General features: G+C 43.7%; 93 protein-coding genes and 1 tRNA gene (1 of these 94 running past the window's edge). 60 read left to right on the top strand and 34 right to left on the bottom strand.

Features of this window, described 5'->3' with window-relative positions:
* On the bottom strand, positions 1-1,544 hold the 5' portion of the coding sequence (gene groL, locus DQQ10_RS10080) for a chaperonin GroEL (RefSeq protein WP_112746739.1). It extends 85 nt beyond the left edge of the window; the window shows 1,544 of its 1,629 coding nt (coding positions 1-1,544); it begins with the start codon at positions 1,542-1,544; the stop codon falls past the left edge of the window.
* A 30-nt stretch (positions 1,545-1,574) separates the two neighbouring features.
* Positions 1,575-1,853: a co-chaperone GroES gene (locus tag DQQ10_RS10075; RefSeq protein WP_112746738.1), complete on the bottom strand. Its 279-nt coding sequence runs from the start codon at positions 1,851-1,853 to the stop codon at positions 1,575-1,577.
* A gap of 310 nt (positions 1,854-2,163) precedes the next feature.
* Between DQQ10_RS10075 and DQQ10_RS10070 the strand changes: the two genes are divergently transcribed.
* A complete protein-coding gene (locus DQQ10_RS10070) occupies positions 2,164-2,877 on the top strand; it encodes a hypothetical protein (RefSeq protein WP_112746737.1) in 714 nt (237 codons plus the stop codon).
* 173 nt (positions 2,878-3,050) lie between these two features.
* On the opposite strand, the gene secG is transcribed toward DQQ10_RS10070, so the two are convergent.
* From secG to miaB, 6 genes are read right to left on the bottom strand one after another with little or no spacing between them, the layout of a single operon-like run.
* Positions 3,051-3,389 (bottom strand): preprotein translocase subunit SecG, encoded by a 339-nt coding sequence (gene secG, locus DQQ10_RS10065; RefSeq protein ID WP_112746736.1) that lies wholly within the window; start codon positions 3,387-3,389, stop codon positions 3,051-3,053.
* An 11-nt stretch (positions 3,390-3,400) separates the two neighbouring features.
* Entirely contained in the window at positions 3,401-4,339 is a 939-nt protein-coding gene (locus DQQ10_RS10060; RefSeq protein WP_112746735.1) for a hypothetical protein, read from the bottom strand.
* Between the two features lie 37 nt (positions 4,340-4,376).
* Complete coding sequence (gene lptE / locus DQQ10_RS10055; RefSeq protein WP_112746734.1) at positions 4,377-4,961, bottom strand: LPS assembly lipoprotein LptE; 585 nt, start codon at positions 4,959-4,961, stop codon at positions 4,377-4,379.
* Complete coding sequence (gene lptE / locus DQQ10_RS10050) at positions 4,939-5,502, bottom strand: LPS assembly lipoprotein LptE (protein WP_245970357.1); 564 nt, start codon at positions 5,500-5,502, stop codon at positions 4,939-4,941. The genes lptE (DQQ10_RS10055) and lptE (DQQ10_RS10050) overlap by 23 nt, the downstream gene beginning before the upstream one ends.
* Positions 5,492-6,751 carry a sigma-54 interaction domain-containing protein gene (locus tag DQQ10_RS10045; protein ID WP_112746733.1) on the bottom strand — a complete coding sequence of 420 codons (1,260 nt, stop codon included), beginning with the start codon at positions 6,749-6,751 and terminating at the stop codon, positions 5,492-5,494. The genes lptE (DQQ10_RS10050) and DQQ10_RS10045 overlap by 11 nt, the downstream gene beginning before the upstream one ends.
* Positions 6,752-6,763: 12 nt before the next feature.
* Positions 6,764-8,230, bottom strand: coding sequence for a tRNA (N6-isopentenyl adenosine(37)-C2)-methylthiotransferase MiaB (gene miaB / locus DQQ10_RS10040; protein WP_112746732.1), 1,467 nt, complete (start codon positions 8,228-8,230; stop codon positions 6,764-6,766).
* Positions 8,231-9,500: 1,270 nt separating this feature from the next.
* Here miaB and DQQ10_RS10035 point away from each other — a divergent pair.
* The 8 genes from DQQ10_RS10035 (at position 9,501) to DQQ10_RS10000 (ending at position 16,526) form a co-directional block, all read left to right on the top strand.
* Positions 9,501-10,445: a hypothetical protein gene (locus DQQ10_RS10035; RefSeq protein WP_112746731.1), complete on the top strand. Its 945-nt coding sequence runs from the start codon at positions 9,501-9,503 to the stop codon at positions 10,443-10,445.
* Between the two features lie 550 nt (positions 10,446-10,995).
* On the top strand, positions 10,996-11,466 hold the full coding sequence (locus tag DQQ10_RS10030; protein ID WP_112746730.1) for a macro domain-containing protein: 471 nt from the start codon (positions 10,996-10,998) through the stop codon (positions 11,464-11,466).
* A 389-nt stretch (positions 11,467-11,855) separates the two neighbouring features.
* The gene (locus tag DQQ10_RS10025; RefSeq protein ID WP_133259602.1) at positions 11,856-12,209 is read left to right on the top strand and encodes a hypothetical protein; all 354 of its coding nucleotides are present in this window, start codon (positions 11,856-11,858) and stop codon (positions 12,207-12,209) included.
* 36 nt (positions 12,210-12,245) lie between these two features.
* On the top strand, positions 12,246-12,722 hold the full coding sequence (locus DQQ10_RS10020) for a hypothetical protein (RefSeq protein ID WP_112746728.1): 477 nt from the start codon (positions 12,246-12,248) through the stop codon (positions 12,720-12,722).
* 95 nt (positions 12,723-12,817) lie between these two features.
* Entirely contained in the window at positions 12,818-13,345 is a 528-nt protein-coding gene (locus DQQ10_RS10015; RefSeq protein WP_112746727.1) for a hypothetical protein, read from the top strand.
* A 347-nt stretch (positions 13,346-13,692) separates the two neighbouring features.
* Positions 13,693-14,478, top strand: a complete 786-nt coding sequence (locus DQQ10_RS10010; RefSeq protein WP_112746726.1) for an RDD family protein — start codon at positions 13,693-13,695, stop codon at positions 14,476-14,478.
* 195 nt (positions 14,479-14,673) lie between these two features.
* Positions 14,674-15,744 (top strand): hypothetical protein, encoded by a 1,071-nt coding sequence (locus DQQ10_RS10005; protein ID WP_112746725.1) that lies wholly within the window; start codon positions 14,674-14,676, stop codon positions 15,742-15,744.
* 188 nt (positions 15,745-15,932) lie between these two features.
* Complete coding sequence (locus DQQ10_RS10000; RefSeq protein ID WP_112746724.1) at positions 15,933-16,526, top strand: hypothetical protein; 594 nt, start codon at positions 15,933-15,935, stop codon at positions 16,524-16,526.
* 80 nt (positions 16,527-16,606) lie between these two features.
* Here the strand turns inward: DQQ10_RS10000 and DQQ10_RS09995 are convergent, their stop codons facing one another.
* Complete coding sequence (locus tag DQQ10_RS09995) at positions 16,607-17,179, bottom strand: hypothetical protein (protein ID WP_112746723.1); 573 nt, start codon at positions 17,177-17,179, stop codon at positions 16,607-16,609.
* 98 nt (positions 17,180-17,277) lie between these two features.
* On the bottom strand, positions 17,278-17,799 hold the full coding sequence (locus DQQ10_RS09990) for a gamma carbonic anhydrase family protein (protein ID WP_112746722.1): 522 nt from the start codon (positions 17,797-17,799) through the stop codon (positions 17,278-17,280).
* Positions 17,800-17,976: 177 nt separating this feature from the next.
* On the opposite strand from DQQ10_RS09990, the gene DQQ10_RS09985 reads away from it, so the two are divergent.
* From DQQ10_RS09985 to DQQ10_RS09945, 10 genes are all read left to right on the top strand, one after another.
* Positions 17,977-18,606 carry an OmpH family outer membrane protein gene (locus DQQ10_RS09985; protein ID WP_112746721.1) on the top strand — a complete coding sequence of 210 codons (630 nt, stop codon included), beginning with the start codon at positions 17,977-17,979 and terminating at the stop codon, positions 18,604-18,606.
* Between the two features lie 72 nt (positions 18,607-18,678).
* Positions 18,679-21,843 (top strand): cyclic nucleotide-binding domain-containing protein, encoded by a 3,165-nt coding sequence (locus tag DQQ10_RS09980; protein WP_112746720.1) that lies wholly within the window; start codon positions 18,679-18,681, stop codon positions 21,841-21,843.
* Positions 21,844-21,854: 11 nt separating this feature from the next.
* Entirely contained in the window at positions 21,855-22,031 is a 177-nt protein-coding gene (locus DQQ10_RS27920) for a hypothetical protein (protein ID WP_165823875.1), read from the top strand.
* Between the two features lie 527 nt (positions 22,032-22,558).
* Positions 22,559-22,924 (top strand): hypothetical protein, encoded by a 366-nt coding sequence (locus tag DQQ10_RS09975; RefSeq protein ID WP_112746719.1) that lies wholly within the window; start codon positions 22,559-22,561, stop codon positions 22,922-22,924.
* A gap of 9 nt (positions 22,925-22,933) precedes the next feature.
* Complete coding sequence (locus tag DQQ10_RS09970) at positions 22,934-23,467, top strand: YceI family protein (RefSeq protein ID WP_112746718.1); 534 nt, start codon at positions 22,934-22,936, stop codon at positions 23,465-23,467.
* Positions 23,468-23,490: 23 nt separating this feature from the next.
* On the top strand, positions 23,491-24,030 hold the full coding sequence (locus tag DQQ10_RS09965; RefSeq protein WP_112746717.1) for a YceI family protein: 540 nt from the start codon (positions 23,491-23,493) through the stop codon (positions 24,028-24,030).
* A gap of 8 nt (positions 24,031-24,038) precedes the next feature.
* Positions 24,039-24,941 carry a DUF5777 family beta-barrel protein gene (locus DQQ10_RS09960; RefSeq protein WP_112746956.1) on the top strand — a complete coding sequence of 301 codons (903 nt, stop codon included), beginning with the start codon at positions 24,039-24,041 and terminating at the stop codon, positions 24,939-24,941.
* Positions 24,942-25,010: 69 nt separating this feature from the next.
* Positions 25,011-26,423 (top strand): sodium:solute symporter family protein, encoded by a 1,413-nt coding sequence (locus DQQ10_RS09955; protein WP_112746716.1) that lies wholly within the window; start codon positions 25,011-25,013, stop codon positions 26,421-26,423.
* Positions 26,392-26,814, top strand: a complete 423-nt coding sequence (locus DQQ10_RS09950; protein ID WP_317047929.1) for an OsmC family protein — start codon at positions 26,392-26,394, stop codon at positions 26,812-26,814. Before DQQ10_RS09955 ends, DQQ10_RS09950 begins: the two co-directional genes overlap by 32 nt.
* Positions 26,815-26,828: 14 nt before the next feature.
* Positions 26,829-28,007, top strand: a complete 1,179-nt coding sequence (locus tag DQQ10_RS09945; protein ID WP_112746714.1) for a trans-sulfuration enzyme family protein — start codon at positions 26,829-26,831, stop codon at positions 28,005-28,007.
* 57 nt (positions 28,008-28,064) lie between these two features.
* Here the strand turns inward: DQQ10_RS09945 and moeB are convergent, their stop codons facing one another.
* Complete coding sequence (gene moeB, locus DQQ10_RS09940; protein ID WP_112746713.1) at positions 28,065-29,198, bottom strand: molybdopterin-synthase adenylyltransferase MoeB; 1,134 nt, start codon at positions 29,196-29,198, stop codon at positions 28,065-28,067.
* A 28-nt stretch (positions 29,199-29,226) separates the two neighbouring features.
* Here moeB and DQQ10_RS09935 point away from each other — a divergent pair, with 28 nt between their 5' ends.
* Entirely contained in the window at positions 29,227-29,610 is a 384-nt protein-coding gene (locus DQQ10_RS09935; RefSeq protein WP_112746712.1) for a RidA family protein, read from the top strand.
* A gap of 72 nt (positions 29,611-29,682) precedes the next feature.
* Positions 29,683-30,402: a hypothetical protein gene (locus DQQ10_RS09930; RefSeq protein WP_112746711.1), complete on the top strand. Its 720-nt coding sequence runs from the start codon at positions 29,683-29,685 to the stop codon at positions 30,400-30,402.
* A gap of 14 nt (positions 30,403-30,416) precedes the next feature.
* Here the strand turns inward: DQQ10_RS09930 and lhgO are convergent, their stop codons facing one another.
* Positions 30,417-31,619 (bottom strand): L-2-hydroxyglutarate oxidase, encoded by a 1,203-nt coding sequence (lhgO, locus tag DQQ10_RS09925; protein WP_112746710.1) that lies wholly within the window; start codon positions 31,617-31,619, stop codon positions 30,417-30,419.
* 58 nt (positions 31,620-31,677) lie between these two features.
* Positions 31,678-32,535 (bottom strand): class II glutamine amidotransferase, encoded by an 858-nt coding sequence (locus DQQ10_RS09920; protein WP_112746709.1) that lies wholly within the window; start codon positions 32,533-32,535, stop codon positions 31,678-31,680.
* Positions 32,536-32,909: 374 nt separating this feature from the next.
* Here DQQ10_RS09920 and DQQ10_RS09915 point away from each other — a divergent pair, with 374 nt between their 5' ends.
* Both DQQ10_RS09915 and DQQ10_RS09910 read left to right on the top strand, forming a co-directional pair.
* Entirely contained in the window at positions 32,910-33,413 is a 504-nt protein-coding gene (locus tag DQQ10_RS09915) for a YfiR family protein (protein WP_165823874.1), read from the top strand.
* Between the two features lie 8 nt (positions 33,414-33,421).
* Positions 33,422-35,359 (top strand): GAF domain-containing protein, encoded by a 1,938-nt coding sequence (locus DQQ10_RS09910; RefSeq protein ID WP_112746707.1) that lies wholly within the window; start codon positions 33,422-33,424, stop codon positions 35,357-35,359.
* A gap of 147 nt (positions 35,360-35,506) precedes the next feature.
* On the opposite strand, the gene msrA is transcribed toward DQQ10_RS09910, so the two are convergent.
* The 6 genes from msrA to DQQ10_RS09880 all read right to left on the bottom strand — a co-directional run bounded on the left by msrA (position 35,507) and on the right by DQQ10_RS09880 (position 43,897).
* Positions 35,507-36,175: a peptide-methionine (S)-S-oxide reductase MsrA gene (msrA, locus tag DQQ10_RS09905; RefSeq protein WP_394341969.1), complete on the bottom strand. Its 669-nt coding sequence runs from the start codon at positions 36,173-36,175 to the stop codon at positions 35,507-35,509.
* Positions 36,176-36,332: 157 nt separating this feature from the next.
* Positions 36,333-37,475, bottom strand: coding sequence for a hypothetical protein (locus tag DQQ10_RS09900; protein ID WP_112746706.1), 1,143 nt, complete (start codon positions 37,473-37,475; stop codon positions 36,333-36,335).
* A 54-nt stretch (positions 37,476-37,529) separates the two neighbouring features.
* Entirely contained in the window at positions 37,530-38,723 is a 1,194-nt protein-coding gene (locus DQQ10_RS09895) for an alpha/beta hydrolase-fold protein (RefSeq protein ID WP_112746705.1), read from the bottom strand.
* Positions 38,720-40,063, bottom strand: a complete 1,344-nt coding sequence (locus tag DQQ10_RS09890) for an MFS transporter (protein ID WP_112746704.1) — start codon at positions 40,061-40,063, stop codon at positions 38,720-38,722. Before DQQ10_RS09890 ends, DQQ10_RS09895 begins: the two co-directional genes overlap by 4 nt.
* Positions 40,064-40,162: 99 nt before the next feature.
* The gene (locus tag DQQ10_RS09885) at positions 40,163-42,565 is read right to left on the bottom strand and encodes a glycoside hydrolase family 31 protein (RefSeq protein ID WP_112746703.1); all 2,403 of its coding nucleotides are present in this window, start codon (positions 42,563-42,565) and stop codon (positions 40,163-40,165) included.
* Between the two features lie 288 nt (positions 42,566-42,853).
* Positions 42,854-43,897: a LacI family DNA-binding transcriptional regulator gene (locus DQQ10_RS09880; protein ID WP_112746702.1), complete on the bottom strand. Its 1,044-nt coding sequence runs from the start codon at positions 43,895-43,897 to the stop codon at positions 42,854-42,856.
* Positions 43,898-44,098: 201 nt separating this feature from the next.
* Here DQQ10_RS09880 and DQQ10_RS09875 point away from each other — a divergent pair, with 201 nt between their 5' ends.
* The 4 genes from DQQ10_RS09875 (at position 44,099) to DQQ10_RS09860 (ending at position 52,461) form a co-directional block, all read left to right on the top strand.
* On the top strand, positions 44,099-47,098 hold the full coding sequence (locus tag DQQ10_RS09875) for a SusC/RagA family TonB-linked outer membrane protein (protein ID WP_112746701.1): 3,000 nt from the start codon (positions 44,099-44,101) through the stop codon (positions 47,096-47,098).
* An 11-nt stretch (positions 47,099-47,109) separates the two neighbouring features.
* Positions 47,110-48,744: a RagB/SusD family nutrient uptake outer membrane protein gene (locus tag DQQ10_RS09870; RefSeq protein WP_112746954.1), complete on the top strand. Its 1,635-nt coding sequence runs from the start codon at positions 47,110-47,112 to the stop codon at positions 48,742-48,744.
* 82 nt (positions 48,745-48,826) lie between these two features.
* Entirely contained in the window at positions 48,827-51,673 is a 2,847-nt protein-coding gene (locus tag DQQ10_RS09865; RefSeq protein ID WP_112746700.1) for an alpha-amylase family glycosyl hydrolase, read from the top strand.
* A gap of 38 nt (positions 51,674-51,711) precedes the next feature.
* On the top strand, positions 51,712-52,461 hold the full coding sequence (locus tag DQQ10_RS09860) for a hypothetical protein (protein ID WP_112746699.1): 750 nt from the start codon (positions 51,712-51,714) through the stop codon (positions 52,459-52,461).
* 854 nt (positions 52,462-53,315) lie between these two features.
* Here DQQ10_RS09860 and DQQ10_RS09850 read toward each other — a convergent pair.
* Complete coding sequence (locus DQQ10_RS09850; protein ID WP_112746697.1) at positions 53,316-53,945, bottom strand: hypothetical protein; 630 nt, start codon at positions 53,943-53,945, stop codon at positions 53,316-53,318.
* A gap of 20 nt (positions 53,946-53,965) precedes the next feature.
* Positions 53,966-54,172: a hypothetical protein gene (locus tag DQQ10_RS09845; protein WP_112746696.1), complete on the bottom strand. Its 207-nt coding sequence runs from the start codon at positions 54,170-54,172 to the stop codon at positions 53,966-53,968.
* 416 nt (positions 54,173-54,588) lie between these two features.
* Here DQQ10_RS09845 and DQQ10_RS09835 point away from each other — a divergent pair, with 416 nt between their 5' ends.
* The gene (locus tag DQQ10_RS09835; RefSeq protein ID WP_112746694.1) at positions 54,589-55,044 is read left to right on the top strand and encodes a nuclear transport factor 2 family protein; all 456 of its coding nucleotides are present in this window, start codon (positions 54,589-54,591) and stop codon (positions 55,042-55,044) included.
* A 467-nt stretch (positions 55,045-55,511) separates the two neighbouring features.
* Positions 55,512-56,546 (top strand): hypothetical protein, encoded by a 1,035-nt coding sequence (locus DQQ10_RS09830; RefSeq protein WP_133259601.1) that lies wholly within the window; start codon positions 55,512-55,514, stop codon positions 56,544-56,546.
* Between the two features lie 83 nt (positions 56,547-56,629).
* On the opposite strand, the gene DQQ10_RS09825 is transcribed toward DQQ10_RS09830, so the two are convergent.
* Entirely contained in the window at positions 56,630-58,468 is a 1,839-nt protein-coding gene (locus DQQ10_RS09825) for a glycoside hydrolase family 13 protein (RefSeq protein WP_112746692.1), read from the bottom strand.
* Positions 58,469-58,674: 206 nt separating this feature from the next.
* Between DQQ10_RS09825 and DQQ10_RS09820 the strand changes: the two genes are divergently transcribed.
* The 9 genes from DQQ10_RS09820 to DQQ10_RS09780 all read left to right on the top strand — a co-directional run bounded on the left by DQQ10_RS09820 (position 58,675) and on the right by DQQ10_RS09780 (position 69,827).
* On the top strand, positions 58,675-59,382 hold the full coding sequence (locus DQQ10_RS09820; RefSeq protein WP_112746691.1) for an MIP/aquaporin family protein: 708 nt from the start codon (positions 58,675-58,677) through the stop codon (positions 59,380-59,382).
* Between the two features lie 16 nt (positions 59,383-59,398).
* Positions 59,399-60,880, top strand: coding sequence for a glycerol kinase GlpK (gene glpK, locus DQQ10_RS09815; RefSeq protein WP_112746690.1), 1,482 nt, complete (start codon positions 59,399-59,401; stop codon positions 60,878-60,880).
* Entirely contained in the window at positions 60,877-61,278 is a 402-nt protein-coding gene (locus tag DQQ10_RS09810; RefSeq protein WP_112746689.1) for a radical SAM family protein, read from the top strand. The genes glpK and DQQ10_RS09810 overlap by 4 nt, the downstream gene beginning before the upstream one ends.
* A 613-nt stretch (positions 61,279-61,891) precedes the next feature.
* On the top strand, positions 61,892-63,535 hold the full coding sequence (locus DQQ10_RS09805) for a glycerol-3-phosphate dehydrogenase/oxidase (RefSeq protein ID WP_112746688.1): 1,644 nt from the start codon (positions 61,892-61,894) through the stop codon (positions 63,533-63,535).
* A gap of 6 nt (positions 63,536-63,541) precedes the next feature.
* Complete coding sequence (locus DQQ10_RS09800; RefSeq protein WP_245970354.1) at positions 63,542-64,723, top strand: DUF3179 domain-containing (seleno)protein; 1,182 nt, start codon at positions 63,542-63,544, stop codon at positions 64,721-64,723.
* A gap of 43 nt (positions 64,724-64,766) precedes the next feature.
* On the top strand, positions 64,767-65,708 hold the full coding sequence (locus DQQ10_RS09795) for an ROK family protein (RefSeq protein ID WP_112746687.1): 942 nt from the start codon (positions 64,767-64,769) through the stop codon (positions 65,706-65,708).
* A gap of 102 nt (positions 65,709-65,810) precedes the next feature.
* Positions 65,811-66,785, top strand: a complete 975-nt coding sequence (locus DQQ10_RS09790) for a carbohydrate kinase family protein (RefSeq protein ID WP_112746686.1) — start codon at positions 65,811-65,813, stop codon at positions 66,783-66,785.
* A gap of 24 nt (positions 66,786-66,809) precedes the next feature.
* Positions 66,810-67,502, top strand: a complete 693-nt coding sequence (gene pgmB, locus DQQ10_RS09785) for a beta-phosphoglucomutase (protein ID WP_112746685.1) — start codon at positions 66,810-66,812, stop codon at positions 67,500-67,502.
* 39 nt (positions 67,503-67,541) lie between these two features.
* Complete coding sequence (locus tag DQQ10_RS09780) at positions 67,542-69,827, top strand: glycoside hydrolase family 65 protein (RefSeq protein ID WP_112746684.1); 2,286 nt, start codon at positions 67,542-67,544, stop codon at positions 69,825-69,827.
* Between the two features lie 111 nt (positions 69,828-69,938).
* On the opposite strand, the gene DQQ10_RS09775 is transcribed toward DQQ10_RS09780, so the two are convergent.
* Positions 69,939-70,238, bottom strand: a complete 300-nt coding sequence (locus tag DQQ10_RS09775) for a hypothetical protein (protein ID WP_112746683.1) — start codon at positions 70,236-70,238, stop codon at positions 69,939-69,941.
* Positions 70,239-70,413: 175 nt separating this feature from the next.
* Here DQQ10_RS09775 and DQQ10_RS09770 point away from each other — a divergent pair, with 175 nt between their 5' ends.
* Together DQQ10_RS09770 and DQQ10_RS09765 are read left to right on the top strand one after the other, a co-directional pair.
* A complete protein-coding gene (locus tag DQQ10_RS09770) occupies positions 70,414-71,124 on the top strand; it encodes a response regulator transcription factor (RefSeq protein ID WP_112746682.1) in 711 nt (236 codons plus the stop codon).
* On the top strand, positions 71,121-72,455 hold the full coding sequence (locus tag DQQ10_RS09765; RefSeq protein WP_112746681.1) for a sensor histidine kinase: 1,335 nt from the start codon (positions 71,121-71,123) through the stop codon (positions 72,453-72,455). Before DQQ10_RS09770 ends, DQQ10_RS09765 begins: the two co-directional genes overlap by 4 nt.
* Before the next feature lie 222 nt (positions 72,456-72,677).
* On the opposite strand, the gene DQQ10_RS09760 is transcribed toward DQQ10_RS09765, so the two are convergent.
* The 7 genes from DQQ10_RS09760 to DQQ10_RS09730 form a co-directional block, all read right to left on the bottom strand.
* A complete protein-coding gene (locus DQQ10_RS09760) occupies positions 72,678-73,586 on the bottom strand; it encodes an aldo/keto reductase (protein ID WP_112746680.1) in 909 nt (302 codons plus the stop codon).
* 95 nt (positions 73,587-73,681) lie between these two features.
* The gene (locus DQQ10_RS09755) at positions 73,682-74,008 is read right to left on the bottom strand and encodes a 2Fe-2S iron-sulfur cluster-binding protein (RefSeq protein WP_112746679.1); all 327 of its coding nucleotides are present in this window, start codon (positions 74,006-74,008) and stop codon (positions 73,682-73,684) included.
* A gap of 2 nt (positions 74,009-74,010) precedes the next feature.
* Positions 74,011-75,015: an NAD(P)/FAD-dependent oxidoreductase gene (locus DQQ10_RS09750; protein ID WP_112746952.1), complete on the bottom strand. Its 1,005-nt coding sequence runs from the start codon at positions 75,013-75,015 to the stop codon at positions 74,011-74,013.
* 85 nt (positions 75,016-75,100) lie between these two features.
* Positions 75,101-75,532: a MarR family winged helix-turn-helix transcriptional regulator gene (locus DQQ10_RS09745; protein WP_112746678.1), complete on the bottom strand. Its 432-nt coding sequence runs from the start codon at positions 75,530-75,532 to the stop codon at positions 75,101-75,103.
* Positions 75,533-75,555: 23 nt separating this feature from the next.
* Positions 75,556-76,779 (bottom strand): hypothetical protein, encoded by a 1,224-nt coding sequence (locus tag DQQ10_RS09740; RefSeq protein WP_112746677.1) that lies wholly within the window; start codon positions 76,777-76,779, stop codon positions 75,556-75,558.
* Complete coding sequence (locus DQQ10_RS09735; protein WP_112746676.1) at positions 76,779-80,267, bottom strand: two-component regulator propeller domain-containing protein; 3,489 nt, start codon at positions 80,265-80,267, stop codon at positions 76,779-76,781. The genes DQQ10_RS09740 and DQQ10_RS09735 overlap by 1 nt, the downstream gene beginning before the upstream one ends.
* A 151-nt stretch (positions 80,268-80,418) precedes the next feature.
* Positions 80,419-81,279, bottom strand: coding sequence for a DUF2911 domain-containing protein (locus DQQ10_RS09730; RefSeq protein WP_112746675.1), 861 nt, complete (start codon positions 81,277-81,279; stop codon positions 80,419-80,421).
* 86 nt (positions 81,280-81,365) lie between these two features.
* On the opposite strand from DQQ10_RS09730, the gene DQQ10_RS09725 reads away from it, so the two are divergent.
* The 5 genes from DQQ10_RS09725 (at position 81,366) to DQQ10_RS09705 (ending at position 87,231) form a co-directional block, all read left to right on the top strand.
* On the top strand, positions 81,366-81,959 hold the full coding sequence (locus DQQ10_RS09725) for a DNA-3-methyladenine glycosylase (protein WP_112746674.1): 594 nt from the start codon (positions 81,366-81,368) through the stop codon (positions 81,957-81,959).
* 43 nt (positions 81,960-82,002) lie between these two features.
* Positions 82,003-83,571 carry an OmpA family protein gene (locus DQQ10_RS09720; RefSeq protein ID WP_112746673.1) on the top strand — a complete coding sequence of 523 codons (1,569 nt, stop codon included), beginning with the start codon at positions 82,003-82,005 and terminating at the stop codon, positions 83,569-83,571.
* 307 nt (positions 83,572-83,878) lie between these two features.
* Positions 83,879-85,609, top strand: coding sequence for a sensor histidine kinase (locus tag DQQ10_RS09715; protein WP_112746672.1), 1,731 nt, complete (start codon positions 83,879-83,881; stop codon positions 85,607-85,609).
* 19 nt (positions 85,610-85,628) lie between these two features.
* The gene (locus tag DQQ10_RS09710; protein WP_112746671.1) at positions 85,629-86,051 is read left to right on the top strand and encodes a response regulator; all 423 of its coding nucleotides are present in this window, start codon (positions 85,629-85,631) and stop codon (positions 86,049-86,051) included.
* A gap of 22 nt (positions 86,052-86,073) precedes the next feature.
* A complete protein-coding gene (locus DQQ10_RS09705) occupies positions 86,074-87,231 on the top strand; it encodes a sensor histidine kinase (RefSeq protein ID WP_112746670.1) in 1,158 nt (385 codons plus the stop codon).
* Here the strand turns inward: DQQ10_RS09705 and DQQ10_RS09700 are convergent.
* Together DQQ10_RS09700 and DQQ10_RS09695 are read right to left on the bottom strand one after the other, a co-directional pair.
* Entirely contained in the window at positions 87,218-87,934 is a 717-nt protein-coding gene (locus DQQ10_RS09700) for a LytR/AlgR family response regulator transcription factor (protein ID WP_112746669.1), read from the bottom strand. The two genes, DQQ10_RS09705 and DQQ10_RS09700, sit on opposite strands and share 14 nt — an antisense overlap.
* A gap of 12 nt (positions 87,935-87,946) precedes the next feature.
* Positions 87,947-88,987, bottom strand: a complete 1,041-nt coding sequence (locus DQQ10_RS09695; protein ID WP_133259600.1) for a sensor histidine kinase — start codon at positions 88,985-88,987, stop codon at positions 87,947-87,949.
* A gap of 252 nt (positions 88,988-89,239) precedes the next feature.
* Between DQQ10_RS09695 and DQQ10_RS09690 the strand changes: the two genes are divergently transcribed.
* A complete protein-coding gene (locus DQQ10_RS09690) occupies positions 89,240-91,444 on the top strand; it encodes a DUF5916 domain-containing protein (protein WP_112746667.1) in 2,205 nt (734 codons plus the stop codon).
* Between the two features lie 25 nt (positions 91,445-91,469).
* Here DQQ10_RS09690 and DQQ10_RS09685 read toward each other — a convergent pair whose 3' ends face one another.
* Positions 91,470-92,099: a TetR/AcrR family transcriptional regulator gene (locus tag DQQ10_RS09685; protein WP_112746666.1), complete on the bottom strand. Its 630-nt coding sequence runs from the start codon at positions 92,097-92,099 to the stop codon at positions 91,470-91,472.
* A 110-nt stretch (positions 92,100-92,209) separates the two neighbouring features.
* Between DQQ10_RS09685 and ggt the strand changes: the two genes are divergently transcribed.
* The 5 genes from ggt (at position 92,210) to DQQ10_RS09655 (ending at position 100,579) form a co-directional block, all read left to right on the top strand.
* The gene (gene ggt, locus DQQ10_RS09680; protein ID WP_112746665.1) at positions 92,210-93,898 is read left to right on the top strand and encodes a gamma-glutamyltransferase; all 1,689 of its coding nucleotides are present in this window, start codon (positions 92,210-92,212) and stop codon (positions 93,896-93,898) included.
* A 472-nt stretch (positions 93,899-94,370) separates the two neighbouring features.
* The gene (locus DQQ10_RS09670) at positions 94,371-95,255 is read left to right on the top strand and encodes a hypothetical protein (RefSeq protein WP_112746663.1); all 885 of its coding nucleotides are present in this window, start codon (positions 94,371-94,373) and stop codon (positions 95,253-95,255) included.
* Positions 95,256-95,272: 17 nt separating this feature from the next.
* Complete coding sequence (locus tag DQQ10_RS09665; protein ID WP_112746662.1) at positions 95,273-96,937, top strand: caspase family protein; 1,665 nt, start codon at positions 95,273-95,275, stop codon at positions 96,935-96,937.
* Between the two features lie 218 nt (positions 96,938-97,155).
* Positions 97,156-99,522, top strand: a complete 2,367-nt coding sequence (locus DQQ10_RS09660; protein ID WP_112746661.1) for a TonB-dependent siderophore receptor — start codon at positions 97,156-97,158, stop codon at positions 99,520-99,522.
* 1 nt (position 99,523) lies between these two features.
* Positions 99,524-100,579 carry a PepSY-associated TM helix domain-containing protein gene (locus tag DQQ10_RS09655; protein ID WP_112746660.1) on the top strand — a complete coding sequence of 352 codons (1,056 nt, stop codon included), beginning with the start codon at positions 99,524-99,526 and terminating at the stop codon, positions 100,577-100,579.
* Positions 100,580-100,641: 62 nt separating this feature from the next.
* Here DQQ10_RS09655 and DQQ10_RS09650 read toward each other — a convergent pair whose 3' ends face one another.
* A complete protein-coding gene (locus tag DQQ10_RS09650) occupies positions 100,642-102,849 on the bottom strand; it encodes a S41 family peptidase (protein WP_112746659.1) in 2,208 nt (735 codons plus the stop codon).
* A gap of 180 nt (positions 102,850-103,029) precedes the next feature.
* Between DQQ10_RS09650 and DQQ10_RS09645 the strand changes: the two genes are divergently transcribed.
* From DQQ10_RS09645 to DQQ10_RS09605, 9 genes are all read left to right on the top strand, one after another.
* Positions 103,030-104,505 carry a M28 family peptidase gene (locus DQQ10_RS09645; protein ID WP_165823873.1) on the top strand — a complete coding sequence of 492 codons (1,476 nt, stop codon included), beginning with the start codon at positions 103,030-103,032 and terminating at the stop codon, positions 104,503-104,505.
* A gap of 195 nt (positions 104,506-104,700) precedes the next feature.
* A tRNA-Asp gene (locus DQQ10_RS09640) sits at positions 104,701-104,774 on the top strand.
* Between the two features lie 448 nt (positions 104,775-105,222).
* A complete protein-coding gene (locus DQQ10_RS09635) occupies positions 105,223-106,263 on the top strand; it encodes a site-specific integrase (protein WP_112746657.1) in 1,041 nt (346 codons plus the stop codon).
* Between the two features lie 125 nt (positions 106,264-106,388).
* The gene (locus DQQ10_RS09630) at positions 106,389-106,661 is read left to right on the top strand and encodes a helix-turn-helix domain-containing protein (protein WP_112746656.1); all 273 of its coding nucleotides are present in this window, start codon (positions 106,389-106,391) and stop codon (positions 106,659-106,661) included.
* Positions 106,662-107,984: 1,323 nt separating this feature from the next.
* Positions 107,985-111,215: a hypothetical protein gene (locus DQQ10_RS09625; protein ID WP_112746655.1), complete on the top strand. Its 3,231-nt coding sequence runs from the start codon at positions 107,985-107,987 to the stop codon at positions 111,213-111,215.
* A 292-nt stretch (positions 111,216-111,507) separates the two neighbouring features.
* On the top strand, positions 111,508-112,131 hold the full coding sequence (locus DQQ10_RS09620; RefSeq protein WP_112746654.1) for a hypothetical protein: 624 nt from the start codon (positions 111,508-111,510) through the stop codon (positions 112,129-112,131).
* A gap of 23 nt (positions 112,132-112,154) precedes the next feature.
* Positions 112,155-112,778 carry a hypothetical protein gene (locus tag DQQ10_RS09615; protein ID WP_133259599.1) on the top strand — a complete coding sequence of 208 codons (624 nt, stop codon included), beginning with the start codon at positions 112,155-112,157 and terminating at the stop codon, positions 112,776-112,778.
* Positions 112,775-114,436: an RHS repeat-associated core domain-containing protein gene (locus tag DQQ10_RS09610; RefSeq protein ID WP_112746652.1), complete on the top strand. Its 1,662-nt coding sequence runs from the start codon at positions 112,775-112,777 to the stop codon at positions 114,434-114,436. The genes DQQ10_RS09615 and DQQ10_RS09610 overlap by 4 nt, the downstream gene beginning before the upstream one ends.
* Before the next feature lie 4 nt (positions 114,437-114,440).
* A complete protein-coding gene (locus tag DQQ10_RS09605; RefSeq protein WP_112746651.1) occupies positions 114,441-114,740 on the top strand; it encodes a hypothetical protein in 300 nt (99 codons plus the stop codon).
* Positions 114,741-115,343: the final 603 nt, after the last annotated feature.

The following is a 115,343-nucleotide window of genomic DNA, read 5'->3' as shown; positions in this document are numbered from 1 at the left end:
GTCAACAAGAGGCCAGAGATTGAGGCAGCGTTCTCAAGTGCAAGACGTGATACTTTCGTAGGGTCGATAATACCCGCATCGAAGAAGTTCTCGTACTTGTTCTCACGTGCGTTGAATCCGAAGTCTTTCTTGCCTTCGCGAACTTTGTTCACGATTACAGAGCCTTCTTGACCAGCATTACCTACGATTGTTCTCAATGGAGCTTCAAGCGCAAGTCTGATGATGTTAACACCAGTAGCCTGATCATCGTTGTCAACCGCTACATCTTTCAATGCATCGATCGCACGGATGTACGCAACACCCCCACCAGGGACGATACCTTCTTGAACAGCAGCACGTGTAGCATGCAATGCATCGTCAACTCGGTCTTTCTTCTCTTTCATCTCAACTTCAGTAGCTGCACCTACATAGAGGATAGCAACACCACCAGAAAGTTTAGCAAGACGCTCTTGGAGTTTTTCTTTATCGTAATCAGACGTTGTCTGCTCAATTTGTGCCTTGATTTGAGCAACACGACCTTGGATGTCAGCTTTCTTACCAGCGCCGTTAACAATCGTCGTATTGTCTTTGTCGATGTTAACTTTCTCAGCGCGGCCGAGCATATCCAATGTAGCGTTCTCAAGTTTGAAGCCCTGCTCTTCAGAGATCACTTTACCTCCTGTAAGGATCGCGATATCTTCAAGCATTGCTTTTCTTCTGTCACCGAAACCAGGCGCTTTAACAGCCGCTACGCGGAGTGCACCACGGATTTTGTTTACCACAAGCGTAGCAAGTGCTTCACCTTCTACTTCTTCAGCAATGATCACAAGTGGCTTACCAGTTTGTGCGCTTTGTTCAAGAATTGGAAGAAGCTCTTTCATGCTGCTAACTTTCTTGTCGTAGATAAGAATGAAAGGATTGTCAAGATCAGCTTCCATTTTCTCAGTGTTGGTTACGAAGTAAGGAGAGAGGTAACCGCGATCGAACTGCATACCTTCTACAGTCTTCACTTCAGTTTCTGTTCCTTTCGCTTCTTCAACAGTGATTACACCATCTTTACCAACTTTATCCATAGCATCGGCAATCATCTTACCAATTGTGCTATCGTTGTTAGAAGAGATCGTTGCAACTTGTTGTACTTCGCTAGAATCTTTGATCTTCTTAGATTGTTTCTTCAAGTTCTCAACCACAACATCAACAGCTTTGTCGATACCGCGCTTAAGATCCATTGGGTTAGCACCAGCGGCTACGTTCTTAATACCGTGTGCATAGATTGCTTGTGCAAGTACGGTAGCAGTAGTAGTACCGTCACCAGCAGCATCAGCCGTTTTAGAAGCTACCTCTTTCACGAGTTGTGCACCCATGTTTTCGATAGGATCTTTCAATTCGATTTCTTTTGCTACCGATACACCGTCTTTTGTTACTGTAGGCGCACCAAATTTCTTATCAAGAATAACGTTACGGCCTTTAGGACCGAGTGTTACTTTTACTGCATCAGCCAGCTTATCAACACCTTTCTTAATTCTGTCGCGTGCAGAGGTATCAAATGTTATTTCTTTAGCCATGTTATTTCAATTTTTTAGATGAGAGACAAATTAGATTGTTCCGAAGATGTCGGAATTGCGCATGATAAGGTACTCCTTACCTTCGATGGTGATCTCTGTGCCAGCATATTTGCCGTAAAGAATGTTGTCACCAACTTTTACAGTAACCGGCTTATCTTTCAAGCCTTCACCAATGGCGATTACTTTGCCCTTCTGTGGTTTTTCTTTTGCTGTGTCAGGAATGATGATTCCAGATGCAGTCTTTGTTTCAGCTTCAGCGGGTTCAACTAGTACCCTGTCCTCGTTCGGTTTGAAGTTGATGTTTGCCATATAAATGATGGATTTTAAGTGTTACGTTTTAAACCTGCCTTCGCTTATCAGCAATTATGCCATCGCGAAATGAGACGCGAATAACGGACAATTTTTCAAGAATCCACCTTAAAACTGACTGCTTTTATTTGGTGTCTGTCACTGAATAAGCCATGCTGTCAGGTTAGGTCGTCTCCGGTTGCCGGGTTTGTTTCTGACAACTGGCTAACTGGCAACTCGCTAACTGGTAACTGGCTACTGGTAACTGGCAACGAGCCTTGTCAAAAGTCGACGGAATTGCCTATATTATATCCATTCAAAATTCTGTCTTATGGAGAAACTATCGAAAGACTGGCTGACTCAGGGGATGATTGATTTCGAATACAAAAAGTATCTGCTGCTGGCATATCTTAAAACAGTGAGAAGCTCTTTTGATAGGGTGGAGCTCTATCCGTTTATGGGCGATCTTGTATTTCACTATCGTAACTTGGTGGCGGTGAAGGAGAATAAAACGCTTTTGAAAGAATCGTTCCCCAAAGAGATTTCGCTTGAAGAATTTAAGAAATTGGAATTGAGTTATCGCCAAATGATAGAAGACGATGCGGTGATGAGCGAGCTGGAATCGATTATCGAATTTGCCATTCCGCAGATCAAAGATTCGTTACAGGAAGGCTCCGTCATTTATGAATACGTGCAGTCACAGTGTGAAATTTCACCTATTGGTGTCACGCCGCTGTATGCCAACGAAGGCTATTTGTTTGTAACACAGCCGCCTGAAAAGGAAACACGCGTATTCCGCTATCAGGTGAGCATTTTTGAAGGTAGTCAGGAGCAGCTTCGAAGCCTCAATACTGAACTGGTTGACTGTGTCGAGAAGAATCTGAAAAATACCTACGAAAGAATCAAACTCGACCTCATTCGCAAATTCCAGGATCTACCGAACCCGGCAGCATATCTGATTATCTCCAAAATGAAATTTCCGTTCTCCCAAACCCTCATGCCCGTAGCAAAAAGACTTTTTGTTAAACACATATCGCAAGCGTGAGAAATGACTATTAGCTTCTGACAACTGGCCACCGGCTACTGGCAACTGGCAACTGGTAACTGGCAACTGGTAACTGGCAACTGGTAACTGGCAACTCGTAATTACCGATAACCAATAACTAAAAAGGCCGTCCTTTCGAACAGCCTTTCTTATTAATAGGTTTAGATAGAATCTTATTTTCCTGCTGAATCCGTTGTGCTAGGAAGAGCAGAAGGCAACGCTTGTTGTGGTGCTGCAGGTGCTTGTTGACCAGCTTTGTCCATAATGTTTTCAGGACCTTCAGCATTTTGATCAAGGAAGTCTGTTGAAAGTGTCAACACCATAATGGCGATGATAAAGCTCCAAGTGAGTTTTTCAAGCAAGTTGCCGGTTTGTTTTACACCGATGATGTTGCTGGCAGAAGAGCCGCCAAACTGACTTGTAAGTCCACCACCTTTTGCATTTTGTGCCAAGATCACTAACACGAGCAACACGCACAATACGATGATCAATCCAATAACAAAACCGTACATAAATCCTTAAGTTACTTTTTTAAGTCTTCAATTTGAGCCGCAAAGTAAGCCTTTTTTTGCGGAAACTTCCAAATCAGCTTTTTTAAAACTTCGATTGCGCGATCTTTTTTGCCTTGTTTAAGCAAAATTTCCACTAAAGTTTCTGAAATAATATTGTCACCAAAATCTGCATGCGGACTAGATAGGTCTCCTTCCGGTGAATTATTAAGCTTATCTTTTGCGCTTAAGATTGAAGGCTGGGTCTTTATGAACTGATCGATCAGATCGATCTGCTCTTTCTGCTTTTCGTTTTCCGGCTCGATCTGGCTCTTTGAGTTCACAATCTCAGCGATCAGTTCTTCACCTTCTTGTGCTTTCCTTTTTTTTCGTGTCTTCGGCGGCTCGGCCTCGGCGGGCTTTTCAGCTGACTTATTTTCGAGCGCCTTTGCCAGGGCAACAATCCGTTCCTTTTTCGAAAGACCACTTTTTATTGGAGTCGGCTCTGTTTGTGTTTCGATTGCCGGTGGTTCTGCAGGTGTAGCTTCGGCCGCGGCTGTTGGAACATCAGCGACAAAACCATCTGAAAACATCTTTTCGAAGTTCACTTTAAGCGCGTTAAGCCGCTCTAAGTCGTGAAGTAATTCTTCAGCAACATTGTCATTATCGTCGATCGTTGCAACGGCTGCTTGTGGCGCGTTGATTTCAGCGACTTCAGCAACAGGTTGCTCTTCGGGATCAAATTCCTCTAACATAATTTCCTTCAGGGCAGCACGGTCGGCGGCGTAAACAGCTGCTAATTGCAGTTCACCCGCGTGATTGCTAAAGCCATGGTCCTTGGTTACCCGGGCAGAAAGTGCATGGAGAAGTTGGCTGTAAGGGAAGCTTTCCTTCAATGAAAGAACCTCCTGTGCCTCTTGCACGGAGCTTCCTGAAAAGTGATTGACGACGTGTATAAATTGGTCTTTTTCCACAATGTGCCCTTAAGCCGTAAGGTAAAAATACTAAATTTTACCAATTGGCAATTGACGCATTGTAGATGTCCATCTCGAGTTGATCGAATATTTTGCGCGTAAGCCCTTCTTCCAGGTCGGCAAGATTGCCCGCTTCGTTATCAAAATCTTGATAAAAAGAGAATGACTTGTCCTTAAACGACATGGTCTCGTCAACGGTATTTACGAAAGTTACACGAACTACGATGGTCAACCGGGTTAATGCCGCAGTGTTAAAATCGTTTTGATCACCCGTCGACGTGGGCGCTATAGGATTCAAACGAAAGTCCATGATCTCTCCCGACAGTTGAAGTTCTCCTTCTTCTGGAATTACCTTCAAACTAGAGTTTTGGATGATATAGTTTTTTAGAGAGTTGGTGAACGTCTGTCCCATGTTCGCCGGCCCCAAGTCTGCGTTGTTATAGAATTCAATAAACGATATGGTCTTGGCAGTAGTCGGCGCTCCATTAAAGGAGTAACTGCCACAAGATTGTAATAAGGGGATGAAAGATAGTGTATATAGTGTATAAAGAAAGAGCCATGTAACGGAGCTCTTACCTGCCGCCACCACTTGAAAAAATTTACCAATTGGCAATTGACGCATTGTAGATGTCCATCTCGAGTTGATCGAATATTTTGCGTGTAAGGCCTTCTTCCAGGTCGGCAAGATTGCCCGCTTCGTTGTCAAAATCTTGATAAAAAGAGAATGACTTGTCCTTAAACGACATGGTTTCGTCGACGGTATTCACGAAAGTTACGCGAACAACAATGGTCAATCGCGTTAAGGCAGCAGTGTTAATGTCATTTTGATCACCCGTCGATGTTGGCGCGATAGGATTCAAACGAAAGTCCATGATCTCGCCCGACAGTTGAAGTTCTCCTTCTTCTGGAATTACCTTCAAACTAGAGTTTTGGATGATATAGTTTTTTAGAGAGTTGGTGAACGTCTGTCCCATGTTCGCCGGCCCCAAGTCTGCGTTGTTATAGAATTCAGTAAACGATATGGTTTTAGCGGTTGTAGAGGTGCCCGTAAAGGAGTATGCCCCGCACGACTCAAGCAGAAACATGCCCGCTATTATGATGAGGTTTATGGCGGCCATGCCGTAACGCACGTGGGTCACATTGAATTGGGAACTAGTCTTCAAGGTCGTATTGCTTAATTTTTCTATATAAAGTGCGCTCAGAGATTCCCAAATCCCGTGCCGCGTATTTGCGTTTGTTATTATTCTTTCGAAGCGCCCGGATGATTAATTCCTTTTCTTTCTTTTCAATGGACAATGAATCATCCTCGGTCTCGTGCGTAATGTCATGGATATCTTCGACGTGATGATCATCGACAGCTTGTATCGTGGGACTGACATTTAACACCAAAGGTTCATCCATCACTTTTTCTTTCGGCGCATCAACATCGGCAAACAGGGGGTGATCTTTTACAATTTGACCCGCATTTCCTTGGTTATTGTAGGTGTCAAGGACCAGTTTCTTCAAGTCATTGAAATCCTTTTTCATGTCGAACAACACCTTGTATAGGATGTCGCGCTCTGAAATGGAATCTTTGTCTTGTCCAGCGCCGCGATACAACGCGGGAAGACTATTTTCCTTTGGTAGATAGCGCTGCAAGATTTCACCCGTAATTTCTTTGCTATCCGTAGACAACACAGAAATCTGTTCCACTAAATTCTTGAGCTGGCGGATGTTACCCGGGAAACGATATTTTACGATGATCTCCTTAGCGTCATCAGTAAGTGAAATGGGTTTCACTCTGTATTTTTCGGAGAAATCGCCCGCGAATTTGCGGAACAACAATTCAATGTCTTTGCCACGTTCACGCAACGGTGGCACGTAGATAGGAACGGTGCTTAGGCGATAATATAAATCCTCTCTAAACTTTCCGTCTTCTACACTCTTCATCAAGTTCACATTGGTTGCGGCCACGACACGCACGTCGGTTTTCTGCACTTTAGAAGAACCAACTTTGATGAACTCGCCGTTCTCCAATACACGGAGTAGACGAGCCTGTGTGCCGAGGGGCATCTCACCAATTTCGTCTAAGAAGATGGTACCACCATTGGTTACTTCAAAATATCCTTTACGTGCTTCATGTGCACCGGTGAACGATCCTTTCTCATGACCAAACAATTCGGAGTCAATGGTGCCCTCTGGAATGGAGCCGCAGTTGATCGCGATAAATTGACCATGCTTACGCTGACTTAAATGATGTATAATTTTTGAAAACGACTCCTTTCCACTACCACTTTCGCCGGTGATGAGCACCGTCATATCTGTTGGCGCAACTTGCACAGCAACGTTCACGGCATTGTTCAGCAATGGTGAATTGCCAATGATTCCGAATCGCTGTTTTACGCTTTGAATTTCTGTTTCTGTAATCGCCACTTTTCTTTTTTGTTATGCGCCAGCAGTCACGGCTTTGCCAATCAACGTACCGCCGGTGCAGCTTTCAATATTTACATTAACGTAGTCGCCAAGTTTGTAATGCGCTTTCGGAAACACGACAACTTTATTGGCACTGGTTCTTCCTTGCAGATATTCATCAGAACGTTTTGAATATCCTTCCACCAAAATGCGTTGTGTCTTACCAACATCTTGACCATTGCGAAACGCAGAATGTTTTCGTTGTTTAATAATGATCTCATCGAGCCTACGCTTTTTCGTATCCAGATCAATGTCGTCTTGGTATTTTTTCGCCGCAAGCGTTCCTGGTCTTTCTGAGTAGTAGAACATATAGGCAAAGTCATACTGAACGAGATCCATCATCGACAGGGTTTCCTGATGTTCTTCTTCTGTTTCACTGCAGAATCCCGTGATCATGTCGGAAGAGATACCGCATTCATCGCCGAGTATTTCTTTGATCCGCGCAATTTTCTCGAGATACCACTCGCGTGTATAACCGCGGTTCATCATGTCGAGGATGCGACTATTTCCACTTTGTGCTGGCAGGTGAATGTACTTGCAGATGTTATCATGCTTGGCCATCATGTGCAGCACATCGTCAGTGATGTCTTTCGGATGGGAGGTAGAAAAACGGACACGTAGTTCTGGATTTACATTCGCCACCAACTCAAGCAGGTTAGCAAATGTAACGACCTCGGTAATGCCTTGCTTTTCGAGCCACGCTTTGTTGTTTTCTTCCGCGCTCCATTTGTATGAGTCCACGTTTTGTCCCAACAGCGTTACCTCGCGATATCCTTTCGCAAAAAGATCGTTTGCTTCATCCACGATCGAGTGTGGATCACGGCTACGTTCGCGGCCCCTTGTAAATGGTACCACACAAAACGAGCACATGTTATCGCAACCCCGCATAATCGAAATGAAGGCGGTGACGCCATTAGAATTCAACCTTACCGGACTGATATCCGCATATGTTTCCTCACGTGAAAGGATGGTGTTCACGGCGCGATCACCTTCATCAACCTGGAAGATCAATTTAGGTAGGTCGCGGTAAGCGTCGGGTCCGGCAACGAGGTCAACGATTTTTTCCTCTTCAAGAAGTTTGGACTTTAAGCGTTCCGCCATACAACCCAGCACGCCGACGAGCATTTCTGGTTTTTGCTTCTTCAACGCGTTGATGAAGTTCAAGCGGCCACGAACAGTCTGCTCGGCTTTTTCTCTGATTGAACAGGTATTCAGGAACACGATGTCGGCCGTATGGATGTCGGAGGTGGTGTCAAAACCTTCTTTCTGGAGGATAGATGCCACAATCTCGCTGTCGGAGAAGTTCATCTGACAGCCATAACTTTCAATATATAATTTCCGGCTGTTGCCGGTGTTCTGCTCTTTCGATACCGTAAAAGTCTCGCATGCGTCGGTCTCTGACGGCTTCAGCACATCAAGATCTCCAATCAAATTCTCCATATACTCACTTTAGGTCGCAAAAATACACTTTTTAGTCTTTTATTGTGACATCTTGTCAGTGGATTTGCGGGTTTTTCTTTTGGCGGCCGAGTTCAGGTGTGTTCCCGGTTTCCGGGTTGCTAGTTTCCGGTTTCCGGTTTGCCGGTTTCTGGTTATCAGATCAAGTTTCGTCTAACGAACGCCACGCGTAGCCGTATTCACTGCAGCTTTCTAGGAACGTGTTGGCGTGTTGGTGTTGAATACATCGTTCCATGTTTTTTGATCATAGGCTCAGCGCATCTCTGCGCTTTCGCGACTTTGCGGTAAAAAAAATCCTTCACCTTGAGGTACGTAAGCTAAGGAGCTCGCAGCCCGCCTGACGTATAACGCATTTCGCGCAACTCGTAGCTAGTAGCTCGCAGCTTTTCTGAGTCTAATGCATTTCTCGCAACTCGAAGCTCGTAGCTCGCAGCTCTCTACCGTGATCTTCCCGTGTAGCTTCCCTATTTGCTTCATAAACGACCCATTCTATGAAACAAACACCGCATCTTCCTAGGAGAGATATGCAGAATTATGAGAGCGCAATGAAAGGACATCTGGACAAACTGCGAATTAATAAGAGAATAATGAACGCGCGATGAGAGAAGAATGAACCAAACACCGGAATTTATGATACATCGTCTATAGCGTGATGAACCAACATCTATAGAACAATGATAGAACTACTGGACGCGTATGGAGAACATATGGAGAAAATGAAAGGATGTCTATAGCTTCTCTGGAGGATGAAGCCAGGATGACGTTTCTGAGCGTACTAGATGTTTACTTCTTTGCGCTCTTTATCCCTAATAGCTCATCACACATGAACATTAATTGAAATAGTTTCCCCTTAAGGGGCCAGGGGTGAAGCGGACTCTAAAAGGAAAGACAGAAAGTTGAAGACGGTGCGTTTTGCAACACAGAAAGTAAAGGAGGCGTGTCACCAGTTGTCACGCAGTGGCGGCAATTTGTACCGCGTGGAGTAAAGAATTTTCTACGTGACGCGCGGTGCACCTTAAAAATAGGAATCGTGATTTTTAGGCGAATTTCGAACTTACAAACGCGAATGTTGCTATAAGGAAATATCAGGTAATTGCATATATTCGGTCGTTAGGCACAATGCCGCAGGACAGATTTGGTGCTTCGAACATTGGCACATTTGCTTGCCGCACATTCCCTCGCGACACCAAAGCAAGCAAAAGAGCCGAGGTGTACCTGATCGACATAGTCTACATTTTAAAACACACGGCTGATGATTTATCTCAAGATAGTTACTCAAATCCTGACGGGTGTATCGGGACTATTAGCGCTACTTCTCGACTATAAATGGCACGATAAAAGAAGAAAGATTTTTAAACACCTGAGAAATGCTCTCGTGCTTTTAACAATTTTTTCATTGATGGCTGGAGTGCTGATTACTTATTATGATGAACAAGACAAAAATGGTGAGATAGGGACTTTAAAGAGTAAGCTGGATAGTGCTAGTAATACATTAGCATATGTTAAATCCAACAGCGACACTTTGAAACTTCAGATAAAACCGTTCCTTGACTTAGCAACTAGCAAGTATCCCAACCTCAATTCAAGTAAAGCACTAGAAAAACTGCATGAAAGAATTGACTCGTTGGATGCACAAGTTTCAATTGGAACAAAAAGAATCGGGGCTTTATCGTCAGAATTAACTGTTGAAAAGAAAACAATTAAAAGCTTCTCCGCTTCGGTGTATATCGAATTCTCGGGAGAATGGAATGGTAATCCATATCCAACTTGGAGTGAACCTCCTAAATGTGAGACCTATATGATCTGGAGTGACACGACAGGAAAGATGGCTGACATAGAATTTTGTTCACCAAAGATAAATTTCAAAACACTTGATTCAAGGACGGGAGTATTTGAAAATATCCTAACTGTTCAACAGGGTAATGTACCATTAGGACAGTTGGATGACGTTCTACTCTCGTACAATAAGATGAGGTGTTGGCTTGTTTTCTCATTTCCAAAAAATCTTCTGAGTTCGCTTATCGTGACGAGCAAAATACGAATTGCGTATTTAATTAATGGATCGAAACGAGGTGAGTTAGTATCAAACGAGAGATTAACTGTCGACTTGAAAGATCGAATGAATGAAAGCGTCATCAACCCAGAACTATCATTGAATGGAAAATTGGTTAAATGGTTTAACATTAGAGTTGATTAACGTCTTCGAAAAACCACACCAATACCAAAGCCACAAGGCCCTACACACAATCGAAGCTTTGGTAGCCCCGTGTGGTTCAAAGTACGGTGGATGCGGCACAGTGCATAACAATGTGTTCCATGAATAATCCCTTTTGCTAACGTTGAGACGAATTTAGTGTTTCTATTCTCAGGATGCATATTAAAACTCATTTTTCTACAAATGCTGTATTCGAAAAAATGAACGCTCTGTCAAGGGTGGACGCGTAATTCGCCTGTGCGATATGGAGCGTTACGTGGCGTTTGAGGCGTGATCCGTTACTGTTGTAATTCTCTCACACCACCGCATCACTTATCGTTACAACATAGCATGCTGTGCATCCCGACTTATTTGCCCACTGGAAGTTGGTAGGTCCATGGGGTTGGTAGATCCGTTATGGATTATTTACTTTTGTGATTAAACAGGAAGAGCCGTGTGAGGGGAGACTCTCAAGCACGGTTCCGTGAAAACCTAAGGGTGAAACTCCCATGGGTGACTCGACTGTATGCAATGCCATTGACACAGTGACGACATGGAAATAAAATACTTAAAGGGTGACGCAACACAGCCCGTCGGACAAGGAAACAAAATCATTGTGCATGTATGCAATGACGTGGGAGGTTGGGGAAAAGGATTTGTGATGGCAATTTCAAAAAAATGGAAAGGACCAGAGAACAGCTACAGGGACTGGGCCAAGAGCGGTAAAGATTTTGAACTGGGAGAAGTCCAATTCGTTCAGGTTGAGCCGACAATTTGGATTGCCAACATGATCGGACAACGTGACATCAAAAAAGGAAAGGACGGAACCCCACCTGTTAGATACGATGCAATAAAAAAGGGACTCACCAAAGTAAGTGTCTTCGCCAGAGAAATTAACGCATCTGTTCATATGCCTCGCATTGGGTGTGGACTTGCAGGAGGGACTTGGGATCAGATTGAACCATCATTGACACATGAATTGACAGAAGCGGGTGTTGAGACTGTTGTTTATGATTTCGAGTGATGGCACTGCATACAACAAAAGCTTCCATGAATAATCCCTTTCGCTAACGTCGAGACATATTTACTGTCTCTGTTCTCAGGATGCTCCGTTAAGGATTATTTACCTTTGTGATTAAACAGGAGAGCCGTAGCGCCTATTATGCTGAAGCAGCTTCGGCGTAAGCATATGAAGGGAGACTTTCACAGCCTGTCCGACCACTCGGGACCTGTCCCGACCAGTCGGGATACGGGTCTGTGAGAACCGAAGGGTGAAATTCCCTCGGTGACTCGTGCAGGGCGTTTGAAAGAAGACAGATGGCATTCAGGACAAAATTCATTCTTACATCCCTACTCTTGATCGTAATTTCGTGCGACAAGAAAGGAACGGACGAAACTAAACACGCTGTTTCGATGAATCAAAGAACTGCTAACTACGACAGTTTGATTCGCGGTGTGACCATCAAGGGGGACACAAATGCGTATGACGAATTATTTTATGGCCTTATTGAATTGGCTCCGAAAGAAAGAGTTGACAGCATTCTTTACTATTCACGGATAATGGCTGAAAGATTCAATTACCCGAGAGCATATTATGACCACCTAGACGTGCTGTGTGAGAAGAACAAAATTAAATTTGATAGACTTTATAACCTAGACTTGACAAGTGTCGACAATCAATCGAGAAAGACAATTGTTGAATGGTTAAATAGAATGCTATCCGACAAAATGATTACTCAAGAGGAATTTTACTCAGTAAAGAAATAGGACCGAGGACACCGACTAGCACTAACAACGTTTTCTATGAATAATCCTCCGTGTAAATCCGCCTACGCGGCATGTCGCGACAACAACAAAATCAACCCAATTATGAGAGGCCTTTCTAAACTCGGTGTATTTCTTTTGATCATGGTTCTGGGGTGTACGGGCAGGAATGATAAACCTGAAATCGTGAAAAGCCCGCCAGATGAAAAAGTCGATGAACAATTTAAATCTGTTCTTCTAAGCCCAGAAAAGTTTGACGGTGTTGAATTGGAGCTGACAGGAATATTTAGGTATGAATCTGAGAATGTTGCAATCTATCTGACTAACAAGGACTCCGATAGTTTGATTTCGAGTAATGCATTCTGGGTTAACTCAGATAGCTTGTCAGATGCAAAGCTCAGATTAGCAAATCGGAAGAAAGTTCATTTAAAAGGTCGATTTGACAAGGATCACACAGGACACTTGAATTCCTACTCAGGGACAATAAATGAAGTGAAGGACTTGGATATTCAGTAAATTGGCCTGCACACGACGATGTAGATTTGCCGACAAAGTGATTAATTCTTTATTAAGAAGAATTTAAAATGCGCATAACACGAACGTTGTAGAATATGCAAAGAAAGATAGTCATAGTGTCACTGGTTTTACTCTTCTTTTCCTGTGTGACAACGAAGAAGGTGTCCTCTTATGATGAAGCTGTAAAATTCTATCGAGACGTTATTTCAGAAGAAAAGCGTTTTTGTCCGAAGAAGATTAACAATGATTACTGGATCAAGGAACTGGGGGACCTGAGGTTAGCGGCAATGCGTAACTACTTGGATTCGGTCGGAACCAAAACAGCGGATAACTATTTAGAATTTGAAGAAAGATTTAAAGCTATGACCCTTCGGTCGGCTTCAATTCCGCAACCGATCACAATAGACTATGAAAATATAATAACTGATCTTCGTCTCACTAACAATATGAGATTTTCCAAGTTCGTGAATTGTGATTCAGTTTCGGGCGGACATGTCAGTCTTCCAATATTCAACGAGGACCATTCCAAAGCTGTAATCGAGACCGAAGGCGGCACCTTGCTGTTTGAAAAAATCAACGAGCGATGGAAGTTTAAAGACAGAGGACTATTGAGAGTATTCTAACGCGCATATTACCTACAACAAAGTATTCCATGAATATCTCCTTTTTTGCTAACGTTGAGACGAATTACTGGTTCTTCTCTCGAGATTCATACAAAGCAGTTTCTTTATCAAACAAATGCATATTGTGAAAATGAGAATTCTGTATGCTCTCTTCATCACGCGCATGACTATAGCTCCAGTGGCAGTACGACGTGACTTATTGCACACCAACAATGGTATTGTGAAGTTGGTGGATGCGTTGAGGATTAATTACCTTTGTGATTAAACAGGAGAGCCGTATTTAGAACAGGCATTCATGTACGGTACTGCGGGAACACATTTTCAAAGACAAAAGGCTAAACAAAACAATGAGACAAGGACGGACAACTTTACTGCTACTAACTACTTTATTCCTTTTGACCGATATTTTTTTCAATTATGTATTGTTATCAAGCGGAGACGTAGACTTTTTTGATGCGACGACCAAGACAGTATTTTTTCTTCTCGGTATTTTACTTTTTTCAAAAAAAATTACTTGGGCAAAATGGATTCTATCAATAGCATTAATACTATATGGATTGGTCTGCCTACTTCTTGGATTTGAGCTAATGCCAGTATTTTACTTAATTGGGCTGTATAATATCTTTTTTGGAGTTTATATCCATAAGTCAGAGGCTCTTAGGTCATTTAGAAAAGAAGATGCTCAATCTGAGCAAATGCGCCAAGTAAAAATTCAAAAGGACGAGGAAATATCAGTTTTGAATCAAGAGCAAGTATATCCAACCCTTGTTCAACGCTATAAGGCTCTAATGATAGACGGGCTATTAATTTTGTTTACATTAATTGTCACGATGATTATCGTACAGCAGAGCGAATTCAGAACGCCTGTCATGGTTTCTACTGCTGTACTTCTGTTGGTGATATATGAACCCTTTATGACATCGTATTCCAAAACGGTTGGACAGCGAATGATGAGAATTAAAGTGCGCAATCACAGAAACCCTGAAAAGAAAATTACTTTGTGGAACGCGTATGTCAGGTGGTTTGTAAAAGGAATATTGGGCTGGATTTCGTTTGTGACGATACATTTTAACCCTCAACATAGAGCAATTCACGATTTAGCGAGTGACTCAGTAATGGTCAACGAGGACTAAGAACAGACGTGCACAAGAAATCGATAATGACGCCGCGCTGAAAGCCATTGAGTGACACGGTCAAAACAATCAAGATTACAGAGCAGGGTGTAATTGGTGACTCGACGGGCAGCCATTTTTTCAAGACTAAGTAGAGCAATGAAGAGAATACAACTTTTGACTTTTTTAGTGTCGTTGACAGTGACAACCTATGGGATGAACCTCAATCAATTGAAGGAGGTTGACCAGTTTAAAATAGGGAAGACTGATATCAGGGTTTATTTCAATGACCCGATGATACAAATGGCGAGATTGTATCCTGACTTTGACACAAAGACATCGACTGAGAAATTTGGAATTCTATCGGACTACTTGCACAATAATCCGCTTTATGTTTTTATCGCCACAAATAAAAAAAAGAAGCTTAATCGGCTTTATGTTTTGAGGGGCAATCCAATAAAGCAAAGAACCAAGAATTATTTTCTAATTGACATTCTTGATGAAACGAGTTCAGATCTTTTTGATAGAACCGGCTACGAGAACGACATTCTTAAAACGATCGACAAGGTAAATGCTGGCGGTTCCTTATTTGAACACATGGTGGTTTTTCAGACGCCAGAGGGAAAGAGTGTTGTGGGCAAGGGAATAAAGTTTTGGGACTATTTCACAAGAGTCGAGCCGTACTCAGAAATTAAATCCACAGTACAGACATTGATAGAAATGGATTTGACTAACTCCATTCCATCTGACTACTTGCTGACGAAAACAGAAATGATTAAACCTCTTTTCGAGTACCAGGACTGTGCAATTTTAAAAGTGAAGTCGCGAGAGATTAAGACAACCGTGTATTCCTATGACTCTTTGGGAAAAGTAAAAAATGAATACCCAAGAATAGAGAAAGACTATGACTTGTACTATTCTTCAACATCGCAGGAGTTAACAGGAGTTACGACATTCCCATTTTTTAGTTCGACTGATAAAAGGCAAGAACTTGAGGGTGGAGCTAAAATCAAAATTGAGAGTAACCAGCCCTATCTTAATCATTACCTAAAGGACATTGTTGTTACTAAAAATTTGGACTCTGGAGTAATTGAACGAATTGAAGGTAAATTAATAATTCATGCATATTCAGCTTCTGGACACAGCACATTTGATGAGTTGTATGTTGCTGAATTTAAAGAAGTAGGTGATTGTAATCTACCTGTTGAGATTAGATTTCATTCGTTGGATGACGTTGAATTAAGAAAACCGAGAATTGTGACACAGATTATATATGTGTTGAAGTGAAAAGCGGCAGTCCAACAAAGTGTTCCAATGGATAATACTTTTGCTACTTGCTGCCATGGCGATATTGGATCAACGCTTCACGTGGCACTCGCGCCGTGATCAATTACTGTTGTAAGAACCAGGCGGTGAAACTCCTTGCGTGATTCTCTACTACCTGCAATGAATACCATTAAAGACCGTCTTAAAAAATGAAAGATCTATTGATTGACATAATTTCTGAAATCTTAAAGGTTCCTATCGAACGAGATAAAACTTTTGAGTGGTCTAAGATAACTCAATACAATAAAATAGATGTACGTGTCTATCACGATTTGTTTTCAAAAGTATATAGCACTTTAGGCGTTGATTCCTCAATGATTGGTAAAATTCATAAACCATATTTTTCATGTGATGCATATGTTGGTGGTTCATTTAATTTTGTTTTTGAGTTTGACACCCTTATTGATTTTTGCACGCATCGGGAAAATACGCTCAATCTGTATGAAGGAAATCTAAAAACGCATTACGATATTGACAAATGGATTAGCTATTGTAGAATTTATAAAGTACAAGCTGACCAGTATCAAAAAAATCAAAAAATAAATGGATTTAATCCGCCCAACGGAAAGTCGGCAAAAAGGACTTTAATTGATTTTATTAAAGACGCGTATCCTAAAATTGAAAATTTGAATCCGACGGTAAGGTTTTGTGAATTTGAAGTCATGAAGGTGAATGTTAATGACAAGCGTGATAAATCAAATTACAAAGTTGTTGAGGAATTGCTGAGAGAAAAGCTCAGTTAGCAAAGTGCTCCATGAATAAAAAATAAAAGCCCGATGACTACAGAATCATTGGGCTTTTATTTTTTATAACGTGTCTGATTTCAATCCTCGTTAATGGCTTCTTCGTCTTGTGTCTGGAAGGTGTACAGGGTAGGGTCCAGTTGAAGGTTATCTTCGTTGAAGTCTTTGATGAATTTTTCAATCACTTTCGGGGTGATCTTTTCGTGGTGTAAACCGGCATCGAGACTTACTCCAAATTCCGCATGCGGATCGAGGTCGACGTGCTCTTTTACTTTTACGGCATCTTCTTCCTCGAGTTCCATAATCACCTCCGCCATATACAAACCAATTTCTTCTTGCAATGGATCAAGTGTCTCTAGATTTCCGTTCTCATCTTCTTCGTAAGAGATTTTCTTATAATGCGGGAAGTGTTTTGCAGCGCGGTGTTCGGCGATCTCAAACATTTCGCTTTCATGTTGAAGTCTTAGGGTGTAGATCACGGCATCGTAGATTACATCTTTTCCTTCAAATTTTCCAATGAAGAAAAAATGCGCATACTCTTCTGAATTTTCATCTTCGTCATCCCATAGGAAAGATTGTCCGAGCGCTTTCATCTGCGCCTGATATGCGTCAATTTCCGTCGGGTCGAAGCCTTTATTCTCTAAGCGTGCCATGATATTAGTTGTAGTTTAAGATAAACATTATTCAGTGAAATTGTGTTGGGAAAAAGCGAAAATAATCTTCGCTAAATTTAAATACCACGCATAGCGGTTTAGGATCCTGATTCTTTGAACCAGTCGGCGTACATAGGATAGTTTTTCGCTGTCCGTTGGATCACAGCTTTCATATCGTCGCCAATGTCTTTTACTTTTTTAGCGGGCATTCCGGCGTAAATGCTCCCGGGTTCTACGATCGTGCCGGCCAGGACTACAGCGCCCGCAGCGATGATCGATTCACTGCCAACAACGGCATCGTCCATCACAATGGCCCCCATACCAATGAGTACGTTATCCGCGATGGTGCATCCGTGAACAATTGCGTTGTGCGCAATCGACACGTTATTACCGATTACTGTTTTTGCTTTTTGATAGGTGCAATGGATAATTGCCCCGTCTTGAATATTGGTATTGTTCCCGATCGTGATCGAATGAACATCGCCACGAATTACGGCATTAAACCAAACCGTACAGTTGTCACCCATCACAACTTCGCCGACAACCGTAGCGTTTTCGGCTAGGTAGCAGTTTTGACCAAATTTTGGGGAGTGTCCTCTTACGGTTTTGATGAGCGCCATGGGTGATAAATGCCCAAAACTAATCGACGGTGATGAAGTTGCCTAGTGTTGGCTCATCGCTGTTGGATTAAAAAATGGATAACAGCAGCAAAAATGCCTGTCACGACATTTTTTATCCATTTTTCTCGGCTATCCTAGATTGCGGGTTATATTTGCGCCCTGAACTTGAATCCCTATATGAAGAATTTGTCCCTGATACTCAATGCCGTGCTGCTGATCGCTGTTGCGGTTTTATTTTACCTCCACTTTTCATCGAAAGCGCCCTCAACATCTGCAACGGGCGTTACAACGGAAGCTGGTGATCTAACCATCGCTTATGTTAATTCAGACAGCGTAGTTAAGAATTACGACTATCTGAAAGCAACCAATAAGGCTTTTGAAGATAAGGCAGCGAAAATGGACCAGGATTATACAAACCGTGTAAATTCCTTGAGAAACGAAGCTGCGGCGTACCAACGCAATGTAAACAGCATGACACTTGGTCAAGTGAAGGCTACTGAAGAAGATCTTCAGCGCAAGCAACAAAATCTTGCGATGTACGAGCAAACACTTCGTCAGCAATTGGCGGAAGAGCAAGCTAAGATTAACAAGGAGCTTTACGATCGCGTGACGAATTACTTGAAGAAATACGGCAAAGAAAAAGGTCTGAAGGTTGTTTTGAAACGAGACCCAACCAGCGATGTCCTTTTCGCTGACGAAGCCCTTGATATCTCGAAAATTGTAATCGATGCCTTAAATGCAGAGTATGCAGCCGAGAAAACAGGCGCGCCAGCAGTGAAAGCAGATTCAACCGCGAAAGCCAAGTAATATCGCTTCAGTCTAAAAACATCAAAGAGAACCGGTTAAAAGCCGGTTTTTTTTATATTTGGTGAATCCCATATGCTGAATCGTTTCATCATTTCTGTTAAGTCGAGAACCCAAGAGCAAAAGCAAATCATTACGATGCTCTGTACGGGGTTCTTCATGGGGGTGTTCATTGCAACCTATCAAGTAACAGCGGATTCTCTATTTCTCAATAGAATGGGAGAATACCTGGATAAGGCGTTCTTGGTAGCGGGGGTGCTCGGAATTCTAACGACAGGAGCCTTTTCTTTTTTTCAAAACCGAATACGCTTCACAACGCTCGCCATTGGAAGCATCGTGCTGGTATTCGTTTTCACCCTGACGGCTTTTTGGCTCCTCCAATTCGGAAGCGACGCGCTCCACGATTACTTCATTTTCGCGCTCTATTGCATGTCCGGGCCGATTACTGCGGTGTTGTTGCTCAGTTTCTGGGGGCTCTTCGGACGATTGTTCAACTTCCGTCAATCGAAGAGAATTATCGGATGGATTGATACGGGGCAGTTGATCGCCGCGATTATCGCAACCTTGGTAGCCATTCCTTTAACCTCTGAAATCATTAAGGATACTGCGAATTACTTGCTCGTTTGTGCAATTAGTATCGCCATTGTTTCAGGCTTGCTCATTTTCATTGCCAGTTCTTTTACGCTTTCGAAGAACGATCCGAAAGAATTCGGAATCACTGTTCGCCGTGAAACACGATTAACCAAACTCGCAAAAGAGCCCTATATCAGGATGCTTTCGCTGTTTTTGCTCATTTCAATGATGATTTTCATCCTTAGCCAATATGCTTTCCAACAGCTGGTCAAGGAACAATATCCACGCGAACGCGAGCTCACCAACTTCAACTCCTTTTTCACGGGGGCAGTCTACGTGATCAGCTTGATCATGCAGACCTTCATCAATAACAGAATCATTAGCAACTACGGGCTGCGCATATCATTATTCATTTTGCCGATCGTGGTGGCCCTTTTTGCATCAGCGTCATTTGTGACGGGAAGTCTCTTTGGCTTTGAAAAGGGATTGGCGCCGACAGGATTTATATACTTCTTCCTGTTTGTGGCATTGAGCCGATTGTTCAATTGGACCCTTCGTGACTCACTTGAAAATCCTGTATTCAAACTGTTTTTTATCCCACTCGACAATAGGCTGCGGTTCAACATCCAATCGAAGGTAGAGGGGCTTATGAACGAAAGTGCTCGTTTCTTTGCAGGCCTTTTGATTTTTGCGCTCGCGGCCATTCCGTTCTTTGAAGTGATACACATCATGCTCTTTATGCTGGTGCTTTCCGGTGCATACTTTTTTGTGGTGAACAACCTCTATCAGGGTTACCGTAACAAAATCCGGATGAAGCTTGAGAGTACCGAGGTTCAAAAGCAAGAGCGACTCGAAAAAGGATACGGACGAATCACCACGCGATTGGAAGAGATGCTGCATGACCATCAAGCAGAACGCGCGGTGTTTTCTTATAAGCTGCTAGAAAAAATAAACGCTGCTCAAGTGCCTTCGTTCGTGAATACCTTGATGCGTAACGGCGACGAAACGATTCGTCATTATGCGCAAGAAAAAATGAATGAGTTGAAGGGACTTTCCGTTTCTGATCGTTACGTGATTCGATTGGATCAAGGAAAAGCCAATATCAGCACGGATAAGAATATTTTGAGTAAGGCAGATCTTCAGCAGATCATTGAGAACGGTGGTGACATCACGAAAGCACGGATCTTGCGGTTAACGCGATCGACAGATCCTAACGATAGACACTATGCTGCCGAGTTACTGCTGCATACCGCACAGACAGAGTATACGTCGTACCTGATGGAGTTGCTTACCGACATGGAGCCGAAAGTGAGGAACACCGCGATCAAGACATCGGTAAAGAAGAACAATCCGGAGATCATTAATGCTGTAATCGAGAACCTTGGTAATCCTGTTTATAGTAATCAGGCGATGAATGCACTGGTGTTGATGGGCCAGGATACGTTACCTGCGCTGGAGGCTGCCTTCTATCGAAGTGGCCAAAGTACGCAGATGATGTTGCGTCAAGTACAAGTGATTGGTCGGATAGGAGGGCAACGTGCGCGGGAGATCCTCTGGAATAAAATGGATTATCCGAACAAAGTTATTGTGTCGCAAGTGCTATTGTCGTTAGGGGAGTGTGGTTTCAAAGCCGGTATTTCACAGATCACACGTATCAAATATGCAATTGAGTCGGATATTGCTGATATCAGCTGGAACTTGGCTGCGATGCATGAAGTTGGTGACGATGGATTCAGTGAGCAAATTAAATCAGCGTTACAATGGGAAGTGCAGAGCGATATTGAGCACATCTACATGTTGTTGACAATGCTTTACGATACGCGCTCTATTCAGCTTGTAAAAGAAAATATTGATAGTGGTACAGCGGAAGGCATAACCTATGCTGTGGAGTTGTTAGATGTGTTCTTGTCGGAGCAATTGAAACAACGGGTAATCCCAATCCTTGATGATCTTACCAATGCAGAGCGCATTGATCGTTTGCAAGATTTTTATCCGCGCATCAAGCTTGATTCAAAGTTGGTGTTGAAGTTTATTATCAACCGGGACTTTACACAATCCAATCGATGGACCAAAGCGTGTGTATTATTCCAAATCGGCATACAGAAGATCGATGCCTTTAAGTTAGATCTTATTGCGCAGTTGTTTAATCCAGATCCGATCATTCATGAGGTGTCGGCGTGGGCACTTCATCAAATCGATCCCGCGGAATATGAAGTAAACACGAAACGGCTCGGTCAAGCTTTTAAGAAAGAACTCGATCTGGTGATTATTCAATCGAAGAAAATGACGCGGTTCGAGAAAGTACTGTTCTTCCAACGTAACAGCGTCTTTGAAAATATTCCAGGTATTACGCTTTCGCACTTAGCGGATTTGAGTGAAGAGAGTCGCATGAAGAACGGCGATTCAGTTACCTTGGATGAGCGATCCAACAATTCATTCTTCATGTTGGTGTCCGGCGAGGTGGAGTTCTTTAAGCAAGGAAAACCTGCAGGTCGTTTTGAGCAAGGACAATTTATTGGTGAGATGCTCGGCACGCCTAATTTTGTGAATACAAATTTTATCGTGGCCAAGTCGGATGCCGTCATTTTGCGGCTGAATAAAGATCAGTTTTATGAATTGCTGTCGGACAATGTTCGACTCGCGGACAAGATTATAGCGTATATATAAAGGGGTAGGCGATGACTAGGCAGAAGAAGATATTTGCAATTGGGTGTGCGATTTTTACGATACTGCTGGCCTATGCGAGCTATGATATTAGCAGAAGAACAACGTTCCCCGGATCCAAGCCACAGCTGCAAGAGCGACTGCTGAAGCGGCATGGGGAAGAAGATTCGACGGCGAAAAAGGTGGAGTAGATCCATAAAATTCATCAGAATTTAACTTTTTCTACATTTTCAGGATGCAAACGGTTGTATTTAAAAATTTTTCCCTTAAATTTGAAGCAGATTAAAGCCAACTATAGACATGACAATCCCCCTTAGTCGAGTACTTTGGGGGATTTTCATTTTATAACGATTGCATAATGCGCTTAATCTTCGCGTAATGCAATTCGTCTCCAAAATTTTCTAGTAATCGATTTAAATCAGGGATTTTCCAAGCCGGCCATTACATTTGGTTTAAGATTAAAGCCAACTATAGACAGTGATTATCCCTCGTGATCTAGGATCTCGAGGGATTTTCATTTTATGGCAGTGCCAATACGACCCAGGTCATGTTATTCCTCGCACGCCAGCTCCCCCAATGATGTTAACTGGCTTTGATTCATATCTCCCTTGACGCTGTTGTCTCAGAATCTGTGACGAATGCACTGAGAACAGATTCCATTGTTTCTCCATCTTTGGACCGTTGTACTTCGAAACAGTTTGTGTTATATTCAACTATTATGAAAATTAGATTCTCCATTTTTCTTTTCGTCATTACTATTCTCTTTAATGTATTATATGGTTGTGTGAGTCACGACCTCGCAGGCCCTTTCGTGGTGGAGTGTACAGAAGAAGTATTGCGCTACGAGGTGGATATTGTTCCCATCATCAATGCGAATTGTGCCATAAGCGGTTGCCATGACGGGAGCAATTCATTGCCGGATTGGACAGACCATGAAACGTTGGCGGGCGAAGGCGCTGAGGTTCAACGACGCATAACCCTACCGTTGAACGATCCGGCTAAGATGCCTCGTGTCGGTAGCATTACCGCTGAAGAAAGACAAAAACTTTTTTGCTGGATTGAACAAGGCGCGCTAGACAATTAATGAACGTCTATGAAAAAACTCCTCATACTCTCGCTTATTTTCGCTTGTTTATCCGCGCATGCGCAAAAGTACGTCTCTGAAAAATCATTTGTGTCGTTCTTCTCGGATGCATTACTTGAGGATATCACTGCCGATAATAAGAAAGCATCAAGCATCATTAATACCGCTACTAACGACATTGCATTTTCAATTCCCATCAAAGAATTTCAATTTGCAAAGTCTCTGATGCAAGAGCATTTTAATGAAAAATATATGGAGTCGGACAAATACCCGAAGTCCACATTTCAAGGGAAACTCAATGGGTTTGACATGAAAAGCACGTCGGTCCAAAACGTGAAAGCTACCGGTAAATTGACGATTCACGGCGTAACGAAAGACGTGGAAATTCCAGGGACCATTGAGGTCAAAGACAGTAAGATCTACGTGAAGTCGAAGTTCATCGTAAAAGTCGCGGACTATAAAGTCGAAATACCCACTGTTGTATTTCAAAATATTGCAGAACAAGTTGAGGTAACAGTCGATTTTGTGTATAAGCCGCAGTAATTTGATAACATATTAAATCAAGCATGAAATTTTTTCTTTTTATGGTCTTCGCCGTTGCCTTAAACTTTACAACATCGGCGCAGCAACGATACTTCGCTGAGAAATCAAAGGTGAGCTTTTATTCGGATGGCGTAGTCGAAGACATCACGGCTGTGAACGAGAAAGTGACAAGTATCTTTGACGCATTTAAAGGCGATGTTGCATTCTTGATGAGCATCAAAGATTTTCAATTCGAAAAGAAGTTGATGCAGGTGCACTTCAATGAGAAGTACATGGAATCAGAAAAATATCCCAAGTCGACGTTTCAAGGTAAGATCGTTGGATTTAATTCGGCAGAAGAAGGTGTACAACAAGTTCGTGCCGTGGGTAAACTTTCAATTCATGGTGTTACAAAAGATGTGGATGCCATTGGAACGATTGAAAAGAATGGGAGTTTCTTGCAGGTGAAATCGAAATTTAATGTGAAACTTCTGGATTACAACATCAATGTACCACAAATCGTGTGGAAGAATATCGCACAGCAAGTGGAAGTAACAATTGAATTTACGTATCGACAGCTTTAATGATGAATATGAAAAAAATAATACTACTTTTTATTCTTCTTCCATTTTTCGCGAACGCTCAGGAAGACTTATTGGGTGAATTGGAAAAAGAAAAAACAAAAGAAACTGACTATACCTTCGCTACTTTCAAAGGTACACGGTTAGTGAATGGTCACACTATCGAGACAAAGAATGCCGGATCATTGGAGTTTATCTTTCAACATCGTTTCGGTGCGCTTGATGGCGGGCTGTATGAAATGTTCGGTCTTGACGAAGCTTATGTTCGACTCGGGCTCGACTATGGTATTACCGATAATCTATCGGTGAGCATTGGCCGTAACTCTGCTGATAAGATCATGGATGGATATCTGAAGTATAAGATCTTGAAGCAAAGTTCAGGAGAAAAAAATATGCCTTTCTCGATTACGGCGCTAGGTGGTGCGGCGTATAGCATTTCACCGAAGAAAGACGACGAACCGGAAGGATTTAAATCGGTAGATCGTTTGGCATACACAGGACAGTTGCTCATTGCGCGCAAAATCACGAGCAATCTTTCGCTACAACTCATGCCGACGTTCATTCACAAAAACGCGGTGAATAAGTTTGCAGAAAAAAATGATCAAATCGCGATCGGCTTTGGTGGGCGTTTGAAAGTTACGAAGAGTGTGGCGCTTACCACGGAATACTATTACCGTCTCGATCCACCAGACAACGACCTGTTAGCCTCGGTTGGCGATGAGAAGCGTTACAATGCACTTGGTTTTGGTATCGACATTGAAACGGGTGGTCACGTGTTCCAGTTGGTGCTCACCAATACGTCGAGCCTTACTGAACGAACGGTGATCACGGAAACAAATGGTGATTTCTTCGGTGGCGATATCCACTTGGGCTTCAACGTTACCCGGACATTTCAACTGAAAAAAAATAAGTAATCGCGTCAATAAAATTTTAGGTTGTAGGCAGCGGTGTTTTATTTTGATGCTTATTAAAAGCGCGAAGTTGTGCTCCTGGCATCGATCATCATATACCTGCTGCTTACGATCCTGATTGGTTTCTGGGCTTCTCGTCGTGTGAAGACATCAGGCGACTACATGCTCGCCGGTAGAAGCTTGCCTTTGATGCTGAGTTCGGCAGCCATGTTTGCGACGTGGTTTGGATCCGAAACCGTTTTCGGAGCATCATCTCAATTTCTCGAAGAAGGATTATATGGCGTCATTGAAGATCCGTTCGGTGCCGCGCTATGCCTTTTATTGTTTGGTGCCTTCTTCGCAAGGAAACTGTACAACATGAATCTCCTTACATTGGGAGATTTTTTTAAGATACGCTTTGGGAAGTCTACGGAGCTCACAGCAAGCTTATTTCTGGCGCTTCCCTACATCGGGTACATTGCCGCGCAACTCGTCGCGATGGGACTTATTCTCAATGTTGTTACCGGAATAGAGCAATGGCAGTGTGTGCTGATCAGTGCGTTTGTTGTCACCTTATACACCTACATCGGTGGGATGTGGGCGATCTCGATTACAGATTTCGTCCAAAGTATACTCATCATTCTTGGCTTGTTTGTGTTAGCCTATATCATGTCGCAGAAGGCTGGTGGTGTTGATGTTGTCATGAGTAAAATTCCAAGAGAAGATCTGCGGTTCCTTCCGTCCTTCAATCTTCAAGAGATATTAATGTACATAGCAGCGTGGTCCGTTTTAGGATTAGGATCGATTCCTTCCCAAGATGTTTTTCAGCGCGCGATGTCTTCGGGGTCGGCAAAGACGGCGGTGAGATCATGTTATTTCGCGGCTGGGCTCTACCTAACGATCGCCATGCTTCCGATTTTTATCAGCGTATGTACGAATCAGTTGTATGGCGATCAAATCGCGGGCGATAAACAACTGGCATTGCCCAACATGGTGCTGCTGCATACAACGCTACCCATTCAAATTTTGTTCTTTGGCTCGTTGCTCTCTGCCATCATGAGCACGGCGAGTGCTGCTATTCTAGCGCCAGCGTCGATTTTCTCGGAGAATCTTGTAAAACCGTTGCTCAAGCATCGGCTGGATGATCAGCACTTTCTGTTTTTAACCCGGTTTTCTGTTTTGTTATTTGCCGCCGTAGCGACCATCATGGCTTGTATCAGATCAAATATTTATGAATTGGTCGGAGAGTCATCCATTTTAAGCTTAGTCTCGTTATTTATCCCACTGGTCTTAGGGCTGTATTGGAAACGGTCGAGTAGAACAGGCGCGATGGTGGCGATGGTGGGCGGTATGATAACTTGGATTATCTTTGAAGTTTTGGAAACCGCGTGGCCATCACTAATTCCAGCAACACTTGTTAGTCTTGTGGGAATGATCGTCGGATCGATAGGGTGGCCGCAGAACGAAAATGAATATGATAAAAGTAGAGTTGAGTCGATTGAATGACGCGTTTCATATGGAAGCGCGAAATGAACAAGGCAGTATTATTCACCTTGATGCTTCTCCCGATATCGGAGGACAAAACCTGGGCATGCGTCCGATGCAGCTGTTGTTAGCCGCTTTCGGAGGATGTAGCGTCATTGACATTATCAATATTCTCAAAAAGCAACGTCAGGATTTACAAGACGTAAAAGTAACGGTGACTGGAGAACGCCAGAAAGATGTAGTGCCTTCGTTGTACACCGAGGTGCATGCGCATTTTAAATTGTTCGGTAACCTCGATCAAAGTAAAGTGGAGAAGGCCGTTACTTTGTCGGTCGATAAATATTGTTCAGTAGCCAAAACGTTAGAGGCAACAGCGAAGGTTACGTACAGCTTCGAAATCATTAATGGATAATACATACGGGAGAAATGGAAGACCAAAACGAAAGATCTTTTAGTACAGACGCTATTCGCACGCAACAAGAACGATCACAATTCCGTGAGCATTCTGTTCCGCTCTATCTCACCTCAAGCTTTGTGTTTGAAGATGCAGAGCAAGCACGTGCGATGTTTGCAGATGAAATTCCAGGAAACATTTATAGCCGTTATTCAAACCCCAACACGAATGAGCTTATTGAAAAGCTTTGTTTGATGGAAGGCACTGAAGATGGTGTAACGACGTCATCGGGTATGGCGGCGATGTTCAGCAGTATGGCCGCATTGTTAAAGTCTGGCGATCACGTGTTGGCATGTCGGTCTGTATTTGGATCTACGCATCAGATTCTCAATATAATCTTTCCGAAATTCGGTATCAGCCATAGCTACGCCGACATCACTGAGCCTGATACTTGGGAGGCGAAGATTCAACCAAACACCAAGATGATCTTCGTGGAGACGCCTTCGAATCCTGCACTCGATCTTATCGATCTTGAATGGATAGGCAAACTTGCAAAGAAGCATAACCTCATTCTCAATGTAGACAACTGCTTCGCGACGCCGTATCTCCAAAACCCTGCCAAATGGGGCGCAGATATCGTAACACATTCTGCAACCAAGTTCATGGATGGTCAAGGGCGTGTGATTGCCGGTGTTATCCTTGGCAAAAAAGAGCTCATCAAAGAGATTCGTTTCTTCACCAGACATACAGGGCCATCGCTGTCGCCCTTTAATGCTTGGGTGTTAAGCAAGAGCTTAGAGACTTTGGCTGTGCGTATGGAAAGACATTGTGCAAACGCATTGGCATTAGCTGAATTTTTGGAGAAACATCCAGAAGTTGTGAAGGTTAAATATCCACACCTACCGTCACACCCGAATTACGCACTGGCTAAAAAACAGATGCGCCTTGGTGGTGGACTAGTAACATTCGAAGTGAAGGGGGGTCTTGAACAAGGACGTCGTTTCTTGAACAACTTGAAGATGATTTCGCATTCTCCAAACTTAGGAGATACACGCACGATAGCAATTCACCCAGCGTCAACAACGCATTCTAAGCTCACAGAGCCAGAGAGAAATGCAGTAGGAATTACGGCTGGGTTAATCCGTATATCTGTTGGACTAGAAGATGTGAAGGATATTATCGCCGATGTTGATCAGGCGATCAGAGGATAGTTGATGACAATACAAAGGAAACGGGAGTCGATCGTATGATGGAACTCCCGTTTTATTTTAATACGATGGCATCGTTGGGTCGATCTCTCTTGCCCATGCAAGAATACCGCCTTTTAGATTGTACAAGTTTGTAAAGCCGTGATTCTTCTCAAGCCACTGCACCATGTTGCCACTTCTGGCGCCACTGCGGCAATGGATAACAACTTTCTTGTCCTTGGAGATACGGTCAACATTCGATGGAATTTCCGCTTGAGGAATCAATTCACCTTCGAGATTGCAAATATCAAATTCGTGGGGCTCACGAACATCGATCAATTGAAAGTCTGCCTTTGAATCAATCAGTTCTTTCAATTCCTGAACAGTTACTTCTTTCATATCATTTTTATTAGCGCCTAAAGATAGGCCACAAAATTCGTCATAATCAATAAGCTTTTGAATTGAATTCCGTGAATTTCCACGCGGTAATCCAATGATGGTTTGTTGCATGCTCAGGCTGTCAAATAGAAGGAGCTTGTCATATAAAGGTTCGCCCAGCCCAGTGATAACCTTAATGACTTCACTGGCCTGCATACTGCCGATCATTCCTGGGAGGACACCTAAAACGCCAGCTTGTTCGCAATTTGGAACGCTCGCTGGGTCTGGTGGTGATGCAAAAAGATCACGGTAGTTGGCGGAATAACTGCCATCAGTCTTCCGATAGTTGAACACGGCAACCTGTCCCTCGAACCTTAAGATAGAGCCATAAACCAATGGCTTATTGGCCAACACGCAGGCATCGTTCATCAAGTAACGTGTCGGGAAGTTATCCGTGCCATCCAAAACAACATCGTATTGCTGAACAATTGCCAAGGCGTTTAGCGATGTTAGTTTTTCGGTATAGATTTCGAAATTGATCTCAGGATTTAGCAACGAAAGTCTTTCTTTGGCAGCTTGTGCTTTGTTCCTGCCCACCGCATTGATGTCGAACAAAACCTGTCTTTGCAAATTGCTCACGTCCACACGGTCGAAGTCGGCGATGCCAATGGTTCCGATACCTGCGGCCGCAAGGTAGAGGAGGGCAGGAGAGCCTAATCCTCCAGCACCCACGACAAGCACTTTTGATTTTTTTAACTTTAATTGGTTCTCGAGTCCAAACTCTTGCAACACAAGGTGTCGACTGTAACGTTTAACTTCGTCGGTACTTAACTTCATCTATTCAAAAATAATACGATCTGTAGTCATGCAAAGAAAAATTTATTCATCGGGTGCGCCATGGGAAGACATTGTCGGGTATTCACGTGCTGTTCAAGTCGGCAATCATTTAGAGATTTCGGGAACTGTGGCCACAGATGAAAACGGCGTTGTCGCAAAAGGCGATCCGTATGGTCAAACAAAATTTGTTTTAGAAAAGATCGGGAAGGTGTTAAATCAAGCTGGATTTACATTCGACGATGTCGTACGTACAAGGATGTTCGTAACCGATATTGCGCGGTGGGAGGAGTTCGGGCGCGCCCATGGCGAGTACTTCAAGAAGATTAAACCGGCGACATCGATGATCGAGGTGAGCGCACTGATAGATCCGGATTATTTGATCGAAGTTGAAGTAACAGCGATTAAGTCTTGAAGCATCTTGCTTTCTTAGCGATATTGGCACTGATTTCGCTTCAAAATTACAACCCTAAACCCCCTAAGTTGTATGAAAGTGAAAAGCCTGATGGTGTTTCTACTCTGCCTGCTTCCATTCGTATTGTATGCGCAGGTGGGTGAAATAAAAGATCTGTCGTCAGGAACCGCTAAAGGGGAGTCGTCAGGTTCGTCTAGCAACGCGGGCGCGTTTGGATTAGAAATAGCATTTTATTCGATACAGTGGTTGGAAGTTTGGCAACGCGAAGTGTTGAAAAAACGCGTTGAAAATGAGAACCTCGTTTCGCTTGAGTGCTACGTGCAATCCGGGATCCAACCATCTTCTTATTACATTGTTCAGCCGCGCATTCGCGGTAATTGGGGGGTGTTCTCAACGGACTTCAGATTCAATTATCTGATTGAGGAAGGTGTTGACGGTGTTGAGTATTTGCGTACCGATGATTGGCAAATATTGCAGCTCAACGTCATCACGGCGAATAACGTAACATTTCGCGTTGGGGGCGGAATTATCCATGAGGACTTTAGCGGAGGAAATACCTATCAAGAATGGACAGCAGGTTTGCAACTGCAAAGTGACCATCGCAAATTAGGCGGTGTGATTGAATACCGGACATCGTTACCACGTAAGGAGTTTTCGGCGCACCTTCAGTTTCGACTCGGTGGGACAGAACGTTTTCATGTGTATGGTACCGGAGGCGCCGTTTACCAACGTTATTATAAAACTGTCAACGTATGGGGAATGCAAGCTGGGTTGATGTTTAGAATCAACTGATATGCTTGCGTAGATTACCCCTTCAGTTTGCCAGCCGCAAGTCCTGCGATTGTCTCGCCGATAGAGAGAGACGAGGTTGCCGCAGGAGATGGTGCGTTGCAGACGTTGATCACGCGTTTGTCTTCGAGTATCAGGAAGTCATCTAACAAAGCGCCGTCGCGACTGCAGGCCTGGGCACGAACGCCCGCACCACCTGGCGCCAAATCTTCTTCACGAATTTCAGGGAGTAATTTTTGAAGTGCTTTTGTAAATGCAGCCTTTGAAAGTGAGCGATACATTTCGCCCATTCCCGTGCGCCAATATTTTGATACGATTTTGCGGAAGCCTGGCCACGCCATCGTCTCCGAAAATTCCGATAAGCTGAAGTCAGATTTTTTATAGCCTTCTCTGCGAAATGCGAGTACTGCATTTGGGCCACACTCTACGCCACCGCCAGGCATTGTCGTAAAGTGAACACCAAGGAATGGGAAACTCGGATCAGGCACAGGGTAGATCAGTGTTTTGACGAGATATTCTTTTTCCTTTTTGAGTTTATAGTATTCGCCTCGGAACGGAATGATTTGCACGTCGATCTTTTGGGACGTGAGTTTGGCAATTTTATCAGAGTAGAGTCCAGCACAATTCACGAGTAAATTTGCCGTGTACTTGTTTTTGCTTGTTGTTACCGTGACAGCATCATCTGATAATTTAATGTCCGTCACTTTTTCGCCAAGGTTCACTTCGCCACCATGTTTTTTGAACACCGCTGCAAATTTTTCCGCTACGATCTTATAGTCGACAATTCCCGTCTGCGGAACATGAATACCAGCAATGCCTGCTACATGCGGTTCATGTTGTTTGAGTTCTGCCGCGTTGAGCATCTTTAGACCCGTCAACCCGTTTTGCTGACCGCGTTCAAAGATTGTGTTGAGTAGTGGGATTTCACGTTCTTCCGTAGCGACGATAATTTTGCCGCATATATCGAATGGAATTTGCTGCTCTTTACAAAACTCAAGCAGTAGGTTATAGCCGTGTATACAATTTTTTGCTTTGAGACTGCCGGGCTTATAGTATATCCCAGAGTGAATGACGTTACTGTTGTTCCCGGTTTGATGATTGCCGACGGCGTTTTCCTTTTCAATCACTACAGCTTTTAAACCTGGATTTTGTTTTGCCATTTGAAGCGCTGTCGCCAGACCCACGGCGCCGCCACCAACAATAATTACGTCGTAATGCACTGCTTGAATTTTTGGCGAAACTAAGCATTAAACGTTCTCGAAAAAAATGCAGGGTCGGCTAGGCTTGTATCGGGCGAATCTTAACATTCAGCGCCGCATCCACAGTTACAAAATGATTCGTCGGAATGAGTGTCCAATGCTTGTCGTCGGTGAGTTTTTCAGACACCACCAGTACTGCCTGATCGTCGTCTGCAGGTGCTACCATTTGGCTGATACCATCTTCCACCGTATATCGTCCGCCTTCCGAGTGGTATAGTGTTAATGGCTCTTCTTTAGGATCAGAAACGTAGCGGGTAGCTACAAAGAAAAGCCCGTTGGTGACGAGCATGTTCAGGTAGGCAGGTTCTGTAATACCTTCTTCTTTCATCATGCGGCTGAGTGCACGGAAGGTTTTTTCAAAGGCTTGGATAACCTGTTCAATGTTCACAATGTCGGTTTGACCAGCAAGTAGTTCGTTTAGGAAATAAGCGAAGATATGCTCCGAGTCGGTTTGGCCTTTTATCCAATTGTACAGTTCGTCTGAAAGGGGCTGTCGGATTTTACGTTTAATGCGTTCAAAATTCTCAACACCACCATTGTGCATCATCAGTAAGTTCTTGTATTGAAAAGGGTGACAATTGCTTTCGGAAACTTCGCCGACGCTGGCGGCTCTCACGTGAGCAATCATACAAGGTGTGCGGATTTTTGGCGCTAGGTTTTTTAAGTTGCGATTACTCCATGCGGGATTTACCGATACAAAGGTCACCGGCTCGTTGTTGACGTCCGGAACATACCACCCAATACCAAAGCCGTCGCCATTGAGCGGTTCTTCTATTTCGCGGGCATTGATGCTTTGATTTACCAGCGAGTTCTTGGGTTGATAAAGAATTTTATCCATGACTATGGGCGTACCCATGTAGGCAAGTAATCGACACATAGTAGCGGGGTTGGTGGCCGATAGAACTAGGCCGCTTCGGTAGCGGGTATTCTGGATAACAAGATAAAAGTTTGTCGCGCCTTCCGGTCACTTTGCAGCGATATTTTTTGGAAGGAAACTTCCCGTTGTAGGAATTAGCGATGGGCTTGAAGGCGACGGCGGTCGCAAAAGGAACTATGTGTTGAAATTCGGCGCACGGTGATTGGGAAGCACGACGACGGAATACGATGAAAGTCGTTTAACCATTTTAAAAAATTGGCTAACTTCTTGCAATTACAGGCAGATGTTAGAAAACACCGAAATTTTAAACATTTTAGTATATGGACGGGCATATTTTTGCTTGCTTCTCAAAGAAGCATTATAATTACCAAAGCATGAAGAAAAGCTTATTACTTCTGGCCCTAACCCTCGCGAGCATCCAAGTTTTCTCGCAGACCCAAAAATATCAGTCTGTCTTTATCTTTAGTTTTACACGCTATGTACAGTGGCCAGATGCTTACAATCAAGGCGATTTTGAGATTTTAGTTTTAGGCGATTGCCCTATTCTAGACGAATTAAAAGCCATGTCGGCAGCCAAGAAAGTGCAAGGTGATCGTACCATCAAGGTAACGAAGATTAACAGCCCTTCTGAGATCCGAAAGTGCAACATATTGTATGTGCCCTCTGCAAAATCAAATCAAATAGAAAACGTATTGGCTAAAGTTGGAACACAGTCTATTCTGGTGATTACCGAAGAACCAGGACTGGGCGCCAAGGGAAGCGATATTAATTTTATCGTGAAAGACGGTAAATTAGCCTTTGAATTAAATCAAGGCGCCGTAGCAAAACAAAGTCTTAAAGTGAGTATTGAATTGACACGCCTCGCAGTGATCATCTAAACTAATCTATGGAAAGAGAAAAAAGGAAGACAGGCATTCGGTTAACCATCGGGACGAAGATACTCGGTGGTTTTCTTATTTTGATTGTCCTGTTCATCGTCATCGTAGGAATCATTTTTATACAAGGTAATGTTATCGACGATGTCGTGAAGGCATCCAAGGAAACTTATCGACCTTCTCAATCCAAGATCAAAGACTTCAAGTTGATGGCAACCCAGTCGAAGATGTTGGTCACGAACTGGGTTTATTTGATGTCCAATGAAACGGATAAGAATGCGTTGAAGACACTTCAACAGAATGACTATCCAACGCTCCGCAACGACATCTCGACATTGATGGCAACTTGGGATGATGAACAGAAGGAAGCGATGAAACTAGCCTTCGCACAGTTCGACTCGTTGCTGAAAATCCAGCAGGAAAACATCATGGCGAACTTGCAAACTTTCGACAGCTATGAAGATGGTTTGACAAAACTTTTGGCGGAAGATGTAATTGAGAATCAAGTCATCCCTCGCACAACACGCATCATTGCTAATCTTGACAAAATTACAGCGATGCAAGATGCCGTGATTTCAGAGTCTGATCAGGACATCGTTGACTCGATCGCGAGTCTTCGTAACTATACGCTCTTTCTTGGATTGACAATCATTCTGATCGCCATTGTGAGCGCCCTTCTGTTGAGAAGAGCGATTACAAGACCTGTAAACTTCTTGAAGAACGTAGTTGTAAAACTCGGTCGCGGAGAGTTGGTGGAGGAAAAACAGGCCAATACCAGCAACGATGAAATTGGCGAAATGGCTGTCGCGATGGATAGCCTGGTGACGGGTTTGAAGTCAACAAGCTTGTTTGCAGAGAATATTGGTAATGGAAACTACAACATGGAATTCCAGCCGCTTAGCGAACACGACGTACTTGGAAACGCGTTGATCAACATGCGTAACAACCTTGCCAAGGTAGCGGAAGATGATAAGAAGCGTAACTGGGCAACAGAAGGACAAGCAAAGTTTGGGGAGATTCTACGTACCAATAGCAGTGACCTCAACAAGCTCGCCGATGAGATCATTGGTAATCTTGTGAAGTACCTACGTGCCAACCAAGGCGCGCTTTACATCATTGACGATACGCAGCAAGACGAAGAGGCTACCATGTCGATGAAGGCATGTTATGCATGGGATAAGAAGAAATTTTTGAATCATAAGATCCATCGCGGCGAGGGACTATCCGGTCAATCTTGGCAAGAAGGCGATACGATATATCTCACCGAAGTACCACAAGATTACATCAAGATTGTATCGGGCTTGGGAGACGCGAATCCGACCAGCGTATTGATCGTGCCTTTAAAAATCAATGACCAGATTTTCGGTATTGTAGAGATTGCATCTTTCAATGTGTTTGGTGATTTCGAAATTGAGTTTGTGCAGAAGATTGCAGAAAGTATAGCATCGACTATTTCGTCGGTAAAGGTAAATGCGAGAACGCAACTCTTGTTGGAAGAGTCTCAAGAGATGACGGAGCAGATGCGTGCACAGGAAGAAGAGATGCGTCAGAACATGGAAGAGTTGCAGGCAACGCAAGAAGAGATGCAGCGGTCACAGGCGGAAACAGAGAGTACATTGAATGCCATTCATAGTTCGCTTGCTGTGGCTGAATATTATCCTGATGGTACCATCGCGAAAGTGAATAGCAACTTCCTTGAGTTGTTTGGTTACACACAAGACGAAGTCGTAGGTGAGCATCATAGAATATTTGCGACCAAGCAAGACAAGGGAAGCGACGAGTATAAGCAGCTCTGGAAAGATCTTGCGAGTGGTTATCCGAAGAAAGGCATGTTCATGCGCATTAATCGCAAGGGCGAGATGATCAACGTTCGCTCAGCGTTCTCACCGATTAAGAATCGCTCTGGAGAAGTAACGAAGGTAATGGAGATAGCATACGAGCTGAAGTAAAAATTCAGAAACCTCATAAATGCAAAAAAGCCCTGCGTCCCAGGGCTTTTTTGTTTACCTAAACCTAAACCTATGAGAAGAATTACTCTACTCTTGAGAATACTAACGGGACTCTCCACCTGAGGTTGCGATCGGCCATAAAATTTTTTATGATTTTTTAAGTTTCTCTTTAAACACCTTTTTAAACTTTTCCAGTTTAGGCTGAATCACAAATTTACAATAGGGCGCACTGCCGTTGAGGTTATAATAATTTTGGTGATAGTCCTCTGCGACATAGAATGTTGTGAGCGGCGAAATTTCAGTTACGATCGGATCAGAAAACGCTCCGGATTCATCAAGTTTCTTTTTATATCCCTCAGCCAGCTGCTTCTGTTCGTCGTTATGATAAAAGACGACTGAGCGATACTGTGTACCTTCATCAGCACCTTGTTTGTTCAGGGTTGTTGGATCGTGTGTACCCCAAAAGATCTCTAGCAGCTCATCATAGGATACTTTGGTGGCATCGTAAGTTACCTGAATCACCTCTGCATGCCCCGTTAAACCACTGCAAACTTCTTTATACGTTGGATTTTTAACTTTACCGCCGCTATAACCGGAAGCGACTTTAACCACGCCATCTACATTTAAGAATACAGCCTCAGTGCACCAGAAACATCCGGAACCAAAAGTTGCAAGCGAGAGACCTTCATTCGATTGATTTACCATAGCCTTGTTTTGCGTTACCTCTTGTTTTTTGTCATTACTTTTTTGACCACATGAGCTGCCCGCGATAAGCATAAAGCAGCATAATGATAAAAGATTGATCTTCATTTTCATGTTGTTTTAAACATAACCTATGTACGTAGAAAATGGTTTGATGGGATGGTGAAAAATGTTTCTCTCCAGGAGCAGGAAGTCTTGCTATCGTGATCGAGAAATAAAAAATCCTGCCGATCATATTATATGATGGGCAGGATTATACAGTATCGGAAACCTATTGATACGTCTGGTAGAAACTTTTCAACGCCGGTATCAACTGATTGTAAATTGGCTTCGTAAACTCTAAGAACAGATCTTGATTCACGGGAGGTTGCAGTTCTTTTTGTTTGCAGATAGCAAGTTGTTGGTCGGAGAGGGCACGTTCATCGCCGTTAAATTTAGCCCACTGACTTACCCACACGTATTCACCATTGAACTTGCGATGTGATAATACGCCTTTTGTTTTGGCATCGACCACAACCATGCTCAATAAACCATTCGAGATAATTTCTTTACGATAGGTGGTGAGTTTTGCTTTCACCGTGTTGTAAGCTGGAATAGTTTTTCCATCAACTTTTACTTCGCCTACTTTCACACTGTCTTTCGTTACCGTTTCTTCTTTTTCTTTTAGAACAGAGTTGCCAACGGAGAAATCGTCAAATTGAATTCGGAGAATTTGATCCACTTGGGCAAGCTTCATTGCTTCAGCTTCTTTTGGTGTATAGAATTTAATGAACGCCTGGTCAGGGTAATTGTTATGAAGGTATTGCTCCACATTGTCTTGGAAGAATCCACCGCTTAGATTGTAGCGTGCAGGAACCGGTATTTGTTCAACAACGACCTTGAGTGTTGCTTCGAATTTCGCTTTGTCAAGATACTCAACCACGTCTTTGAAGCCAGGAACGAAGTTCTGCGCATCAACGAAATTGAAATAGGCACGGCGTGCGTCATTTCTATTTCCTTTCATGAGCGCTTCAATACCAGCTTTGTAACTCTCGTCTGCGGCTTTCTCTTTTAGCGGGCCAAGATCAGCATAGTGGTTCACCGGGTTCTTCACAATCTTCATACAGGCAGGGCACTGTCTGATCTCTTCGTACATCTGGTTAATGGCATTGTACGATTGGATCGCATTCTTCCATTTGAAAGCAGAGTTGGAAGCAATTTCATTGTTGGCTTGCGTCTCGAAGAATTCGACGGCGAGCGGATATGCATTTTTGAGCGTCTCTGTCGATTTAGAGTTGTCACCATCTTTTCGAAGTCTGCCGATAGACTTCATCACAGCTTCATAGTAGTCACCGCGCTCGTAGGCTTTTTTTCCTGAACTACAAGCGCATAGAATGGCAAGGCTTGATACGACAAGTAAACGTCCGATTTTCATAAGTGTAAATATTAAGGCGAAGGGTTTTAAACAATTACGGTGCCGCAAATTTAATCAGTTGGCGGGGAAAAAGTAAATCAAGACGTCGTCAATAAGGTCTCTCCAGTTGCCCCAGGAGTGTCCCTGGTGTACTTCCCGGTATTGAAAGGTACATGTGTTTTTATCCAGGATAGATTCCATCTTTTTAGCGCCTTCTTCAGTGTCTTTAATCGTGCCGGTAGTTAAGAACGTTTTGACGGGTGGGCGAGCCGGATTACCGCAATGCAGGTAGATCTCTGGCTTGTACCAGAATGCCGGCGATTGAATTCCCGCCAGGCCGAATATATCTGGCTTGGAGAAAGCAAAGTAGGCTGCCGTAAGACCTCCCATAGATGTGCCCAGGATGCCACGCTCTTCCGGATGGGTGGAGATCGGATAGTTCTTTTCGACCTTGGGGATTAGCTCCTTCACGATGAAGTTTAGATATTGTTCGTTCATCGCGAGTTCTTTCATACGGCGATTGTTAGAACGGTTTACGGGTTCGCGGTGGTCGATAAATACGACAATTACCGGCTTGATCTTCTTCAGGTGAATGAGGTTGTCAAGAATTGTGATCATGTTTCCCATCTTCTCGTGCATGTACTCGTTCCCGTCAGTCACATATAAGACGGGGTAAACTTCGTTGGTTACATTCTTGAAGTTCGCAGGAAGGTAAATCGAATAAGATACTTGGTAGTTGAGTGTATTACTTCTAATCAGGACATCTTGAATCACACGGCCATGGAAGATGGCGTCTAGGGGTTCCGTTATGGGGTCGACTTTCCATTGACCCATTCGTAATTCGGAGTTGGGACTGCCACCGCCAACGCCAGACCACTGTTGATTTGGGTTGTTGGGATCAAGAATCCATTCCGTATCGTTCAATACGATTTTGTAATCGAGTCGCGCATCAGCAGGGAAGGAGGTTTTGAGTATCCAGATATTTGTTCCTGGGATATTCGTACCGGTGTTTTTAAATGTTTTGTCGTAGCCCCATTCGTTAAAGTCACCCATCCAACGCACGCTGGTCGCCTCACCGCGGTAAAGGAAGGCAACGGAGTCGTCTGCCACGAGCGGAATGGTGTTTTCTGCAATTAGCGTGGACCATTGTTGGTCTGCTGTACCAGCATTACTGAGATTCTTGAGAATCGAGGAAAATGTCTTGTACCGGTCTTGACCGTTAACCGTGAAAGCCACGACCATAAAAGCTACAAGACAAATCGTTCTCATGCTGTTGTTAATGTATCGTCTCGGTCGTCGACAAACCTGACACAAGCTGCTGCAATGATGAAGAATACACCCGCCATGACGATGCTGAGTATAGGCTGTCCGTTGTACATGTGCTTGACAATAAGTCCACCGACAAAACCATTGATAATTTGCGGAAGGGTAATGAAGAAGTTGAACAGCCCCATGTAGATTCCCATTTTGTGCGGCGGAATAGCGCCGGCGAGGATGGCATACGGCATGGCTAAAATACTCGCCCAAGCAACCCCAACGCCAATCATCGGTATGACGAGTAGTGTTGGATTCGTAATGAAATAAATGGAGATCAAACTAACACCACCGATGGTTAACGAGATGGCGTGCGTTAGTTTTCTGCCAAGACGAAATGCAATCGCTGGGAGAAAGAGTGCACATAGCGCCGACACACCATTGTATACGCCGAAGATCACGCCGACCCAATCGCTGGCATCTCCGTACGTAGGATTGCTGTCAACCATATTTTCAGGTGCAATTTTGTAAATATGACCGGCGACGGCTGAATTGGTAAATACCCACATGGAGAATAATGCAAACCATGAAAAGAACTGGACTACACCAAGTTGTTTCATCGTCTTGGGCATTGCGACAAAATCGCGAAAGATTTGTCCGATACCTTCCTTCGCTAGCTGGTCCGTGGTATGTTCTCCTGGGTATTCTTTTGTCGTAATCACAGTCCACACAATAGCAGCAATGAAAATGAAAGAGCCGATGTAAAATGCGGTAACAATATTTGGCGCTACAACACCTGCGGTTGCGGCTACATTTGTAACACCGAATACTTTGGTAAGGATGTACGGAAGCGTTGATCCAATGACAGCGCCTAAACCAATGAGGCACGTCTGGATTGCGAAGCCAAGGGTGCGTTGATCTGATGGGAGTAAGTCGGCGACAAGGGCACGAAATGGCTCCATGGCCACGTTAAAAGAGGCGTCCATGATCATCAAAATGCCTGCACCTACATAAAGTGGCGGTAATACGTGCACCAGGATATCGGCATTCGGCATGAAGATCAATGCGGTCGAGGCAATGATCGCACCCGTGAGAAAAAACGGTCTACGTCTTCCGAGTCGCGTCCAGGTAATATCACTGTAGTGGCCAATAATGGGTTGAATAATCATCCCCGTCAATGGAGCCGCCAGCCAAAAAAGGGAGAGGTGTTCTACGTTGGCGCCAAAGGTTGTGAGGATTTTTGAAGCGAAACCATTTTGCAATGCAAACCCAAATTGAATTCCGAAGAACCCAACGCTCATGTTGATAATTTGAAGGACACTTAAGCGCGGTCGGTTGAAGGAAGGGGAACTCATGAGGATATGGTTAAATCGGATTCTTCAACAGCTACCGCTATCGATTGTTGTCTACTAAAATCTGCAAAAACACGGAGATTGCCAATCATTGAATTCAAATTACCATTTCATCAGGATAGCTTCTGCTGTATAATCTACCTCAATGGCAAGTACATCTTCTTGTGGCGCCGGTTCTGGATCATAAATAGGATCGAACTTTTCAAGGGGAGCAAAAAATTGATTCACCTCGTGATGCAACGTGTGATGTTGTCCATTCACGGTGATTTGATTCATGTGCAGACCATGAAAAATTACTTTCAGCTTCTTGATGCCAGTCGTGTAGTGTCCTTCGACAGGTCCCACTGTTAACTTTCTTGTCTCGCCTTCGTAACGAAGTTCTCGTTTTGCGTACTCGCCACGTTGATATTGGAAAGTTGAACCATCATCCTCATAGTAAGTGAAGGAGTTGTTATTTGCTCCGACATACACATGTAATTGAAGCGTGGTCGTTGCTTCCTGTGTGTTTTGTTTTGTAGGCTGCATCGGGATCAATGCACCTGCCTTCACAAAAACCGGTAGCCTGTGCGTTGGACATTCCGTGATAAGCTCTGTGTTTCCCTGATGTTTTGTTCCATAATACAACGAATACCATTCACCTTCCGGAAGGTACACCTTTACAAATTCCTTGTTGCTTTCCACAGGTGCAACAAGAATCGAAGGGCCAAAAAGGTATTGGTTGTGAAATTGTCCATCGTAGATCTTTTGATCATGTGGATAGTCGATGGCCAATGATCGTTGCACGGGCATCCCCGTGGTGACAGCATCGAAGAATAACGAGTAGATGTAGGGAAGAAGACGGTATCTGAATTTAATGTAGTTGCGTGAAATTTGTTCTACTTCTTCGCCGTATGCCCAAGGTTCAGAGTCACGACTGTTAATCATCGAGTGACCTCTGAAGAAAGGAGAGAAGGTACCGATAGAAATCCACCGCGCGAAAAGTTTTGAGTTTGCGTCGCCTACAAATCCACCAACATCATAGCCTGCGAATGCAATGCCGGTTAGGCCCATGCTGTTGACAAGGCGAACCCCTAAGAGCATGTGTTCATCGTAGGCCACATTATCGCCCGTCCACACGGCAGCGTATCGTTGAATACCAGAGAAGCCAGAACGCGTCAAATTGAATGGACGCTTTCCTTTCAATAATGCTTTTGTTCCCTCGTACGTACTTCTCGCCATTTGGAAACCATAAATATTTCGTCCGCGGCGCATCGTTGCTTTATTTCCTTCGAAATCAAACTCGACGTGCTCAGGAAGCATATGTCCCCAAGTGGCGATCTCATTCATGTCGTTCCAAAAACCTTGAATTCCTAAATCAACATATTCCTTAAACTGATCTTGCCACCATTGGCGTGTGGTTGGGTTGGTGAAGTCAGGGAAGTGACACCATCCCGGCCAAACTTGTCCGGTATAATTTGTTCCATCAGGATATTTCAAGAATACGTTTTGCTCAACGCCGTCGTCGTACGTTTTATAGCCCTGTTCTACTTTTATTCCTGGGTCACACATCACAACTACTTGAAATCCGAGGTCGCGCAATTGTGTTAATAATGCTTTTGGATCGGGGAAGTCGCGATTGCTCCACGTAAATATCTTGTACTGCTCCATATAATGGATGTCAAATACAATCGTGTCTGCGGGAATATCTTTTTCTCTAAATGTTCGCGCAAGGGTCAATACTTCTTTATCGGGATAATAACTATAACGACACTGTTGGTATCCAATACTCCACAACGGTGGCATCTCCATGCGCCCCGTCACATGCGTGTATTGCTTGATAATGTCGGCAACAGAAGCGGCGTGGAAATAATAGTAATCCATTTCACCACTGTCGGCGGAGAAACTTGCAAATCTATTGTTGGAAGCACCGAAATTGAAAAATGTTTTATGTGTGTTGTCGAAAAATACTCCGTAGGCTAGCTTATTATGAATGCCGATGTAAAATGGTGTTGAGCAGTAAAGTGGATCCGCGCCAGGAGAGTAAGCGAAGTTGTCGGTGTTCCAATGTGTATAGCCATGACCTTTACGATCGAGCGGTCCTGTTTTTTCTCCTAAGCCAATAAAACGCTCTCCTTCTTGAAGCTTTTTATACGCTGTCACTTGCTCTCCATTCCAGTTCGTTCCGAAAGCAGCGTCATCTTCGTTGATGATGCGTCCGTCTAGTGTAAGGAGTGTAAAGCGAACTGGGCTTTTGCTTATCTGCAACGCAACGCTCTTCGTCTTAATCTGAATAACATCTGACGATTCTGTGATCGATGCTTTTACATCTTCTGGTTTTGCAACGACAGCATAAGAGAAGTCTTCGAATGTGTCGAGCGATATTGTGATGCGAATGATTCCTTCGCCATAGGTGAGTACTCGAAAATGTCCTGCCGATGTGGTGCCTTCCAAACCACTGTGAATCTTCTTCCATTCTTTCAGGTCACCTAAACTTTTGCTGAGAGGCGCATTGATTTTTCTAGACATGCGGTTTTTGATGCGTTAATGTTCTTCTAATTAAAAGTAAATAAGAAGATTAAACCTACCGCTGATGACACTAAAAATCCGAAATCGATTGCGGTAACATTTTACCTACAACGTTTGTGGTGTGAGAGTTTACGGTGTGTCGGTTCACTGTTCACTGTTTGGTTTGCGAACTGTTTAAACGTATTAACAGTGAACCGTCAACCGTGAACTGTGAACAGTGAACTAAAACAAAAAAGCCCGTCCATAAATCATGAACAGGCTTTTGAAGATTGAATCGGGCAATCAGAATTACTTCTTGCCTTTCTTAAGGGAAGAATTTCTAACGACCAGACGTGTCTTGAGAACTTTTGTTTCTGGTGTTGGATCGATGTTTTCTTTTGATTTTACTTCGATCTGACGGATCAACAACTTCGCCGCTTCTTGTCCCATTTCAAAACCAGGCTGATCAACAGATGTCAATGGTGGATCCATCAAGCTGCTGAAGAACCAGTTACTAAAACCAACGACAGCGATGTCTTTTGGAATTTTTAATCCAGAGTCTTTGATAACCTGCATGGCACCCATGGCAGCAGGGTCATTGGTAGAGAAGATACCATCCGGTGGTTGTGCCATCGCGAGCAGTTTTTCCGCAGCGAGTTTTCCTTCTTCAATCGTACCCAGCGGACAAGAAACGATCAATTCAGGAATGACAGGAAGATTATTTTCCTTGAGCGCTTCCAAATATCCTTCGAGGCGTTGCTTGGTGATGCCCAAGTTTGGCGGACCTTCCAAGTGTGCGATGCGCGTACAACCTTGGTCGATGAGGTGTTGTGTTGCTTCTTTCGCACCACTCAAGTCGTCTACTATAATAGTAGATGCATTCGGTGTATCGTACACGCGATCGAAGAATACCATCGGTACACCTTTGGCAAGGATGCTATCGATGTGTTCGAAGCTGCTGGTTTCGCGTGATAATGAGATAAGCATACCGTCAACACGGCTGTTGAAGAGCGCTTTAATATCAGTCTTTTCCCGTTGGAGAGATTCGTTTGACTGTGTGATAATAACATTGTATCCGGCGCTATAGGCTACGTCTTCGATACCGCTGATAACAGTAGAGAAGAAGAAGTGAACGATTTCAGGGATGATAACGCCGATGGTGTTGGTTTTGCTTTGGCGCAAGCTGAGGGCAACGATGTTCGGCTGGTAGTTCAGTTTTTCAGCGAGTTCGTTGACAGCTTTTTTAGTTTCCGGGCTGATGTCTGGGTGATCTTTGAGAGCGCGGGAAACAGTGGAAGGAGAGATGCCCAATTCGCGGGCAATGTCTTTAATGGTAACCTGATTATACTTCATGCATGCAAGATTGTAAAACTTTGTGTAATCACCGCAACGTTCCGCAACTTTTTCGCAAATATTCGCAAACGTATGCGATTCCGATTCCGGTAGCGGTTTCGTGAATTTTTATGTGTGTTTTTATGTTTCGAATACACAATCCCAATACTTTCATGACGTAAACCCAAATTTACCAGTAACTATTACCAAACTATTTAACCTATGATGAAACTCTATCAAACCTGTAGTAAGGTGCTGTTTTTAATCTTGATGCTGATAAGCTCGGAGGCTTGGGCACAGGCTAAAATTACAGGCACAGTGAAATCCGCAGACGACGGTACAGGCCTCCCTGGCGTAAGTGTGGTCGAAAAAGGAACAAACAACGGGACTGTAACTGACTCGGAAGGCAGGTTCTCTATTCAAGTGCCAGAAAATTCAACATTAGTCTTTTCATTTGTAGGGTATTCTACTCAAGAGGCCTCGGTGACTGGAAGATCTGTTGTCGATATTGATCTTCAGTCTGATATCACTGCGCTTTCAGAAGTTGTTGTTGTTGGATATGGCCAACAAGAAATGAAGGACGTTACTGGCGTTGTAACGGCGATCACCACAGAATCATTCAACCGTGGTGCAATCGTTGCACCTGAACAATTGATCTCTGGTAAAATTGCGGGAGTGCAAGTGACGCAAAACAGTGGTGAGCCTGGTGGTGGATTGACGGTTCGTGTTAGAGGCGGTACGTCAATTAATGCCGGCAATGACCCATTGTATGTTATCGATGGTGTGCCCGTAGACAACGTTGGGTATCCAGGTGGAAGGAATCCACTTAACTTTTTAAATCCGAACGAAATCGAAAGCTTTACAGTATTGAAAGACGCTTCAGCTGCTGCCATCTACGGCTCTCGCGCAGCCAACGGCGTAATCATCATTACTACGAAGAAAGGTAAGGCAGGTTCTGCAGCCACTGTTACTTACGATGGATTTTATTCAATTTCAAAAGTAACAAAGGAGCTTGATGTTCTAGATGCAGCTCAATTCACTGAGGTAGTTGCTCAGTATTTCCCGAATAGATTAGGAGAGCTTTCAGAAAACACATCAACAAATTGGCAAGACGAGTTGCTTCAGGATGGAATAACGCAGAGCCATAATATCTCAGTTTCTGGCGGTGGAGAAAAAACAGGTATTCGTGCTTCGGTAGGTTATGTGGATCAAACCGGTACAATTACTAAATCAGGAACCACGAGAACTACCTTTGCTGTTAATGCAAATCAAAAATTGTTCGATGACAAATTGAGCATTGATGCAAATTTGAAAGTTGCAGAAACCAAAGATCGTTACAATGGTGCAGGCATCGGCGCGGCTTATGCGTTTGCTCCAACACAACCTATCTATGATGAAGACAGCGAGTATGGCGGATACTTTGAGTGGTCTAGCCCGCAGGGCGCACAAAATCCAATTGCTATTCAGGATTTGACAAAACATATTGGAAAAGTTTATCGTGGATTAGGTAATCTTCAATTTGATTACAGATTCGATAATCTGCTGCCAGGCTTGCGCGCAAATCTTAACCTTGGTGCGGATATCATCAATGCGCAACGAAGATTTTTCCAGCCTACGTATTTGAAAGCGCAAGCAACCGCAAGTGCTCCAGGTCAAGTGGATATCGAGACAACGAATAGAATGAATAAACTGATTGAGTACTATTTCAACTATGTGAAAGAATTCTCCTTTGGTAAAATTGATGCGACTGCAGGTTATTCATGGCAAGACTTTACCGTGAATCGCAGCGGACTAACAGCCCGTGGATTAACAACCAATGACTATGGTTATGAAAATCCTTCTGTTGGAGACCCTGAGAGAACTGTAGTGTTTGCTGATCCACAGGAAAATAGATTGATATCATTCTTCGGCCGCGTTAACTACTCATGGAAAGATAAGTACCTAGTTACTGTGAATTACCGTCGCGATGGCTCATCAAGATTTGGTGAATCGAATCGTTGGGGTTCATTCCCTTCGGCAGCGTTTGCTTGGAGAATTTCTGATGAGGACTTCTTCACAGGCTTGAAGAATACGTTTGCCGACTTCAAATTTCGTGCAAGCTATGGTATAAATGGTAACCAGGAAATTGGCAACTACTTGTATATCCCGACATACACGGCAACAAATGGATTTGCGGAGTATCCTTTTGGTGATGAATTTGTATCGCCGATTAAACCGACAGCAGTCGATCGTGATATTAAGTGGGAAGAGACTGCATCGCTTAATATTGGTCTTGACTTTGGCTTGTTGCAGGGTAGATTAACAGGTAGCGTAGAATTCTACAACAAGAAGACAACAGATTTATTATTTGTGGTTAATACGCCCGCGGGAACCGCGCCTGGTGATCGAGTGCTTACGAATATCGGATCAGTAAGGAACCGTGGTGTTGAGCTTTCATTAGAGGCTGTTGCTATTGATAAGGGAGATCTTCGTTGGAATGTTGGATTTAATATATCAACAAATAAAAATGAAATCATCTCTTTAGATGGGACTGACGACCCTGCGTTCCAGGGCTATGAGACCGGGGGGATTGCTGGTGGTGTCGGAAGTAATATCCAGATCTTGAAAGTAGGGAACCCTGTTAATGCCTACCGCGTATTTGAACATCTTAAGACAGAGGATGGTAAGTTAGCTTTAGACGGTGTTGATTACAATCACGATGGCGTTGCCGATCTTAAAGATATGTATGCTGATTTAAATGGTGACGGCAATGTAAACGACCAAGACCGCGTACCAACAGAATCACCAAATCCTAAGGTTCTATTAGGGTTAACTTCTAATCTGACCTACAAGAACTTTGATCTGGGCTTTACACTTCGTGGAAGCATCGGAAATTATGTTTATAACAATGTAGCGAGTGCGAATGGTGCGATTAATATTCTCGGAGCGAACCAAGTGCTCACGAATATTCCATCATCGGCCCTTGAAACCGGTTTCTCTAACTTCCAACTTTCTTCTGATCACTATCTGGAGGACGGGTCATTCCTGCGCATGGATAACTTGACGCTCGGATATAGAATCGAAAAGTTGAAGCAGGCAAAAATTCGTGTCTATGGAACGATTCAGAACTTGTTCATCCTAACAAATTATTCTGGAATGGATCCTGAAATTCCGAGCGGTATTGATAACAATGTTTATCCACGCTCTAGAACGTTCTTGGTTGGTGTGAATGTTGGTTTCTAAAGACAATGACAATGAAAAATATTAAATCTATAATAGTACTATCATGCTGCATCTTGGGAGTATTCTCTTGTACTGACCTCGATGTGAAGCCGAAGGGCAGTGCGACTTCAGATGTCCTCTTAACGACGCCAGAAGGCTATAAGCAGTTTATGGCAAAATTGTATGCTGGTCTAACTACGACCGGCCAGAATGGACCTGCAGCCCCTGGTGACCGTCCAGATTTGCGTGATATCCGCACGGGAGATGAAGGTTTTTCTCAATACATGAGAGGTCTTTGGAATATGGAGACCTTATCAACGGATGAAGCCGTAACGTCTTGGGGTGATATTGGTTTGAAAGACTATCATCAACAGAATTGGACTTCGCAAAGTCCATTCATAACGCAGTTCTACTATCGTATTTTTTATCAGATTGCATTAGCCAATTTGTTCATTCGTGAAATAGCGCCGACGAAACTCACGGAGCGGGGGCTTCCCGCTTCATTTACAGCGACGGCAGACTCTTATCGTGCCGAAGCAAGATTCCTTCGCGCGATGGCTTACTGGCATGGATTAAATTATTTTAGAAACATTCCGTTTGTCGATGAGAACAGTTCGTCTAGTGCGAAGCCTCCACAAGCAACACCTCAGCAAATCTTTGATTTCGTTGAAGCAGAACTTAAAGAAATCGAGACGATTCTTCCTGAACCAAGAGCGAATCAGTATGGTCGCGTTGACCGCGCTGCAGCATGGATTGTACTCGCTAAGCTTTATTTGAATGCTGAGGTATACTTAGGCCAAGACCGATACACAGATTGTATTACTTATTGTAAGAAGATTATGGCTGCAGGATATACGCTTGAGCCAGTTTATCAGCATCTTTTTTTAACTGACAATAACGAAACAACGGAAATCATTTTCGGTGTACCGCATGACGGCTTGAAAACACAGAGCTTCGGTGGTGTTTCCTTGATCATTAATGGCGCATGTGGCGGAACGTTGGCGAATCAAGTTACTAACGGACGAAATTCAATTATCGGTAATAATGCAAACTGGGCAGGTCATAGAACGACCAAGAGCATCGTAAATTTATTCCCTGACACAGACGGTGAGGCGGATACCCGCGCGCTTTTCTGGACGGATGGACAAGAATTGGAAATTGAGGATGTCAATGACTTTAGAGACGGTATTATCGTGACCAAGTATCGCAATGTTAATCGCGATGGTCAACCTGGTCAAGATCCACAATTTACAGATACTGACTTTCCATTATTCAGGCTTGCCGATGTTTACCTGATGTTTGCAGAGGCTGTCGTAAGAGGTGGCGATGGTGCAAGCATGGATGATGCTGTTGAAGCTGTAAACCTCATTAGAGAACGAGCATATCCGGAGTACCCCGCCGAGGGACAGATCGATGCATCGGACCTTACACTCAACTTCCTTTTAGACGAGCGTGCCCGCGAGCTTTATTGGGAAGGCCAAAGAAGAACTGACATGGTACGATTTGGTGTGTTTACAGATAATCCTACCAATAACCCGCGTGGCGTTTGGCCGTGGAAAGGTGGCGTGAAGGATGGAAAAGCAACTGAAAGTTTTAGAAACATTTTCCCCATCCCAGCAACCGAAATCATCGCCAATACCAATCTAACACAAAACGACGACTATTAAATGATTTGAGACTTGCCACACTCTCTATTGAGTGTGGCAAGCTTATGATCAATTTCTATTCAATCTATTTTATTGGTATTGCATGAAAATTAAGTTTCTGACTTTGTTGTTGCTTTTGAGTAGCGGGGTGATTGAAGCACAGATAGTAACGACAGACCCATTGTTTCCGAAGGCGGATGAACCCGTGACGATTACCGTCGATGTAACAGGGACGTCATTGGATGGTTTTGCCTGGAACAATAGTTCAAATCCTGTTTACATATGGACTTGGATCGACAATGCAAGTGGGGACGCTGATGCGCCTACGAATATCGATCCTGCTACTTCGGCCGCTGATGCAGCAAAATGTACGCGGATAAGCACGAACCCAGATAAATATCAAATCACGTTTACCCCGTCGACATTTTTTGGTAAGCCGGCATCGGAGATTAGTAAGATTGGATTGAAGCTTAAATCCAAAAGCTGGGACGATAGAAAACAGACTGATACAGATAGATTCGTAAGCTTTACGCAGGGTTTTGCCATTGTATTGAGTAATCCGCAAGACGAGATGATGTTTGTTAATGCTGGTTCTTCTATCTCCGTAGAAGGTGGTGGAAGCGCGGCGACAACCTTCACACTAAAAGTAAATGGAGAGGCAATAGAGACAACTCCTAACCCTTCAACGACCTTTGATTTCGATTACGTCGTATCATCGACAGGCACGTACCACGTTGCTGTAGAAGGGACATTTCAAGGGACCACGGCGAAAGATGAATTTCGATTTGTCGTGCGAGAGACCGCTGTCAGTCAGAAGAGGCCGGTAGGAGTGATCGACGGTATCAACTATAATTCTGCCGAAGCTACCTCTGCGACACTTTGTTTACTTGCACCTGGAAAGACATCAGTTTACGTTGTGGGGGATTTCAATGATTGGACAATTTCTTCCGACTACCATATGAAAAAAGATGGGGAGCATTTTTGGTTGACAATCGATGACCTTTCTCCTGGCGTTGAATACGGTTTTCAATACCTAGTCGATGAGGAGATATATCTTGCAGACCCTTACGCTGACAAGATACTAGATCCAAACGACCAGTATATACCAGCATCAAGCTACCCTAATCTGAAGTTATACCCAGCTCAAGCTTTGCATGAGGATGAGCGTTTCAATCGCGTCGCAGTACTCCAAACAAATCAACAGCCCTACGAGTGGCAGACCGAGGATTACCAAAAGCCCAAGAAAGAGGAACTTGTTATTTACGAGTTACTGATCAGAGATCTTTTTGGTACCAACGCGCGCACCTATAAAAGCTTAATTGATACACTTGGATATTTTAAACGATTGGGCGTGAATGCGATTCAATTGATGCCAATCATGGAGTTTAATGGCAATGAGAGTTGGGGATATAATCCGACCTTCATGCTTGCTCCTGATAAGTATTATGGAACGAAAGATAAGCTCAAGGAATTGGTTGACAAGGCTCATGAAAATGGTATTGCAGTGATTTTAGACATTGCACTGAATCATCAAGATACGCCGAATCCGTTGGTACTACTTGATTTCAATTTTTCAACTAGTCAGCCAAACCCAACCAACAAATGGTTTAATGTATCGGCAAAACATCCGTATAACGTGTTTTACGATATGAACCATGAAAGCACGTATACTAAAAATTACGTCGATACAGTGGCACATTACTGGTTGAACGAATTTAAGGTAGATGGATTTCGTTTCGATTTGTCCAAAGGATTTACGCAGAACACAGTTTGTAATGGAAGTACTTCTGACGAGGCCTGCTTTGGCGTAAAGGATGACTCACGAATTGCAATACTAAAGCGTATGGCTAATGAAATATGGAGCCATTCACCCGATGCTTATGTAATCCTAGAGCATTTCGCGCAAGATGCGGAAGAGATAGAATTATCAAATCATGGTATGATGCTGTGGGGAAATATGAATCATGTCTATAATCAAAATACGAAAGGGTATGGAGATAATGCTGACATCAGCCGTATTTACTACAAGAACAGAAATTGGACTGTTCCTAACTTGATTGGGTACATGGAAAGCCACGATGAAGAAAGATTAATGTACCAAAATATCAACTACGGAAATTTTCAAGGTAAGTACAACGTGAAGGACGTCACCACTTCGCTCAAAAGAATGCGTGCTGCAAATACGATGTTCCTTACCATTCCAGGTCCGAAAATGATTTGGCAATTTGGAGAACTTGGGTATCAGGAAAGCATTAATCGATGTGCAGATGGAACAATAAATAACGATTGTCGGCTTACGGTAAAACCTGTTCGTTGGAGTTTTCAAGATGATGCGGACCGGGCTAAACTTTTTGATCATATTTCTGATCTGTTGAGATTAAGAAAGGAGTATGACGTGTTTCGTGAAGGAACAGCGACAATACTTGGAGGATCTTCATTATCGAAACAGATCACGTTAAAGAATTCTCCGTACACAACGGCACCTTCAACTGCTGCTGAAATGAACGTTCAGATTGTTGCTAATTTCGATGTGACAGCCAAGGATATTGCTGTAAGTTTTCCGCATACTGGCGTGTGGTACGAATACTACAGAGGAGGACTGCCCTTCGAAATTACGGATGCAAACAGCGCGAAGATCAGCTTCTCTCCAGGAGAATACATGTTGTTCACCGACATTAAGATTGAGGCACCACCATTGTCTGTTACTGGATCAGAAGAGGTTAGCACGTTCTATTCGGTTTATCCTAATCCTGTGAACGATATCTTGATTGTAGACGGACATAATACTCCTGAAGAAGTACGATTCGTAAGTATTCAGGGAGCAGTTACCAATCTCGCAAAAGTATCCGCCCACGCATGGAGCACGGGTGCATTAAAAGCGGGACTTTACATTGCAGAGCTTGTGTACAAGCATAAAGTAGAAAGAGTAAAAATTATAAAAGCACACTAGTGCATAAATAAAATTTGACAACCTAAAAACTTAACCATATGAGATTTAAATATAGTTTACTAACATTTTCATTGATTGTTTTAATAACAATCGCTTGTGATAATGATGATGATCTTAAGGGTATTCCGTCACTTGCACCAAACGTTAAATCTGTAAATGTTGGCATTGGAACCTTGGTTTTTGCTGGCGTACCAACTGACGTGTCAGCGACTATTCAAGAAACCGAAAAGAGCCCTCTAAGCGCTGTATTGTTTGAGGTGTTTCAGTTGAATGGAATGACTGCATTAAAGAACGGAACAATTGAAGATGATTTTGAAGAAGGCGAAAATGTTGTTGTTTGGAGTGGAGCAGAATCTGGCATTGGCGACCTCACTACTGGTGACTATATTCTCCAAGTCACAGCAACTGATACTGATGGAAACAAGACGATAAGATCAGCAAAATTCACGGTGCCTGACTATGTAATTCCTGATCTTTGTCAAGAGGAAGGAAAAGTAACAGTGGTGTTGTTGACTAACAGTGATACTCCCGATGATGTTGGACTCGTTGGAAGTATTACAGGTTGGGGAGGTCAGGCTGATATTGCCATGCATAAAATAAAGAACGGTGTATTTTGCGCGGCAGCACCGCTTGTAGAAGGTGCTGAATATAAGTTCCGTAGACAATCAAACTGGGGTCTTCAAGAAAAACAAGACAACTGCAATGATGGTAACAATAAGGTTTACAGAACAACACAAGGAACATTGGTGGTTATTTCCGTACCTAAGTGGGGCGGCGTAGGATGTTAAAAGAATTTGTTGAATAACTCATTTTTAAATTTCGCGAGAGCTCGGTCTGAACGGCCGAGCTTTTTTCGACTTAGAATTTGAATTTTGTACTGCGAGCACAACTGTCGTTAATGGGCGTTGCAATTAAATAAGTTGGAAGATTGATCGAATTTGGATGAGGCGAGTATATAGAATCAGCTCTTCCGACATCTTCGTCCACAGACTTCGTTTCTTGAAGATCCCCCGTTTCGCACAAGTGTTCCGCATCATTCGCTAGTTCAAGTCTGAGCGAGGCCACGCGCCGTTAGCGGGACTTGGACCTAAAATAATTCAAGTCTTCCGACTATTCGCGTGAAGATGATGCGCGGATAGCGCGCGTCGGTGAACAAGTAAAGCCATTAATTTTAAGCATGAATCCGGTTCACTATTCTAAATTCACTACCTTGCACCATGCGTTGTTGGCTCTTATTCCCCTGTTATTCGTCAATGTGAGTGCGTCTGCTCAAATGGGTAATGGCCATAAAATTCTTGATCGATGAGACGGATTCAGATAAGGCGATAAAATTTTTAAGCGTCGTCAGGTAATTGGCACTAATTGTCTTCCCTATTATAATACTAGGCTAACAGAATACGGTGCATTTACGCTAATGGTTGATTATGCACTTCATTACCATAAGTAGGGTTGAGCGCGTTGTTAATTTGTTGAAGTTGCCAAGAATCGAAGCAGTCAACTCTGGCTGCGCGCGGCCAGAGTTGAACTAATAACGGATGAGGAAAACCATCTTCATGGTTTGGGGTGCTTGAAGTGACGTTCAACTCTGAAAAAAAAGAGCCCAGTCATTTGTACAGGGCTCTTTGCTTATAGGATATCTCAATTAATTCTCCGCTGGCGTTGCTTCAGCAGCTTTCAACTCTTCCGACATCTTCGTCCATAGGCTTCGTTTCTTGAAGATCTCTTCTTTCAATGTTTCAATCTTCTTTTTTGCTTCCTCGATCTTAGCTTTCTTTTCTTCATACACTTTTTCTGTGACCTTCTTCGCCTCTTTTTCTTCGGCTACTTTCTTCTCGGCTTCCGCTACTTTCTTTTCGTTGTCGGCAGCAGTTTGTTCTTTGGCTTTTATGTCTTTGTCCATTTCATCGAGCTCGGCTTTCATTTTAGTACGCGCTTCTTGAGAACGAAGTTTGCCGAAGTCGCGACCGCTAAGATCTCCTTTGTCCTTTCCGTAAGCGTTGCCCTTACCTTTTTCTTTGTCGCCACTTTTCTTTTCCGCTTTGCCATTGCCGGCGCCGCCGGATTCTTTTTCATCGACTTTCTCTGTGGCCTTATCTTTTGCTTTTTCTTTTTCTTCCTTGATCTTCTTGTCAGCTTTTTCTTTTCCTTCTTTAGCTTCCTTCTTAACTTCTTTGGCCTTTGTTTTTTCCTTTTCTTTCTCCTGTGCAAAAGTGTTGGCGCTTGACATAACGACGACCGATGCCGCGAGTGCGAGTGCTATTATTTTTTTCATGGCGTTCAGGTTAAGGTTTACTAAATGTCTTTTAATAACGAATCTACGTCGTTGGTGACGCTATCGGCTTTCTGTTGAAGTTCGTCCTTGTGTTGGTCGAGATGTAGCGCAACAGAGTCAACGAGCTGCGTTTCTTGTTCAGGTGTAAGGGCGTTAGCTTCTTCTTTCGGCTTTCCACATGCCGTCAGAAAACAAATGGAGATGATGGCGACTGCAATTCTTTTCATGATTTAATGTGTTTAGGTATTAGCTTGATGAAGTTAAGCTAAAATGCATTTCGATGTTGCAAAATGATCACTAATAAGTATTTCTAAGTTTTTAGATTGCATGTCGCATATACATCCGCTGGTTATTCACAAAAGCCACTACTCTTGTTTTTGACGGCATTCAATACGCTTAATCTGCTTTTGCCCTCTGACACTTTACGTTTCGTAGTAGCTTTGAGTCCTTTGTCACGCTTTATGGCTGTCAAAGAACCACTATGTAAGTTGTACTTTTTGTTAGCCATATGATGAACATCCCATCGCGTAAGATAAGTGTAGCTCACAAAGACCATCCCAATAATTTCCGTTGTCGTTAAACTATAATTATTATCTTAGCTCCTACGTTTACGGACCGTCTATCCCCAATTAACACACATAACATGAACCGTTGTAAAATTCTAGTCCTCGGCTTAATTCTGATGACAGTATTAAATGCGACTGCTCAGATTCAAAACAGCAAATCAGAAATCGAGCAGATCACCGAAACAGTTATGGACTACATCGAAGGCACTGCTGTGGGAGATCCAGACCGATTAAAAAAAGCTTTTCACCCCGACTTTAAATTGTATGCTGTAACCGACAAAGATAGTCTACTAATTCGCTCAGGAAAGGAATATATCGCCAAGGTAAAAAAAGGAGAAAAGACAAATCGCATTGGCCGCATAATATCCATCGATTACGAAAAAGATGCTGCGATTGCCAAAGCAGAGATCGTAGTACCGAACTGGAGAATTTTCACCGATTACTTTCTCCTGGTAAAATATGAAGGTTCATGGAAGATCGTTCAGAAGAGTTACACGTGGAGAGAAGTTCCAAAGAATCAGGAGAAGAAATAATGCGAGCGTTTTTTTGGGTGTCTACACACTTTACCAATAATTTTGTTTAAAAAGGCTCAACGCGACATTTGCTTTTTCTCCTTCGTCGCCCTCTAACCCTTACTTTACATTTGCTCTCCAGACATGTTATTAATACATGCTATTAATGCGCGTAGCGATTCATCGTCCAGCGAAAGCAACTCCTTGTAAGCTCATGCCGGTTGAAGACATTCTCGTGGATAGTCGCGAACGGTGTTTCTGGACAGCCCGCTAAGCCGCACTATCTGACGAATACTTCGACCATGAAGCTGTAACTCAATGATTGTTTTGATCTGATGCATACGCAGTGTTTTTTGACATAATCGCTCGGAGGTTAAACACTCAAAGCGAACTATTTTGCATCAAATCCACACCCTCAAGGGTCAGGTAATTACCGAAAGGGTGGGGCAGACGGTAGCGAAAATATTTACGCTCGAAAACCGAGGCTTTTGAGCAGACAAAGAGCAGGCATCGTTTTTATTGGAACAGTATTTTCCGTGATGAACTACTTCGGACTTACACTTTTTATGTTGTTGAGTATAGGCATACCCTTTAATGGGTTCAGCCAGGATTCAGACACTGCTTCAGCCTCTCAGGAGATTCAGAAGTTTCTTACTTTGGTGAATGCGAATCGTGAGCAGAGTTACATCACCTTCGGCAGCGGTCTGGGTAATCTTGAACCGCTCATCTTTGAAGGCAGGCTTTCTCCCAGTTATTTCTTTACAGGGAAGCAAAGGAAGTGGGCGCTTGTGGTCAATCCACAAGTCGGCATTCGCATGCTCGACCGGAAGTCGTTTCCTATCCGGAATCCGAGTTATAAAGCATATGTGACATTCTACCGCGAAATTGAATTCTGGAAAAGAAGTTTTCTTCACAAGATATTTTATAACAACGCCGTATTCTTTGCTTCGATAGCACATCATTCCAACGGACAGGATGGTTCGTTTTACAACCCTGACTCTACACGCATACCGAACCTGGAGAATGGGAACTTTTCCACAAACTTCATCGAGTTTGGATTGTCCGCCTATAAGCTATCGGAGTTAGGGAAGAATTATTTTTCAATCCGTGAAGCGAAAGCATGGGTTGAGTTTCATCCGCCAAGATGGTCGATTGCTGAACTGGATGATCGTTATGGATATTATCGAATCTATGGAAAGGTGGGTATTGTTGGCCCGATGCGAAAAAGAAAAAATGACGCTGTGAATCGCTGGCTTCAGCGAAGCAGTATCGAGATAAAAAGTGGATGGATCTTCGGGGAAATGAATGGTGCCAGTCCTTTCGATCCGCGAAAACGAATAGTTGTGGACCTGACATACAAGTACTATCCCGTATGGCTCGACGAGATTGCATTTTTCCTCAGATTCTACCAGGGGCAGGATTACTACAACATTTACTTTATTGATAAAACGCTAACGCAGATCAGTATCGGTATTACGTCAAATATTATGAGCTTCAAGAATGCTACGATGTATTTGAAGTAGTCTCGATACCGGTTTTCAAAACAATCGCTTGATATCCGAATACGGATACTACGTTAGCGCTTCAATTTTAGGAACAATGTTATTTAGTTTAGGTCCATCACCAATAGATATTGTTTGGGGACTTTTAATGTAGCTGTTACATCGAAGGACTTCCCGGTCGCGACTTCTTTCCCTTTGGTGAAATTTTTAATGGATTCAGCGAATCGTTTCAGGTCGATTGTCTTTTCTTGATCACTTGTATTCATGATGCACATCACTGTTTGCTTTTCATCATGGCGGAAGTAAACGTAGATGCCATCTTCCGGAACGAATTGCGTTAGCTTACCGCTTTTGATGGCCGATGAATTCTTTCTGAAGTTAGCCAATGCTTTTGTCCAATTGAATACATCGTTCTCCGCGGCGGTGCGACCTTCGGGGGTGAATTTGTTTATCTTGTCTTCGGCCCAGCCACCAAGAAAATCTTTCCTTACCAAACCATCAGGATTTGTGAAGCCTTTCATTAGTATCTCAGTTCCATAATACAACTGCGGCACGCCACGCGTAGTGAGGAGCCAGGCAATTGCCAATTTCAGCTTACCAATATCTTCGCCTACGATGGAAAAGACGCGACTCAAATCGTGGTTGTCGAGGAATACAACATTCCGCATAGGGTCTTTGTATAGGAAATCTTGCGCAAGTGTTGTGTATAATTTGTTCACGCCATTGGTCCAGCCAAATGGTTCGTTGATGGCATTCATGATGCCGTATAAGTTCGTTTGGAAGTCGGTCACAGCAGGAAGATTGCTCTTGAACTTCGTGTCTATCGTATGTTGCGTAAAGTAGGCTTGCGCAGCAACACCATGTACCCACGTCTCACCGAAGATGGAGATGTTAGGATATTCATCCATCAACGCTTGGTTGCAGCGATTCATAAATTCGAGGTCGTTGTAGATGTATGTGTCCACGCGCCATCCATCTACGCCGAATTCTTCAACGGTCCAGAGTGCATGTTGAATGAGGAAGTTTGCAACATACGGGTTATGCTGGTTGAGATCGGGCATCATGCGCGTGAACCATCCGTCGCTCATCCTTTTTTTATCGGCTTCGGCGGCGTACATATCCATGAGTGGTTGGTCTTTGTAGGTAGTGTTTGTGTAGCTAGGCCATTCGTGTAACCAATCTTTTGTTGGCTTCTCTTGCACAAAAAAATGATACAAACCAACGTGGTTGTAAACGGCATCTTGTACGAGTTTCATGTTGCGTTTATGGACTTCCTCGCTGAACTTTCTATAGAGCGCATTGGTGCCGAGTCTGCTTTCGATCTTGTAATGATTCGTGATCGCATATCCGTGTTCCGTTCGGTTGGGCATATCGTTTTCGAAAACAGGCGTAAGCCAAATCGCGGTGACGCCGAGGTCTTGTAAATAGTCTAAGTGGTTAATGATTCCCTGGATGTCGCCGCCGTGTCGATCAAAGATTGAATCTCGGTTTAGCGATTGATCTTTTAAGTTCTTGATCTTGTCATTGCTCGGATCACCATTGCTAAAACGATCGGGCATGATCAGATAAATAAGATCTTCGGAGGTAACACCTTGCGCAAACTTCAACGACGTATCGCGCGATTTTAGTGGCCATGTGATAGATTGTTTTTTCTTGCCATTGATAAAGTCGAACGTCACATTTCCGGGTACGGCAGTAGGAGAGATGGTGATGTCAATTGCGAAGTACTTTCCATTTTCAAGCCGGTGTACTTGATCAATGGTGACGCCCGCATGTTTTACGGACGGTGTACTTGTATTGAATTTTACATCGGAACCTTTTACCAGCAGCTGAACTTTGTTGTGTTTCATGCCCGTCCACCAGTTTGTTGGATAAACGCTAATCGGCTGAGCAAAACTGTCGACAATGAAGAATAGGAGTAGTGGCAGTATCAATTTTTTCATAGGCAGCGATCGCGGTGAAGAGACAGCACGGTCGTTAGTAAAATTCGAAAACAATCATGATTATAAAAGCGAATGGTGCGTATATTTTTGCGGTATTACCACCGCTATGTTTGTTTTTATGGAACTTTGCTTTCAAGAAAGTTTAGTATATTCCAAACAGTTTATGCGACGCGTTCGCATGTAATGCATACTAAACTACACCAACCATGAATCCTTACGTTGCGGAATTTTTTGGTACGATGCTGCTCATTATTCTTGGAGATGGTGTCGTCGCAGCGACCCTCTTGAAAGATACAAAATCTGAGAACGCTGGCTGGCACACCATCGTGATTGCTTGGGGATTAGCCGTAACGATATGCATTTACGCAGTAGGAAGAATCAGTGAAGCGCACCTTAATCCGGCCATCACCATCGCGTTGACACTATCAGGAAGTTTTCCATTGTCGAAACTTGCAGGATATTTGGCGGCGCAATTTGCGGGCGCTTTTGTTGGTGCTATTCTCGTATGGGTGCACTATTTGCCGCATTGGAAAAATACAGACAGTGAGATTAAGAAGCTGAGCGTTTTTTGTACGTCGCCGGCAATTCGTTCTGTTCCGAATAATTTGTTCAGTGAAATTTTTGGAACATTGGTGTTGGTACTCGCCATTCTTTTCATCGGGGCAAATGATTTTTCAGAAGGATTAAAGCCTGTTGTTGTTGGTGCCCTTATTTCGATGATTGGTTTTTCACTCGGAGGGACAACAGGATTTGCGATTAACCCAGCGCGTGACTTCGGTCCACGGCTCGCGCATTTTGTGTTGCCTATTCCAGGAAAGGGAACGTCGGATTGGTCTTACAGTTGGATACCCGTGGTCGGTCCAATCATTGGAGGTGTACTGGGTGTTCTGCTTTACAATACGTTATTCATCTGAGTTATATTTTTTCTACATGGAGAAATTTATCATTGCATTAGATCAAGGCACAACGAGCTCGCGTGCTGTTCTCTTCAATAAGGAAGGACAAATTGTTGGCGTCGCGCAGCAAGAGTTCAGGCAGATATTTCCGAAGCCGGGTTGGGTCGAGCACGATCCGATGGAGATTTTGAATTCGCAACTCGCGATGTTGTCGAAGGTGATCGATGATCATCACGTGACGCCAAAAAACATTGCGGCAATCGGTATTACCAATCAACGTGAGACGACGGTGGTATGGAATAGAAAAACAGGTAGGCCGATATTTAATGCCATTGTTTGGCAAGACAAACGCACAGCGCCGATATGCGAGGCTTTGAAATCGCAAGGGTTGGAGGAATACGTTCGTGATACAACAGGGCTTGTGATCGATTCTTATTTTTCCGCGACAAAAATAAAATGGATTTTGGATAATGTAGAGGGAGCAAGGGCACTCGCCACGAAAGGTGAACTTGCTTTTGGTACTGTTGATAGTTGGTTGATTTGGAATATGACGGGAGGCACCGTTCATGCAACGGACTACTCGAATGCGTCGCGAACGATGTTGTACGACATACGACGTTTGGCGTGGAATAAAAAACTTCTTCAAGCCTTGGATATTCCCGGGAGCGTGCTACCCGAAGTGAAGCCTTCTGCGAGTGATTTTGGTATATGGAAGCATGGCGATGTTGAGATTCCAATTCGTGGTGTTGCTGGAGATCAGCAAGCCGCATTGTTTGGTCAAGCATGTTTTACTCCGGGCATGGCGAAGAATACGTATGGTACAGGATGTTTTATGTTGTTGAACACGGGCACAAATATTCAGCAATCAAAAAATGGATTGATCACAACGATTGCCTGGGGACTTGATGGTAAAGTAGAGTATGCTCTTGAAGGAAGCGTTTTCATCGCGGGCGCGGCAATCCAGTGGCTTCGCGATAGCCTGCATATTATTGATCAATCAAAAGACTCAGAATATTTTGCGGCGAAAGCACTTGGAGTCGACGATGTTTATGTTGTACCTGCATTTGCGGGTTTGGGTGCACCGTATTGGGATATGTATGCTCGTGGTGCAATTTTCGGATTAACGCGCGATACGGGAAAAGATCACTTGATTAAAGCAACGTTAGAGTCACTTGCCTATCAAACGAAAGATATATTGATGGCGATGGAGGAGGATGCAGGAATAAAATTGTCGTCGCTGAAAGTTGATGGCGGCGCGAGTGCAAACAATATACTCATGCAATTTCAGGCAGACATTTTGGCAACGGAGGTAGAGCGCCCTGAAGTGATAGAATCGACGGCGGTGGGCGCGGCATACTTAGCTGGAATTCATGTTGGGCTTTGGAAGAAGGAAGACATTGTTAATCATAGAAAGGTGCAGAAAGTATTTAACCCTGCGATGGAGGCAGCGCGACGCGATAAGTTATACCGCGGTTGGAAGAAAGCTGTTGAACGGTGTAAAGGTTGGGCGGAGTGATTAGAGAAATTACCGTCAAGTGGATTCTCAACAAGAAAAAGAAGCGTGACAGTTGGTTCTTAGATGACTACACGCTGAACCCGTATGAGGGATGTAGTTTTAATTGCCAGTATTGTTACGTGCGCGGCAGTAAGTATGGTGAGAATATGGCGGAAACACTGTCGGTAAAAATTAACGGCGCGGAAGTGTTAGATCGGCAATTGGCTTTTCGCGCAAAGAAGAATCAATATGGTATAATCGCATTTGGCATCGGCTACAGATCCTTACATCAAAGCGGAAGAGAAGTACCGCATGATAGAGTCCTTCCTAAAGCTCATCCATACGCATCGCTTCCCGGTATTGGTCATTACGAAGTCTACTTTGGTCACGCGCGGTATTTCTTTACTACAGTCGATTAATAAATCCGCCGTTCATTCGTCTGATCTTCGAGATAAATTGAACCATGGCGCAATGATATCGTTTTCCTTGTCAACCCTAAATGAAGCAATAGCCAGTACGGAGCTATTAATGTCCTGAGAAAGTTTTTTGATAGCGGCCTCAAAACCGGATCGCACTTACTCTTATCAACTTTTTGAATGTTCTACTGAGTCCGTCCGATTCTGTCATGCATCATCCTCTTCTTACTTTTCTTTTTGCCTCCCCAAATAGAAAAGTAACAAAAGAAAAAGGGGAAACTTAAACATGCTACCCATCGCACATGCCGGGGCTCCCCCGCGTTTAAGTTGGGCCACCGCGCGCACGCTCTATTAAAATTGAATTTGTCTAGCAAGTCGCTCTTTGTTACACACTTCAAAAACCATCGATTATTAATTTAAAACGCTGGTTATTTACCAAACTAGAAATTTCCCCGGCACTAGTCGTTAGAGCCAGCTGGATTAATGGTCGGTGCAGAAGCCATTTGTGATCGTGTCGGGTTACGGAGATCAATCCTTGCTGATTGATCAGAACTTAAAAGAGAAAACCGCCTCGCAAATCCCATTTTCCTTTCTATCTTAGAAAAACGCCCTGCATATGGAGGAATTTTCTTTCTTCTCTCGAGACCTACTTCTGAAAAATCTTCAGTCTGAAACCTATGATGTGGTGGTGATCGGCGGCGGTGTTACGGGTGCGGGTATTGCATTGGATGCCGCTTCGCGAGGACTGAAGACAGCGCTCGTTGAAAAAGCAGATTTTGCGTTCGGTACCAGTAGCCGTTCTACAAAACTTATTCACGGTGGACTCCGCTATTTAAAGCAGTTAGAATTTGGTTTAGTGAAAGAGGTTGGTAGTGAACGTGCCGTGGTTCATAACTTGGCTCCGCATCTGGTCGTTCCCGAGAAAATGTTACTGCCACTCTCGGAGAAGAAGGGGCTTGGATATTGGCTGACTTCTATTGGATTGATGTTGTATGACTGGCTCGCAGGCGTGAAGGCTGAAGACCAGCGTCGAATGCTAACAAAATTTCAAACGCTAAAGTATGAGCCCCTTTTAAAAAAGGACGACGTAAAAGGTGGTGCGATCTACGCCGAGTATCGAACCGATGATGCACGACTCACAATCGAGCTCATCAAACAATCTCGTAAGCACAAAGCCGATATCTTGAACTACATCAAAGTGAGTGATTTCATTTACGTTGGTGATCGTGTTGCTGGTGTCGTGTGTTTCGATCAATTTTCGCAGAAGGAATTTACCCTTACCGCCAATGTAGTCGTTAATGCCGCGGGGCCTTGGGTGGATGATTTGCGTGAGGTAAACAAATCGAAACAGGGGAAGCGACTTCATCTCACCAAGGGCGTTCACATCGTCGTGCCTTGGGAAAAACTACCAGTGTCACAAGCGATTTATTTTGATGTCGACGACGGTCGAATGATCTTTGCGATCCCACGAGGAAGAATTACGTACATCGGTACGACGGATACAAATTATACAGGCGACAAAGATCACGTTGTTGCAACGAAGGACGATGCAGTGTATTTGATTGATGCCGTGAATGCGATGTTCCCCAGTGTTAATATTGCTGTGCATGACATCGAATCAAGTTGGGCTGGGCTACGACCATTGATTCATGAAGATGGTAAATCGGCTTCCGAGCTTTCGCGCAAAGACGAGATATTTGAATCCGCTACGGGCCTGATTTCAATTGCAGGAGGAAAGTTAACAGGCTACCGAAAGATGGCGGAGCGTGTTGTTACGCTCATTGTCAAAAAGTATTTTGCTGATCGTCGTTTAAAAGAATGTCACACACATCAATTGAAACTCGCGGAAACTAACTTTTCAAACAAACGCGAGATCAAAGGTTATCATGATAAAGTTTATCAAATTTTAAAAGCGTACGATTTTGATTTTACCGTAGTGCGGCACCTGGTCGAAACGTATGGTCGTCAAACAGATCTTATTCTCCATGAATTTAAACGACTTGTAGCCAGTAATACACCTGCACTTGCTTTAATGAAAGCAGAGCTTTGGTTTACGTCACGTTACGAAATGGTTTGTGGTTTGACGGATTTTTTTGTTCGTCGTACAGGATTGTTGTATTTTGACGCCCCTCGAATGAATGCCTACAAAGATGACATTGCGTTGGAACTTCAGCGCTATCTGAACTGGGATGAGGCACGACTTCAGCAAGAGAAACAATCACTGGAACATTATTTCAAAACCGTAACGTCCTTTAACTAAAACTTCATGGCCAGAGCCTTTCAATTCATTGCCGGTATTCTCGTTCTGCTGGCAATTGAAATCTATCGTGTTTATTATATCATGCCGTTTACCGGAAGTCAGGATTCTGATACATTAGAAATTGCTTATTTTATTCATCAGAACATATTCTATCTGCGCACGGTTGGAATTGCACTGATTCTATTTCCCGCTTGGTATTACTATTCTTTGGGTACCGTGGTGTCGAAGGTTTTGATTTCGGCTGCCATCGTTGTGGTTTTGGTTGTGGCGTATTTTCTCAACTTTAAAAAAGTTGCCGATCGCATGTTCCTTCAGCCGACACAGAAAATTTTTGCTGCGATGGACCGCAATCAAATTTCACGAGACAATCTTGTTCTGGGCGTGCATATCAACGGAGAAAGTCGCGCTTATCCCATAGAACTCATTGGCTACCATCGTCAGGTTCGCGATAGTCTTGGAGGGCAAGCAATCATGGTCACCTACTGCACCGCGTGTCGTGCAGGAAGAGTATACAGCCCGGAAGTAGATGGTGTGCATGAAAATTTCCGTTTGGTAGGCATGGATCACTTTAATACGATGTTCGAAGATGGTTCTACAGGAAGTTGGTGGCGGCAGGCAACTGGCGAAGCAGTCATAGGTTCACAAAAGGGTAAAGTGCTAAAGGAAATTCCGTCGGCACAAATGACTTTGCACGCATGGTTTGAGAAATATCCAAATACAACTGTTATGCAGCCCGACAGCACGTTTACGGAGCAATACGCGCTCATGAAAAATTATGACGAAGGCAAAAGTCAAAACTACCTTACGCGTCGCGACTCGCTCTCCTGGAAAGACAAATCATGGGTAGTAGGCGTGACGGTTGCAAATCACTCGCGTGCGTACGATTGGGTTGAGCTCACGCGACAGCGCGTTATCAATGATACATTGAGAGGACTCCCCATCGTTGTAGCCATTGCCAACGACAGCGCGTCGTTTTACGTATGGCAGCGCGATACGTTAAATTTTTCCTTTGATCCAATCGCGAAACGGTTGGTCGACCAATCAAACTCTGAATGGTCGTGGTCAGGGCAATGTATCAAAGGGCCGCTGCAGGGAAAAACGCTCAAGTCATTACAATCTTATCAGGAGTTCTGGCATTCGTGGAAAACATTTCATCCTGCGACCACAAAACATAATTCCCCGAATTGAGTTAGCTAAGTAACATTGTGTAAATTGTCGAATTGATTTTACTATGAGTAAGCAAAAGAAATATAGTATCGATAAGAAAAGTCTTTGGGGAATTGATTTAGGCGGAACGAAAGTAGAAGGCGTGATCTTACATGCAGCAAAAGATGCTGAAGTTATGTTTCGTGAGCGAATAGCGACTGAGGCAGATCAGGGTTATGAACACGTTCTTGGGCAAATCAAGAAGATGGTAGACATGATGGCACAGGAGGCTGGGTTCCGTCCGGAGAAGATAGGCTTTGCAACCCCTGGAAGCCTTGACCCGAAGCTCGGCGTCATGAAGAATTCGAACTCAACGATTCTGAATGGTAAGCCCCTTAAAGCTGACTTAGAAAAGCAATTGGAAATGCAGGTGCTAATTGCCAACGATGCAAATTGTTTTGTCCTTGCGGAAACAAAACTCGGCGTGGTACGCGAGCAATTTCCGAAGGCGAAGAATGTGTTTGGCGTGATCATGGGTACAGGCGTTGGTGGCGGAATTGTTATCGATGGTAAACTTATTTCCGGACTACAAGGTATTGCAGGGGAGTGGGGGCATAACTTTTTAGATGACTCCGGCGGCCAGTGTTACTGTGGGAAAATTGGATGTGTAGAGAAAGTAATTTCTGGCCCGGCGTTAGAGAACTATTATTTTAAAGAAACTGGAAATCGAAAACCACTCAAAGATATTGTAGCATTAGCGGAATCGAAGGTTGACCCCACGGCACAAAAGACAATGATTCGCTTGATTGAGTTTTTTGGAAAATCGTTAAGCGTTATCGTTAATATTGTTGATCCTGATGTGATTGTTATTGGGGGAGGCGTTGGTAATATTGATTTGCTTTATGATCGCGGAAGAGATTCTGTGAAGAAGTATACATTCAATAATCGCTTGGATACGCCAATCGTGAAGCCTTCGTTGGGTGATAGCGCCGGCGTATTCGGTGCTGCTTTTTTGACGGATAAATAGGCTTCCAATTCCTTGATGGTAGTTTGCGTATTCGGTATTTTAGACGGGAGCGCTTTCGCACAACGAAGGTGACAAACAATGTTTAACTGATTAAGGATTGCCATGCAGAAAAAGATCGCTGTTCTAGGTCCAATTCCCCGAGATCATATTGTTACACATCAAGGCGACTTGATTCAAAAGTGGGGATGTGTTACGCATCCTGTCATCGCATTGTCCGTTATGGCAGGCGATGAAATTGAAATCGTTCCGGTAAGTCACGTGCGAAATGTTGATTTAGATAATGTCCACGAAGTGTTCGCTCCGTATAAAGGTATTAATACCGACCACATCACAACGGAAAATGATCAAGGTGATATTATCAGTCTGAAATTTTTAGACATGAATAATCGTTTGGAACGTCAAACGGGATTCATGGATCCGATTGTTCCCAACGATGTGACGAACCTTCTTGACTGCAAAGTTTTTGTTTTTATTCCCATAAGCGACTATGAGATTTCTCTTGAGACGCTGCGATTCCTAAAGAAAAAAAGTAAAGGCACGATTATTTTCGACGCCCATGGTCCAACCACAGCATGCCTGATCAATGGAGAACGGCAACGTAAATTCTGGATCGATCGCGATCAATGGCTTCCGTACATCGATGTGTTAAAGATGAACCAAGAAGAGGCACATGCGTCATGGTTTAAAAAGGAATATGAAAGCAATGACTACTCTGAAACACCTGACGTAGATCGTAAAGCTCTTCGAGAGTTTGCGATACACTGCTTAGATAGGGGTGTGAAATGTGTATACATCACGGTCGACTCTCGTGGATGTTTGGTGTATTATCGAAATAGAAAAAAGCTTGTTGAAGAAATGGTGGCGGCCGTTAAAGTCGATAATGTAATCGATACAACGGGCTGTGGAGATTCATTTGCCGGAGGGTTGGGTTTCGGGCTATTACAAGATCCCCAAGACTACATCGGTGCTGCGCGCTATGGTAATGCATTGGGCGCACTTAGAACACAGGGAAAAACGTTTGCAGTATTTAAGTCGCTGGCTGAAACGAATAAGATCATCAAAGAAACTTATTTTTGAGGTCTTAAATTTTTGATTGAATTAATGCTTACGAACAATTTAACTAACCTTGATCCTGCTTTGATAAAGGCTGTAATTTTTGACCTTGACGGCGTAATTGTCGATACCGCCCATTATCATTTCCTTGCTTGGAAACGACTTGCAAATGAGTTGGGTATTGACCTGACGAAGGAGGATAATGAAAAACTAAAAGGTGTCAGTCGCATGCATTCATTGGAGATCATTCTTGGTCTTGGTGATGGCAAATTGGCGTTGACTTCCTACGAAAAAGAAAAGCTAGCGAATAAAAAGAATGCTTGGTTCGTCGACTACGTTGAGCGCATGTCACCCGATGAGATTTTTCCGGGTGTGAAAGATTTGCTTCATGAACTTCGTGAGCGAGGAATCAAAATTGGTTTGGCTTCTAGCAGTAAAAACGCCATGACCGTATTGCAATTGCTTCACATTCACCATCAGTTTGATGTGGTTGTAGATGGTACTATGGTTGTGAACTCGAAGCCAGATCCGGAAATATTTTTACTGGCCGCGTCGAAGCTTGGTGTGACGCCAGCAGATTGTGTTGTCTTCGAAGATGCCGAAGCTGGCGTCGAGGCCGCTGTTGCTGCTGGAATGAAATGTGTTGGCGTCGGTAGTGCAGAGCAGCTTCAAAAAGCAGATTTTATTATCGCACAAACTGGAGATTTTAAATTAGAAACATTGGCAGCATTGGCGAATTGACGAATGAACCTTCTCGGCTGCCGAATATAAAAGTGGACTATGAAAGACTACCTTAAACACCACGAATGGGAAATCATTGAGGAAGGTTTTGATCCTCATCTCAATAAAATATCGGAAAGCGTATTCAGTATCGGTAATGGCCGTATGGGCCAACGCGCAAATTTTGAAGAAGAGTATTCCGGCGACACCCTCAAAGGAAGTTATGTCGCTGGCGTTTATTATCCTGACAAGACCAGGGTTGGTTGGTGGAAGAACGGCTATCCTGAATATTTTGCAAAAGTGCTGAATGCACCAAGTTGGATTGGCATTCACATCAGCGTTGATGGTCACAAACTTGATTTGGCCAAATGCAAAGTCGAAGACTTTAAACGCGTGCTCGATATGCGCACAGGTCTTTTGACGCGATCATTTGCAGCAACACTCAGCGACGGAAAGAAACTGCGCGTGCTGTCTAAACGATTTTGTAGTATGGCCAATGGCGAGGTGGGGGCGATCCGTTATGCATTCACACCGTTGAATTTCTCTGGTAAAATAACGCTCTCGTTATACGTCGATGCCGATGTGGTGAATAAGGACTCTAATTATGATGAAAAGTTCTGGGAAGAAGTTTCCAAAGAAGCATCACCAGGTAGGGCGTTGGTTGTCGCGCAAACGAAGAAGACATTCTTCCACGTTGCCACAGCAATGAAGTTTCAGATTACCACCCATGGAAAGATCGTAACGGTAGACCGTATCAACATTGAACAGCGCGAAAAATTTGCGGGCAACGTTTTTCAAATCGATGTAGAAGAAGGGAAAGAAACGATCATCTACAAATACGCAGCTGTACTTTCTTCTGAAAATCATCCTAAGGAAAAGATTGCAGCACAAGCCAATCATGTGCTCGATGATGCCTTTGCGAAAGGGTTCGACAAGCTGTTTGATGAACATGCTAAAGTATGGGAGCATAAGTGGGAAGAATGTGATATCACAATCGAAGGTGATATTGCTGCGCAGCAAGGTATTCGATTTAATATCTTTCAACTTACGCAGACCTATACAGGAGAGGATGAGCGTTTGAACATCGGGCCAAAAGGTTTTACAGGAGAAAAATACGGTGGTAGTACCTACTGGGATACGGAAGCGTATTGCTTACCATTTTACTTGGGAACCTCCGAGCAAAAAGTTTCGCGCAATCTTTTGGTGTACCGTCACAAGCACCTGGCTCGGGCGATTGAGAACGCGCAGAAGCTTGGTTTTAAAGATGGAGCAGCACTCTATCCGATGGTAACGATGAATGGGGAAGAATGTCACAACGAGTGGGAGATAACATTCGAAGAAATTCACCGTAACGGCGCCATAGCCTTTGCCATCTTCGATTACATACGCTACACCGGCGACGAAGATTACCTGGCCGATCATGGACTTGAAGTGCTCATCGGTATTTCACGTTTTTGGGCACAACGTGTGAATTGGTCTGCCGACAAAAATAAATATGTGATGTTGGGCGTAACGGGTCCTAACGAGTATGAGAACAACGTCAATAATAACTGGTACACAAATTACATTGCCACGTGGACGTTGAAATATACACAAGAGGCAATTTCTTTGGTGAAGAAAAAGCACGGAAAGCGATTTGAAGTGATTGCCGATGTAGTGAGACTCAAAGAAAAGGAAGAAACGTCGAAGTGGGCGGACATTGTAGAGAAAATGTATTTCCCACATGACCCCAAACGAGACGTGTATTTGCAGCAAGATAATTTCCTAGACAAAGAGCTTTTGCGGGTAAGTGATCTTAAACAAGAAGATCGTCCACTCAATCAGAAGTGGTCGTGGGATAGAATTCTGCGCTCTTGTTTTATAAAGCAAGCTGATGTGTTGCAGGGTATTTACTTGTTTGAAGATGATTTTAGTATCGAAACCATCCGTAAGAATTTTGATTTCTACGAGCCCATGACGGTACACGAATCATCATTGTCGCCATGCGTCCACGTAATTCTGGCGTCGAAGCTTGGGTACAAAGCAAAAGCTTACGAATTGTATCTTAGAACGGCTCGTCTCGATCTTGATGATTATAACAACGATACTGAGGATGGTTGTCACATTACATCGATGGCGGGTACTTGGATGAGTGTTGTTAAAGGGTTTGGGGGAATGAAGGTTAAAGAAGGTAAGCTTCATTTTAATCCGTTTATGCCCGATCAGTGGAAGTCGTATTCGTTTCGTATCGAGTTCAGAAACCGTGTGATCAAGGTAAAGGTTAGTAACGAAGGTGTAACGACAAAACTTGAGTCGGGAGAGCCACTAGAAATTGTGCTGAAAGACGAAGCGGTGATGCTGAGTTGATGATGATGTAACGAAAATAAAAAATGCAGAGCCCTCGTCTAAAGCTCTGCATTTTACCCTAACCCTAACAAAAAATTCTTTAACCTGTTTTTGTATGAAGTATTGTAATTATTATTTCGATTTTTCGGCTTGTTGACGAGCAACGCCTTTTGAGATAAACCACGTAGGACGGCCACCAGTTTGAACGGAGCCTGTACGTGCATCTGTGCTTCTGTTAACACCTTTTGAAACAGTCCATCCAGCGTTACCCGTTACGATCGCAGACGGCTTGTAGTCTGAATCTTTAAACTGTAACTGTTGCACGCCCTTTGCAATTGTCCAATAAGGGTAGCTTTCTGTTTTAGAACTTTGCGCATTAACGGTGATGGCGCCAAGTACCGTAAGACCAATGATCGACAAGAGCTTTTTCATAAGTTGTTTATTTGATGTTCAAAACTACCTTCTTTTACGCCGAGGTTGGCCAAAACGGTATTAGGATACACTTATAGGATCATTAGAAATAGGTTAGAACGTTAACGCGTCATTAGATTCTTCGTTTTCTTGGTTAATTAATTGATTTTGAAACGAGATTGAACTAAAATTCAGCATGCGAATACTCATAGTAGAAGACGAAGTTAAAGTAGCGGAGGTCCTGAAGCGCGGCCTGGACGAAGCGGGTTATGAATCAGAGGTAGCCTATGATGGCCAGATAGGCCTTCGCTTGGCTCAGAGCGGGCAATTTGATCTTATCCTACTCGATGTTAACCTTCCGTTGATGAACGGCCTGGAGCTGTGTAAAACGCTTAGAGAAAAGGATGAAGTGACGCCCGTGCTGATGCTTACAGCTCTTGGCATGAGCGATGATATTGTTGCCGGATTGGAGTCTGGAGCCGACGATTATCTGCCGAAGCCTTTCAAGTGGAACGAAATATACGCGCGAATCAAAGCCCTCACCAGACGGCGCAAAATCTCTTTTGCAAATCAGCCTGTTGCGGCCGGCGCTGAACAACATGATGTGTTTACCTTCGGCGATCTCGTGATTGACTTTGATGCACGGGAGGTGAAACGCGCTGGTAAACTGATACAACTTACGGCGAAGGAGTATTCGCTCTTGGAGTATCTCGCAAGAAATGCAGGTAAAGTCAAATCGCGCCAGGAAATTGCAGAGTCGGTGTGGGGCTTGACCTTTGAAACGGGAACTAATTTTATTGACGTGTACATCAACTATCTCCGGAATAAAATCGATAAACCATTTGCGACCAAACTTATCCAAACATCCACTGGATTTGGATATGTGCTTAAACTTCCAGAGGCGTGAAAATCGTTCAACGATTAGCCATTCGTTTTATGTTGGTGAGCGCACTTATCACAGGCGCTATTCTGATTTTTATTTACATCGTTACTACGCGTTTCGTTCATACTGATTTTGTTGACCGCCTCACACAGCAGTCTAGTCTAGAGGTATTACATTACGCGAGCCCGGAGGTGAAAGATGTGATGCCCGAGGGGTCGTTCAGTTTGGTTAATCCTTCTACTTCGATTTATTCAAAAGATAAGAAGCTACTCTATCGCAAGGGAGACTACGACATCCCGGCAACGTGGATTGGGCAGCTTGTCGAGAACACGGTGTTCAACGCAGAACGAAATGAGTATACCACCGTTGGGCGCCGACACATTGTCGATGGTCAACTCTATTTGGTTTTTGTTTCCGATAAGGATCTGCCAGGGGAGCGTGAACTCACATTTCTACTCCGTGCAGTAATCGGTGGATGGGTGGTAAGCCTGGTGTTGTCTTATTTGTCAGGACTATACTTTGCCAACAATGCCTTGAAACCCGTAACGCGTGTGGTGGAAGAAGTAAAACAGATTACGGAAGATAACCTGAGTTATCGCTTACACTTTTCAAAAGACGTGGCGAGTATCGACGAGATTGATGAATTGATATTAACATTTAATGCATTGCTGTCGCGGATAGAAAAAGCTTTTCGCTCACAACGACGCTTTGTTCAAAATGCGTCTCATGAACTAAAAACACCATTGACAGCGATCATGGCGGAAGTGGAGTTGGCGTTGACGAAGGACAGAACGCATCAAGAATATCAACGAACGCTAACGGTCGTGATGCAAGAAACAGAGCGCTTAGCGACGATCACACAAGGATTACTGACGTTGGCGCGTCTCGAAGAACGTTCGCCTGACTCTGAGATGGAACGGGTAGTAGTTGTTGATCTAGTAGAACGTACTTTGAATGCTTTTTCCCTGCATCATCCTGATCGTGCTGTGTTTCGCGATGGTGAAATACCTAATGTTATCGTGATGGGAAGTAGTCACCTGTTACAGATTGCTTTGTTAAACGTGCTGGATAATGCGTTCAAATATTCCGAAGCGCCAATACGCATCAGCTTTAATCGTAAAGGAAAGAATATTGTCATTGGTATCCGCGACTATGGTATTGGTATTCCTGTCGCTGAGTTGCAACGCATACGCTCTCCGCTCTTTAGAGCAAGCAATGCCGGACGAGTTCCTGGTGCTGGCTTAGGGCTAGCGTTGGTGGATCGAATCGTGAGTGTTCACAAAGGCGCCATGGAAATTGTAAGTAAGGAAGGTGAGGGGACCTTATGCCTGGTGAAACTTCCTGTTGTCGAGTGATCTCTTTCGAAGATGATAAAAAAGGCTGGGTCAGATTTGTCATGAACCAGCCTTTCTTTTCTAATAATCGTTAATCAATGTCGTTGACTTAAACAACCTCCTTCAGCTCTGGATTTGTGTTAACCGTGGCCCTTGAAGGGAACTCACGTTGCGGTGGTCCCTTTTAAGAAGTGAAGGTGCGCGTTGGCTTACACATTCGTCAATCGTTAATGATCGCTAACGCTAATATCCCTGCTCTGGAAATTCTCCGCGAGAGGCAATGTACAAGTCATACCAATCTTGATGATCGAGTTGAATGTTGAAAGCACTAGCAATATTCTTGATTCGTTTTTCTTCTTTCGTGCCAATCAATGGCAGCGCGCCCAATTTGATGAGCCATGCCACAGCCACTGATTCGATGTCTGCACTGTATTTTGGTGCGATCTCTTCCAGCTTCGTGCGTACGCGAGATGCTACCTCGTCGGTGCCGGTGGCAATTCGTCCACTCGCAAGCGGCGACGAAACAAGAGGACGCATGTAACGTTGTTTGATGTAGTCGATTTGTCCATTATCAAGCGCGCCCGTGTTCAACAAATTCAGTTCTAAGTGATGCGTTACGATCGGTGTTCTGATATAAGCCGCGAGTAACTGATGTTGAAATACTGTGAAGTTAGCAACACCAATGTGTTTTACCTTTCCTGATTTCAAGAGCTTTTCGATCGCGATTGCAGATTCTTCAAGATTTGAAATAGGATCCAGGTGATCAAGCAGGAATATATCAATGTAATCCGTACGCAACTTCTTCAGCGAGTTCTCAACACTTGATAATATGTGTTTTGCAGACGTATCATAATGTTTCAGTCGTACCTCGGGGTGTTGTGGACTTGGAACACGTAATCCGCATTTTGAAAACAGCACAATGTCTTCTCGCTTGAATGATTTTTTAGTGATGATATCACCGAACAATGACTCACATTGGTAGGCGCCATAAATTTCAGCGTGATCGAAAGTATTGATGCCAAGTTCAAGACACAGGTTAACGATTTTTTCCATCGTTTGTGAGGCGTTGCTCCCCAAATCGTCCCATCGGTAGAATCCGTAAACGGCAGGAGAGACTTTAGGACCTGCGTCACTGAGATAAATTTTCTGCATTTTTAAATGATCTTATTGCCACAATTTTCTGATTAAATACGATAAAAAAAAATTATCGCGTCAGTTTTTGCAACCGTTGGTTCACGCCGCCACCACTATCCCTTCAGCAAGATGACAGCATCATCAAGGCGGTGATCGAGCCTGATTTGACAAGCAAGCCTGCTGTTGGCCGCAGCATTGGGCAGTGTGTCAATCATGTCGAGCTCCGTATCCGATGGCGTTGAAAGATTTTCAACACCCTTCAAGATTTCGACGTGACAGGTGGCACAAAGCGCCATGCCTCCACACGTCGCGGGAATTGGATATTCAGACGCCTTGAGCACTTCCATCAAGCTAAGGTTGATATTATCAGGGAGTTCCAAGCGTTGAACGTCGCCAGTACTACTCTGGACGTCGAACGAGATCGTGTCTTTGTCAGCCATATTTAGAATGCATTAACGCCGTTTACAGTCGTGTATTTGAAACTTGCTTTTTGATCAGGGTACACAAAATGGAACGCACTTTGGGCCATGAGCGCCGCCTCATGAAAGCCGCACAGAATCAATTTTAATTTTCCCGGATAGGTGTTGATATCACCAATCGCAAAAATCCCGGACACGTTTGTGGCGTAATCGAATGTATTTACTTCAATAGCATTTTTATCGAGGTTAAGTCTCCAATCTGCAATCGGTCCGAGCTTTGGTGTGAGTCCAAACAGCGGAATAAGGTAGTCCGTGTCTATTTTTAAAAGTTGTTTCTGTTTGTCTTCAATCTCAACAGCCTTGATGACACCATTGCCGTGGAGCGCTTTGAGATTGGCACTGAGCAGGAGATTTATTTTTCCGTTTTTCGCTAGTGTAGAAACTTTCTCTGCGGAATCGGGTGCGCCACGAAACGATTCATTTCGATGCACGAGTGTTACACTTTTCGCGATGTTGGCCAAGTGGATGGTCCAATCAAGCGCAGAATCTCCACCGCCAGCGATGATGATATTCTTGTCGCGGAAAAGCTCAGGATCTTTTACCATGTACGTTACGCCGCGTCCTTCAAAACGACCAAGATCTGCGACCTCTGGTTTTCTGGGCTCAAAACTTCCAAGGCCCGCTGCAATGACCACCACCTTGCTGTGTACTGCTGTGCCATCGGTGGTTGTGAGAATAAAGGAACCGTCGTCATTCCGGGTGAGGCTATCGACTCTTTCACCGAGCGTGAACGTTGGTTTAAAAGGCTCGATCTGTTTACGAAGGTTGTCTACCAACGTTTGCGCCTGTACTTCAGGGAAGCCCGGAATATCGTAAATGGGCTTCTTCGGATAGATCTCTGAAAGTTGGCCACCGATCTGAGGCAGCGCATCGATGAGGTGGCAGCGCATTTTCAAGAGACCGGCTTCGAAAACGGCAAATAGACCTACAGGCCCGGCGCCAACGATGGCAATATCGGTTTGGATGATCATGGGGTAGCTTAATTTTAGTGTAATAATAATTAGTATAACAATAATTATACAACGAAATAACTACCAAATTGGTTGGGATTTGTTACGCTAAATTTTCATAGATCGTATCCAGTACTTTCTTGAATTGGTTGAAATCTCTTTCGGTGAGACCTTCCCATGCTTTTAGGCGAATGGCTTGAACTTTGGGCGTGAGCTGTTGTACTTTCTTGGCGCCTTCTTTCGTGAGGCTAACATTGAAGCTGCGACGATCTTCAGGATGAACATTCCGGACGGTCAATTTTTTGTCACATAACAGATCAATAATGCGGGTAAGGGTAGGGTTGTCCTTAAAAAGAAGTTCCGCCAATGCATTCTGTTTCATCTCGCCGTACTCATCCAAATGTTTCAATACGATCCACTGGTCGACGGTGATGTTAAAGCCTTGCGCTGTAAACTGTTGCTGAGCATATTGTTTCACACGTCTGGCAGTGCGGTCCAATAGAAATGAATAGGAGCTATAGCGAGATTCGTTCATAGTGCAATAGTTAGTACACAAACTTATGAATTTGTAGCCAATCTCCGCCTCCATACCCACCCTGTGAATAATGCTAGTATCAAAACAAACAACGCCGTATACAAATGGAAAAAAATAAAAGAGGAAGGATTTTTTACGTCGATCACACTGTTCGTCCATGCGATAAAGGCGTCCGCGATGATCAGCTGCTCAAACAGGTAATGCTTCGCCTTCGGAGTTGTCGACGGAAATCCGAACGCTTCGATGCAAGCGCTGATGGACTGTGCCTCTTTTGATTTTCCATAGATGAATAGCGTACGTGCGCCTACAATCGTTGCACTGCTACCGATATTCCAGATAACGGGACCTGAATCAATATCGCCCTCACCAGCCATTCCTCGTGGATACTCTCGAATAAATGGTAAGCCGAAATGTTGGTCAAGAAAAAGTCTTTCAAAACTTTCAAATTGTTCCTTGGCAAAGGAGGAATCGATTTCCACAAGGAAATTTAAAATCAAACTTTGCGAGCTTCCTCTTGCCCGTTCTATGGCGTTCTCGTTCGCATCGGTTCGGTGTGGAATTAGTCCTCCAGTACCGACGTTACGGCGCACGCTGTTGACCCATCGTGATAATGTGGCTGAATATGCGGGCGTGAAAATTTTGTCGTGGAGCGACAACGATGCTAGTGCAATGATTCCATCGGCAGGCCAGCGCATTCCGTCATAGGACTCTGGAAACAATTCTTTGTTCATCACATAAGCGATTTCGCTGCAGGCTTTCTTAAATGCGATCACATGAACTGTATCGGCGCGTTCTTTTCCGGTCAACTGAATTAGTTTTCCGAGCAGGTAATTATTCCATCCTGTATAAAAGGCGCCATAACGGATTGGCAACATTTCATCAAATGGCATCTTCCCATCGGTGCTGTTAATCGCAGTCCATGATGTTTTAATTTCTTCGATTGCCTTTCGCTTTAGGGTGTCATGCGGATGATTAAGCGCAAAATCTGCCCACGTAAGTCCGTAGAGTGCATGCATGAAAACATATCCTTCAGGATACATGTTTTGCATCTCGTGTGCTGCGCCTGTGTCTATTGCCCGCTCAAAATAGCGTAGCTGTTTGATTACGGATGCTGCCGCGATTGGATCTATAACTGGCCCATCGTAAAGTTTGATGTTGATATAAAGCAATGCAAATATGACGATGGAGCTAATCGCCGTCAGTAGAAACTTAATTCCCTGTTTGAATAAGGATACAACCTCCGACATTACCCTGGCAGAATCACAGTGAATGTAGTGTGCTGACCTTCGGTTGAGTCGAGCGTGATTCGACCATCGATTTTTGCGAGTGCACACTTGACGAGGTAAAGCCCCAATCCATTTCCATGGGAGATGGTGTTGCCACGATAGAACATCTCAAAAACTTTCTCTTGAATGGTGGCGTTGATGCCCGGGCCATAATCTTTTACGATGATTATTGTTTGCCCAGGGACTTGCTGAACCTGCAGGATCACTTGTTTGTTATCGGACGCTGTCGAAAAATAAAAAGCATTCTCCAAAAGATTGCCGAGGATGATGCTCAATAGCATACGGTCTGTCTTAATGCTAACGGATTCTGGAATTGAGAAACTGAAATACTCAGGGCGATAATGCGGCACAATCCTTAAAAGGTCATCTAAAATTTTAAGCAGTGTCTTTTTGTCAAGACTTTCAATGGTAACTGGATTTTTTTCGATGATGTGTTTATCCAATAACTTTTGAAGTGTACGGTCTAACTGGATTACGGTCTTGTGTAAGAACTCATTATAAAGTTGATAGAACTTTTGGTGGTCGGGTTCAATTCGAGATACTTCGATTAGTCCAAGCATGCTAGAAATGGGGCCGCGAATATCGTGCGACGCGCGATACAGAAAAGTTTCAAGTTCCATCACCGTGTCGTTCAACTTTTTCGTTCGGTCACGCACTACTTTTTCCAAGTCTTCATTAATCTCGGTGAGTTTTGTTTGCGCCACTTCAAGTTGGTTACTTTTTAGCGCTAGGCTATCGCGTTGCGCCGCGAGCTCTTCGTTGATTTGCGTTAGCGTGCTATTTTTTTCTTCGATGCTATCACGTTGTTCTGCAACTTGCTTGAGCAGCGTATTGATCTCCGAGTAGGATGTTTGCAGTTCATTCGTCCGAATTTCGACAAGTTTTGAAAGTTTCATCTGCTGATTATGCATGAACCGTAGTCGAATCTTGACAAGGATGTAAACACATGTTACAATCGCTAGGAAAATAAGAATGCGGAACCAAACGGTATCCCACCAAGCCGGAGCGACAATAATTTTTATCGTGCGTGCTGCGTCTGGCCAACTTTTGCCATCTAACGATGCTTTTATTTTTAAAGTGTATTCGCCTGGCGCCAGGCTTGTGTAATGCACGAATCGCCGATCCGCACCGCCGTATTGCCAATCTTGATCAAAGTTCTCTAGCATATATGCATAATGAATGCTTTGCTGCCAATTGAACGTGAGTGGGGAAAAGTAAACGGTAAATGAATAGTCTTCATGATTCAACCTGATTTCCGTTGTTTCTGTAATTGATTTGTCGAGAATGATCCGGTCGTCGTGAAGTTTGCCAGGTCGCACTTCCTGGTTTCGAATTTGTAACGCCGTTAACACGACTTTTTCATGGATCGGGTTGAAGATTAAACTATCTGGATGAAACAAATTGAATCCATTCACGCCGCCGAAGAAAAGTTTCCCGTCTTTTGAACGGAAAGAAGCGCGCGGTAAGAACTCGCGTCCCTGTAGTCCGATGATCTGCGGAACCTCCGTAATGCGGTGTGTTTTCGCGTCGAATTTAGCAAGGCCATTGTAGGTGCTGATCCAAATGTTTTTGTGTTCATCAGGTTGAATAGACGCAACGGTAGGGCTAGGCAGGCCATCTACCTGTGTAATGGTGCTTACAAGTTTTAAATCCTTTGTGAGAATGTTGATTCCGCCACCATTTGTACCAACCCAAATGTTTCCGGTGTGGTCTTCGTAGAGACATAAGATGATATCGCTTGTAAGGCCAATACCGCTATTCATGGTGATGTTCTTAAATTTTCTGTCGCCAGCGTACATGACGCTCAGTCCATTGCCGGTGCCCACCCACAGATTTTTCTTCGAGTCTATAAGCAGCGCCATGATGTCGTTGTTCACGAGCGAGGTAGGGTCTGCTGCATTCGACGTATAGTATGTGTAAGCTTTGGTTTGGGGATTAAAATAACACAAGCCATCACGCAGCGTGCCAAGCCATAGGTTGCCGACGCTATCTTCACGAATATCCCAAATGTGCCAGCTTCGAAAGTTTTTTTTATCTGGATTGTAGATGTCGAGTTCTTGTTTCGTAGTGTTGTAGCGCATCAGCCCGCCTTCCCATGTGCCCAACCAGAGATTTCCCTTCGAATCTTTTTGTATGCATTTGATACTCATGGAGCTAAAACGTTCATTCATCGGTGCCTCTTCGAATCCTTTTAAATCTTCTCTCAAACGGTATAGCCCAGCGCCGCCTGTCGCGATCCACATGTTACCATTGTCTTCTTGATTGAAACTTAGAATCTCATTGTTTTTGATGCTGCCTTCGCCTTGATTGGTATGGTAGTGAAGGATGCGTGTATCCGTAGGGTTGTATTTTAAAACCCCCATCCTGAAAGTGCCCATCCAAACATTGTGATCGCGATCTTCAAATATGGAATAAATGGGATTTCGAACCACAATGCTGCCTTGAATCCCGTACTCGTTGTAAAGCGCAAGTTGTTCGCGTTTATTGTCGAATAAATAAATGGCTTCGCTGCCAACCCAAAGCATCCCGCGGGTATCCTCATATACTGATAATATCGCATTGAAATCTAATCCGCTATTTGTCTTGTTGAAATTTTTAACCTCACTGGTTTGCAGATCAATTTTATAGAGTCCTTGTAATTCTGTCCCGATCCAAAGTGTATGTTGGTCTTTTGAAAGCACAAGTGCCCGCATCGAAGGATTGATCGCATTTGCCCACGGATACTTCGATAACATCGCTTCTTTGGTGAGCACGTCGCCAGAAGGTGTGATAACCTCCAAGCCTTCGAGTGTAGCAACCAATACATCTCCATTTGGCAGCAGGAGTGTACCAGACACAAGGTCGTTTTGAAATTTATGGGGAGGATCGCCATTGACTGTATAGTGCATGATTCGTTTTTCCTTCGCGCGGATCACATTGATTCCGTCGCCAATGTAACTGATCCATACGCTGCCGTCGGGATGGATTTTGATATCACTTACGGAAGCACCACTAAGCTTTGTTGGGTCGTTGAAATCTACAGGGTATTGTTCAAAGGATTCGGTTCGTGGAACGTAGCGACATACACCATTGCTGGTACCAATCCATAGACTGCTATCGGGGGCGAGGCACAACGCCCTAATCGAATTCGCCGGTATGGAGGTGCTATCGCCTTTGATGTGTTTGAAAATCTTGAACTCATAGCCATCGAATCTATTCAAGCCATCGTCGGTGCCGATCCAGATGTATCCGTTTTTGTCTTGCGCAATGGTGTATACTAAGTTCTGTGATAATCCTTTTGTTGCATTGTATGATTCGAATTCTAGGTTTAGCAACTGGCCGAAAGCCATGGTTGAGCAGAGGCATGCAAGCAAGGTCGCGAACAGCAACCTGTACGCAAACGAATTTGCTAGTATGCTGACATACTGCGTTTTATACTTATCAAGGAAAGCGATGGGCTCGCTGATCATGTGTTATGCATGGGCATGAACAGTTAATTTATTCAAAAAATGTATGCTGGACAAATCGCCAAAATTCACTGTCAGAATTTGAAATTCGGCCGGGCTAAAAAAATAAAAGCCACCTTCAACAGGCGGCTTTTATGAAATGCTAAAGTGAATATTATTTCAATGACTTAATGAGTGTTTCGTTCATCATTTGGTAGTCACGGTTTTCAGCAACTTTTGCAGCTTCGAGTGACGCTGTTGCCGTAGCCAGCGCAGCTTTTTTATCACCAAGTCCTTTTTCGATTTTTGCTTTCTGGTGAAGTACCCAGAACGGATTGTTCATACCTTCAGCAGCTTTGTTAACCCATGCAAGAGCTTGCTTCAGATCTCTTCCCGTTTCGAGGTAGTAGACAGCAGCTTGAAAGTAATCGTATGGTGCTACTTTTTCTGCTTTTGTGGTAGCATCGATCGACGCGATAACCGCGGCATCAAAGTCAGCAGCAACGGTGAATTTTACCGATGTGTTTTCCCATGCGAGTTCTACTTTTGCGCTTTTGTTATCGGCAGCGATATCACCAACATTGAATGTTAACGTTTCGATTTTGTTGGCGAGTTTACCTGGCTTCACTTTGAAGTTCGCGACATCTTGTGCAGCGTCGTATTTTTTCATGTCGCCGCCCATTTCTACATTTTTATTCAGGGCTAGTGTCCATTCTTTTTCACCTGGCCATGAGAGGAGAATATATTCACCTTTTGGAACAGCAATACCTTCAACTTTAACATCTTCGGAGAATGAAATTTTTGTACCACCGTTGGCACCAGTTCTCCAAATTTTACCGTAGGGAACAAGCGTTGTCGCGTTGTTGCTAAAAATAGTTCTGCCTTTTGCTGAAGGACGGAAATAAGAGATTTTGATATCTGTCAATCCAACGGTAGCAGTAACCGATCCAGCTGGGCTGGCAGCAGGCGTGCGAACCTGAGCTTGCATGACAAATGAAGCCATCATCAAGGCCACAAGCAATAAAGATTTTTTCATGGTGGAGTTAATTTAGTTTTCTTGCTTTTGATTTTTTTAGCGGTGTCAAATTTAGAAATTCTTTTGAGACAAGAACGGGTTATACGATGGTGCTGACAGAAAGCTTTTACCAGCGGTCGGATGTTGTGAAGATCGCACGTGAACTACTTGGTAAAGTATTGTTTACAAAAATTGACGGGATGATAACCGGTGGCGTAATCGTCGAAACGGAGGCATACTCCTGGAAAGAAAAGGGATGCCATGCCTACGGCGCCAAGAAGACAAACCGAAACGCCATCATGTTCGAAGAGGGTGGCAATGCATACGTATACCTGTGTTACGGTATGTACAATCTGTTTAACGTTGTAACCAATCGCCAAGGCGTTGCTGATGCTGTGCTCATCAGAGCTTTGGAGCCCTTTGAAGGCATCGATACCATGACGTTACGACGAGGCCCCATCAAGAACGCTTTTCAACTCACCTCTGGCCCTGGCAAGTTGACCAAAGCTATGGGCATTGATAGAAAATTGAATGGAAAATCTTTATTAGATAGTGAAGTTTGGTTAGAGGATCGCGGGATAAAAATTGCGACCAAGTCCATCGCCGCGTCTCCACGCATTGGAATTGACTATGCCGGCGACGACGCATTATTACCTTGGCGATTTACCGTTCAGGGTAATAAATGGATAAGCAAACCGTGATAACCTCCGCACACAGTTTATATTTGAAGTTTTGATTTTGCGCATGAAGATCCTAGGATTACTGACGACTCTATTTCTTACCCTTTCCGTTGGCGGACAGCCCAATTTTGACAAATCATTTGCCGGCGTCAACACCGCTTACGATGAGTTAAGCCCAGTAATAAGCCCCGATGGAAGGACATTGTTTGTAACCATTGCCAACCACCCAGGAAACATTGGCGGTAAGAAAGACCCGGGCGATATCTGGGTGTCTACATTAGGTGTCGATAATCAATGGTCAGCACCAGTGCATGGTGGCACAGCCCTCAATAACGGCGCTTATAACGCTGTCGCGGGCTTTTCTGCTGATGGAACAAACTTGTTTCTCATGAGTCACTATGATCCCTCAGGAAATGTGGCCAGAACCCAAGGCATTTCTGTGTCGCATCCGGCGGGTGCAGGTTGGAGCCGTCCCGAGAATATCAACATTCCATACTATCAAAATAAATCGCTCACACCTTCCGGATTTATTTTGCCCGATCAATCGGTGTTTATCTTTTCTGCTGAGACGTACGGCACACATGGTGTCGATGATTTATACGTAACGCTTAAAGGGGCCGATCAAAAATGGTCAGCACCTATCAATCTTGGAGCGGTAATCAATACTCATTTTCAAGAACTGAGTCCGTCATTATCGAACGATGGCAAAACACTCTACTTCAGCAGCAATGGCCGTAAGGGTAAGGGCAGTTTTGATGTTTATAGTGCGACGCGTCTTGATGATTCATGGACAAAATGGTCTGAGCCGGTGAACGTTGGTAGTCCCGTGAATTCCGAAGGCAGAGATTTATACTACAGAGCCTATCCAGGGAAGAAATTCTCGCTTTATACGAGCACCATCAACAGTGATGGATATGGTGATATTAAATTCTATCAAGACGATCATATTCAGCCAAACGATACGCCTGCGATTGCGCCAGTGGAACCGCCTGTGATTTCGTCCCCTGTGGTGGAGGCAAAGCCATCTGGGGTGCGTGTTTACGGAAAGGTGACAAATGCCAAAACCGGTGAAGTTGTTACGGCGACGTTACAGTTCACAGCGGCGCCAGCGGTCTCTTTAAACACGGCTTCAAGCAAGGACGGATATCGCTTAGTGGTGCCAGCACAAGGTCAGTATTCCGTTAGGATTCAGGCAGCAGGGTATGTGAGTGCGCTACAAAAATTGGATGCAACTGCGGCATCTTCGAACGATTTAGAGTTAAACTTCTCGCTTCAACCAATCGAAGTCGGAACTAGCGTTGATTTAAGTAACGTTCTTTTTGAGCAAAGTAAAACGATGCTGCTCCCGCAATCGTACGACGAACTCGACATGGTAGCAACCTTTTTGAAGGACAACCCGAAAGTTAAGATCGAGTTGCGTGGCCACACCGACAATCGTGGTATTCCGGCTCAGAATGTAAAACTATCACAAGCACGTGTCGATAAAGTGAAGACTTATTTGGTAGGAAAAGGAATCGACCGGAAACGCATCAAAGGAAAAGGGTATGGGGGTGCATCACCCGTTGCCAGTAACGAGACCGTTGAAGGACGTCAGTTAAACCGCCGGGTAGAATTTGTGATTAACGAGCTCTAGTCGCCACGTCGGCACTAAAAGCGAAACTAACATTACATCCGTTTTTGCCGACGTAATGTCCGTAATGTTATCAATCTGTTTCTTTTACGCAGGTTGAGATGCGTATTCTTAACATTTATAAATGCCGATCTTACATGCGTGCCGGGTTATTCCCCCCACGTCCTAGCAAACAATTCGCTGCCGTTTTATCTTTTGTTTGATGAATAATTGATAAGTTTAGTAAGGGTCGATTTGTCCGTTTTTATCAGGGGCAGCGTTGTTTTGATTTTTCGTCTCGGTACGCGGACAGTCAGGGAAAACCGGTTGTATGATGAGATTCTACTTTCAGAAAAAAGTAATCGTTGGATTTATTGCGGCACTTGGGATCATCACCTGGTTAGGTGTTTCTGCCTATCTAAACAGCATAAAATTTAAACGCACCCTGGAGTGGGTTGCCCATACGAACGAGGTCTTGTTTCACGCAGAACGAATTCTCGGGATAATCATTGATATTGAATCCGGCCAGCGCGGTTATATTATTACCGCTGATTCTACATTTTTGGACCCCTACACTTCTGGTGTCGGCGTCATATCAGCGCATCTTGAAAATCTGAAGAAGCTCACATCTGACAATGAGAGTCAGACGAGTCGCATTGAAACCCTGACGGATGCCGTAGATCGAAAGATTACATTTATTAAGAAAGTTCTAGAAGAACGGAATAAAGGGCTTGACGGTGCGGCGAAATTGGTGGCGACCGAAAAGGGAAAGATGCTGATGGATGAAATCCGCGTCTTAATTAATGATCTTCAACAAGAAGAAAAGGTATTACTACAGCAACGCACCTTGGTAAGTGAGAATGATACGTTGAAATTTTATTATGCCTTCATCGCTTTGCTAGTGGCCTCGGGTATCATTATCGTGTTGGTATTTATTTCACTTCACGCCAGTATGCGAAAACGTGCGTTGGCCGATGAATCGCTGCGTGTTGCGCTGGAGCAAGTTCGGGATATGTACGACAATGCGCCTTGCGGTTATCATGCGTTGGATAAAGAAGGTTATTTCAAAGAAATTAACAAAACGGAGTTACAACTGTTGGGCTACACGCATGAAGAGGTAGTAGGAAAAATGAAGTTTCAAGATATTCTTGTGCAAGCTGAACAGCCTCGCTTTGAGGAGAGCTTTCCGCGTGCGCAATTGGCGGGTGGAACGCATGAAATGGAAACGAGCGTGGTACGAAAGGATGGAACGGTTTTTCCAGTGATTTTAAGTGATTCGACCGTGCATGATGCGAATGGTGAATTTATAAAGACACGCTCAGTGATGCTCGATTATACAGAACGGAAGATCGCAGAAGATAAAGTCCGTCAACTGAATCACGAGTTGGAAGCGTTTACGTATTCCGTCTCTCACGACTTAAGAGCACCGTTGCGTTCCATTGACGGATACGCGCGAATTTTGTCGGAAGATTATGGAGAGAAGCTCGATGAAGAAGGGAAACGGGTGCTTGGCATTGTTGTGCGCAATGCGCATAAGATGGGAAAACTGATCGACGACTTGCTTGATTTTTCACGCGTGGGAAGAAAGGAAATCAATCGTTCGTTTTATAGCCCTGACGTATTGATACGTTCGGTTTACGATGAGTTAAAGGAGTCGGAGAAAGATAGAGACGTAGAACTGAAGTTAGGCAAGATGGAGCCCTCGTATTCTGATCCATCACTGATGCGACAAGTTTGGATTAATTTGATTTCAAATGCACTGAAATATTCCAAGAAAAAACGTAAGACACTTGTAGAAATTACTTCCCACATTCAAGGAAAGGAGATCGCGTATTGTATCCGTGACAATGGAACCGGTTTTGATATGCAATATGCTCACAAGTTGTTCTCAGTTTTTCAGCGGTTGCACAACACGCAAGAGTTTGAGGGGACAGGCGTAGGGTTAGCGATTGTGCAGCGCATCGTTGCTCGGCATGGCGGCAGGGTGTGGGCCGAAGGAACGATCGACGAAGGTGCATCTTTCTATTTTACGCTTCCGACAGAACATAACACATTTACATAACCCTTTACGCGCAAGATTTATGGACAGCAACATTGTCGAAATTTTATTAGTAGAAGATAATCCGGATGATGCAGAATTGACTATTCGGGCACTCCGCAAGTACAATCTTGCCAATCACTTGCTTCACCTGCAAGACGGGGAGGAGGCGCTCAACTTCCTTTTTTCATCGAAGAGCGACACAATGCCGAAAATTATTTTACTCGACATCAAAATGCCGAAAGTTGATGGCATTGAAGTGCTCCGTAAAATAAAAAGCGATCCCTATCGCAAAATTATTCCGGTGGTGGTGTTAACCTCGTCGAAAGAGGAACGTGATATCATTGAATCGTACAAACTCGGCGTGAACGCCTACATCGTGAAACCCGTGGAGTTTGACAAGTTCGTTAAGGCGGTTTCTGAGATCGGTTTCTTCTGGTTGATTTTAAATCAGCCGCCGTCATAATTAATCTAACTAACTGTTGGGTATGGAAAGGGAATTGAGAATTTTAATGCTTGAAGATCTGGAGGAGGACATTGGGTTGATTGAACACAGCCTCCGCAAAGAAGGTCTACATTTCACGAGTCGTGCTGCGGATACGCGTGAACAATTCGTACTCGCATTGAATGAGTTTGAGCCGGATGTGATCCTGTCAGACCACGCACTGCCGCAATTCAATTCTGTTGAAGCGCTAAAAATTTGTCGAAAAGGAGGAAGTAACATTCCTTTCATCTTGGTAACAGGTACTGTTTCAGAGGAGTTCGCCGTGAGTTGTCTCAAGCAAGGTGCTGATGATTACGTGTTGAAATCAAATTTGGCGCGACTGTACTCGGCCATCACCAATGCGTTGAAGCAACGGAACATCGAAGTAAAACGCAAGAAAGCGGAGAAGGCACTGCGTCGGCAAAATGAAGAACTTGTTAAAATCAATAACGAGCTCGACAGCTTTGTTTACAGTGTCTCTCATAATTTACGTGCACCACTCATGTCTGTATTAGGGCTGGTCAGGCTCGCGCACGAAGACGATAAGAAGTTCGGAAATAGACTTCATGAGTACTTCGGTATGATGGAGCATAGCATCAACAAGTTGGACGAGACGCTCAAAGAAATTCTCGATTACTCACGAAATGCACGAATGGAAATTGTGGTTGAAAAGGTCGATATGCGAAAGCAAGTCGAGGATGGCATCGAGCGATTGAAGTATCACGAGGGATCGGAGCAAATTCAAAAGATCATTGTTATCCGGGAGAAGTTTCCGCTGTATACCGATGGTCATCGGGTTGCCGTAGTACTGAATAACTTAATTTCGAACTCCATCAAGTATCGCGATCCGCATAAGGAACATCAGTTTATTAAGATTGAAATGCACATTGATCAAACCACGGCGACATTGTACTTCAGCGATAATGGAATTGGAATTTCTGACGAATGGCAAGCTAAAGTTTTTGATATGTTTTTCCGTGCGACGGAGCGGAGTGAAGGGGCAGGACTTGGTTTGTATATCGTAAAAGAGGCGGTCGAAAAACTAGGCGGCAAGATACAAGTGCAATCCAAAGTCGATGAAGGAACAACGTTCATCATAACACTGCCGAATCACCTTCGCGAAATTGAAAGCCAGGAGCAACCGAGACTTATTCAAAGTTAAACTTCGCGAGTGCCTTGTTTACTTCTTGCTTGTAATTCCTTCCAATCGGAACTTGTAGTTTGCCCATCTCAATATCGGTTGCCGTGTAAGCATCAACTTTATTGATATTGATGATGAACGATCGGTGTACGCGAAGAAATTGTTCTTTCGGTAGGCTCTCTTCCAGGTAGCTGATTTTCTGTTGTGTGATGATGTCCTTGTCGATCGTTTTTACTTTTACATAGTCTTTAATGCTCTCGATAAAAACGATATCTGACATGTTAGTCTTTACCATTTTTTTATCGACTTTAAAATAAACGAAGCTGTCGGAAGGTTGCTCCGTCTTCTGAATAATTGTTTGAACCTGAGTAGCCGCCGGTTTGTGCATGGCCTTGGCGACAGCCTTTAAGAAACGCTCGAATGGAATTGGTTTTAACAAGTAGTCAACAACTTCCAATTCATATCCGTCAACAGCGTAATCGCGATACGCGGTTGTAAAAATTACCTGAGGCGGATTTTTTAGCGTCTTCAGGAAATCGATGCCTGTCAACTTAGGCATCTGGATATCCAAAAAAATTAAGTCAACCGCATGTGTTTGAAGAAACGTAAAAGCTGAGACTGCATTCCGAAATGTCCCCGCGATCTCTAACTGATCAATCTTGCTGACATAAGATTCGAGAATCTCTATAGCCAGTGGTTCATCGTCAACAATGATACATTTCATAAGGACATATTTTTACGAGTTTAGCGTAAGCACAATCAAAAAGGTTTCTTCACCGTTTAGAATTTTTAACGTGTGCTTTTCAGGATAGAGTAAGTCAAGGCGCCGTTTTACATTCTGAATACCAATACCTTCTTTTCGCGTCGTGATCCCATTCTCCGGAGATTTACTGTTCTCAACTTTTATGATTAATACATGAGGTTGGCCGTCGATCGATACCTTTACCCACGACTGCTGTAACGTTTCGCTCGCACCATGTTTAAAGCAATTCTCAACAAAAGGTAATAGGATTAAAGGTGCAATCTTTCGATCACTCACCTCGCCTGTAATGCGTAGCTCGATGTCCAACTTATCGCCATAGCGCATCTTTTCAACATCGATATAGTTTTGGATGAATTTGATTTCTTTCGATAGCGACACTTCATCCGATGTGCATTCGTAGAGCATGTAATTGATCAATTCCGAAAGCTTTAATACCATCTCGGGTGCCTTGTCTGATTTTTTCAGCGTCAACGCATAGAGATTGTTTAATGTGTTGAATAAGAAATGCGGATGAATCTGTGTCTTCAGAAACTTGAGCTCGGCTTGTAATTTCTCCTGAGTCAAGACTTGCTGTGCTTGCTGGTTCACATACCAATACTTGAGCAACTTGATTGCAACCGCGACAAATGTAACCGGATACATCATCACCGATAACTTCACAATCTTTGCCCAGTAGAAAAAAGGTGCGTTCATCCACTCCGGATAAAACATCGGATACAGAAAGCCATACGATACATAGCGCTGGAATATGCCCGTCAGAAATGATGCGCCAACGAACCATAGGAAAAACGCGCTATACCTGCCGGGTAGGAGGTAACGTGGAAGAAGAAAGTACAACGTGAAATACGTGAATGCCATCTTCCCAGGAAGAAACATCAATTCTTCGGAAAAGGTGTACACATAATTTTCTTCGAAGCTTCCCCACAACGTAGCGTAGAAGACGACGTGAGCAGCCCAAAATATCGTGTGCTGAAGAATGTGATTACCGAAAAGCCAATGCAGTCTTTGTTTCAAGGTCAACCAAGTTATCGTTGTTGTGCTAAACGCAGCACGTGGCGCAATTAGTTTTGTAAAAATAGGGTAAAGAACAGTATTCGCGCATTTTAATTGTCAATGACAATTTCCTACCCCTCAACGTCATGCCTGGTCAACCCAAATACGCCGGTCGGGTTTGGAGAGCCGAGTGTAATGTGTGCCAGACCATTCGGGCGAAGGTCAAAAATATTCTAGCATACGGGCGTAGACAACGGCAAACCCAACCCAGCGATGAAAACCTTTGTCTTTTTGATGCTGCTGTCTACCGCGACTGTGGTGATGCACGCGCAGCAATCCCGCCCGGTCATGTTGCTAAACAGAACGGACTCGCCATTAAAAATTGATGGTGTAATGGACGAAGATGATTGGCAGAAGGCGTCGCCATCGTCGCCTTTCTTGAACAAGTGGCCGTTGGATTCTGGTTATGCCAAAGCGACGACGGAAGTACGTATGTTGTTCGATAATAGCTTCATCTACGTTGGCGTGGTGAACTACCAGTCGAAACAGAAACTGATCATTCCCACCTTGAAAAGAGATCAAACAAAACCATACTGGAATAGTGACGGATTTGCCGTGGTCATTGAGCCTATCGGTGAAAAGACAAATGGATTTTTCTTCGCGGTCAATGCCGGTGGCGCAGAGATCGAGGGAACTGTGGGGCAGAACGGCGCACTGCCAACCCTCAACGAAAATTGGGATAACAAGTGGTATTCGAATGTTAAAATACACGATGATCGATGGATCGTCGAAATGGCGATTCCTTTTACATCGCTGCGTTTTGATAAGGATAATTTAGCATGGGGTTTGAACTTCATTCGTAATGACATGGAGAACTTTGTGTTTTCAACGTGGTCGCATGTGCCGCTACAATTTGATGGTATGGACTTGGGATATCTTGGCACCATGAAGTTTTCCGACACGCCAACGCCGCGCCGGAGTAAAGTCATTTTGATCCCGTATGCGGCGAGCGCTATTGGTAGGAATCACGAAGATGGCGAGCCTCATAAATCCGATTTTAATGTTGGCTTGGATGCGAAAGTTGCGCTCACGTCGTCGTTGAACTTGGATCTCACATTGCATCCGGATTTCTCGAATGTTGAGGTTGACAAGCAGATGACGAATGTTACACGATATTCGTTACTCTTTCCCGAGCGGCGCGGATTCTTCTTAGAGAATGCAGACCTGTTTACGGGCTTCGGATCGTGGATGGTAAAACCATTCTTCTCAAGAAAGATTGGCTTGGTCGACGGTGATCCTGTTCCCGTCATGGCTGGCGCAAGAATCAGCGGAAATCTAACGCGTGGGCTACGTGTTGGTATCATGGACGTTCAAACCGACGTGACAGACGAAATTTCTGCGGCAAACTATTTCGTCACCGCCATTCAACAGCGCGTGTGCGGAAGATCAAACGTACGCCTACTCGCGACAAATCGTCAAACAACGAGGGTTGTTGAGGGCGACAAAACAGAAGACTACGATCGTACCTTCGGCGGTGAATTTACGTACAACTCATCCAATGGACAGTTCAATGCGACGGCGCGCACTCATGTGTCGTTTTCGTCTCAGCATCTCCAAGAGAATGAATACTACAGTGTGCAGGCAGGGTTTCTGAAAACGAACTGGTACGGCGGTGGAATCGTAGAGAAGGTGGGTAAAAATTACGTGAACAGCCTTGGATTTATTCCACGTTTGGATAACTACGATGCCGTGCGTGATACTACCTTTAGAATTGGGCACTACAACTTCAATCATTGGTTTGGGTTGATGCTCTATCCGAAGAAGAAAGGTGCGATTACAATGATCGAACCGAATACCTGGGGCGTCACGAACTTTCGTACGAACGGTGAATTCCTCGAGCGTTTTACTTCGATCAACACAATATTATACTTTCGAAATACCGCACGATTCGTAGCCGACGTTACGAATACCCATGTTCGGCTTCCGTTCCCTGCGGATGTGCTCGACAATGATCGGCCCATTCCTGTTGATTTCTATCAGTACACACAATATACACTTCGCTACACGACCGATGCGCGAAAAATGTTCAATGCGGAATTCAGCCTGAGTGCCGGTAACTTTTACAATGGCACGCGAACAGAATATGGCATCACCCTCAATATGCGAAAACAACCCTGGGGGAATTTTGGATTGAGCTATTTGCAAAATGATATCAGGCTTCCTTCAGAATATGGAAGCGCCAAGTTTTATTTAATAGGACCGAATGCCGAGGTAAGCATAACCAACAAGATGTGGTGGACTACCTTTGTACAATACAACACGCAAGCTGAAAATTTCAACGTGAACAGTAGGTTTCAGTGGCGATTCAAACCAATGTCAGATCTGTTCATAGTTTACTCAGACAATTATACGTGTAATGATTTTGTCGTGAAGAACAGAGGCCTCGTGGTGAAATTGACGTACTGGATCAGCCGGTAAAATTTTTCGACTTATTGCATGGCTCTCACTGTAGCCCCTTCAGCACAAGGTCGATATTTCTTCGGAAGAAAATTTTTAATGGACTTTGTTGATTGACGTGTGCTGTAACAATTCCGCCGATAAAGATCGAGGTCAGCAGGTTGGTGATATCTCGTGTGGACGTTGTTTTGGTAATTTCTTTTCGAAAGATTCCTTCCAGTACAAACTTCTCAATCATCTGATCGAGCGACATGATTTCAATACCACTAATACTGTCTTGCTCCGGAAAGAGTAGTTTCTTCTCTTCGGGTTTCACAGGAAAAGGTTTTGGTGGTCGGCGCAGGTCTGAGAGGTAGCCAATCAGGCTGAGCATTAAGCCAGGATGTTCATCGCACTCATCGCTTAATTTGTCGAACAAGAAATAGATGCCTTGAAGACCTTCTTTCGGTTTGTTTGTTAAATCAGCACAGCGCCCCAAACACCATACTCTGAAATAGTATAGCAGGATATCTTCTTTAGTGGGGAAATATTTGAAGAGCGTGACCTTAGAAATTTTGACTTTAGCACAGATGTCATCAACATAGAGATCGTCAAACGACTTTTTTCCAATGAGTTTAATGGTATGATCTAATACTTGTACCTTAAGACGTGCTGCCTTTTCTTTTCTCAGGCTCATGATGGGTGGTTGGCTTACGGTGAATACTTTGACGATGCCGGGTTAAAAAACACCTTTCGAAACTTATTCTGAATTAATAATTTTATTCCCAGTTAACCATCGTATAAGAGATGAACCGCTTATTTCTGCTTTTACTTGTCGTTGTTGGAGTTGCCTGTAAATCAGGGTCATCGTCTGGGCGCCTTGTCGGTGAAGTTGCCGACTCTGCCATGGTCGTCTCTGCACATCCCTTGGCTTCCGCTGTAGGCGCGTTAATTCTCAGGCAAGGAGGTAACGCTGTCGATGCTTCTGTTGCCGTTCAATTCGCACTTGCCGTTGTTTATCCGGGTGCTGGTAATATTGGTGGCGGTGGGTTTATGTTGATAAGGTTGAACAATGGAGAAACCGCGGCACTCGACTATCGTGAAAAGGCTCCTGCTTTAGCTTTTGAAAGAATGTATCTCTCTGATAGCAGTGATATAATTGAGGGACTCAGTGAACGCGGTCATCTTTCTGCCGGCGTACCTGGTACCGTTGCTGGACTTGTAGAAGCCCATCGAAAGTTCGGCGTGCTTCCTTGGAAGACACTGGTGCAGCCTGCCATCGATCTTGCGCTTCATGGGTTCCTGTTAACGCAGAAAGAGGCCGATGGTCTTAACGCGATTCAAGAAGACTTGAAGAAGTACAATACCATCCTTCCGGAAAATCTGCTCAAAGAGAAATGGGCGAAGGGTGATTCAATTTATTTCAATGCACTCGGTGCAACGCTAGAAAGAATACGCGATCACGGTGCGGCGGGTTTTTACTCAGGTAAAACTGCGGATGATATCGTTGCAGAGATGCAACGCGGACACGGCATGATTTCTCATCAAGATCTCCTTGATTACAAAGCCATCTGGCGAACACCCATCGCTGGTGACTATAAAAATTATAAAATCATCTCTATGCCACCACCCTCTAGCGGTGGGGTTGCCTTGCTGCAGTTGCTCCGCGCGGTGGAATCTTTTCCGCTGGAGCGCTACGGTCATAACACAACAGCAGCGGCGCATTTGTTGACGGAAGCCGAGCGGAGAGTTTATGCGGATCGTGCAACCTATTTGGGTGATCCCGATTTCTTTAATGTGCCCGTCCAACAACTAACGGATAGGCTATACGTCGAAGAACGGATGAAAAACTTTACGCCTGAGAAAGCAACGCCAAGTGCCTCGGTGAAGGAAGGGGCATTCATGGTTTATGAATCGCCGCAAACAACACATCTCTCTATCGTGGATGCTGCCGGAAATGCAGTGGCAGTAACCACAACACTTAATGATAGCTACGGCTCTCGGACAGTTGTTGCTGGATCAGGATTCTTCCTCAACGATGAGATGGATGACTTCAGCGTGAAGCCCGGCGCTCCGAATATGTATGGTGCGATCGGTGGTATTGCGAATAAGATTGAGCCCGGTAAAAGAATGCTCAGTTCAATGACGCCGACAATTGTCACGAAGGATGGAAAGCTGTACATGGTGGTCGGCACGCCAGGAGGAACAACAATTATCACCAGCGTATTTCAAACGATCTTGAATGTAACCAGCTTCGACATGACGATGCAGGAAGCGGTTAACGCTAAACGTTTTCATAGCCAATGGATGCCCGATAAGATTTTTGCAGAAGGTAACGCCTTGGATGGCAACACAACAAAAGAACTTACGCAGAAAGGTCACGTCATAGAGCTCGTTCCGGAGTTGGGGCGTGTAGATGCGATTTTGGTACTTCCAGATGGCAAGCTAGAGGGCGCGGCAGATCCAAGAGGCGATGATAAAGCGGTCGGTTTTTAGACTGCATAGTAAGCGGCACTGCAATAGATTCCGCTTGATCCGGGCCGTGCACGCGAACTCGATTTGATCCTTTAGAGATTGAAAGAGGCGTGTGGTATTTATTATGCGTCAGTACGTATGTCAATGACATTGAATCGTAATTGACGTTGTTTTATAGCGGTACTAGTTCTGCACTTTTATGCGTTTCGTTCGGGAAGTGTTTCGGTCGAGGTGCGGATCATACCAGCGATGGTGATAGCGTGGTTTAACAACCTTTGTGGTGTACTTTTTTTTCGAACAAGATAAACTGATCGAAAGGAGCGCTATCAGTAGAAAGTATAAAGGAAAATTCTTCATGAACGTATGCTTGCAAAAGTAGTGCAATTTCGTTGCCTCCATGCTAATGTGGTTTAAAAACGAAAGTTTTCATGTAACATTTTGGGTGCATTTTAAGTAAATTAGCGAGTTGAATTACCCGAACCCTCAAGAAAACATGAAAAAAATCTACTGTATTGCATTTTTGGTTTTGACATCACTAGCAGCTAACGCGCAAGATGAAGGTGCTATTGTGAAGAAGGAGAGATTGGCTTTAAGTCAGGGCGTATTTGTCGGACTGGGGCCTTCGATCACGTTTGGTAAAAATATCGGTGATTACGGCATCGGCTTTAATGCAGAAATTGGGTTCATGAAAAGGCTCAATCGTGTATTGTCGATCGGTCCATCTTTGTCTTATCAAACATTCAAGTATGATGCAGAGGAAACTGGGTCTAACAATGCGTTCCTGGGCGACGAAACTCAAAATGACAATGGCGATTATTTTATTCCTGGTATGGTAGTTGATTTCGACGGCGGAACAATTAATATGTACTCGCTTAGCGTGAATTTTAAATTGAATTTTATTCCTGTAACGGATAACTCTAAAGTGTCTGTTTATGGCTTTGCAAAACCTTTCGTGTCCATGGCGAGTCGTACTGATGTAAAAGGAGATGCAAGAATTTTTGCTGTGTACGATGAAATGGGCGACGGTGCGTACGACGAAGAAGATCTCATCTTTGGATACAATAATTACTACATTGACCTTCCATGGGAAGCAGGTGATCCAACGTGGTCGCAACTGGGCATAGACATTAGCGATGATCTTAAGGCAGAGACGAAAGTAACGGGTGGTATTTTCATTGGCCCAGGTGTTGAGTTTATGCCAGCGAAGAAGGTGTCGATCTACGCTCAATTGGCGTTCGGTTATACTTTTCCCGTTTCGTTTATCAGCACAGAAAAATATGAGGGCAATGACTTAAACAAGGTGGATGAGAAATATCCAATCGTGGAAGAAGGTTTCCCATCATTAAATGTACAAGCTGGTGTTTCGTTTAATTTTTAAACATTAACGCATTGCATATGTGTAGAAAGATTGTTTCAAGTTTTCTGTTATGTTTCATCGCCATCGCTTCGTCGGCTCAGTTTAAGCTGTATGAAAAAGGCCACGATAGCTACGCTGCTGGAAAATACGATGAAGCAATCTCTCTGTTTTCTGAATACCTCACCAAAGTAACGCGCGATAAAAACATGGACGTCGAAGTCTATTATCTTCGCGCGTTATCATATTACAAGAAGAACGAATATCAAAAAGCGATCGGCGATTTTGAAGAGACGCTCTTGCAGAATCATAAGAACCGTGGTAACATCCATTGGTTCAAAGCAAAGTGCCATGAAAAGCTCGGTCAAAAAGCTGACGCTGTTGATGGGTATACAAGTGCGCTAAGAGAATTAGACAGTTTGCCTGATTCCAAAACAAAACTTCTACTCGATCGTGGCCGACTTCACAAGAATAGCGGAGACCTGGCGCTCGCGGTAGAAGATTTTAATCAAGCATTGTCCATTACACCGAATCAGGCCGATGTAAAAAAAGAATTGAATAGCATCGATCAATCCAAAATTGCTTCTCGTGCTACACCGACTCAGCAAGCCGCCACTGCTAAAAATGACAAACCTGCGTCAACGCCGGCAGTCGTAAAAAAAGAAGAGCAGAAACCGACGGAAAAGAATAATTCTGCGACCAAGCCAAATGAAACAACACTCGCTAAAAATGATGCGGCCAAGAACGAGGCTGCAAAAAATGAAGCTGCAAAAACCGATAAAGCAAATAGCGGCGCGCAACCTGGGATCGGACAGAAAGTGAAGAATGTGGCTGGTAAAGTCGGGGATAAGGTAAGTGATACATTTCGCGGCGATGGAAAGACTGATCAAAAACCTACAACCTCTCAACCAACCAACACGCCTACAAGCAACACAAACACTGCCGCGAACACACCCGCAAATGCCGGAGATAGTGGCGCTCCTTTAACATTAGCAGAACAGTATAAAGATGAAAAGCGTTATGCGTTGATCATCGGAAACTCGTCATACTCTAAAAGTATTGGCGTGTTGAGAAATCCTGTGAATGATGCGACAGACCTCGCCAAGGAATTACAAGCTTCTAATTTTGAAGTTCAACTTCTGACCAATGCAACGTATGGACAAATGCGTGCAGCTATGCTGAAGTTCAAAGACAAAATCGATGCAGGCGAAAAAGACAAAACGGTATCACTCTTCTATTTTGCGGGCCATGGCTTGCAATATGAAGATGAGAACTATCTCGTTCCTGTCGACGCGATGATTGAATATCAAGATGATATCAGTCGTTATTGCTTCGGGGTTCAGAAGATGGTGCTTGCCAATATGGAGCGATCGAATTCGCGCATGAACATTGTGATCCTTGATGCTTGTAGAAATAATCCTTTCCCGGCGGTAACACGGTCGATGGGCAATCAAGGGCTAGGGGAGATGAAGCGAGCGCGTGGATCATTTATCGCCTACGCTACGGCACCGGGCTCAGTAGCCTCTGATGGAACGGGAAGAAATGGTTTGTATACACAAGAACTTTTGAAGGCTATGCGTAAGCCAGGACTAACAATAGAACAAGTGTTCAAGAACGTGCGCGCCAATGTTTTGAAACTCTCTGACGACAAGCAGAATACCTGGGATAGTTCGAATATCACCGGTGAGTTCTACTTTAAGTTTTAAAAATCACAATATTGATGAAGAAGGAAGCCCGTTATCGACGGGCTTCTTTTTTGCGTACAACTGCGTTTCTACAGCTCATTTTAACCCTTTTTTTCTTTAGGGAGGTTTAGCAGGTCTTTGGTCCGAAGACAAAAACGTTAGCTCGGGAGTAACAGTAAATTTGGAGAATAAGAGAGACAGTAGTACACTTGCGCATTATTTAGAAAGATTCTAAACTTATGCGCTTTATACCCCTAATTTTAGCCATATTTCTTGGCCACAATATAATTGCTCAAAACACCGGCTCAGTGAAGGGCGTGGTCAGATCCAATGATAATGAACCTGCACCGTATGTAACGATAATCTTGCAAGGGAGTACGCTGGCTACTTCAACCAACGATAAGGGCGAATTTCAATTCAACAAAGTAGCACCTGGCAATTACTTGCTTGAGGTTTCATTTGTTGGATTTGAATCTCAGCAACAAGCCATCACAATCGTGGCAGGCCAATCGTTGCAAGCAGATTTTGTTTTGCAAGAGACTTCCTCGCAACTTGATGAAATCGTTATTACTGGGAGTCGAAGCTATACCGAGACAAATTCCGGAATGGCTACTCGAATGAACATTCCCTTAAAAGACATCCCACAATCTGTTCAGATTGTGAATCGTGAATTGATTAAGGATCGCCAAATACAATCGGTCGCCGAGGGGGTAAAAGTTATGGCAGGTATCAATGCCTATTCGTCATCCCAGTATAGTGACTATACCATGCGTGGTTTTCGTTCGAGTCCAGGAAATTTTGCCTATAATGGAATACGAGGGGATTTGTATCAGTTCGATCAGGCTACGCTCACCTACAACATTGAGAGGATAGAAGCCATTAAAGGGCCAGCGTCTGTACTTTTTAGTGCCGGCAACCCAGGTGGTGTGATTAATCACGTTACCAAAAAGGCACAAGAGAAAAGTCGGTACGAAGTTGAGTTCACTTACGGTAGTTTTGATCAATATCGAGCGATGGTCGATGCCACGGGTAAGATTACGTCAAATGGAAAATTATTGTATCGTGCGGTCATCGGTTATGAAAACACAGGGCAACTCGATCCGAACCTTGACATCGAAAATTTATTTATTGCGCCGCAGCTACAGTATAATTTTTCCTCGAATACGTCGGTTAATTATGAGTTGAACTACAGCAAAGACGATCGCACAATGGGTTATCAGAGAGGCGTCCCTGCTTTTCAAACATCTGACAACACGTGGGATCTCGATGTGTTACCCAACGACTTCTCTATGATCGATCCAAACGGTTTTAGTAAAACGACAGCCTTGTCTCATCAAGTGAGTTTAAATCATCAGTTCAATTCAAAGCTGAAGATTTCAACATTGTTTAGAGCTGTCAATAGTTCACAAGATCAGTTTGATGTAACACCGGGCGGATTTGGCACAGGAGTAGTTGACGATTCCTTAGATTTTTCTCATGGCTTTTTCAAGCAAGATCCAATCTATCAATATCAATCTAGCACTTACTTAACGTACACAACCAATATTGGAAAAACAAAGCATGCGATTGTTGTTGGGTTAGATTACAGCAAGAGTGGTAGGACTTACGAATATGGAGGACTATCGTCAAAACGATTGCCGATTAATAATATTGACTTTTCATGGGCTTCGTATAACAGATCTGACGCCGCACTTGCCAATGCAGAATTCCAAACAGGAAAAACAGAAGACACGCAATACTTAGCCGGCTACTTCCAGGATCAAATTACCTTTACTGAGAAATGGAAAGCACTGATAGGTTTGAGGGTTGAAAAACATAAGTATGATACGTATATGTTTGATCTCATTACACAGGAGAAAGCATCTTACGATACCCTTGATGCAACAGCATTTACGCCGCGGGCTGGTCTTGTTTTTCAACCTAATACTAATTTGTCAATCTACGCTAGCTATAGCCAAGGATTCATTCCTCAATACGGGTCTAATCGCGGACAAGGTGGACCATTTCCACCTGAGAAAAGTAGACAGTATGAACTCGGCGTCAAGAACGAGTTTTTCAAAGGAAGATTATTTGCATCATTAGCTGGCTATTACATTCAAAAATATGATGTGTTAGCGCCAGATCCTTCTGATCCGGACGGGCTGAAATTGATTCAAATGGATGATGTAAACAGTAAAGGCATTGAGGCGTCGTTACAGGGAGAGTTATCATCCAATCTAAGCATCATTCTGAACTACGCATTGAATAAAACGTACACCCCAGGTGACGTGGGCTTCGACTATATAGGTAAAGGTGAATTTCCAAATGCGCCTCGGCATAATGCAAACTTCTGGGCGAAGTATAGGCTATCAAAATGGATCGATGGGTTAAGCATAGGTGCTGGCGTAAATCACATCAGTGAGCGCCACACATTTATAACAGATTTTAAAGTGCCAGCATATACAACAATTGATGCAATGGTAGCTTATAAATACAAGGGTGCTTCAATCAATCTCAATATCTACAATCTTGCAAATGTAGATTATTACTACGGGGTTTACGGTCCGGCAAACTTGTGGCGAGGTAATCCTAGGTCGTTCCGTGTTGCAGTCGGTTACGTTTTTTAAAATGCGTAATCGCTTTCATAGGCTTATCTTTAAAATTCATAGCTATACCGGAATTGTCTCCGGTATAGCTTTGTTGCTTATTGGCATATCCGGTTCTATCCTTGTCTTTTCACATGAACTGGAGTCTTTTGTGTACAATGACCTTCTCGTGAGTGCAGGAAACGGAAGTAGAATTTCTCTCGACAGCGCGTTGGTGATTGCCAGGAATACGTTTCCGGAAATGGACTTTGTTGGCTTCAATGAATTGCCTCAATCACATCAGGCAACTTTTCAATTTTTTATGATGGATGACGGCATTCAATATAAAGCGTTCATTGATCCATTCACTGGAACACTGCTACACAGCGGAGAACGTTATGACCACATCGCTGATTGGCTCCTCATCTTTCACTACACTTTCGCTGTGCCTGTATGGGGCGATCTTGCTGTTGCTGTGTTATCCATCACGATGATTATTTCTTTACTGACTGGCATTGTCGTGTATCGCAAATACATCGGTAAGGTATTGCAATTCAAGGTAAAGTTTGACTTCAAAAATTGGCGTAAGGGATCTTCAAGTCTACATCGCATCATCGGCGTTTGGTCGTTGCTGTTTATGCTCATGATGGCCATTACAGCATTCCTCATGATGAAATATGCTTTTACAGAGACTAACTTTGATCGGGAGCATTGGAAATTCAAGAGTGGTCCGATTCATTTCTCAATTGATAAGACGTTAGAAGGAATTAAGAAAAAATATCCATCATACCATGCCGTTGAATTTTTTCTGCCCACACAAACCGATAGCTTGAGTTACATTGCAGGCTATATTGATGAGCCTTCTTTTTTGTTCGGCGACTATAACGACCAGATTATTTTTGATGGAAAGAACTTTCAGGCGAGTTTCGTTTCGGACAAGCCCAACGCGGAAAAATTTTCTGCCTTGATTTTTCCTTTACACTCGGGGCATTATGGCGGCATGATTGTAAAAATCGTCTATTGCATCAGTGGATTTATACCAGGGATACTCTGCGTTACAGGAATCCTTTTATGGTTGAGGCGCAAAAAAAATAGGTGAAATTATTTTAGCATGAGTTTTCTCAGGACGTAAACTTTGCACTTCAGCAAAAACAATCGCACCTACTTTACATTTTTTTTAATCCATGCTAACGCCATGTCAAATACTTCATCTTTTCCTTTTCGAATTCCCTTAATTGTTGGCCTCACGAGGACATGGGGTTGCAATCCCAAGCGTTGAAGCTGCCTGCCATCGGCGTGCCATACACCCTGACCGCTGAAGTAAAGAAATATTGAACCAGGGATCTGAAAGTTGGTGACGTCGCCGTTAGCGCCCACCGTAGCGCTGCCTATGAATGTTGTATTGTTCACAGCTTCAAAGAATAGTCCAGTGTGCTCCGCCTGACTTACGGCGTCCTGGTTTATCAGCATCACGGTCTTACCCTTATACTTCCATAAACTTGACGGCGGAACCGTCTGAACGAACTCTGTGAAAGATTTGTACGACAGCATTTCCCCACGAATGGTGTTCGGTGATAGAACTTCAGGGCGCCTAAAAATTGCCAATGCTACGTTTTGTTTCTCGGTGAGGCGAGGCGCGATTGTCCAGGCCGTGCCATTAGGATATCCGCGCATGTCAAAGATGATGGCCTTCGTGTTTTTGAATTTTTCGAACATACTATCAACTTGATCTGGTCTTAGACGCGAGAGATCTGCATAACCTACATCTGGAGTAATCAATTCGATTTCTTGATGTTTGAAGCTTTCTTTTGAAAATTTATTATGCTCTTCAGTCCACGTAATTTTTATATCGCGCGATTTTCCGCTTTCATTTCGTAAAGTAAGAACGCCTTCTGCGCCCTCATTGCCACGCACGCAATATTGAACGGCTAGCTTGGTTACAGCTTGTGGCGTGGAATGACTATAGTATTGGGCGTACTTTTCCATTAGTTTTTCCGTCGGTACCCCATTCACCTTAAGAATTTCATCACCAATCGAAATGCCGAGTGCCTTGCAAACTGAATCATTACGAATACCCGAAACAATCACTTTGCCTTCAATGAAGTCAGCATACAACGGTGACGGCGCCTGTCCACGCATTTCAGTCAATGCCATGTTGCCATTTTGAAAACCGTGGGAGTCTTGAATATTCACATACATCTTTGCCACAGCGTAGCCATACTCAACGGCATTCTGCGCGCTTATAAATGCGGGTAAAGATTCATCAAGAACTGTCCTCCAATTTTTGTCCATGTATTGGTGGTAAGGAAAAAAATTATGAATCACCGCGTAGATCTTGGCCGCTGCAAGAAGACGATACCCAACGGTGGGAAATTTTTCGGACGGATAAATCGTTGGCTTCGCAGGAGCAATGGTAGGAATGGTCGCAACGTTCTTCGGAAATGCTAATTTACCAAGAATAATTGCTTGTGCTTTTTTTACTGGATCTTCATTTGGTTTATATACGTAATCTGCTGTCAATAATTGCGTGCCGACTACTTCGTCTGTTCGATACTTTACCGTGATATTGTCGGAAAATTTAAACGTATTTGTTAATGAAAGTAAGTCTCCGATTTTTTCGTTAGCGCTTACGATAAATCCCGCTCCCGCTTGTTGTTGTGCTAGCGCTGTGGCAGGCAACTCGCTGAACTCATTCACAATCCACACCGTTTTCGGGTCGCTGGATGAATAGTTTCCGGTTAATGTAAAATCTTTCATAACGTAGTTTGTGGAGTAACCGCCAGATGTTCCTCCGCGTTCTGGCGTAAATCCAGAATAATAAAGATTTCGTGTCTGCAGCACTGTTGCTGTGCCGAAATGTTTCGACAGGCCAGCGTAATCAAATACCGAGGCTAAGTACCCTTGATACCGCGTCATCAATCCAGGTTGGCGAAAATCAAAAATAACACCTCTTGCACGACGAGATTGCTCAATTACTTTTCTGCCCAGCTCCACAGCACCATTCCAATCATTGAATATCGTTGGTCCCGAGACTGTCACCAGTAAGACACTGTCTTGAATGAACTCCGCTTTCATAATACCCTCAGTCAGTTCTGCATCTTTGCCGACGATTCGCGTAGCGTCATCGTGAAGGGAAGTGAGCCAACCTGAAAGAATTGTTTCCCACTCCGCATCCGTTTTAGCGTTTAACATTGCCGGAACCTGTGCTGCAAATGCCGAATCGAATGTATTCCCTGGCTTTGATGGATGGAAGTATTTTATAAGTCCCCACAACTCGCAGGCGTTTGAAAGCTTTTTATAATCAGTCGTGGGTTGCGCCAATATCGCTGAAGGGAAAATGATGATGAGTAGAAAGGAGAGTCTTTTCATAACGGGGTATTGAATTTTACGAATGAAAATGATTTTTAGGATTTTTCAAAGCAGCACAATTTTCTTTTACAACGTTGGACTTGTATCAGTGAACGCAGTGGAACAGATAAAGAGTTTATGACTTTTGCACACGTTGATTACTTCGAAATTTTTATCTTTAGAAAACTTCGTGCAGATTTTATGATGAAAAGAATTTTACTTGTTGGTTTCGTTACTGGTTTTGTGATTTCATTGTCGGCGCAAAATGACCCGGTGAATGATGTTGCAAACACTGTGCTCATTCAAGATGTTGAGGCACATCTCACGTTTCTGGCAGCAGATGAAATGCGTGGCCGCAATACAGGCTCACCTGAAATCGACATTGCCGCTAACTATATAGCATCCTTCTTTAAACAGCAAGGGCTAAAGACGCTGCCGGGTGCGGATCGTTATTTTCAATCAATGGAATTGCAGTCCATGAAAGCGCCTAAGGATATCGAATTTGTTGTGAATGGACAATTGTTCAAGATGAAGGATGACGTGGCATTGATGGGAGGGGACTCCGTTAGTATTGCGGGAGAGATTGTATTCGCCGGTTATGGTTCACGCGATGAGATGATGAAGGCGAAAGTGAAGGACAAAATTGTTGTGACCTATACTGGAAATGCTGGAGAGAATAATCTTGCTAAAGCGTTCCTGCATGATGCGGTCGTGAAAACTGAACTCGCGCATGAGCTTGGTGCCAAAGCACTGGTTGAAATTCAGGCTTTGCCTGGGATACCATGGTTGGGTGTCGCGGAGCATCTTAGCAAGGAAAGAATCTCGTTGAAAAAAGGTTTTGCTCTACCGCATCTTTGGATGAAAAACAGTGACAATGCGGCCATCACTGCGCTGAAGAAAACGCAGCGTGCATCGGGGAGCTTAAAAGTTCGAGGAACGAATAGAAAGGAAATCCGTGCGAAAAATGTGATCGCGATGGTTGAAGGAACTGACGCTAAACTAAAGAATGAGTTCGTTGTAATATCCGCACACTACGATCACGTCGGCGTGAATCCGAATAGTAAACCCGATAGTATTTTTAATGGCGCTCGCGATAATGCAATAGGCACAGTCGCAATGATGGAAGCTGCAAAATTTCTTTCGAAGTTTCCGCCAAAGCGCTCTGTTCTTTTCATGGCGCTGACTGCCGAAGAAGTTGGTATGCTTGGAAGTTTATGGTATGTAGCACACCCATTAGTACCTTTAAATCAAACGGTGTTCAATTTTAATTGCGACGGTGCAGGCTACAATGACACAACGATGGCCACAATTATTGGATTGGAGCGGACTTCGTTTCAAGAAAATTTGACAAAGGCCTGCAGCAAGTTTGGATTAAAGGCGGCGACTGATCCGATGCCGGAACAAAATCTTTATGAGCGATCCGACAATTATAGTTTCGCTGCCAAGGGAATTCCAGCCATCGATTTCTCTCCAGGCACGAAGGCATTCGATGAACAACTTATGAAGTACTATCACCAGCCTGCGGATGAAGTTTCGACCCTGGATTTTAATTATCTCATAAAATTCTTCAGGTCATTTGTTTACGCAAATCATCTACTTTGCAATCAACCTCAGAAACCCGTATGGACCGCCGGCGATAAATTCGAATTGGAGAGCAAGAAGCTTTATGGTAAGTGAGTGATCGCTAGATGTTTCATGGGTTTGCAACTGATGAACTGGTCAATTAGATGTGCGGATGTGCTTCAAGTACGAAAAAAATGAAACAATCCTTAAAAATCTTTAGCGGTTAGTTTGGAGAAACGACTTCAAAAACTATCTTTGCACTCCCATTTGGACGGTTTCTCAAAAAGAGGCAGCAAAAATGGAAAGGAAGGTCCGGTAGTTCAGCTGGTTAGAATGCCTGCCTGTCACGCAGGAGGTCGCGGGTTCGAGTCCCGTCCGGACCGCAAGATACGAATCAAAAGAATTGAAAACCGCTTAAATCGAATGATTTAAGCGGTTTTTTGTTTTTATACATACCGTTTGAAGTCGCTTAAATCGCTTTGTTCGGTTACCAATTCGGTTACCAATTTATGGTAGCCACAAAAGGTAACCGAATTACGTACAACTAACTGGTAACCAAATGCTTGCCGAGTCATCTCGCATCATTTCGATGCAAGATGAATGGAATTACTCGGAAAACATTTTAAACCAGTTTATATGACTACCAATCAAACATTTTCAATTCTCATTTGGCTTGCAAAGCGTTCCAATGTATCAGGTACTGGAGTGTTATATGCGCGCATAACCGTTGATGGAGAACGCACTTAAATTTCACTCAATCGAAAATTAGAAATCGCGAAGTGGGACGCAGTCCACGGCAAGTTGAAAGGCAACACACAAGAGTCTCGTGATATGAACCACGAAATCTCGGTAGTGAAATCAGAGCTAATCAATGTTTTCAATCAACTCAAATTTGAGAAAGCAATTATTTCTGCAGAGATTATTAAGAACAAATATCTCGGTGTTGAAGTAAAGAAGTTTAGCTTGCTGGATACGATCTCATTTCACAACGCGGATCTGCACAGGCGTATAGGAACTAATTTTTCAAAAGCTACCTGGACGAAGTTTAATACACTATATTCTAAAGTTGAGTGCTTTATCAAGGAGCACCTAAAACGGAGGGATGTCGCTCTTTACGAGCTTGGTTATTCTTTTGCGACTGAGTCTGAGTACTTTCTACGTTCTAAAAACCTTGGCCATAATATTTCGATGAAATATATCAGGATGCTCAAGAAGATTCTGAACGAAAGTGTCAGAAAGGTTGGATACAAAGAAAATCCATTGGCGGAATTTAAATGCACATTTAAATGGAAAGAACGCGAAGTTCTTACTTGGCCAGAACTAGTTCGAATTAAGGAGAAACACTTTGCCATGAAAAGGCTTGAGCTCGTTAAGGACTATTTTATTTTTAGTTTTTTCACGGGGCTTGCATACGTGGATGTAGTGAAGCTTTCACGTCAGTCAGTTATTGAAGGTGTCGGAGGTAAGCGATGGCTTACCTTCGAACGACAAAAAAGTAAAATTGAAGTTCGCTTGCCATTGCTCTCAGAACCAGAGAACATTATTAAAAAGTATGATTCACATCCAGAAGCTGCGCCACGAGGTAAAGTCTTTCCTAGTATATCCAATCAAAAGATGAACAGTTATTTAAAGGAAATAGCAGCTGCATGTGACATTTCTAAGGAGTTGACATTTCATCTCGCCCGTCACACTTTTGCTACTACCGTTTCGCTTTCCAATGGTGTGCCTATTGAATCAGTAAGCAAAATGCTTGGGCATACAAAAATATCAACCACGCAAATTTACGCGAAGGTGGTTCAGCAAAAATTAAGCGACGACATGGATGCACTGCCGAGAAAAGTTTCGAAGATATTAAACAAGGAGGATGAGTGAAGTGTCGTGGGCGGATTGATTAGGGGAGGGTTCAGAATTGGTTGTTTGGTTCGGTTCTAGAACCCTTTGTAACTGGATCGATATGCTAATTTTTTATCTCTTCCCCTTTTTTTAATCAATGGAATATGGCCGCTACTATTATTACGCTAGAAGATCTTGAGCAATTTAAAAAAGATCTTCTCAATGAGATAAGAACACTGCTTACGCAATCTTCGAAAGTGCAACATCAACGGTGGCTGAAGTCTCAACAGGTCAGAAAAATGCTTGGCATTTCTCCTGGTACTCTTCAACACCTTAGAATCACGGGACAGATCCCTTTTACAAAACTTGGTGGAGTGTTATTCTACGATATTGAAGAGATTGAACGAATTCTCATTCGAAAGAAAAATGAAGAATGAAGGTCGCGACTGTGCTAACCGAAATAGTTACCAATGGAATTCAAATTTTGCCCTAGACTGACAGCCTTTAATATCTCCCTTGGCCTCAGGAACAGATACGCCGAATTGTACCCCGAAAAGTATTCGATCAAATGGCAAACGAAATTACGTAAGTCAAGAATGAGAATCATAGGCGCTATTTTGCTTTTTTGATAAGTTAAGAACCACTTGTGTTGATTGAGGATCTTTGCTTCGTATCAAGTTCTGAGATTTTCCAATCTAAAATTGCTAAAATCACTCTCGCCAGTCATCGGATTCACAACCTTGTCTAATGGTTCGAATTCGCCTGGTATAGAACATGTTAACTGTTTCATTGGCTGTTATATCACAGTTGTGAATTGAAGGCTGGTGATAAGCAGTTTGTAATCAATGAAATCTCTAATACAGCATTTGCTCAAAAAATATTGCGGTATGCTCATGTCATTGAAAAACGAAATGGCATCGGCTATGACGTTTCATTTTTGTTGCGTTGATTTAAATAACTTCTTTCAGTTTGTTTGCGGACATTGATAAGGACCATGACACAAGCTCAATAGCTCCTATAAAAAAAGACCTTGTGTAAGATTGATGCTTCTGTTAGTTGCACAAAATTGATACTCACCAATACAGGACGAACTATCTACGGCAGCACCGATATATAGGTTCGAAATATTGCCATAAAGCTGATCGTAAACCTCCCAAAGTGCTTCGTTTGAATATCCTCGATAGGATAATACATTGCCGTCACTAATAAGTGTGCAAGATTTCGGCACTGGGGTTCGATCACACTTCGCCACGAATGCAAGATCACGTGCCAGTCGTTGTGGATAATAATGACGAGTCTTAATGTCCTTAATACCCACATGATAACTTGCATCATATTTTTTTGCGGTGCTGCACCGGTAGTCAAATGTAGCGTTGAATTTCGCGAACTAATTTCACGCCCTTTTCTTTTTTTATTTTCTAATGCATTCCAGTCATCAACGGAATCTCAGAATCTTTATGAACTGCAACTTCCTGATTTACACTCGTTGACACGTTATTATTTTTTGTTGAATCGTTGATTCGTTTTTGTTGTCAGTCGTTGACACTCTCTTAAATCATCTTTGAATTGTCGGACGGAATTATCAGCAGTGATAATTATCGTAGGTATCAATTAACGTCATAAGAAAAGTTAACCGTTATGTGTCATCTGATGATCAGTACAAGTGCGAATGTACTTCGTGATAATTATGTCGATTGCAGTAACTCACAAGCGCGACTATTAAAAAGTATTTAAAAAGTAAAACATAAATATTAATAACGATGTCTATTATTCAACACGCGTTGAGCGCTGCAGTCAGCGGCTCAACATCATGGTCTCCGGTACTTCCTCCTGGCATTAAAGCAGGAATGTTAATTGTTGTACCACTAGCAAATAAACTTTCAACGCAGGCGCCGACGATGTTGTCTGCAGGTTATGTGAAAGGAGCTGAGTATATCGGTGGAGCGGGTTCAAATGGCGCCGATTCCGGCCCCGCGCGCATAACAGTGTGGTACAAAGTTGCTGAAGGAAATGAAAGTGGTCAAACGCTTGCGATTAGTGCAACATCTGCAAGTGGTAACAATGGTGTTTGTCGTCCAATCGTTTATAAGAAAGACGATAACAAACTTTGGGATCTTCAATTTTCGAAGGGAAAAGATGATACGGGTGGATCCACGCTATACCTGGCCACGTCAGAGACAAACTTAGATATGAACGTTGGTGACTATGTATTGTGTCTTACATCTCAAACAGATGGAACGCAATCATCTAATGCCACATCTGGGACAGGTGTAAATGGTCTTGCTAATAACACAAGGGCGACGGGGTTCGCGTTCACCGGACTTTCTAAGATTGTCGATAACAGATCTTCAGGTGGGAATCATAGTTCTCTGCTCGTTACGCACGCTTCTGTTTCATCTGGAACCGGCGCAGGTGCCGTGACAAGTCAGTATACTTTTGGTGGGACTCCGGCAAATGCTGCAGGTGTATCCGGGGCGACAGTTTTCATGAGAATACGTGAGCGTTCAATTCAACCTATTTCTCTTCATGACGTGAGTAGTCACACGAATGGTTCTTCAAGCTGGTCTCCAGTATTGCCGAGTGGAATCACGGCTGGCATGTTGATCGTTGTTCCATTAGCGAGTAAACGTTCAACGCAGGCACCAACGATGGTCACTGCAGGCTTTACAAAAGCAGGTGAATATATTGGTGGTGCGGGTGCTAACGGTGTGGATTCAGGGCCCATCAGAATGACGGTGTGGTACAAGATAGCCGATGGATCAGAAGGCGGTCAAACATTGCCGATTACTGCGGCATCAGCAACTGGAAACAATGGTTTGTGTAGACCAATGGTCTATGCAAAAGATGTCGATCTACATTGGCAACTTGCATTTGCGATTGGGAAAGATGATACAGGTGGAAGCGTTGCGTACAATGCTCAGGCTGAAAGCGTTCTAAATCTTACCGCGGGTGATGTGATCTTGTGTTCGACGGCGCATAACGAAAGTACATCAGCTGTGCAGGATAATGTAACGTCTGCTACAGGGATTTCTTTTGGTACGGTTGCGGAAGTGATTGATAGCAGATCTTCGGGAGGATATCATTCAGGTTTATTAGTAACGGAAAGTCCGGTCACAAGTGGAAGTGGCGAAGTTCTGATCACCCATCAATTTAACTATACGACCGCTCCGGTAGGTGGTGGTGTTTCAGGTGCAACGTTGTTTATACGACTACGTCAGGGACTTCAATCGTTCAAGAAGGTGACCAGAAAATTAATTGGTACGCTTGGACAAAATATTGAAGGTACCACGAAAGCTTTCATTCCGGTACCTTCGGGTATCAGTGTTGGTGATATTATCATCATGAACGTTGTCTCGAAACATGCAGAGTGTCGTCCGAAGACACCGAGTGGCCTTGGCTTCAAACGCCTTGCAGAGTCTTTGTCGAATCATGATGAAGCAGGGTCAGATGTAGGTCCGACATTGTTTAATACTTTTTTCAAGATCGCAGACACGGCGGATACAACGCGTACCTCCGTTGAAATTGATCTTGAACCAGCATCGACGCGAGCAGATCATATTTCCGGGCAGATCTTGGTTTTCTCACGCGATGAGGCTGCGACAGTGTACGTCGATGTTGTAGACGGCGGAAATAATTTTGCAAGCAATACAGTGGCCATGTCGCTGAATTGGAGCGCGCTTGCGAACAGACATCTTGCACTAAGAAACGATGATCTTGTCATTGCCGCGTCTGGTGCAAACACTGACGCTTACAGCTGGGGTAGCACACAAAGCCTCACAGGTACTGGCGGCGTAACATTCGCGAAGGTGGAGGACTTATATGAACAGCCTGCCAACTCAGGAAAAGATAGTGAGCACTTTGCTTCATTGTACCGGGTGACTTCACCAGCAGAGACTTTATCTCAATTGACGTTGACTGCAATCGCGACGGGCACTGCCGCAGTAAGAAGACCTGCTGGTCAGACGCATTTTATTCGTATACGTCAGACTGCAGCGGCAGAAGCCTATGTGCCAAGCTGTGCGTTCATTCACGATCCGGCTTTCCAACCGAATTCAACAATTGCGGTGAAGGACGGTGTCTCTGATCAGACACTATGGAACAGAGGTGCTCCTGATTGGGAAAAGGCGATTAATACTTCAAGTGATCCGACTTACAGTATCGTAACGCGAAACAGTAAAAAGTTTTTTAAGCTTAAGCGAAACTTTACCAACGGTGTGTCACCTGCAAACCTCAACTTAATTGAAAGAAGGGCTGAGTATTACTTAAAGTGGCAGCCAATGACTCAGCTGGGGACAAAACGAAATATCACGTGGGAAGTTGAGATCGACTCAATGCCAGCGCCGCCATTGCAATACATCATACACCAGGATCATCCAGGTAGTGCACCTGGCTATACAACCAATCACCCAATTTTTGCGATTGAGATTGCGAGAGCTGATCAATACGTGCAGGATAAGGGAGCGGGAACTCCTATCAAAGCTCCCGCAGGTGCGATTATCTTTTGTCACAATGTGCATTCCGCTGGTGGATCAAGTAAATACTGGATGGCAACACACAACGGCGTTCCGTATGAAGATGGAGGCACACCAATACTATACACGGGCACAAAGCGTCTCAGATTCGAATTTGCTGTGAAGTATGGCATCGCCAGTGAGGGTAGCGTTTACCTGCGCGTGAGTGATTTGACCAATGGGCTGACTTATGTTTACAGTAATTCTACAGAACCAACCGTTGCGCTTACGGCATCGCAGCTTGGTAGTGTTGAGCTGGTTGGTGGAGCATTCAAACAAGGTGGCTACTTTCATCAAATCAGTGGAAGTAATGCCACAGATGCTGCCGCTGCGTGTCAAGAGTACATTGACGCCGGAATGTCTACCTATGAGGCTCATTACGCGTACTGGGCGTATGCTGAACGTCAACCAACGGATGTTGATTATGATGATGCGTTCGATGATGCTGTCTTGAATTATCTACGAAACCAGGTTGAATAGCTTGTTTCAATGTTGAATAAAAAAGTCAATCCGTTTTGGGATTGACTTTTTTATTTGGAGTGCTTCACCAATCAAATCCGTGGTGGACTTCTTCTTGGCTTACGCTCGGATAGCAGATTAACGAAATTATGCTAGGATCCACGAATCAAATAAAGCATCAGGTGCCTGATTCATTGCGAATTTCAATGCCATCACTGGATTCACTCGTCAATCCAAAATCTAACAACTCGATTCCATCCAACAATCTTTCTATGGTCAAGCTGATCATTTAAAAGCGAGGTACAAAACCAAGATGGACTCGCTCGACGCCTCGCGTGCAAAAGTTACGAACAAGCTCGATAGCTTACGGTCACTTAATCTGAACACCGACAAAGTCACGCATGAACTCGATAGTATCGATACAAAGCGCAAAGCAGCAGTAGCAGCGCTCGATAAAAAAATGACCGCATTAAAAAAGAAGGCCTCGAAAGGTGTTGCCGATCTCGGTTTGCCAAATGAATTGCAGTCTAAGGGGGCAGTTGTCACGCAAAAGATGGAGACGTTTCAGCTGCCCGTAAAGGATTTAAATATTCCTGAATTGTCGTTGCCGGATAATCCGTTAAAAAATCTTGATGGATTCAACACAACAGTGTCGTCGCCGGTGGGAGAGATAGGAAACGTTCCTGATTTAAATGGTTTGGGTAAGGTTGGCGAATTAGGTGGTGAACTCGGTAAAGTAGGCGAACTCGGAAAAGTGACGGAAGGGCTAGGCGATATTAAAGAAGTCACGGGGGCACTGGGTGATGTTAACAATTTGCCAGGTACCCTTGAAGGCAAAGCGGTAGAGGCTGCAGGATTGCCAGCGACACCCGATGCGAAATCGTTGATGGGCGATGTGCCGCAGATGCAAGCAAATGAACAGAAGCGAAAGAGATAGCTACGCAGCAGGTTCAGCAAGCAGTGAATCACTTTGCTGGTAAAGAGCAAGTGCTACAAGAAGCGATGGACAAGATGGCGAAGTTGAAAAAGAAATATTCGAGTTTGAATAGCTTGAGTGATATTCCGAAACAACGTCCGAACGAAATGCGCGGTAAGCCACTGATCGAAAGAATCATTCCTTCACTTACGCTACAGGTGCATGGGAGGGGTGAGTATGTTCTCGTGGACTTCAACGCCGCTGCGGGTTATCGCTTCAATGGAAAACTCACTGCAGGACTAGGCTGGAATCATCGTGTTGCTTACAATAAAAAACGCGACGGATTTTCTGCATTGCCGCGCGTATATGGTATCCGTAGTTTCTCGGAGTATAAAATTGGCAAAGGATTTTCTCCGCGTGTAGAATTCGAAATGATGAATGCGCCCGTACCGCCGATGATACAAAGAACGAGCGGTGATTATTCCAATCGTCAGTGGGTACCAGGTGCGTTTGTCGGGATCAAAAAAGATTACAAATTCTTCGGGGGTGTTCGCGGTACGTCGATGGTGATGCTGCGATTATTTCACTACGAACATAAAAGTCCTTATAGCGATGTGGTGAATGTGCGAACGGGATTTGAGTTTCCCATGCGGAAGAAAGGGCCATGACGAAAAGTTTGAAAGTATACCCGGGCGACGAGGTAGACCTCGAAGTCTATTCCTATCACGAAGGGAATAGTGGTTTTGGAACACTGTCGGCATCGACACCAAATTTGATCACGGCAATCGCGAGCGCATTCGGCGGTGTGAATGGCGCACCCGGCGAAAGCGGTATGATCTACAACGGCGTGAATACCGGACTTAACGCCATACCGCTTGGCGGCAACGAAGGCGATGATCAGCCGGCAGCGTATCTGAATTATTTTCTGTTCGACAAAAACTACAATATGCTTGACCTCGGTTTTAAGCTTGTCGATGCAACAACCTGGCAAAAGAACAGAAATTATATTTCCGATATCAAGATCAAAGAAGCCGGATACATGTTCGTATTCTTGAGCTACGACAATATTGACTCCGCTAACTTTGTCTACTTCGATGACCTGTACATCACGCTCACCAAGAGTAATGTTATCCAATACAACGATTATTATCCCTTTGGGCTAGAAGCCGAAACAAGTTGGACACGCGAGAACAATACCAACAGCTTTCTTTACAATGCCGGTAATGAGTTGAACAAAACTTCAGGCTGGTACGAGATGTTCTACCGCGGCTACGATCCTGCGTTGGGCAGAATGTTACAGGTAGATCCTTATGCCACAAGTTTCGCGTCTTCAACGCCATACAACTATGCGTTAAATAGCCCCGTGATGGGTAACGATCCCTCAGGCGGTTATGCGTACATGAGCAACAATTTTGGTAGGGAGATGATAGACGCAAGGTCGAGTATGCTGGAAGGTAATGGCTGGGCGATTAGTATGACGCCATCAGATTACGGCGGCGGAGGTGGTGGAAGCATGTACGGAGGTTATGGATTTAGCCAACTTTCTGCTGGTAAATCTAGAAATCTGATCATCGACATTGATTGGGATAAATTCAACGGCGCTCTAACTTTCAATTTTGGTGAAGGTGGATATCTCTCAAGTGCATCTTACACGTCGGATGATGATATTGGTAAGTTAGGATTTTTGCCGATACCTGGTTATCAATCGAATTACGAACCGAATCGATTAGTCCGACATCGATCTGGTGATTTTGTTCAGTATCGAAATAACAAGTATTACGTTGCTTACTCAAACGAGACCTATTCAGATTATAAGGCGGGTATTCGCCGTGAGAAATTATGGAATTTTACGCACACAGCATTGGACGCCGTTGGTATGATCGATCCGTTTGGTGTTGCAGATGGACTAAACGGGTTATTATATTTGTATCGTGGGGATTATGTCATGGCCTCGATCAGCTCCATGGCAATGATCCCATTGCTTGGAGACTTTGGGAAGGTTGGAAAGTATGTGGTGAGGACCGAGAAGGTTGTTGAAGCCGCTAAGGGCGGAAAAGAACTTTTTAAATTTACAGGAACTGCAGCAAAGCATATGGATGAAGCTACAAGGATGATTCCTGTACAAACAATGGATGATATAATTAAAGCTCCAATGGCAGTAGTAAAAGATCCAAGGGCAGCAACAAATGCAATGATGCACTATTCACAAATGTGGAAGAATGGAAAGTTATATAATGTGGAAGTTTTATTCGACAAGGCAACAAATACTATTTTACATTTTAAATATGATTCAAGAGCATTAGGGCCTTTGCCAGCAATCAAATAAAGCTATGTTTGAAAAGAATGACAAACGAAGATTGTATTGGCTTATAGACCAATATTTATTAGGCAAGATGAATGGCTGGACGTTTTGCAATGAGTATTATTACTCCTATAGCTTAGAGCTTAAAGATGAAGATTTAAGCAAGTTGGAACAATTTGTTTTTTCTGAATTAGATAAAATAACTAGCAGATATACTGATGTTCAGGAAGACTTAGTAAAATACCCAGGTGTTTACTACAATGAAGAAGAGTTGAGACAAAAAGTAATCGAGACGAAAGAGAAATTAAAAGAGCAAAGCCCGGTTTAGTCTGGGCTTGTTATTTATGAGCTGTCTAGGTCTAGCGTGTTGTATAAGTCCATCAAAGGCAGTCTGAAGACTGTATGCATGTTGGGTCCAAGTCGCCCTATCGGCAACCCATCACACAACACTTGAACCAGCTAATGAATCAAACACCCTACAGTCGAAGACTTACGCTAGATTGGTTGTTGCTACAGCAAAAGGTGCAGAAAAAATAAAATATATTGGGCGATCATTTTGGGGTGACGAAAATGAAGGTGATTTACGGGTGGCGCCGACGATTGGCCTACCGGCATATATTCTTGGGCAGGATACATACATTCAATTTTATCCGTCACCTTCTGCTCCCGGCAACACGTATGATCTAATACGTAATAATAATCCAATATCTTTATTCCCTAAATAGTATTGAAATGAAAACCGTTTTGATTTTTTCGACGCAATGCCTCGTTCTATTATCGTGTGTTTATCTCTCCTCGTGCAAGCGTAAGCTTCCCTAAAAAGCGAAGAATTCAAAAGTAGGAATTTTTAACTTTAGGGAACAATGAAGAAAAGTCGATTCACCGAGACACAAATCGTGTCAATTCTCAAACAGTATGATGGTGGTACCGC

Origin of the sequence: Pseudochryseolinea flava (assembly GCF_003286915.1) — a bacterium.
Classification (GTDB): domain Bacteria; phylum Bacteroidota; class Bacteroidia; order Cytophagales; family Cyclobacteriaceae; genus Ohtaekwangia; species Ohtaekwangia flava.
This window is presented reverse-complemented; position numbering and strand designations above follow the sequence as displayed.

Bases quoted from the DNA above. Each gene is read 5' to 3' on its own strand.
- DQQ10_RS10075 (WP_112746738.1), bottom strand. From the start codon at position 1,853: ATGGCAAACATCAACTTCAAACCGAACGAGGACAGGGTACTAGTTGAA.
- DQQ10_RS10070 (WP_112746737.1), top strand. From the start codon at position 2,164: ATGGAGAAACTATCGAAAGACTGGCTGACTCAGGGGATGATTGATTTC.
- secG (WP_112746736.1), bottom strand. From the start codon at position 3,389: ATGTACGGTTTTGTTATTGGATTGATCATCGTATTGTGCGTGTTGCTC.
- lptE (WP_112746734.1), bottom strand. From the start codon at position 4,961: ATGCGTCAATTGCCAATTGGTAAATTTTTTCAAGTGGTGGCGGCAGGT.
- miaB (WP_112746732.1), bottom strand. From the start codon at position 8,230: ATGGAGAATTTGATTGGAGATCTTGATGTGCTGAAGCCGTCAGAGACC.
- DQQ10_RS10035 (WP_112746731.1), top strand. From the start codon at position 9,501: ATGATTTATCTCAAGATAGTTACTCAAATCCTGACGGGTGTATCGGGA.
- DQQ10_RS10030 (WP_112746730.1), top strand. From the start codon at position 10,996: ATGGAAATAAAATACTTAAAGGGTGACGCAACACAGCCCGTCGGACAA.
- DQQ10_RS10025 (WP_133259602.1), top strand. From the start codon at position 11,856: ATGAATCAAAGAACTGCTAACTACGACAGTTTGATTCGCGGTGTGACC.
- DQQ10_RS10020 (WP_112746728.1), top strand. From the start codon at position 12,246: ATGAATAATCCTCCGTGTAAATCCGCCTACGCGGCATGTCGCGACAAC.
- DQQ10_RS10015 (WP_112746727.1), top strand. From the start codon at position 12,818: ATGCAAAGAAAGATAGTCATAGTGTCACTGGTTTTACTCTTCTTTTCC.
- DQQ10_RS10010 (WP_112746726.1), top strand. From the start codon at position 13,693: ATGAGACAAGGACGGACAACTTTACTGCTACTAACTACTTTATTCCTT.
- DQQ10_RS10005 (WP_112746725.1), top strand. From the start codon at position 14,674: ATGAACCTCAATCAATTGAAGGAGGTTGACCAGTTTAAAATAGGGAAG.
- DQQ10_RS10000 (WP_112746724.1), top strand. From the start codon at position 15,933: ATGAAAGATCTATTGATTGACATAATTTCTGAAATCTTAAAGGTTCCT.
- DQQ10_RS09995 (WP_112746723.1), bottom strand. From the start codon at position 17,179: ATGGCACGCTTAGAGAATAAAGGCTTCGACCCGACGGAAATTGACGCA.
- DQQ10_RS09990 (WP_112746722.1), bottom strand. From the start codon at position 17,799: ATGGCGCTCATCAAAACCGTAAGAGGACACTCCCCAAAATTTGGTCAA.
- DQQ10_RS09985 (WP_112746721.1), top strand. From the start codon at position 17,977: ATGAAGAATTTGTCCCTGATACTCAATGCCGTGCTGCTGATCGCTGTT.
- DQQ10_RS09980 (WP_112746720.1), top strand. From the start codon at position 18,679: ATGCTGAATCGTTTCATCATTTCTGTTAAGTCGAGAACCCAAGAGCAA.
- DQQ10_RS27920 (WP_165823875.1), top strand. From the start codon at position 21,855: ATGACTAGGCAGAAGAAGATATTTGCAATTGGGTGTGCGATTTTTACG.
- DQQ10_RS09975 (WP_112746719.1), top strand. From the start codon at position 22,559: ATGAAAATTAGATTCTCCATTTTTCTTTTCGTCATTACTATTCTCTTT.
- DQQ10_RS09970 (WP_112746718.1), top strand. From the start codon at position 22,934: ATGAAAAAACTCCTCATACTCTCGCTTATTTTCGCTTGTTTATCCGCG.
- DQQ10_RS09965 (WP_112746717.1), top strand. From the start codon at position 23,491: ATGAAATTTTTTCTTTTTATGGTCTTCGCCGTTGCCTTAAACTTTACA.
- DQQ10_RS09960 (WP_112746956.1), top strand. From the start codon at position 24,039: ATGAAAAAAATAATACTACTTTTTATTCTTCTTCCATTTTTCGCGAAC.
- DQQ10_RS09950 (WP_317047929.1), top strand. From the start codon at position 26,392: ATGATAAAAGTAGAGTTGAGTCGATTGAATGACGCGTTTCATATGGAA.
- DQQ10_RS09945 (WP_112746714.1), top strand. From the start codon at position 26,829: ATGGAAGACCAAAACGAAAGATCTTTTAGTACAGACGCTATTCGCACG.
- moeB (WP_112746713.1), bottom strand. From the start codon at position 29,198: ATGAAGTTAAGTACCGACGAAGTTAAACGTTACAGTCGACACCTTGTG.
- DQQ10_RS09935 (WP_112746712.1), top strand. From the start codon at position 29,227: ATGCAAAGAAAAATTTATTCATCGGGTGCGCCATGGGAAGACATTGTC.
- DQQ10_RS09930 (WP_112746711.1), top strand. From the start codon at position 29,683: ATGAAAGTGAAAAGCCTGATGGTGTTTCTACTCTGCCTGCTTCCATTC.
- DQQ10_RS09920 (WP_112746709.1), bottom strand. From the start codon at position 32,535: ATGTGTCGATTACTTGCCTACATGGGTACGCCCATAGTCATGGATAAA.
- DQQ10_RS09915 (WP_165823874.1), top strand. From the start codon at position 32,910: ATGAAGAAAAGCTTATTACTTCTGGCCCTAACCCTCGCGAGCATCCAA.
- DQQ10_RS09910 (WP_112746707.1), top strand. From the start codon at position 33,422: ATGGAAAGAGAAAAAAGGAAGACAGGCATTCGGTTAACCATCGGGACG.
- msrA (WP_394341969.1), bottom strand. From the start codon at position 36,175: ATGAAAATGAAGATCAATCTTTTATCATTATGCTGCTTTATGCTTATC.
- DQQ10_RS09900 (WP_112746706.1), bottom strand. From the start codon at position 37,475: ATGAAAATCGGACGTTTACTTGTCGTATCAAGCCTTGCCATTCTATGC.
- DQQ10_RS09895 (WP_112746705.1), bottom strand. From the start codon at position 38,723: ATGAGAACGATTTGTCTTGTAGCTTTTATGGTCGTGGCTTTCACGGTT.
- DQQ10_RS09890 (WP_112746704.1), bottom strand. From the start codon at position 40,063: ATGAGTTCCCCTTCCTTCAACCGACCGCGCTTAAGTGTCCTTCAAATT.
- DQQ10_RS09885 (WP_112746703.1), bottom strand. From the start codon at position 42,565: ATGTCTAGAAAAATCAATGCGCCTCTCAGCAAAAGTTTAGGTGACCTG.
- DQQ10_RS09880 (WP_112746702.1), bottom strand. From the start codon at position 43,897: ATGAAGTATAATCAGGTTACCATTAAAGACATTGCCCGCGAATTGGGC.
- DQQ10_RS09875 (WP_112746701.1), top strand. From the start codon at position 44,099: ATGATGAAACTCTATCAAACCTGTAGTAAGGTGCTGTTTTTAATCTTG.
- DQQ10_RS09870 (WP_112746954.1), top strand. From the start codon at position 47,110: ATGAAAAATATTAAATCTATAATAGTACTATCATGCTGCATCTTGGGA.
- DQQ10_RS09865 (WP_112746700.1), top strand. From the start codon at position 48,827: ATGAAAATTAAGTTTCTGACTTTGTTGTTGCTTTTGAGTAGCGGGGTG.
- DQQ10_RS09860 (WP_112746699.1), top strand. From the start codon at position 51,712: ATGAGATTTAAATATAGTTTACTAACATTTTCATTGATTGTTTTAATA.
- DQQ10_RS09850 (WP_112746697.1), bottom strand. From the start codon at position 53,945: ATGAAAAAAATAATAGCACTCGCACTCGCGGCATCGGTCGTCGTTATG.
- DQQ10_RS09845 (WP_112746696.1), bottom strand. From the start codon at position 54,172: ATGAAAAGAATTGCAGTCGCCATCATCTCCATTTGTTTTCTGACGGCA.
- DQQ10_RS09835 (WP_112746694.1), top strand. From the start codon at position 54,589: ATGAACCGTTGTAAAATTCTAGTCCTCGGCTTAATTCTGATGACAGTA.
- DQQ10_RS09825 (WP_112746692.1), bottom strand. From the start codon at position 58,468: ATGAAAAAATTGATACTGCCACTACTCCTATTCTTCATTGTCGACAGT.
- DQQ10_RS09820 (WP_112746691.1), top strand. From the start codon at position 58,675: ATGAATCCTTACGTTGCGGAATTTTTTGGTACGATGCTGCTCATTATT.
- glpK (WP_112746690.1), top strand. From the start codon at position 59,399: ATGGAGAAATTTATCATTGCATTAGATCAAGGCACAACGAGCTCGCGT.
- DQQ10_RS09805 (WP_112746688.1), top strand. From the start codon at position 61,892: ATGGAGGAATTTTCTTTCTTCTCTCGAGACCTACTTCTGAAAAATCTT.
- DQQ10_RS09800 (WP_245970354.1), top strand. From the start codon at position 63,542: ATGGCCAGAGCCTTTCAATTCATTGCCGGTATTCTCGTTCTGCTGGCA.
- DQQ10_RS09795 (WP_112746687.1), top strand. From the start codon at position 64,767: ATGAGTAAGCAAAAGAAATATAGTATCGATAAGAAAAGTCTTTGGGGA.
- DQQ10_RS09790 (WP_112746686.1), top strand. From the start codon at position 65,811: ATGCAGAAAAAGATCGCTGTTCTAGGTCCAATTCCCCGAGATCATATT.
- pgmB (WP_112746685.1), top strand. From the start codon at position 66,810: ATGCTTACGAACAATTTAACTAACCTTGATCCTGCTTTGATAAAGGCT.
- DQQ10_RS09780 (WP_112746684.1), top strand. From the start codon at position 67,542: ATGAAAGACTACCTTAAACACCACGAATGGGAAATCATTGAGGAAGGT.
- DQQ10_RS09775 (WP_112746683.1), bottom strand. From the start codon at position 70,238: ATGAAAAAGCTCTTGTCGATCATTGGTCTTACGGTACTTGGCGCCATC.
- DQQ10_RS09770 (WP_112746682.1), top strand. From the start codon at position 70,414: ATGCGAATACTCATAGTAGAAGACGAAGTTAAAGTAGCGGAGGTCCTG.
- DQQ10_RS09760 (WP_112746680.1), bottom strand. From the start codon at position 73,586: ATGCAGAAAATTTATCTCAGTGACGCAGGTCCTAAAGTCTCTCCTGCC.
- DQQ10_RS09755 (WP_112746679.1), bottom strand. From the start codon at position 74,008: ATGGCTGACAAAGACACGATCTCGTTCGACGTCCAGAGTAGTACTGGC.
- DQQ10_RS09745 (WP_112746678.1), bottom strand. From the start codon at position 75,532: ATGAACGAATCTCGCTATAGCTCCTATTCATTTCTATTGGACCGCACT.
- DQQ10_RS09740 (WP_112746677.1), bottom strand. From the start codon at position 76,779: ATGTCGGAGGTTGTATCCTTATTCAAACAGGGAATTAAGTTTCTACTG.
- DQQ10_RS09735 (WP_112746676.1), bottom strand. From the start codon at position 80,267: ATGATCAGCGAGCCCATCGCTTTCCTTGATAAGTATAAAACGCAGTAT.
- DQQ10_RS09730 (WP_112746675.1), bottom strand. From the start codon at position 81,279: ATGAAAAAATCTTTATTGCTTGTGGCCTTGATGATGGCTTCATTTGTC.
- DQQ10_RS09725 (WP_112746674.1), top strand. From the start codon at position 81,366: ATGGTGCTGACAGAAAGCTTTTACCAGCGGTCGGATGTTGTGAAGATC.
- DQQ10_RS09720 (WP_112746673.1), top strand. From the start codon at position 82,003: ATGAAGATCCTAGGATTACTGACGACTCTATTTCTTACCCTTTCCGTT.
- DQQ10_RS09715 (WP_112746672.1), top strand. From the start codon at position 83,879: ATGATGAGATTCTACTTTCAGAAAAAAGTAATCGTTGGATTTATTGCG.
- DQQ10_RS09710 (WP_112746671.1), top strand. From the start codon at position 85,629: ATGGACAGCAACATTGTCGAAATTTTATTAGTAGAAGATAATCCGGAT.
- DQQ10_RS09705 (WP_112746670.1), top strand. From the start codon at position 86,074: ATGGAAAGGGAATTGAGAATTTTAATGCTTGAAGATCTGGAGGAGGAC.
- DQQ10_RS09700 (WP_112746669.1), bottom strand. From the start codon at position 87,934: ATGAAATGTATCATTGTTGACGATGAACCACTGGCTATAGAGATTCTC.
- DQQ10_RS09690 (WP_112746667.1), top strand. From the start codon at position 89,240: ATGAAAACCTTTGTCTTTTTGATGCTGCTGTCTACCGCGACTGTGGTG.
- DQQ10_RS09685 (WP_112746666.1), bottom strand. From the start codon at position 92,099: ATGAGCCTGAGAAAAGAAAAGGCAGCACGTCTTAAGGTACAAGTATTA.
- ggt (WP_112746665.1), top strand. From the start codon at position 92,210: ATGAACCGCTTATTTCTGCTTTTACTTGTCGTTGTTGGAGTTGCCTGT.
- DQQ10_RS09670 (WP_112746663.1), top strand. From the start codon at position 94,371: ATGAAAAAAATCTACTGTATTGCATTTTTGGTTTTGACATCACTAGCA.
- DQQ10_RS09665 (WP_112746662.1), top strand. From the start codon at position 95,273: ATGTGTAGAAAGATTGTTTCAAGTTTTCTGTTATGTTTCATCGCCATC.
- DQQ10_RS09660 (WP_112746661.1), top strand. From the start codon at position 97,156: ATGCGCTTTATACCCCTAATTTTAGCCATATTTCTTGGCCACAATATA.
- DQQ10_RS09655 (WP_112746660.1), top strand. From the start codon at position 99,524: ATGCGTAATCGCTTTCATAGGCTTATCTTTAAAATTCATAGCTATACC.
- DQQ10_RS09650 (WP_112746659.1), bottom strand. From the start codon at position 102,849: ATGAAAAGACTCTCCTTTCTACTCATCATCATTTTCCCTTCAGCGATA.
- DQQ10_RS09645 (WP_165823873.1), top strand. From the start codon at position 103,030: ATGATGAAAAGAATTTTACTTGTTGGTTTCGTTACTGGTTTTGTGATT.
- DQQ10_RS09635 (WP_112746657.1), top strand. From the start codon at position 105,223: ATGAACCACGAAATCTCGGTAGTGAAATCAGAGCTAATCAATGTTTTC.
- DQQ10_RS09630 (WP_112746656.1), top strand. From the start codon at position 106,389: ATGGCCGCTACTATTATTACGCTAGAAGATCTTGAGCAATTTAAAAAA.
- DQQ10_RS09625 (WP_112746655.1), top strand. From the start codon at position 107,985: ATGTCTATTATTCAACACGCGTTGAGCGCTGCAGTCAGCGGCTCAACA.
- DQQ10_RS09620 (WP_112746654.1), top strand. From the start codon at position 111,508: ATGGACTCGCTCGACGCCTCGCGTGCAAAAGTTACGAACAAGCTCGAT.
- DQQ10_RS09610 (WP_112746652.1), top strand. From the start codon at position 112,775: ATGACGAAAAGTTTGAAAGTATACCCGGGCGACGAGGTAGACCTCGAA.
- DQQ10_RS09605 (WP_112746651.1), top strand. From the start codon at position 114,441: ATGTTTGAAAAGAATGACAAACGAAGATTGTATTGGCTTATAGACCAA.